The 115343-nt window shown below is 65.8% G+C and carries 88 protein-coding genes, 12 pseudogenes and 1 riboswitch (2 of these 101 running past the window's edge); of the genes and pseudogenes, 52 read left to right on the top strand and 48 right to left on the bottom strand.

Features of this window, described 5'->3' with window-relative positions:
- Together CKW46_RS06235 and CKW46_RS06230 are read left to right on the top strand one after the other, a co-directional pair.
- Positions 1-344, top strand: the 3' portion of a protein-coding gene (locus tag CKW46_RS06235; RefSeq protein ID WP_012392723.1) for a DUF5078 domain-containing protein. The gene continues 106 nt to the left of window position 1, outside the view; 344 of the gene's 450 nt are visible here — the last part of the coding sequence; its start codon lies off the left edge, out of view; the stop codon is at positions 342-344.
- Positions 345-618: 274 nt separating this feature from the next.
- Positions 619-966: a hypothetical protein gene (locus tag CKW46_RS06230; protein ID WP_011739572.1), complete on the top strand. Its 348-nt coding sequence runs from the start codon at positions 619-621 to the stop codon at positions 964-966.
- Positions 967-997: 31 nt separating this feature from the next.
- Here the strand turns inward: CKW46_RS06230 and CKW46_RS06225 are convergent.
- From CKW46_RS06225 to CKW46_RS06205, 5 genes and pseudogenes are all read right to left on the bottom strand, one after another.
- Positions 998-3711 (bottom strand): annotated as a pseudogene (locus CKW46_RS06225) (MMPL/RND family transporter); the annotation flags it as partial.
- Positions 3712-3713: 2 nt separating this feature from the next.
- Positions 3714-4917 (bottom strand): annotated as a pseudogene (locus CKW46_RS06220) (ISAs1-like element IS2404/ISMul1 family transposase).
- A 123-nt stretch (positions 4918-5040) separates the two neighbouring features.
- A complete protein-coding gene (locus tag CKW46_RS06215; RefSeq protein ID WP_252872448.1) occupies positions 5041-5385 on the bottom strand; it encodes a hypothetical protein in 345 nt (114 codons plus the stop codon).
- Positions 5382-5828: an MmpS family transport accessory protein gene (locus tag CKW46_RS06210; protein ID WP_012392720.1), complete on the bottom strand. Its 447-nt coding sequence runs from the start codon at positions 5826-5828 to the stop codon at positions 5382-5384. Before CKW46_RS06210 ends, CKW46_RS06215 begins: the two co-directional genes overlap by 4 nt.
- 258 nt (positions 5829-6086) lie before the next feature.
- On the bottom strand, positions 6087-6758 hold the full coding sequence (locus CKW46_RS06205; RefSeq protein ID WP_036426942.1) for a TetR/AcrR family transcriptional regulator: 672 nt from the start codon (positions 6756-6758) through the stop codon (positions 6087-6089).
- 366 nt (positions 6759-7124) lie between these two features.
- Between CKW46_RS06205 and CKW46_RS06200 the strand changes: the two genes are divergently transcribed.
- The 8 genes and pseudogenes from CKW46_RS06200 (at position 7125) to CKW46_RS06165 (ending at position 15900) form a co-directional block, all read left to right on the top strand.
- Positions 7125-7544: an MmpS family transport accessory protein gene (locus CKW46_RS06200; protein ID WP_015354433.1), complete on the top strand. Its 420-nt coding sequence runs from the start codon at positions 7125-7127 to the stop codon at positions 7542-7544.
- Positions 7541-10437: pseudogene (locus CKW46_RS06195) on the top strand (MMPL/RND family transporter). The gene CKW46_RS06200 and the pseudogene CKW46_RS06195 overlap by 4 nt, the downstream one beginning before the upstream one ends.
- A 58-nt stretch (positions 10438-10495) precedes the next feature.
- Positions 10496-11812, top strand: coding sequence for an NAD(P)/FAD-dependent oxidoreductase (locus tag CKW46_RS06190; protein WP_482052960.1), 1317 nt, complete (start codon positions 10496-10498; stop codon positions 11810-11812).
- Positions 11806-12522 (top strand): DUF1365 domain-containing protein, encoded by a 717-nt coding sequence (locus CKW46_RS06185; RefSeq protein ID WP_020788749.1) that lies wholly within the window; start codon positions 11806-11808, stop codon positions 12520-12522. The genes CKW46_RS06190 and CKW46_RS06185 overlap by 7 nt, the downstream gene beginning before the upstream one ends.
- A complete protein-coding gene (locus CKW46_RS06180) occupies positions 12519-13805 on the top strand; it encodes a class I SAM-dependent methyltransferase (RefSeq protein ID WP_482052959.1) in 1287 nt (428 codons plus the stop codon). The genes CKW46_RS06185 and CKW46_RS06180 overlap by 4 nt, the downstream gene beginning before the upstream one ends.
- A 17-nt stretch (positions 13806-13822) precedes the next feature.
- On the top strand, positions 13823-14596 hold the full coding sequence (locus tag CKW46_RS06175; protein WP_094361513.1) for a DUF1295 domain-containing protein: 774 nt from the start codon (positions 13823-13825) through the stop codon (positions 14594-14596).
- Between the two features lie 45 nt (positions 14597-14641).
- Positions 14642-15205, top strand: a complete 564-nt coding sequence (locus CKW46_RS06170) for a sigma-70 family RNA polymerase sigma factor (protein WP_011739564.1) — start codon at positions 14642-14644, stop codon at positions 15203-15205.
- Positions 15202-15900: an anti-sigma factor gene (locus CKW46_RS06165; protein ID WP_011739563.1), complete on the top strand. Its 699-nt coding sequence runs from the start codon at positions 15202-15204 to the stop codon at positions 15898-15900. The genes CKW46_RS06170 and CKW46_RS06165 overlap by 4 nt, the downstream gene beginning before the upstream one ends.
- Before the next feature lie 31 nt (positions 15901-15931).
- Here the strand turns inward: CKW46_RS06165 and CKW46_RS06160 are convergent, their stop codons facing one another.
- Together CKW46_RS06160 and CKW46_RS06155 are read right to left on the bottom strand one after the other, a co-directional pair.
- A complete protein-coding gene (locus CKW46_RS06160) occupies positions 15932-16759 on the bottom strand; it encodes a hypothetical protein (protein ID WP_015354427.1) in 828 nt (275 codons plus the stop codon).
- A gap of 9 nt (positions 16760-16768) precedes the next feature.
- Positions 16769-17284, bottom strand: coding sequence for a mycothiol transferase (locus CKW46_RS06155; protein WP_012392711.1), 516 nt, complete (start codon positions 17282-17284; stop codon positions 16769-16771).
- A gap of 65 nt (positions 17285-17349) precedes the next feature.
- Between CKW46_RS06155 and CKW46_RS06150 the strand changes: the two genes are divergently transcribed.
- From CKW46_RS06150 to CKW46_RS06140, 3 genes are all read left to right on the top strand, one after another.
- A complete protein-coding gene (locus CKW46_RS06150; protein ID WP_240274307.1) occupies positions 17350-19098 on the top strand; it encodes an N-acyl-D-amino-acid deacylase family protein in 1749 nt (582 codons plus the stop codon).
- Positions 19099-19193: 95 nt separating this feature from the next.
- Positions 19194-20660 (top strand): capsule stability/integrity protein PPE10, encoded by a 1467-nt coding sequence (locus tag CKW46_RS06145; RefSeq protein ID WP_012392709.1) that lies wholly within the window; start codon positions 19194-19196, stop codon positions 20658-20660.
- Positions 20661-20696: 36 nt separating this feature from the next.
- On the top strand, positions 20697-21116 hold the full coding sequence (locus CKW46_RS06140; protein ID WP_015354423.1) for a pyridoxamine 5'-phosphate oxidase family protein: 420 nt from the start codon (positions 20697-20699) through the stop codon (positions 21114-21116).
- An 83-nt stretch (positions 21117-21199) separates the two neighbouring features.
- Here the strand turns inward: CKW46_RS06140 and groL are convergent, their stop codons facing one another.
- Positions 21200-22825 (bottom strand): chaperonin GroEL, encoded by a 1626-nt coding sequence (groL, locus tag CKW46_RS06135; RefSeq protein ID WP_015354422.1) that lies wholly within the window; start codon positions 22823-22825, stop codon positions 21200-21202.
- Positions 22826-23134: 309 nt separating this feature from the next.
- Here groL and CKW46_RS06130 point away from each other — a divergent pair, with 309 nt between their 5' ends.
- The 8 genes from CKW46_RS06130 to CKW46_RS06095 all read left to right on the top strand — a co-directional run bounded on the left by CKW46_RS06130 (position 23135) and on the right by CKW46_RS06095 (position 34336).
- On the top strand, positions 23135-23638 hold the full coding sequence (locus CKW46_RS06130; RefSeq protein WP_117436416.1) for a cupin domain-containing protein: 504 nt from the start codon (positions 23135-23137) through the stop codon (positions 23636-23638).
- 46 nt (positions 23639-23684) lie between these two features.
- On the top strand, positions 23685-24623 hold the full coding sequence (locus CKW46_RS06125) for an SDR family NAD(P)-dependent oxidoreductase (RefSeq protein ID WP_015354420.1): 939 nt from the start codon (positions 23685-23687) through the stop codon (positions 24621-24623).
- Between the two features lie 18 nt (positions 24624-24641).
- Positions 24642-25847, top strand: coding sequence for a molybdopterin molybdotransferase MoeA (gene moeA, locus CKW46_RS06120; protein ID WP_015354419.1), 1206 nt, complete (start codon positions 24642-24644; stop codon positions 25845-25847).
- Between the two features lie 230 nt (positions 25848-26077).
- The gene (locus CKW46_RS06115; protein ID WP_482053374.1) at positions 26078-27280 is read left to right on the top strand and encodes an ISAs1-like element IS2404/ISMul1 family transposase; all 1203 of its coding nucleotides are present in this window, start codon (positions 26078-26080) and stop codon (positions 27278-27280) included.
- 256 nt (positions 27281-27536) lie between these two features.
- Positions 27537-30485 carry a PE family protein gene (locus CKW46_RS06110; RefSeq protein WP_482052958.1) on the top strand — a complete coding sequence of 983 codons (2949 nt, stop codon included), beginning with the start codon at positions 27537-27539 and terminating at the stop codon, positions 30483-30485.
- 85 nt (positions 30486-30570) lie between these two features.
- Positions 30571-31293: a phosphatidylserine decarboxylase gene (locus CKW46_RS06105; RefSeq protein ID WP_117436252.1), complete on the top strand. Its 723-nt coding sequence runs from the start codon at positions 30571-30573 to the stop codon at positions 31291-31293.
- A complete protein-coding gene (pssA, locus tag CKW46_RS06100; protein WP_020728031.1) occupies positions 31290-32165 on the top strand; it encodes a CDP-diacylglycerol--serine O-phosphatidyltransferase in 876 nt (291 codons plus the stop codon). Before CKW46_RS06105 ends, pssA begins: the two co-directional genes overlap by 4 nt.
- Positions 32162-34336: an AAA family ATPase gene (locus tag CKW46_RS06095; protein WP_117436253.1), complete on the top strand. Its 2175-nt coding sequence runs from the start codon at positions 32162-32164 to the stop codon at positions 34334-34336. Before pssA ends, CKW46_RS06095 begins: the two co-directional genes overlap by 4 nt.
- A 6-nt stretch (positions 34337-34342) precedes the next feature.
- On the opposite strand, the gene CKW46_RS06090 is transcribed toward CKW46_RS06095, so the two are convergent.
- Both CKW46_RS06090 and CKW46_RS06085 read right to left on the bottom strand, forming a co-directional pair.
- A complete protein-coding gene (locus CKW46_RS06090) occupies positions 34343-34999 on the bottom strand; it encodes an LON peptidase substrate-binding domain-containing protein (protein ID WP_015354414.1) in 657 nt (218 codons plus the stop codon).
- Positions 35000-35136: 137 nt separating this feature from the next.
- Positions 35137-36444: an MFS transporter gene (locus CKW46_RS06085; RefSeq protein WP_015354413.1), complete on the bottom strand. Its 1308-nt coding sequence runs from the start codon at positions 36442-36444 to the stop codon at positions 35137-35139.
- 84 nt (positions 36445-36528) lie between these two features.
- Between CKW46_RS06085 and CKW46_RS06080 the strand changes: the two genes are divergently transcribed.
- Positions 36529-37200, top strand: coding sequence for a FadR/GntR family transcriptional regulator (locus CKW46_RS06080; RefSeq protein ID WP_174524089.1), 672 nt, complete (start codon positions 36529-36531; stop codon positions 37198-37200).
- A 104-nt stretch (positions 37201-37304) separates the two neighbouring features.
- Here the strand turns inward: CKW46_RS06080 and CKW46_RS06075 are convergent, their stop codons facing one another.
- From CKW46_RS06075 to napA, 4 genes are all read right to left on the bottom strand, one after another.
- Positions 37305-38480, bottom strand: a complete 1176-nt coding sequence (locus tag CKW46_RS06075; protein ID WP_117436254.1) for a glutamate--cysteine ligase — start codon at positions 38478-38480, stop codon at positions 37305-37307.
- Positions 38437-39153 carry a superoxide dismutase[Cu-Zn] gene (gene sodC, locus CKW46_RS06070; RefSeq protein ID WP_012392695.1) on the bottom strand — a complete coding sequence of 239 codons (717 nt, stop codon included), beginning with the start codon at positions 39151-39153 and terminating at the stop codon, positions 38437-38439. The genes CKW46_RS06075 and sodC overlap by 44 nt, the downstream gene beginning before the upstream one ends.
- A 29-nt stretch (positions 39154-39182) precedes the next feature.
- Entirely contained in the window at positions 39183-39707 is a 525-nt protein-coding gene (locus CKW46_RS06065; RefSeq protein WP_499018927.1) for a LytR C-terminal domain-containing protein, read from the bottom strand.
- A 64-nt stretch (positions 39708-39771) separates the two neighbouring features.
- On the bottom strand, positions 39772-40080 hold the full coding sequence (gene napA, locus CKW46_RS06060; protein ID WP_012392693.1) for a nucleoid-associated protein NapA: 309 nt from the start codon (positions 40078-40080) through the stop codon (positions 39772-39774).
- A gap of 249 nt (positions 40081-40329) precedes the next feature.
- Here napA and CKW46_RS06055 point away from each other — a divergent pair, with 249 nt between their 5' ends.
- From CKW46_RS06055 to CKW46_RS06030, 6 genes are all read left to right on the top strand, one after another.
- Complete coding sequence (locus CKW46_RS06055; RefSeq protein ID WP_012392692.1) at positions 40330-40923, top strand: peptide deformylase; 594 nt, start codon at positions 40330-40332, stop codon at positions 40921-40923.
- Positions 40923-41819 (top strand): N-acetylglutamate synthase, CG3035 family, encoded by an 897-nt coding sequence (locus CKW46_RS06050; RefSeq protein ID WP_117436255.1) that lies wholly within the window; start codon positions 40923-40925, stop codon positions 41817-41819. The genes CKW46_RS06055 and CKW46_RS06050 overlap by 1 nt, the downstream gene beginning before the upstream one ends.
- 17 nt (positions 41820-41836) lie before the next feature.
- Entirely contained in the window at positions 41837-42652 is an 816-nt protein-coding gene (locus tag CKW46_RS06045) for an exodeoxyribonuclease III (protein WP_180338787.1), read from the top strand.
- A gap of 143 nt (positions 42653-42795) precedes the next feature.
- Entirely contained in the window at positions 42796-43242 is a 447-nt protein-coding gene (locus tag CKW46_RS06040; RefSeq protein ID WP_117436256.1) for a hypothetical protein, read from the top strand.
- Between the two features lie 49 nt (positions 43243-43291).
- Entirely contained in the window at positions 43292-47875 is a 4584-nt protein-coding gene (locus tag CKW46_RS06035; RefSeq protein ID WP_252872416.1) for a cation-translocating P-type ATPase, read from the top strand.
- Between the two features lie 49 nt (positions 47876-47924).
- On the top strand, positions 47925-48200 hold the full coding sequence (locus tag CKW46_RS06030) for a hypothetical protein (protein ID WP_020731710.1): 276 nt from the start codon (positions 47925-47927) through the stop codon (positions 48198-48200).
- A gap of 29 nt (positions 48201-48229) precedes the next feature.
- Here CKW46_RS06030 and CKW46_RS06025 read toward each other — a convergent pair whose 3' ends face one another.
- The 4 genes from CKW46_RS06025 to CKW46_RS06010 form a co-directional block, all read right to left on the bottom strand.
- The gene (locus tag CKW46_RS06025; RefSeq protein WP_238559512.1) at positions 48230-48667 is read right to left on the bottom strand and encodes an ATP-binding protein; all 438 of its coding nucleotides are present in this window, start codon (positions 48665-48667) and stop codon (positions 48230-48232) included.
- Positions 48610-52098, bottom strand: a complete 3489-nt coding sequence (locus CKW46_RS06020; protein ID WP_252872413.1) for an ATP-binding protein — start codon at positions 52096-52098, stop codon at positions 48610-48612. Before CKW46_RS06020 ends, CKW46_RS06025 begins: the two co-directional genes overlap by 58 nt.
- Positions 52095-52490 carry an STAS domain-containing protein gene (locus CKW46_RS06015; RefSeq protein ID WP_015354407.1) on the bottom strand — a complete coding sequence of 132 codons (396 nt, stop codon included), beginning with the start codon at positions 52488-52490 and terminating at the stop codon, positions 52095-52097. The genes CKW46_RS06020 and CKW46_RS06015 overlap by 4 nt, the downstream gene beginning before the upstream one ends.
- Positions 52491-52620: 130 nt before the next feature.
- Positions 52621-53343: a PAS and ANTAR domain-containing protein gene (locus CKW46_RS06010; RefSeq protein WP_015354406.1), complete on the bottom strand. Its 723-nt coding sequence runs from the start codon at positions 53341-53343 to the stop codon at positions 52621-52623.
- Positions 53344-53428: 85 nt separating this feature from the next.
- A riboswitch (TPP riboswitch) is annotated at positions 53429-53540 on the top strand.
- On the opposite strand from CKW46_RS06010, the gene thiC reads away from it, so the two are divergent.
- The 3 genes from thiC to CKW46_RS05995 are packed head-to-tail and all read left to right on the top strand — an operon-like array spanning position 53541 to position 56637.
- Positions 53541-55181 carry a phosphomethylpyrimidine synthase ThiC gene (thiC, locus tag CKW46_RS06005; RefSeq protein ID WP_117436257.1) on the top strand — a complete coding sequence of 547 codons (1641 nt, stop codon included), beginning with the start codon at positions 53541-53543 and terminating at the stop codon, positions 55179-55181.
- Entirely contained in the window at positions 55178-56005 is an 828-nt protein-coding gene (gene thiD / locus CKW46_RS06000) for a bifunctional hydroxymethylpyrimidine kinase/phosphomethylpyrimidine kinase (RefSeq protein ID WP_012392683.1), read from the top strand. The genes thiC and thiD overlap by 4 nt, the downstream gene beginning before the upstream one ends.
- Positions 56002-56637: an alpha/beta hydrolase family protein gene (locus tag CKW46_RS05995; protein ID WP_012392682.1), complete on the top strand. Its 636-nt coding sequence runs from the start codon at positions 56002-56004 to the stop codon at positions 56635-56637. The genes thiD and CKW46_RS05995 overlap by 4 nt, the downstream gene beginning before the upstream one ends.
- Here CKW46_RS05995 and CKW46_RS05990 read toward each other — a convergent pair.
- Positions 56546-57856 (bottom strand): TetR/AcrR family transcriptional regulator, encoded by a 1311-nt coding sequence (locus CKW46_RS05990; protein WP_117436258.1) that lies wholly within the window; start codon positions 57854-57856, stop codon positions 56546-56548. The genes CKW46_RS05995 and CKW46_RS05990 overlap by 92 nt on opposite strands.
- Before the next feature lie 134 nt (positions 57857-57990).
- On the opposite strand from CKW46_RS05990, the gene CKW46_RS05985 reads away from it, so the two are divergent.
- A complete protein-coding gene (locus CKW46_RS05985) occupies positions 57991-58215 on the top strand; it encodes a hypothetical protein (RefSeq protein WP_117436259.1) in 225 nt (74 codons plus the stop codon).
- A 47-nt stretch (positions 58216-58262) separates the two neighbouring features.
- Positions 58263-58577: a hypothetical protein gene (locus tag CKW46_RS05980; protein ID WP_015354404.1), complete on the top strand. Its 315-nt coding sequence runs from the start codon at positions 58263-58265 to the stop codon at positions 58575-58577.
- Here CKW46_RS05980 and CKW46_RS05975 read toward each other — a convergent pair.
- Positions 58570-60096 carry an adenylate/guanylate cyclase domain-containing response regulator gene (locus CKW46_RS05975; RefSeq protein ID WP_117436260.1) on the bottom strand — a complete coding sequence of 509 codons (1527 nt, stop codon included), beginning with the start codon at positions 60094-60096 and terminating at the stop codon, positions 58570-58572. The two genes, CKW46_RS05980 and CKW46_RS05975, sit on opposite strands and share 8 nt — an antisense overlap.
- A gap of 475 nt (positions 60097-60571) precedes the next feature.
- On the opposite strand from CKW46_RS05975, the gene CKW46_RS05970 reads away from it, so the two are divergent.
- A complete protein-coding gene (locus CKW46_RS05970; RefSeq protein WP_117436261.1) occupies positions 60572-63808 on the top strand; it encodes an MFS transporter in 3237 nt (1078 codons plus the stop codon).
- Positions 63809-63838: 30 nt separating this feature from the next.
- Here the strand turns inward: CKW46_RS05970 and CKW46_RS05965 are convergent, their stop codons facing one another.
- The 5 genes and pseudogenes from CKW46_RS05965 to CKW46_RS05945 all read right to left on the bottom strand — a co-directional run bounded on the left by CKW46_RS05965 (position 63839) and on the right by CKW46_RS05945 (position 69337).
- Positions 63839-65332, bottom strand: coding sequence for a neutral zinc metallopeptidase (locus CKW46_RS05965; RefSeq protein ID WP_252872414.1), 1494 nt, complete (start codon positions 65330-65332; stop codon positions 63839-63841).
- Positions 65333-65444: 112 nt separating this feature from the next.
- Positions 65445-66918, bottom strand: a pseudogene (locus CKW46_RS05960) (M28 family peptidase).
- The gene (locus tag CKW46_RS05955; protein WP_117436263.1) at positions 66915-68432 is read right to left on the bottom strand and encodes a M28 family metallopeptidase; all 1518 of its coding nucleotides are present in this window, start codon (positions 68430-68432) and stop codon (positions 66915-66917) included. Before CKW46_RS05955 ends, CKW46_RS05960 begins: the two are co-directional and overlap by 4 nt.
- 132 nt (positions 68433-68564) lie before the next feature.
- Positions 68565-68990 (bottom strand): DUF2752 domain-containing protein, encoded by a 426-nt coding sequence (locus tag CKW46_RS05950; RefSeq protein ID WP_015354400.1) that lies wholly within the window; start codon positions 68988-68990, stop codon positions 68565-68567.
- Between the two features lie 14 nt (positions 68991-69004).
- Complete coding sequence (locus CKW46_RS05945) at positions 69005-69337, bottom strand: CD225/dispanin family protein (RefSeq protein ID WP_012392672.1); 333 nt, start codon at positions 69335-69337, stop codon at positions 69005-69007.
- A 498-nt stretch (positions 69338-69835) separates the two neighbouring features.
- Here CKW46_RS05945 and CKW46_RS05940 point away from each other — a divergent pair, with 498 nt between their 5' ends.
- Positions 69836-70360, top strand: a complete 525-nt coding sequence (locus tag CKW46_RS05940; protein ID WP_117436269.1) for a serine/threonine protein kinase — start codon at positions 69836-69838, stop codon at positions 70358-70360.
- A gap of 2 nt (positions 70361-70362) precedes the next feature.
- Here the strand turns inward: CKW46_RS05940 and CKW46_RS05935 are convergent.
- The 4 genes and pseudogenes from CKW46_RS05935 to thiO form a co-directional block, all read right to left on the bottom strand.
- Positions 70363-71144, bottom strand: a pseudogene (locus CKW46_RS05935) (SGNH/GDSL hydrolase family protein).
- A gap of 17 nt (positions 71145-71161) precedes the next feature.
- Complete coding sequence (locus CKW46_RS05930) at positions 71162-71956, bottom strand: thiazole synthase (protein ID WP_012392668.1); 795 nt, start codon at positions 71954-71956, stop codon at positions 71162-71164.
- Complete coding sequence (gene thiS / locus CKW46_RS05925) at positions 71949-72146, bottom strand: sulfur carrier protein ThiS (RefSeq protein WP_011740713.1); 198 nt, start codon at positions 72144-72146, stop codon at positions 71949-71951. The genes CKW46_RS05930 and thiS overlap by 8 nt, the downstream gene beginning before the upstream one ends.
- Entirely contained in the window at positions 72143-73162 is a 1020-nt protein-coding gene (gene thiO / locus CKW46_RS05920) for a glycine oxidase ThiO (protein ID WP_015354398.1), read from the bottom strand. The genes thiS and thiO overlap by 4 nt, the downstream gene beginning before the upstream one ends.
- Before the next feature lie 161 nt (positions 73163-73323).
- On the opposite strand from thiO, the gene thiE reads away from it, so the two are divergent.
- Positions 73324-73986: a thiamine phosphate synthase gene (gene thiE / locus CKW46_RS05915; protein ID WP_015354397.1), complete on the top strand. Its 663-nt coding sequence runs from the start codon at positions 73324-73326 to the stop codon at positions 73984-73986.
- Here thiE and CKW46_RS05910 read toward each other — a convergent pair.
- The gene (locus CKW46_RS05910; protein WP_117436264.1) at positions 73958-74581 is read right to left on the bottom strand and encodes an NUDIX hydrolase; all 624 of its coding nucleotides are present in this window, start codon (positions 74579-74581) and stop codon (positions 73958-73960) included. The two genes, thiE and CKW46_RS05910, sit on opposite strands and share 29 nt — an antisense overlap.
- Before the next feature lie 151 nt (positions 74582-74732).
- Here CKW46_RS05910 and glnX point away from each other — a divergent pair, with 151 nt between their 5' ends.
- The 3 genes from glnX to CKW46_RS05895 are packed head-to-tail and all read left to right on the top strand — an operon-like array spanning position 74733 to position 79341.
- Positions 74733-76052 (top strand): protein kinase G-activating protein GlnX, encoded by a 1320-nt coding sequence (glnX, locus tag CKW46_RS05905; protein ID WP_012392664.1) that lies wholly within the window; start codon positions 74733-74735, stop codon positions 76050-76052.
- Positions 76052-77038 carry a glutamate ABC transporter substrate-binding protein gene (locus CKW46_RS05900; RefSeq protein WP_117436265.1) on the top strand — a complete coding sequence of 329 codons (987 nt, stop codon included), beginning with the start codon at positions 76052-76054 and terminating at the stop codon, positions 77036-77038. The genes glnX and CKW46_RS05900 overlap by 1 nt, the downstream gene beginning before the upstream one ends.
- On the top strand, positions 77038-79341 hold the full coding sequence (locus CKW46_RS05895) for a serine/threonine-protein kinase PknG (RefSeq protein ID WP_015354395.1): 2304 nt from the start codon (positions 77038-77040) through the stop codon (positions 79339-79341). Before CKW46_RS05900 ends, CKW46_RS05895 begins: the two co-directional genes overlap by 1 nt.
- Before the next feature lie 124 nt (positions 79342-79465).
- Here the strand turns inward: CKW46_RS05895 and CKW46_RS05890 are convergent, their stop codons facing one another.
- From CKW46_RS05890 to fgd, 4 genes and pseudogenes are all read right to left on the bottom strand, one after another.
- Complete coding sequence (locus CKW46_RS05890; protein WP_015354394.1) at positions 79466-80326, bottom strand: endonuclease domain-containing protein; 861 nt, start codon at positions 80324-80326, stop codon at positions 79466-79468.
- Between the two features lie 178 nt (positions 80327-80504).
- Positions 80505-81671, bottom strand: coding sequence for an acetate kinase (locus tag CKW46_RS05885; RefSeq protein WP_117436266.1), 1167 nt, complete (start codon positions 81669-81671; stop codon positions 80505-80507).
- A pseudogene (gene pta / locus CKW46_RS05880) lies at positions 81661-83746 on the bottom strand (phosphate acetyltransferase). The gene CKW46_RS05885 and the pseudogene pta overlap by 11 nt, the downstream one beginning before the upstream one ends.
- A gap of 7 nt (positions 83747-83753) precedes the next feature.
- The gene (gene fgd, locus CKW46_RS05875; protein ID WP_015354392.1) at positions 83754-84764 is read right to left on the bottom strand and encodes a glucose-6-phosphate dehydrogenase (coenzyme-F420); all 1011 of its coding nucleotides are present in this window, start codon (positions 84762-84764) and stop codon (positions 83754-83756) included.
- Between the two features lie 135 nt (positions 84765-84899).
- Here fgd and CKW46_RS05870 point away from each other — a divergent pair, with 135 nt between their 5' ends.
- Complete coding sequence (locus CKW46_RS05870; protein ID WP_011740723.1) at positions 84900-85652, top strand: MBL fold metallo-hydrolase; 753 nt, start codon at positions 84900-84902, stop codon at positions 85650-85652.
- A 23-nt stretch (positions 85653-85675) separates the two neighbouring features.
- On the opposite strand, the gene CKW46_RS05865 is transcribed toward CKW46_RS05870, so the two are convergent.
- Entirely contained in the window at positions 85676-89452 is a 3777-nt protein-coding gene (locus tag CKW46_RS05865; RefSeq protein WP_252872415.1) for a type I polyketide synthase, read from the bottom strand.
- Between the two features lie 87 nt (positions 89453-89539).
- A complete protein-coding gene (locus CKW46_RS05860; RefSeq protein ID WP_482053373.1) occupies positions 89540-89938 on the bottom strand; it encodes an ISAs1 family transposase in 399 nt (132 codons plus the stop codon).
- On the opposite strand from CKW46_RS05860, the gene CKW46_RS05855 reads away from it, so the two are divergent.
- Entirely contained in the window at positions 89843-90238 is a 396-nt protein-coding gene (locus CKW46_RS05855) for an MmpS family transport accessory protein (RefSeq protein WP_482053372.1), read from the top strand. The genes CKW46_RS05860 and CKW46_RS05855 overlap by 96 nt on opposite strands.
- A gap of 157 nt (positions 90239-90395) precedes the next feature.
- Here the strand turns inward: CKW46_RS05855 and CKW46_RS05850 are convergent.
- Positions 90396-91599: pseudogene (locus CKW46_RS05850) on the bottom strand (ISAs1-like element IS2404/ISMul1 family transposase).
- A gap of 144 nt (positions 91600-91743) precedes the next feature.
- On the opposite strand from CKW46_RS05850, the pseudogene CKW46_RS05845 reads away from it, so the two are divergent.
- Positions 91744-92160, top strand: a pseudogene (locus CKW46_RS05845) (MMPL family transporter); the annotation flags it as partial.
- Between the two features lie 20 nt (positions 92161-92180).
- Here CKW46_RS05845 and CKW46_RS05840 read toward each other — a convergent pair.
- A pseudogene (locus CKW46_RS05840) lies at positions 92181-93384 on the bottom strand (ISAs1-like element IS2404/ISMul1 family transposase).
- A 126-nt stretch (positions 93385-93510) separates the two neighbouring features.
- Between CKW46_RS05840 and CKW46_RS05835 the strand changes: the two are divergent.
- A pseudogene (locus CKW46_RS05835) lies at positions 93511-95865 on the top strand (MMPL/RND family transporter); the annotation flags it as partial.
- Here the strand turns inward: CKW46_RS05835 and CKW46_RS05830 are convergent.
- Genes CKW46_RS05830 through CKW46_RS05805 form a run of 6 tightly spaced genes read right to left on the bottom strand, consistent with a single transcriptional unit; the run spans position 95779 to position 100385 of the window.
- On the bottom strand, positions 95779-97110 hold the full coding sequence (locus tag CKW46_RS05830; protein ID WP_012392654.1) for an NtaA/DmoA family FMN-dependent monooxygenase: 1332 nt from the start codon (positions 97108-97110) through the stop codon (positions 95779-95781). The pseudogene CKW46_RS05835 and the gene CKW46_RS05830 sit on opposite strands and share 87 nt — an antisense overlap.
- Complete coding sequence (locus CKW46_RS05825; RefSeq protein WP_015354390.1) at positions 97107-98225, bottom strand: LLM class flavin-dependent oxidoreductase; 1119 nt, start codon at positions 98223-98225, stop codon at positions 97107-97109. The genes CKW46_RS05830 and CKW46_RS05825 overlap by 4 nt, the downstream gene beginning before the upstream one ends.
- The gene (locus tag CKW46_RS05820; protein WP_117436240.1) at positions 98222-99328 is read right to left on the bottom strand and encodes an LLM class flavin-dependent oxidoreductase; all 1107 of its coding nucleotides are present in this window, start codon (positions 99326-99328) and stop codon (positions 98222-98224) included. The genes CKW46_RS05825 and CKW46_RS05820 overlap by 4 nt, the downstream gene beginning before the upstream one ends.
- A complete protein-coding gene (locus CKW46_RS05815; RefSeq protein WP_482052957.1) occupies positions 99325-99831 on the bottom strand; it encodes a GNAT family N-acetyltransferase in 507 nt (168 codons plus the stop codon). Before CKW46_RS05815 ends, CKW46_RS05820 begins: the two co-directional genes overlap by 4 nt.
- 30 nt (positions 99832-99861) lie before the next feature.
- Positions 99862-99990 (bottom strand): hypothetical protein, encoded by a 129-nt coding sequence (locus CKW46_RS05810; RefSeq protein ID WP_015354388.1) that lies wholly within the window; start codon positions 99988-99990, stop codon positions 99862-99864.
- A 14-nt stretch (positions 99991-100004) separates the two neighbouring features.
- Positions 100005-100385: a DUF3054 domain-containing protein gene (locus CKW46_RS05805; protein WP_011740726.1), complete on the bottom strand. Its 381-nt coding sequence runs from the start codon at positions 100383-100385 to the stop codon at positions 100005-100007.
- 35 nt (positions 100386-100420) lie between these two features.
- On the opposite strand from CKW46_RS05805, the gene CKW46_RS05800 reads away from it, so the two are divergent.
- The 8 genes and pseudogenes from CKW46_RS05800 to CKW46_RS05765 all read left to right on the top strand — a co-directional run bounded on the left by CKW46_RS05800 (position 100421) and on the right by CKW46_RS05765 (position 110179).
- Positions 100421-101608 carry an acyl-CoA dehydrogenase family protein gene (locus tag CKW46_RS05800; RefSeq protein ID WP_011740727.1) on the top strand — a complete coding sequence of 396 codons (1188 nt, stop codon included), beginning with the start codon at positions 100421-100423 and terminating at the stop codon, positions 101606-101608.
- 11 nt (positions 101609-101619) lie between these two features.
- Positions 101620-102766 (top strand): annotated as a pseudogene (locus tag CKW46_RS05795) (acyl-CoA dehydrogenase family protein).
- Between the two features lie 49 nt (positions 102767-102815).
- On the top strand, positions 102816-104057 hold the full coding sequence (locus CKW46_RS05790) for a serine hydrolase domain-containing protein (protein ID WP_482052956.1): 1242 nt from the start codon (positions 102816-102818) through the stop codon (positions 104055-104057).
- A gap of 3 nt (positions 104058-104060) precedes the next feature.
- Entirely contained in the window at positions 104061-104711 is a 651-nt protein-coding gene (locus tag CKW46_RS05785) for a hypothetical protein (protein WP_012392649.1), read from the top strand.
- Between the two features lie 206 nt (positions 104712-104917).
- Positions 104918-106591, top strand: coding sequence for a methyltransferase domain-containing protein (locus tag CKW46_RS05780; RefSeq protein ID WP_499018913.1), 1674 nt, complete (start codon positions 104918-104920; stop codon positions 106589-106591).
- Positions 106588-107076 carry an aspartate 1-decarboxylase gene (locus CKW46_RS05775; RefSeq protein WP_012392647.1) on the top strand — a complete coding sequence of 163 codons (489 nt, stop codon included), beginning with the start codon at positions 106588-106590 and terminating at the stop codon, positions 107074-107076. Before CKW46_RS05780 ends, CKW46_RS05775 begins: the two co-directional genes overlap by 4 nt.
- A complete protein-coding gene (locus CKW46_RS05770; protein WP_012392646.1) occupies positions 107076-108209 on the top strand; it encodes a TauD/TfdA family dioxygenase in 1134 nt (377 codons plus the stop codon). Before CKW46_RS05775 ends, CKW46_RS05770 begins: the two co-directional genes overlap by 1 nt.
- Positions 108206-110179, top strand: a complete 1974-nt coding sequence (locus tag CKW46_RS05765; RefSeq protein WP_482052955.1) for a choline/carnitine O-acyltransferase — start codon at positions 108206-108208, stop codon at positions 110177-110179. Before CKW46_RS05770 ends, CKW46_RS05765 begins: the two co-directional genes overlap by 4 nt.
- A 9-nt stretch (positions 110180-110188) precedes the next feature.
- Here the strand turns inward: CKW46_RS05765 and CKW46_RS05760 are convergent, their stop codons facing one another.
- On the bottom strand, positions 110189-111379 hold the full coding sequence (locus CKW46_RS05760; protein WP_482052954.1) for an MFS transporter: 1191 nt from the start codon (positions 111377-111379) through the stop codon (positions 110189-110191).
- 643 nt (positions 111380-112022) lie between these two features.
- Here CKW46_RS05760 and CKW46_RS05755 point away from each other — a divergent pair.
- Positions 112023-113438 carry an NAD(P)/FAD-dependent oxidoreductase gene (locus CKW46_RS05755; protein WP_020727992.1) on the top strand — a complete coding sequence of 472 codons (1416 nt, stop codon included), beginning with the start codon at positions 112023-112025 and terminating at the stop codon, positions 113436-113438.
- Positions 113439-113492: 54 nt separating this feature from the next.
- Here CKW46_RS05755 and CKW46_RS05750 read toward each other — a convergent pair whose 3' ends face one another.
- From CKW46_RS05750 to purT, 3 genes and pseudogenes are all read right to left on the bottom strand, one after another.
- Entirely contained in the window at positions 113493-114713 is a 1221-nt protein-coding gene (locus tag CKW46_RS05750) for an O-succinylhomoserine sulfhydrylase (RefSeq protein WP_482053371.1), read from the bottom strand.
- Between the two features lie 105 nt (positions 114714-114818).
- Positions 114819-115247, bottom strand: a complete 429-nt coding sequence (locus CKW46_RS05745; protein ID WP_482052953.1) for a rhodanese-like domain-containing protein — start codon at positions 115245-115247, stop codon at positions 114819-114821.
- A pseudogene (gene purT, locus CKW46_RS05740) lies at positions 115244-115343 on the bottom strand (formate-dependent phosphoribosylglycinamide formyltransferase) (it continues 1237 nt past the right edge of the window). The gene CKW46_RS05745 and the pseudogene purT overlap by 4 nt, the downstream one beginning before the upstream one ends.

The raw sequence follows: 115343 nt of genomic DNA, 5'->3' as shown, positions 1-115343 counted from the left end.
TCCCGATACCTCGCCGGATAATCGCGACCAGCTGCGACGCCGAGCAGGTGCTCGCGGCCACCAGGGACACCAGCCCGGTGTACTACCAGCGGTACATGATCGACTACAACAACCACCCGGAGTTTCAGCAGGCAACCCAAGACAAGGCCCACTGGTTCTTCTCGCTGAGCCCCGCGGATCGCCGGGACTATTCCGAGCACTTCTATGACTCCATCGATCCGCTGTGGTGGGGCTGGCGCAACCACATGAAGATCTTCTTCAACAACAAGGGCGTTGTCGCCAAGTCGACCGAGGTCTGCAACCAATACCCCGCGGGCGACATGTCCGTGTGGAACTGGGCATAACCAACACCCTCCCGGCCGGGTCGGTTCACCGGGGTTCTCGTCCGCTGTTTGGGGGATGGGTGATTCAGCCTTGCATTGGCCGTTCGGCGGACAGCTAGTGCGCTCACGCGGTGGCCATACTGGCATCCGTAGTCAAATTCGGACGGTATCTCTACCGAGCCGAGCCCCCGGGATGCAGATCATTGCCGACATGGCCGCGCGGTACTCCGGCCAGCCGATTGTTCCCTGACCTTATCAAGTAGCGAATGCAGTCCGGAAAGTCGGAGGTATTCGCATGAGTCAGGCAACCGGCAATGAGGTCCCCGGCGTTCTGGTCGCGCTCGACTGGCAGACGCTGACCTGCCAGTCCGACGCGGGTTGCACAAATCGCGCGACGCATGTCGTCCACACCCACGCATTGGACCACTGCAACCGGCCCAATCTTGATCCGTTCGGGAACGTCATAGACATCCTGTGCGGCGACTGCCTCGGGCGCGCCCGGGCCGCAGCGCTGGTGCGAGTGAACCGTCTGGGCCGCTCGTCGGGCGCATACTGTCTGACCTGCGGGGCCCCGCTGTCCGACCCCGGCGACATCATCCGCGACGTGCGCCGGTGCGGGTTCAACGACCAGCCCGGGGTCTAGCCCGGGCCGACGGCGGCTGTCACCGACCGCGTCAGTAGTGCGGCGAACTCACCGCCAACCGCTCGGTATTGGTGTCTTCAGGTCCGTCGGCGGAATCACCGTTGCGGGGAAGCAGCAACGCCCGCACCAACGGGCGCGGTCCGTACGGACGGAGCAACTGACTGGCGGGTCGAGTGCGGACTTGTTGCGGCCACCAGAACCAGCGGCCCATCAGCGCCGCGATGGATGGGGTCATGAACGAACGCACAATCAGCGTGTCGAACAACAGCCCCAGCCCGATGGTGGTGACCACCTGCCCGATTACCCGCAAATCGCTGAAAATGAACGAAGCCATGGTGGCGGCAAACACCAGACCGGCAGTGGTCACCACCCCACCGGTGCCGGCCATCGCGCGGATGATGCCGGTCTTCAATCCGGCACCGATTTCCTCCTTCAAGCGCGAAACCAGCAACAAGTTGTAGTCCGAACCCACCGCCAACAGCAGAATCACCGACATCGCCAACACCATCCAGTGCAGTTCAACGCCGAAGATGTCCTGCCATACCAGGACGGAAAGCCCGAACGAGGCACCCAGCGACAGCAATACGGTGCCCACAATGACCACCGCAGCGACCAGGCTTCGGGTAATGATCAGCATGATGATCAGGATCAGACGACCGCAGCAACTCCCGCGATCAGCAGGTCCCACCGCGACCCGTCCCGCATGTCCTTGTAGACCGAGGCGGTACCCGCCAGATAGATCTTGGCGCCATCGAGTGGGGTGCCCTTGATGGCCTGTTTGGCCTCGTCCATGATCGGCTTGACGTGCGAGATGCCCTCGGTACTGGCGGGGTCACCTTCGTGCGAGATGATGAAGCGGACCGCGTGCCCGTCGGGTGACAGGAACATTTTCAGACCACGCTTGAAATCGGCATTGTCGAACACCTCCGGCGGAATGTAGAACGAATCGTCATTCCTGGCGGCGTCGAAAGCCTTCCCCATCGCGGTGGAATTCTTGGACATCTCGTCCATCTGGTCATACAACGAGGACATCGAGCTGTGCATGGTCAGCATCATCGTCTTCATGGTTTTCATCGACGCGATCTGGAAGGGGATCTGAGCTCGCATCTGCGGCATCAAGATATCGAGCCGATCCATGTCACGGGAGAGCGCGGCCAGTTTCTCGGTGATCTTGTCAACGCCGTCAAGGGCATCGAATATGGACCGCAGCGACCAGCAGATGGGAACGTCGTAGCAGTGCTTCTCCCAGTAGAAGTAGCTGCGAATGGGACGCCAAAAAAAGTCATCGAAATCGGCGATGTGGTCCCGCAACTCGTCGGTGATCTCGACCATGTCATGGGTCAGACCATCCATATCGTGGGTGGTTTCGACCATCTTGCCCATGATGTCGTACATGCGGTCCAGGGTGTCGATGGAATCCTGCATGGCGGCGGCCTGGATCAGCATGTCTGCCATCCGCTGTTTCATGTACTGCATGTTTTCCACCTGGACGGTGTTTTGCATGCTGATCTGAAACGGAATCGACGAATGCTCGATGGGCTTCCCGAGGGGCCTGGTTACCGCCTGCACCCGGGCGACTCCGGGTAGATGGAACACCCCTTTGGCAATGCGGTCGATTACCAGCATGTCGGCCGGATTCCGCATGTCATGGTCGGTCTCGACCATCAACAATTCGGGGTTCATTCTGGCCTGCGAGAAATGTCGGTCGGCTGCCGTATAGCCGACGTTCGTCGGGGTCGAGGCCGGTAGATACTTCTTGCTGTCGTAGTTGGTCCGGTATCCGGGCAGGGCCAGCAACCCGATCAGGGCGATCGCGATGGAAACCGCCAGAATCGGCCCGGGCCAGCGGACGATTGCCGTTCCCACCCGCCGCCATCCCCGGGTTCGCATCTTGCGTTTCGGGTCGAAGAGTTTGAAGAAACTCCCGACTACCAAGACCGCTGGCCCCAGGGTGAGCGCGGCCAGCACCGCAACCAACATTCCGACCGCACAAGGAGCGCCCAGCGTCTGGAAGTAGGGAAGGCGGGTGAAGCTCAGGCAATACATTGCGCCCGCGATGGTGAGGCCCGAGCCCAGGACAGCGTGCGCCGTCCCGTGAAACATCGTGTAGAAAGCCTTCTCTCGACTCTCCCCCTCGCCGCGCGCCTCTTGATATCGGCCCAGGACGAAGATCGTGTAGTCGGTTCCGGCGGCGATGGCCATCAGCACCAGGAGATTGACCGCGAAGGTCGACAGACCGATGACGTTGTTATCCGCTAGGAAGGCGACCACTCCGCGTGCCGCCATCAGCTCGATCCCGACCATCACGAGAACCGAGATCACGGTGATCAATGATCGGTAGACAGAAAGCAGCATCACAAAGATCACCCCAATGGTGATGAAGGTGACCCGCTGGATACTCGCATCGCCCGCCGTGGATTGATCGGCGATGAGCGCGGCCGGGCCGGTGACATACGCCTTGACCCCCGGCGGGGCCGGGGTGTCGTTGACCAGCTCGCGTACCGCGTCGACGGACTCATTGGCCTTGGCTTCCCCTTGATTGCCAACGAGGTATGCCTGGACGTAAGCCGCCTTGCCGTCCGGGCTCTGTGATCCCGCCGCCGTCAGCGGGTCACCCCAGAAGTCCTGGACGTGCTGCACATGGTCTTTGTCCGCCTTGAGTTTGCGGACCAGCTCGTCGTAGTAATGGTGTGCCTCATCACCCAGTGGGTGATCGCCCTCCAGCACCAGGGCTCCGGCGTTGTTGATTAGCAGGCTTGTGAGCTGGGGAATTGTGGATTGAGGAGGTCTAGGCGGCGGTTGGCGGTCAAAGCGGTGATCCGGCAGGCTTCGGTGATGTTGTCGGCGCCGTTGAGGCGGTGCAGATTGATCGTGGTGTTGCGTAGCGTTGCTAGGACCTGTGCGCCGTTTCCGGTATGTGCCCTTTGATGGTCTTCGTCGAAGGTGACGTCGCGTATCCAGTGCAGGCTGTTCTCGATTCCCCAGTGTTGACGCATCCAGGTCATGATCGCGGTAGGGCGGGCGTGCTCGAACGGCAGGCTGTAGATGGCATAGACCACCTCCACGCTGCGCTGGTCGGTGGCGGTGATCAAGCGTTCACGAGTGATCCGGATGATTTGTTTTGCGTAGGGGAAGCCGATTCCTCGTGCAGCGGTGATGATTTGCAGGGTGCGGGTCTCGACACGGCCGTGGCCGCGGGAGTCGTCGGTAGCGGCTGCGGGCACCTCGGCCCAGGGCAGCGCGGTGATACGCGCAAGTATTTTGGCTTGGTTGGACTTGACGATCATCAGGTAGTGCGACTTCAAGGTGGCGCAGATCAACTTCGCGGTGACGACCTGGGTATGCATCGCATCCACGGTGACCAGCCACCGCAAGCTACCCGGCAGCAGCGTGAGCAGGGCACGTACGCAGGGAATTTCATTGCTTTTCTCGGCGACAGCGAGTTGACCGAGCACCAATCGGGCACGGTGGGCGAACACCGACACGAGATGCGTGGCTGTCGCTTTGGCGCGTAAAGGCACCACGCAGCATCTTGCCGTCCAACGCGATCGGCACCAATCCACTGGGGTCGCTGCTGGCCACGTGTGCAGTGAAGTAACTGCCCATCCTGGCGTTGAGGTCGGCGGGGTCTAGCCGAGACAAAACAGCGCGGAAGGTCTTCTCACTGGGCCGCCGGAACCGGACCCCTAATTAGGCCAACACATCATCGGGAGCGGTGGCCGCCCATGTGGCAAAACCAGCATAGCCGCGCATCCCCGCGGCAGTGGCCAGAACCGCGATCGCCAACAAAGCCATCAGCGAATACCTCCGACCGCGTGGGTCCCTCGGGTCTGGCACCGAGGCCAACACATCGAGAAACTCCGATCCGATGAGCTCGCTGCGCTCACCAGGACTCCAGCGGTCGAACACCTCTGGAACCGACGACACAGGCAATACTGAAACGGTAGGCACGGGCAACTCCAGACCAACGACGAACAGTAACCAACTCGATCGTTCTCCAGATAGCCCGTGCCTACACTCCGGCCCCAATAGCGCGGCACCAAAGATCATCAACCCAGCTCACAAGCCTGCTAATCAACAACGCCGGAGCCCTGCCTCCAGCACAATCATGACCGCGCTGTCGGTGTCGAATTCGTTGAACACCTTTCCGACACGCTTCATCGCGATCATCGACTCTGCGTCACTTGGGCTCAGCGAAACTGTGTCTTGCTTGCCGACTTCCTCGAGCGATGGAACGAACATCACGAGGACGGCGACCAGTCCCACCCAGAACACAACGATGGGCACCGCCATCCGGTGGATCAGCCGGGCCATCGAGGGGCGGCTCCCGTTCCCGTTCCCGTTCCCGTTCTCGGCTCCGGCCCCGTTCGAGGCCCCGTTCGAGGCCGCACGTTCGCTTACCGCCTGATCGTCGCTCATGCCGATTTCACCAGGCAGAAGGTCTGGGCGTTCACTTCGTTCTCGGACCTTTCGTCCTTGACTTCGCCGTTCACGATGATCCGGCACCCGATCTGGTCGGTGTCACCCTGAGCGACGACATTGACGCTGACCGACGGGAGCGTGGTCGTCACCGCCAGCGTCCAGGGCAACGTCACGCCGCTGACCCGCTGAGGCTGGGCTTCAATGTCCAGATAGTTGATGTTGGCGACGGTCCCCGGCGGACCAAAGACTTCATAGACCACGTGCTTGGGGTTGAACGGCTTGATGTCATCGGAGACGCCGCTGGTGAGGGGACGGTCGTCATGGACACCGAAGTAGCTGCGAAGCCGATTGACGCTGAACGCCGCGATCACGACTACGGCCAGGATGACCAGCGCGATCCACGTTCGCTTCAGCGCGTTGAGAACCGAGATATTGGGCACCCAATCACCTTCCGCTAGCAGGGGGCAGGTCCGTTCCAATCAAGTACTGCAGCCGTGGCGCGCAGGCGTCAGGTTGGACAACGGTGTCCACGCCGCGACTCCAACGGTGTTGGAACAAAAGCTGACTTACTTAGCCATCCCATCCATTTGTTTGTTGCGCTAAGCATCTTAAACACACCATGGGGTAGGCCGCAGAATTTCCGCTCCACGGATGGCGCCGGAACCGACGCCCGCTCAAATGGCCCATTCGCCGGTGACTTACGACGATTTGGCGGTCAAGCCGCAACAGGTGGCGGTCAGCAAACGAGTGAGAGCGGCCGCGAAGTCAAGATTCCACTCCGGCGGAAGCACGTCGGGCTCCTCGGCGTAGACGTCGGTGAGCCGCTGCGGCGGATTCGCGATCTGCCAAAGCGTGGCCCCCAGCGAGTAGGCCGCCAGCAGAACGTCGAACGCCCCCGGCAGTGCGTTCTCGATCGCATCAGCAAGCGCAATCACGGCGGCGGTGCTGGTGCGCTTGACCTCCACAACCCTGTCCACCTCCACTTCGTGTTCGAGGTGCAGGTGAAGGTTGGCCAGCAGGTCACAGAACAACGGGTCCGCGGCCAGGCCGTCAGCCAACGCCGCGGCCACCCGCGATTCGGTCATGGGACCGGGCTGGCTCAGCTCCCCACAGACCGTGTTCGACCACCGCTGCCACCCCTCGGCAGCAAGGTGCAGCAATACCTCTTTATGCGAAGTGAAATAGCGACGCACCGCCGAGTAGTGGATTCCGGCGCGGCTGGCAACCGCAGTCAGCGTGACCGACGCAACACCGGTCTCGGATGCCATCGAGCGCGCGGCCTCCACCAAAGCGGCCGCACGCTGGCGTTTGTTCTCCTCGGTGCGCGCGCGCCGGAAGGTTAGTTGCGCCACCGCCAGAGGATAACGCACACTGCGTGATTTGCGAGGGTAATGCCGACCGGGTACCCTACCTTTACGCACGTGATATGCGTTACATCCCCAAGATGATGGAAGGGGTCGACAATTCCGCCCATCGCCATGGTTTACCTAGGCTAGGCTTGGTTGCGCGTCTCAGCGCGATGCAGCCAGCCCGAGGTGAGACGGGGTGACAACCCGTAAATCGGCCGATAGATCCGCCGAGGTTGCGACAGCCACTAGATCTATTGGATCTACCTGCGGGCACTCCCACCCCTCACCGCGATCCAAAGATTGAACATGGTCGAACGGCGTTGAACATACGGGTATCGTGCGCCCCGTAGCTTCGCCAACCGGTAAAGGGGACTTGAGATTTTCAGGGTGCTGTCGCGAACGTGGATCGTGCTGGTGATCGTGGCGGTGATCATCGTCGGGGGATTCTCCGTGCACCGAATCCGCGGCTTCTTTGCCTCGGAAAAACGCGAATCGTATTCCGACAGCAATCTCGACAACAAGCCTTTCAACCCCAAAGAGATCACCTACGAAGTCTTTGGCCCTCCGGGCACGGTCGCCGATATCAGCTATTTTGATGTCAATTCCGATCCGCAGCAGGTAGAGGGTGCGGTGTTGCCCTGGACGTTGCATTTCACCACGAATTTGGCGGCCGTGATGGGTAACCTTGTCGCACAAGGAAATACCAACAGCATTGGCTGCCGAATCACGGCAGACGGCAAGGTCAAGGCCGAGCGGGTGTCCAACGAGGTCAATGCTTACACCTATTGCCTGGTGAAATCAGCGTGACCGTCAAATACGCGAACGACCCGGACACCCGCGCTCACACCGAAAAGCCGTTTCTGGCGCGAATGATTCACGCGTTCGCGGTGCCCATCATTCTCGCCTGGGTCGCGGTTTGCGTTGCGCTCAGCGTATTCATCCCATCGCTGGAAGTGGTCGGCCAAGAGCGTTCGGTGTCACTGGGCCCAAAAGACGCGCCCTCCTACGAAGCGATGAAGCGCATCGGCGCCGCCTTCAACGAAGGCAACTCCGACAGTCAGGCGATGATCGTCCTGGAGGGCAAGGACGCTCTCGGTGATGACGCGCACAAGTACTACGACGTTCTGATCCGCAAACTGAGGGCCGATCCCCGACACGTGCAGAGCGTCCAGGACTTCTGGGGCGATCCCCTCACGGCGGCCGGAGCGCAGAGTAACGACGGCAAGGCCGCCTACGTACAGCTCAATCTCGCCGGCAATCAGGGCGAGCCGCTGGCCAATGAGTCCGTCGAAGCGGTGCGCAAGATCGTCAAGGAAACCCCCGCACCCCCGGGGTCACGACTTATGTCACCGGTGCGGCAGCGCTGGTTTCGGACATGCACAGCAGCGGCGACAAGTCCATGATCAAGATCACCGTGACGACGGTGGCGGTGATCTTCATTATGTTGCTGCTGGTCTACCGATCGGTGATCACCGTTGTCGTGCTGCTGCTCACGGTGGGAGTCGAACTAACCGCCGCGCGTGGGGTGGTCGCGCTGCTCGGGCACAGCGGGGCCATCGGGCTGTCCACCTTCGCGGTAAGCCTGCTCACCTCGCTGGCGATTGCGGCCGGCACGGACTACGGGATCTTCATCTTCGGGCGTTACCAGGAAGCGCGTCAGGCCGGTGAGGACAAAGAGACGGCCTTCTACACGATGTATCGAGGCACCGCCCACGTCATTCTGGGTTCTGGACTGACGATCGCCGGCGCGACCTTCTGCCTCAAATTCGCCCGGATGCCCTACTTCGAAACCTTGGGCATCCCCTGCGCGGTGGGGATGCTCGTCGCGGTGATGGTGGCGTTGACCCTGGGTCCGGCCGTGCTGACCGTGGGCAGCCGCTTCGGACTGTTCGACCCCAAGCGCCTGATCAAGGTTCGGGGCTGGCGACGCGTCGGCACCGTGGTGGTGCGCTGGCCGCTGCCGGTTCTCGCCGCAACGCTGGCCGTCGCCCTGGTGGGTCTGCTCGCGTTGCCCGGCTACCGCACCAACTACAACGACCGTGACTATCTGCCCAACTTCATCCCGGCCAATCAAGGGTTCACGGCCGCGGAACGGCATTTCTCCCAGGCCCGGATGAAGCCCGACATCCTCATGATCCAGTCAGATCATGACATGCGGAATCCCGCGGACTTTCTCGTCCTCGACAGACTCGCCAAGGGAATTTTCCACGTCCCAGGAATATCCCGGGTGCAAGCGATAACCCGGCCCGACGGAACGGCGATGGACCACACGTCGATACCGTTTCAGATCAGCATGCAAAATGCCGGGCAGATCCAGACGCTGAAGTACCAGCGCGACCGCATGAACGACATGCTCACGCAGGCCGAGGAAATGGCCAAGACCATCGCGTTGATGCGACGCATGTACGGCCTCATGACCCAGCTGGCCAACAACACCCACAAGATGGTCGGCGACACGATCGAGATGCAGCAGATAACCAAAGAACTGCGCGACCATATCGCTAATTTCGATGACTTTTTCCGTCCGATCCGCAGCTACTTCTACTGGGAAAAGCACTGCTACGACATTCCCATCTGTTCGTCGTTCCGGTCGATATTCGACGCGCTCGACGGAATCGATCAGATCGACGAAAAGCTGGACAACCTGGTCGTCGACATCAAAGAGCTCGATCGGCTGATGCCCCAGATGATCGAGACGTTCCCGCCGATGATCGAAACCATGGAGAGCATGCGCCTGATGATGCTCACCATGCACAGCACCATGTCTGGTCTCTATGACCAGATGAGCGAGATGAGCGAAAACGCCAACGCCATGGGCAAGGCTTTCGACGCCGCCAAGAACGACGATTCGTTCTACCTTCCGCCCGAGGTCTTCAAGAACGAAGACTTCAAGCGCGCGATGAAATCGTTCCTGTCCCCCGACGGGCATGCCGCCCGCTTCATCATCTTGCACCGCGGAGATCCCCAATCAGCCCAGGGAATCGCGAGCATCGACCAAATTCGAACCGCGGCCGAGGAATCACTCAAGGGGACCCCCTTGGAGGACGCCAAGATCTATGTGGCCGGCACGGCATCGGTCTTCAAGGACATCTCCGAAGGCGCCGACTGGGACCTGTTGATCGCGGGGATATCGTCGCTGTGCCTGATCTTCATCATCATGTTGATCCTCACCCGTGCCTTCGTCGCGGCCGCGGTCATCGTCGGTACCGTGGCGCTTTCGCTGGGCGCCTCATTCGGCATGTCGGTGCTGTTGTGGCAGCACATCCTCAACATCGATTTGCATTACATGGTGCTCGCGATGTCGGTCATCGTGTTGTTGGCGGTGGGGTCCGACTACAACCTGCTGCTGGTGTCCCGGTTCAAAGAGGAGATACCGGCCGGGTTGAAGACCGGCATCATTCGCGCGATGGGCGGTACCGGCAAGGTCGTGACGAACGCAGGCCTGGTGTTTGCGTTCACCATGGCGTCCATGGCCGTCAGCGATCTGCGGGTGATCGGCCAGGTCGGCACCACCATCGGCCTGGGCCTGCTGTTCGACACCTTGATCGTTCGGGCCTTCATGACCCCGTCCATCGCGGCATTGCTGGGCCGCTGGTTCTGGTGGCCGATGAGGGTGCGCACTCGGCCCGCTCGAACCCCGTCGTCGCCGACGGCAGACCCCGAGCCCGACCGGGCCTTGGCCATGAGCGGCGAACGCTAACGATGTTGCGCATTTCCGGAGCGGCCAACCAAGCGGCCGGCGGCTCCGAATACCTCATGTGCAGCAGAAAACTCTCACCCAGCGTTCGATAGCCGTCATCGGCAGCGGCGTCGCCGGACTGACCGCCGCCTACCTGCTGTCCGGACGTGACCGGGTCACCCTCTACGAGGCGGACACCCGACTCGGCGGACACGCCCATACCCACTGTCTGGACGCCGGCGACGGCACGTTCGTGGGCGTCGATTCGGCGTTTCTGGTCCATAGCGACCGGACCTACCCGACGCTGTGCCGATTGTTCGCCGAGCTCGGCGTGGCCACCCAAGAGTCAGAGATGTCGATGTCGGTGCGCGCCGACGACATCGGGCTCGAATATGCCGGAGCGCTGGGACCGCGCGGCCTGTTTGCCTGCTCGGCGGCATTGCGGCCGCGCTACCTGATGATGCTGGCCGAGATCCTGCGCTTCCACCGGGCCGCCTCCAGATTGCTGCGCGAGGACACCGCCGGCAGCGCTGGGGACGATCTGGAGACGCTGGAGGCGTTTCTCAAGCGGCACCGCTTCTCGTCGTTCTTCGTCGACTACTTCATCACGCCGTTGGTGGCCGCCGTGTGGTCGTGTGCCGCTGGCGATGCGTTGCGCTACCCGGCCCGGTATCTGTTCGTCTTTCTCGAGCATCACGGCATGTTGTCGGTGTTCGGGTCACCGACGTGGCGCACTGTCACCGGCGGCAGCGTCAACTATGTGCGTGCCATCGCCTCGAGTCTGGACGAGGTTCGCACCGGCGCCGCGGTGCATTCGCTGCGCCGGACGGCCGACGGGGTCGTGATACGGGCCGGTGGCGACGCGCCCCGCTGTTTCGATGCCGCTGTCGTCGCCGTGCACCCCAATCAAGCCCTGCTGTTGCTCGATGATCCGACGACCGGGGAGCGCAACGTCTTGGGGGCAATCCCCTACTCGACCAATCGCGCCCTGCTGCACACCGACGAATCGGTGCTGCCACGGCACCACCGGGCCCGGGCATCGTGGAACTACCTGGTGGCCCCCGGACAGGACCATGTGGTGGTCAGCTACGACGTCAGCAGGTTGATGCGCATTGGCGGCAACCGCCGTTTCGTGGTCACCCTCGGTGGCCACGACCGGGTGGATACCCGATCGGTGATCGCCGAGATGACCTATAGCCATCCCCTCTACACGCCGGAATCGGTTGCCGCCCAGCGTGTTTTGCCGACGCTCGACGACGATCGGGTGGTGTTCGCCGGGGCCTACCACGGCTGGGGATTCCACGAGGACGGCGCCGCATCGGGACTACGCGCGGCGCGGCGGCTCGGAGCCGACTGGCCGGCCCGAACCCGACCGGAGGCGATGTTGTCATGCTGACTCAAACCCGGGTAATGGCACCGGCGATCTACCGCACCACCATCACCCATGCGCGGCGGGTCCCGGTGCACCACTCGTTCGGATACCGCAGCTACAGCTGGTATGTCGACGTTGACGACTTACCCCGGCTGCCGTGGTGGCTACGGCCGATGGCCCGGTTCCACGCCGATGACCACTTCATCTCCCCGCCGCAGGGATCCCTTCGGGACCGCCTGGAGGCTTTCTTCGCCGAACAGGGCGCCGAAATCCCTGACGGCCGCGTGACCGCGCTGTTGCAGGCGCGCGTATTCGGCTACGTCTTCAATCCGTTGAGCGTCTTTTGGTGCCACGACCGCGACGGCAGGCTGCGCCACGTGGTGGCAGAGGTGCACAACACCTACGGGGGACGCCATGCCTACCTGCTACCGCCGGCCGAGCTGCCGGTGGCCGCCGTCAAGAATTTCTACGTCTCACCGTTCAACCAGGTCGACGGGTACTACCTGATACAAGCGCCACGGCCCGAAGCCGAGGTGGACGTCACGGTTTCGCTGCACCGCGAGAACCGGCAGAGCTTCACCGCCAACCTGCACGGGAAACGACTACCAGCGACAACCAAGCAAGTCGCGATCATGCAAATCATTGCGCCGTTGGCCCCGTTGGTGGTGGCCGCCCGCATCCGGATACAGGGGATCAAATTGTGGTTGCGTCGAGTTCCGGTGGTACCGCGATGAGTGTCGACACCGTCCGCGAGCCCCTCCAAGAACGCTCCGAAGTCATCGATTCGCGGCGCTGGCCGGCGGTGGCAAAGCCGCCGTCGGGCCCGCTTTCCGCGGTGGCTGCCGCAATCGCGCACCGGCTGCTGCGCCGCGCGGTTGCCCGCCTGCCACTACGACTGGTCTACCCGGACGGCACCTCGATCGGTGCCGCCGATGGGCCCACCATCGTGGTGCACCAGCCGGCCGCGCTGGCCCGGCGGATCGGGCGAAACGGCCTGATCGGCTTCGGCGAAGCCTACATGGCCGCGGAGTGGTCATCAAACGATCTCGCCGCGGCGCTGACGGTGTTCGCCGAGTCGGTGGCCGAGCTGATACCACCCTCCCTCCAGTGGCTGCGACCCATTGCACCGGCTTTTCGGCCGCGCTGGCGAGACCCCAGCCGCGATGAGGCCCGGCGCAACATCGCCGAACACTACGACCTGTCGAATGAGCTGTTCGCGCAGTTCCTCGACGACACCATGACGTATTCGTCGGCGCTCTTCGACCAGCTACCCGCCGCCTGGCCGGATCTGGCTGCGGCCCAACGGCGCAAGATCGATCGGTTACTCGATATGGCCGAGGTTCGCGACGGTAGCCGGGTGCTCGAGATCGGCACCGGCTGGGGCGAGCTGTGCATCCGGGCGGCGTCGCGGGGCGCGCAGGTCCGATCGATAACCCTCTCGGTCGAACAGCAGCGGCTGGCGCGCAGGCGGGTCGCCGAGGCGGGCCTATCCCATCTGGTCCAGATCGACCTGTGCGACTACCGCGATGTCGGCAGCGAGGGCGCAGCCTATGACAGCGTGCTCTCCGTCGAGATGATCGAGGCGATCGGATACCACTCGTGGACAAAGTATTTCGCCGCGCTGCAGCGGCTGGTACGGCCGGGCGGGAAGGTGGCGATCCAGGCGATCACCATGCCCCATGACCGGATGCTGGCCAGCCGCAATACCTTGACCTGGGTGCAGAAGTACATCTTTCCGGGCGGACTGCTGCCGTCCACCCAGGCGATCGCAGACATCACCGAGCGCCACACCGCCTTGCGCCCCATCGACACGGCCTCACTGCGACCGCACTACGCGCAGACCTTGCGGCTGTGGCGGGAACGGTTTCTGCAGCGCCAGGGTGAGCTGGCACAGTTGGGCTTCGACGACGTGTTCAAACGGATGTGGGAGCTGTACTTGGCCTACTCGGAGGCCGGATTCCGGTCGGGTTACCTCGACGTCTACCAGTGGACGTTCGAACGTGAGGATGGCCGGTGATCGGAGACGGAATTCTGCTGATCTCCGGCGCATCGGCCGCCGCGCTGATCGTCGTGCATTCGGTGACATTTGCGATCGGCCACCGCATCGGCCGCTACAACGTCGTCGACGTGGCCTGGGGTCTGGGGTTCGTCGCCGTTGCCGCCGTTTCGGCGGTACTGGGCAGCGGCGACCCGACCCGCCGGTGGCTACTGCTGGCGCTGGTGGCTATCTGGGGTTTGCGGCTGAGCTGGCACATCCACCGCAAGACGGTCGGCAAGGGAGAAGATCCGCGCTACACGGATCTGCTCCGCGGCGCCACGCTGGGGCAGGTGGTGCGCAAAGTGTTCGTGCTGCAAGCATTCTTGACGCTGTTCATCTCCTTCCCGTTGCAGCTGTCTGCCGTCACCGGGCCGACGCCGAAGCCGCTGCTGGCCGTCGGGGCGCTGGGCGTAGCGGTGTGGCTGCTCGGCGTCGTCTTCGAGGCCCTGGGCGACCACCAGTTGCGGGCGTTCAAGGCCGACCCCGCCAACCGGGGCGCCATCATGGATCGCGGCCTGTGGGCCTGGACGCGCCACCCCAACTACTTCGGCGACGCCTGCGTCTGGTGGGGATTGTGGCTGGTCACCATCACCGGCTGGGTCCCGCTGATCACCGTGGGCTCACCGCTGCTGATGACGTACTTCCTGGTCGACGTCAGCGGCGCGCGACTGACCGAGAAGTACATGAAGGATCGTCCCGGATTCGGCGAATATCAACGGCGGACGGCGTATTTCGTGCCCCGGCCGCCTCGATCGGCGCGTCATCAATGACCGGCCCGGCGATCTTGGCGCCAACTGGCGATAGGCTACCGATCGATGACCGGACCGCCGGGGCGCAGCGACGACCTCAACGCCCTATTGCGCCAGATCGCACGGGGCGAGCGCGACGCGTTCGCCATGTTCTACGACCACACCTGTACGCGGGTGTATGGACTGGTGGCACGGGTGTTGCGTGATGCCGGCTACAGCGAGGAAACCACCCAGGAGATCTATCTCGAGGTGTGGCGGACGGCATCGGATTACGACGCCACCAAGGGCTCTCCCCTGGCCTGGTTGCTGACCATGGCGCATCGGCGCGCGGTGGACCGGGTGCGCGCCGAGCAGGCCGGCAGCCAGCGGGAGTCGCGCTATGGCGCGGCCAATGTCGATCTGGCCAGTGACGTGGTCGCCGATTCGGCGATCGCCGGTGATGAACGTCGCCGGGTGGTGGAGTGCCTGGATGGGCTGACCGATACCCAGCGGCAGTGCATCGAGCTGGCCTACTACGGCGGGCTGACCTATGCCGAAGTGTCGCAGCGGTTGGCCACCAATCTTTCGACGATCAAATCACGCATGCGCGACGCGCTGCGCGGTCTGCGCAACTGCCTGGATGCGTCATGACCGAGCCGACCGACTTCCAACTGCTCGAGCTGGCGACACCGTATGCCCTGCATGCGGTCTCCGACGAGGAGAGACTCGACATCGAACGCCGGCTTAGCGCAGCACCGGCGCCGGTGGCCGCCGCATTCGACGAAGAAGTTCGGTCGGTGCGCGAAACGATGTCGGTGGTATCGGCCGCCACGGCCGCGCAGCCACCAGCAGAGCTGCGCCAGGCGCTGCTCGCAGCCGCGGAGCCCGCTCAGAGCCGCCGTCAACCACGTTGGCGCACTGCAGTTTTCGCTTCCGCCGCGGCGATCGCGGTGGGGCTGGGCGCGTTCGGCCTGGGCGTCCTGACCCGACCGTCGGCATCGCCGACGGTCGCCGAGCAGGTGCTGGCCGCGCCGGATGTGCAGACGGTCTCCGGCCGGCTCGGCGGCGGAACGGCCACCGTGATGTTCTCCCGCGATCGCAACGCGGGTGTGTTGGTGATGAACAATGTGCCGCCGCCGTCTCCGGGCACCGTCTATCAGATGTGGCTGGTCGACGCCAAGGGGCCGACATCGGCGGGAACCATGGGCCCCACGGCGGTCACGCCGTCGACAAAAGCGACGCTGACCGATCTCGGCGACTCGACGACGCTGGCGTTCACCGTCGAGCCCGGCACGGGTTCGACCAAGCCGACCGGCACGGTGCTGGCCGAGCTGCCGCTACGCTGACCCGTCCGGCGCTAGTTCCACAGGCTCTTGATCATCGCGGCCACGGCACCACCACCACCAGCGCGACGCCGGCAAGCAGCGTCAAATTCAGCCATAGATGCAGGCTGCCCTCCGCGGTATTGACCATGACATCGGCGATGCGGCGGATGTCACCCGTGGTGCGGTTGAGCGCTTCGTTGACGTATCGGCCGCCGACTTCGATGCCCGCCCAGCCGGCAGCGCCGACCATTAGCGCCGAGACACCCAGACTGCTCAGCGCCTTGCCGCGGCGGCGGGCGGTGATCAGCGTCAGCAGCCCGCAGACCACCGCGAGGGCCGCCGCCCCGATGCTGACCCAGGGACCCCAGACCGCGACTCGGCGCAATTGGCCTTGATGCAGGGGCTGGGGAGTCGACACCGTCAACGGAACTCGCAAGGTGTCGGGCACCGTCACGTGATAGCTGCTCAAGACCTGCTGGATGGAACTGTCGTTGAGCATCGGCGCCAGGTCGACCACCCAGCGCTCGCCGTCGGCCGCGGACTGCGCTTCGCTGAACAGCCAGTCGTGTGCCACCCGATTCGCCTGAGCGAACAACGGCGGAAATGCTGCGCTGGTGGTAAACGACATGGCCGCCTCCTGCACCGCCGACCCGTCGATCGCGTCGTGCTGGCCGCCGCGCTTGGCGATGAGCGCCATGGCACGGGTGCTGAGTTCAGCGGCCATCGCCGACTGCAGCACCGGATCATCGGCGGCCCGGCCGGCCAGCGCGGTGTAGCCGTCACGATCGATGATGTGTGTCTGCGCCCACGCGGCCGGGACCGCCACCGCCAGCGCGACCGTGGTGGCCAGCCATAAGACCACCGTCGCAAGCAATCGCACGCCTAGAACCTACTGGGCGATCCCGCGCAGGTAGGCAGCCTGTCCCAGGTGTTGGGCGCAGTCGTCGACCACGCTGATCAATCGGACGCTCGCGGTGACCGGCGGATCCCAATGGGTGTCCACCACGCGGGACAGTTCCTCGGCGGTCACACCCGCGACGTACTGCAGCGTCAGGGCGTGCACCGCGTGGTAGTAGCCGGCCAGCAGCTCGGCCGGCGCACGCACTTTAGCCACATCCTGCGCGCCGTGCCCGTAGCCGGTGTCGCCGCGGGGCAGGTCCAGCCCGAACCGGTCCACCCAGCCATCACGAGTCCACGCCTGTTCGACCCCGGCGATGTCGGCCACCTGGACGTCCTGGACCCGCGCACTGTGCCAGATCAGCCAGGCGATGCTGTTGGCGGCCGGTGTTGGCCGGTAGTTGGCCACTTGCTCGGTCAGACCGTCGGTGAGTTCATCGACGTGTTCGATCACTCGGGTGAACGCGTCGCGCAGCAGCTCGCGGGCCGCGGCATCGGAGGTAGCCATACGGCCGACTCTACGAGCGCCATCGGACCTGGCACCACCGACCGCCGCGGTCGTAAATTGATTAGATGAGCTACGACCTCCTCATCCGTAACGGAACCATCGTTGACGGGCTGGGGGGTGAGCCGTACGTCGGCGACGTCGCGGTACGCGACGGCATCATCGTGGCCGTCGGGCCACCCGACGACTCGGTCAACGGCGACGCCGCCGGGCGGGTGATCGACGCCAGCGGCCTGCTGGTCACCCCGGGGTTCGTCGACCTGCACACCCACTACGACGGTCAGTCAATCTGGTCAGACCGACTGACACCATCATCGGCGCACGGCGTGACGACCGTGCTGATGGGCAATTGCGGGGTGGGTTTTGCGCCGTGCCGCCAGCAGGACCACGACGTGCTCGTCGACGTGATGGCCGGTGTCGAGGACATCCCCGGCGTTGTCATGACCGATGGCCTGCCCTGGACCTGGGAGACGTTCCCCGAATTCATGGACGCGTTGGAGGCGGGAGCACGCGACATCGATGTGGCCGCCTTTCTGCCGCACTCCCCGCTGCGGGTCTATGTCATGGGTCAGCGCGGCGCCGACCGCGAGCCGGCCACCCCCGAAGACCTGGCCACCATGCGGGCACTGGCCAAACAGGCCATCGAGATCGGTGCGCTGGGGTTCGCGTCGTCGCGGCTGACCATCCACAAAACCGAGAGCGGATCGCCGATTCCGAGCTACGACGCCGCCCGTGCGGAGATCGAAGAGATCGCCAAGGGCGTCGTCGACGGCGGCGGTGGCCTGTTGCAGTTTGTGCCCGACATCCCAGCCGGCGGCTACCAGCCGGTGTTGCAGACCGTGTTCGATGTCGCCGAGGAGGTCGGGCTGCCAGTCACGTTCTCGTTGGTGGTCGGCAACGTCGGCGAACCCAGCTGGCCCGATGCCATCACAATGGTCGAGAACGCGAACAAGAACGCGGGCGAGGGAACCCGCTTCACCGCGCAGCTACTGCCCCGTCCGATCGGGCTGATCATCGGACTGCAGCTGTCGGCAAACCCATTTGTGCTCTATCCCAGCTACCGCGAGATCGCACATCTGCCGTTGGCCGAGCGTGTCGCCGAAATGCGCAAACCCGACGTCCGGGCCCGCATCCTGGCCGATAAGCCCGGCGTCGGGCATCCGATTCTGTATGTGGCGCAGGCCTGGGACTGGATCTTTCCGCTGACTGAGGACCCCAACTACGAGCCGGCGGCGGCCGACAGCATCGGGGCTCGGGCTCGCGCCCGCGGCGTCAGCCCGATGGAGGAGGCCTACGACCGGCTGCTCGACGACGACGGGCACGCCATGTTGCTGGTCGCGACCAGCAACATGGAGAACAACTCGCTGGACACTGTCGGCAAACTATTGCATCGCGAAGACGTGGTGCTCGGTCTCGGCGACGGGGGCGCCCACTACGGGATGATCTGCGACGCCAGCTACTCGACCTACTTTCTGACGCACTGGGCTCGCGATCGGGCATCCGGGCGATTCAGCGTGGCCGAAGCCGTCCGCGAACTCACATCCGTGCCGGCCCGGGTGGCCGGCCTGGGCGACCGCGGACGCATCGCGGTCGGCTACAAGGCCGACCTCAACGTCATCGACCACGCCGCACTCCGACTGCACAAGCCGGTCATCAGGTACGACCTGCCCGCGGGCGGGCGGCGCTTGGATCAGACCGCCGAGGGCTATGTTGCAACCGTGGTATCGGGTCAGGTGATCGCCGAGAACGGGGTGCCGACCGCTGCCCGGCCCGGCAAGCTGGTCCGCGGACGGCAGCCAGCCCCGGTCCCGGCGTGAGGGAACTTGGGGGTTCCTGTAAACCCCCTATGGATCGACATTTTTCCGATGCCGATACGGCCACGGTAGCGGCCGTCGCCAGGTAGTTTGGGCTGGTGACAAACCCGCATTTTGCGTGGTTGCCGCCAGAGATTAATTCGGCACTAATGTTCGCCGGTCCCGGAGCGGGGCCGCTTCTTGCCGCTGCCGCGGCTTGGGGCGGTTTGGCCGAGGAATTGGCGTCAGCGGTGTCGTCATTCAGCTCGGTCACCTCCGAGTTGACCAGTGGCTCATGGCTGGGCCCCTCGGCGGCAGCCATGATGGCTGTCGCCACCCAATACATGGCGTGGCTCGGTGCGGCTGCGGCACAGGCGGAGCAGGCGGCCGCACAGGCCGCTGTCACGGCAGGCGCGTTCGAATCGGCTCTGGCGGCGACGGTGCAGCCCGCGGTGGTCACGGCCAACCGCGGGCTGATGCAGGTGCTGGCGGCCACGAACTGGCTGGGTTTCAACACCCCCGCGATCATGGACATCGAGGCCGCCTACGAGCAGATGTGGGCGCTCGACGTGGCGGCCATGGCCGCCTACCACGCCGAAGCGTCGGCGGCCGCTTCGGCGCTGGCGCCCTGGAAGCAGGTGCTGCGCAACCTCGGTATCGACATCGGCAAGAACGGCCAGATCAACCTGGGCTTCGGCAACAGCGGCACCGGCAATGTCGGCAACAACAACGTCGGCAACAACAACTGGGGCAGCGGCAACACCGGAAGCAGCAACGTCGGCACCGGTAACACCGGAAGCAGCAACATCGGTAGCGGCAACACCGGTAACAGCAACGTCGGGTTGGGCAACCTGGGCAGCGGGAACGTCGGCTTCGGCAACACCGGCAACGGCGACTTCGGGTTCGGCCTGACCGGCGATCATCAGTTCGGCTTCGGCGGCTTCAACTCGGGTAGCGGCAACGTCGGAATCGGAAACTCGGGCACCGGCAACGTCGGCTTCTTCAATTCCGGCAACGGAAACATGGGTATCGGCAACTCAGGCTCCCTCAATTCGGGCCTGGGCAACTCCGGGAGCATGAGCACCGGTTTCGGCACCGCCAGCATGAGCAGCGGCATGTGGCAATCGATGCACGGCAGCGACATGGCAAGCTCTACCAGCTTGGCCAGCTCGGCCACCTACGCAACGGGCGGCACGGCCACCTTGAGCTCGGGGATCCTGAGTTCGGCGCTGGCACACACCGGCGGCCTGAATCCGGCGCTGGCCGGCGGATTGACCCCCACCGCAGCCACCCCGGCTGCCGCCGCTCCCGCGGCCGCGGCGCCGGTAGCGGCGGCGGCTGCCGACGCCGGCCCCGTCTCTGCGGGTGCAAACAGTGGCTCCACCGCGGGCGCGGGCCTACGCAGCCCGGCTGCCGGATACTCCGGCCTGTACAACTCGGCTAACAGCGATGCGGGTGCGCGAAGCGTCGCCACCCGTGAAGCGCCGGCAAACGCCGGTGCGGGCATCCCCAGGTCCAGCTTCTATCCGAACCGCGAGACGGCTGACAGCGAAGCCGACATCCAGCTGCCGCTGCGCACGGAGTAGTCACACCCCATCCGGCCGGCATCTATCCTCGATTGCATGGCTGCCAAGAAGGTGGACCTCAAGCGGTTGGCCGACGCCTTGACCGACTACCCGTTCGCCTACCTGATCACCGTTGACGACGACCACCACGTGCACACGGTGACCGTGGAACCGGTGCTGCGTGGCCTGCCCGACGGACCGGACGGACCGCGCGCGGTCATCGAGGTCGGGCTGATCGGCGGCCGCACCCGCGCCAACCTGACCAGCCATGGTGATGCCACGCTCCTGTGGCCGCCACCCGAGCCCGGCGGCTATTCGCTGATCGTTGATGGGCGCGCCGAGGTATCCGACGCCGGCACCGAAACGGCCCAGTGCGCTGTGCTGCCCACCAAGGCGTTGCTGCACCGCAACGCCGACTCTGCCGCCACAGCCAGCGGCTGCCTGCATGACTGCGTCGTGTTCTCCGAGCCTTCCTAGCGCGCCCGTACACACACGAAAAAGCCCGGCCCCCGAAGGGAACCGGGCTTTTTCGTGCTTGCGAACTTGCGCGCCTTGCGGACTTAGAAGTCCATGCCGCCCATGCCGCCGGTCGGGTCGCCCGCGGGAGCGGCCGCCTTCTCCGGCTTGTCGGCGACAACGGCCTCGGTCGTCAGGAACAGACCCGCGATGGACGCCGCGTTCTGCAGCGCCGAACGGGTCACCTTGACCGGGTCGGCAACGCCGGCCTTGAGCAGGTCCTCGTACACACCGGTGGCGGCGTTCAAGCCGGTACCGGCGGGCGAGTTACGGACCTTCTCGGCCACCACACCGGGCTCCAAGCCACCGTTGAAAGCGATCTGCTTCAGCGGAGCCTCGAGAGCCACCCGGACGATGTTGGCGCCGGTGGCCTCGTCACCGGACAGCTTCAGCTCGTCCAGCGACGGGACCGCGTGCAGCAGGGCGACGCCACCACCGGCGACGATGCCCTCCTCAACGGCAGCCTTGGCGTTACGGACCGCGTCCTCGATGCGGTGCTTGCGCTCCTTGAGCTCCACCTCGGTGGCAGCCCCGGCCTTGATCACCGCAACACCGCCGGCCAGCTTGGCCAGGCGCTCCTGCAGCTTCTCACGGTCGTAGTCGGAGTCGCTGTTCTCGATCTCGGCGCGGATCTGGGCCACCCGTCCAGCGATGGCGTCGGAGTCACCGGCGCCCTCGACGAGGGTGGTCTCGTCCTTGGTGATGACGACCTTGCGGGCCTTACCCAGCAGCGAGATGTCGGCGGTCTCGAGGGAGAGGCCAACCTCTTCGCTGATGACCTGACCACCGGTGAGGATGGCCATGTCCTGCAGCATCGCCTTGCGGCGGTCACCGAAGCCGGGGGCCTTGACCGCCACCGACTTGAAGGTGCCACGGATCTTGTTGACGACCAGGGTGGACAGCGCCTCGCCCTCGACGTCCTCAGCGATGATCAGCAGCGGCTTGCCGCCCTGAATGACCTTCTCCAGCAGCGGCAGCAGGTCCTTGACGGTGGACACCTTGGAGCTGACCAGCAGGATGTAGGGGTCCTCCAGGACCGCTTCCTGACGCTCGGCGTCGGTGACGAAGTAGCCCGAGATGTAGCCCTTGTCGAACCGCATCCCCTCGGTGAGCTCGAGCTGCAGGCCGAAGGTGTTGGACTCCTCGACGGTGATGACGCCCTCGTTGCCCACCTTGTCCATCGCCTCGGCGATCAGGTCGCCGATCGACTGGTCGCCGGCGGAGATGGCTGCGGTCGCCGCGATCTGCTCCTTGGTCTCGACCTCTTTGGCCGACTTGAGCAGGATCTCGGTGACCTTCTCGACTGCCTTCTCGATGCCGCGCTTCAGACCGAGCGGGTTGGCACCGGCCGCAACGTTGCGCAGGCCTTCCTTGACCAGCGCCTGGGCCAGCACGGTGGCCGTCGTCGTGCCGTCACCGGCCACGTCGTCGGTCTTCTTGGCAACTTCCTTGACCAGCTCAGCGCCGATCTTCTCGTACGGGTCCTCCAGCTCGATCTCCTTGGCGATGGACACACCATCGTTGGTGATCGTGGGGGCACCCCACTTCTTCTCCAGGACGACGTTGCGACCCTTGGGGCCCAACGTCACCTTTACCGCGTCGGCGAGGGCGTTCAGGCCCCGCTCGAGGCCGCGACGGGCCTCTTCGTCGTACGCAATTGTCTTGGCCATTGCGAAGTGATTCCTCCGGATTGGGAATGAAACGGGGGTCACCGGGTAATGGCAACCCCGTTACTTACGCTGGCCGGGCGCAGTGCCCGCGACGGACGACCGAAGCCAGGTCGCAGATCACGACCAGGCCCGTTCTCACCGTCCCGACCTAGCACTCGCGGGTCGCGAGTGCCAACGTCATTTTTAGCACTCGCCTATGTCGAGTGCAAGGACGCCCCCACCCGCCGACGATACGGCGCGCGCCGCGGCGGGCGGGCGCTCGGCCCGAACAACAGCCTGTCGCGTGAAGCGTTGGGCCACACTGGGGTGATGTCGCTCGTCATGCCTGCCTACCCGCCCTATCCGCCAGCGCGCTACACCGGCGAGAAGGGAGAGGTCAGTGCTCGGCTGAAACGTCGGGACGAACCTCCCAACCTGGAGTTGGGCGGCACCAAGTACCACTACCTGGCCACCCAGAAAACCACTGACGGCGATTTTGGGCTCTACCGCGTCGATATCGCACCGGCCGGAGGTGGGCCGGGTCCGCATTTCCACAAGACGATGTCGGAGTCCTTCTTCGTCCTGTCCGGGTCGATGCGCATGCACGACGGGCGAGACTGGGTCGACGCATCCGCCGGCGATTACCTCTATGTACCGCCCGGCGGAGTGCACGGCTTCCGCAACGAGTCCGACCAGCCGGCATCGATCCTGATCCTGTTCGCCCCCGGCGCCCCGCGCGAGGACTACTTCGAGGGGTTCCCGGGCCTGGCCGACATGACCGACGACCAACGCCGGGAGTTCTTCGTCGCGCACGACAACTTCTGGATCCAATAGTTCTGGCGGCCGGGCCGCCCGGGCCGGAAGTGAGTATGTTCTGGCCATGAGCGCTAAGGGGAAAGCCAAGAGTCATTGGTCGGCCTCCGACATCCCGGATCAAAGCGGCCGGGTGGTGGTGGTCACCGGCGCCAATACCGGGCTCGGCTACCACACCGCCGAGGCGCTGGCCGGCCGCGGCGCCCACGTCGTGCTGGCGGTACGCAACCCCGAGAAGGGCAACGCCGCCGTGGCACAGATCGTTGCGGCCAAGCCCCAGGCCGACGTCACGTTGCAGGCCCTGGACCTGAGCTCACTGGACTCGGTGCGCAGCGCCGCCGATGCACTGCGTTCGGCCTACCCACGCATCGACCTGCTGATCAACAACGCCGGCGTGATGTGGACACCGAAGCAGGTGACCAAGGACGGCTTCGAGATGCAGTTCGGCACCAACCACCTGGGCCACTTTGCGCTGACCGGGTTGTTGCTCGATCACCTGCTGCCGGTACCCGGCTCGCGGGTGATCACGGTCAGCAGCCTGGGCCACCGCATTCGGGCCGCGATCCACTTCGACGATCTGCAGTGGGAACGCAGCTACAACCGAGTCGCGGCATATGGACAGTCCAAGCTGGCCAACCTGCTGTTCACCTACGAGCTGCAGCGCAGGCTCGCGGCGGACTCCCAGGCCGCGACGATCGCCGTCGCGGCCCACCCCGGCGGCTCCAATACCGAACTGGCCCGAAACCTGCCACGGATGTTGGTTCCGCTAGCCAACATTCTCGGCCCGGCGCTGTTCCAGAGCGCGCAGATGGGTGCTCTGCCGACGCTGCGCGCCGCCACCGATCCCTCGGCGGCCGGCGGCCAGTACTACGGTCCGGACGGTTTCGCCGAGCAGCGCGGCCACCCGAAAATCGTCCAGTCCAGCGCTCAATCTCACGACGAGGACCTGCAACGTCGGCTTTGGACGGTCTCCGAGGAGCTCACCGGGGTCAGCTTCCCCGTCTAGCGGGCCGATAATGGCCGCATGCGGTCGGTCGAGGAGCATCAGCGGGTCGTCACCAACATGGTCCGGGCCCGTCCCGTCGCCAAGGTCCCATTGCAGCAAGCGCAGGGCCTGGTGCTCGCCGACGACGTGGTCGCCCCACTGCCGCTACCGGTGTTCGACAACTCCGCGATGGACGGCTACGCGGTGCGGGCCGAGGACACCGTGGGCGCGAGTGCGCAGCACCCGGTGGTGTTGCCAGTGGCCGAGGACATTCCGGCGGGGCGCGTCGACCAACTGAGGCTGCACCCGGGGACGGCGCACCGGATCATGACCGGGGCGCCGGTACCCGCCGGCGCGACGGCGATCGTGCCGGTGGAAGCCACCGACGGGGGCCTCGAGACGGTACAGATCGGCCAGCCCGCTGTCGCGGGCAAGCACATCCGGCGCGCGGGTGAAGATGTCGCCGCCGGTACCACCGTCCTGCAAGCCGGCCAGCTGGTGACACCGGCAGCGCTGGGCTTGGCCGCCGCGCTGGGGCTGGCCGAGCTCAGCGTGATCCCCCGCCAGCGCGTGCTGGTGGTCTCCACCGGCACGGAGCTGGTACCGCCGGGCACGCCACTGCAACCCGGACAGATCTACGAGTCCAACGCGGTCATGCTGACTGCCGCGGCCCGCGACGCCGGTGCGGTCGTGGTAGCCACCGACACCGCTGGGGACGACGTCGCGCAGTTCGTCGCGATTCTCGACCGACACGCGGGTGCCGCGGACCTGATCATCACCAGCGGGGGCGTCAGTGCCGGAGCCTATGAGGTTGTCAAAGACGCCTTCGGCCGCGAAGGCGATCAGGGCGTCGAGTTCGTCAAGGTGGCGATGCAACCGGGAATGCCCCAGGGCGTCGGCCTGGTGGCCGGCACGCCGATCGTGACCCTGCCCGGCAACCCGGTCAGCGCGCTGGTGTCCTTTGAGGTGTTCATCCGTCCCGCGCTGCGCCTGGCCATGGGTCTGCCGGATCCGCGGCGACCACAGCGGACCGCGGTGATGACCGAGACGGTCACCTCACCGCGCGGCAAGCGGCAGTTCCGGCGCGCGATCCTCGACATAGGCACCGGACAGGTCACCAGCTACGGGCCGCCGGCCTCGCACCACTTGCGCTGGCTGGCCTCGGCCAACGCCTTGCTGGAGATTCCGGAGGATGATGTGGAGGTGTCCGCCGGAACCCAGGTACAAGTCTGGGATTTGACCTAAACCGCGGCGACCGAGCCCGATATCGGTCCAACGCCCGACTGATCGCGCCCCGGATCCAGGCCGGGAGCCCGCGGATCGACTATCCCCCAGGGCTCCGGCGTTGTTGATTAGCAGGCTTGTGAGCTGGGTTGATGATCTTTGGTGCCGCGCTATTGGGGCCGGAGTGTAGGCACGGGCTATCTGGAGAACGATCGAGTTGGTTACTGTTCGTCGTTGGTCTGGAGTTGCCCGTGCCTACCGTTTCAGTATTGCCTGTGTCGTCGGTTCCAGAGGTGTTCGACCGCTGGAGTCCTGGTGAGCGCAGCGAGCTCATCGGATCGGAGTTTCTCGATGTGTTGGCCTCGGTGCCAGACCCGAGGGACCCACGCGGTCGGAGGTATTCGCTGATGGCTTTGTTGGCGATCGCGGTTCTGGCCACTGCCGCGGGGATGCGCGGCTATGCTGGTTTTGCCACATGGGCGGCCACCGCTCCCGATGATGTGTTGGCCCAATTAGGGGTCCGGTTCCGGCGGCCCAGTGAGAAGACCTTCCGCGCTGTTTTGTCTCGGCTAGACCCCGCCGACCTCAACGCCAGGATGGGCAGTTACTTCACTGCACACGTGGCCAGCAGCGACCCCAGTGGATTGGTGCCGATCGCGTTGGACGGCAAGATGCTGCGTGGTGCTTTACGCGCCAAAGCGACAGCCACGCATCTCGTGTCGGTGTTCGCCCACCGTGCCCGATTGGTGCTCGGTCAACTCGCTGTCGCCGAGAAAAGCAATGAAATTCCCTGCGTACGTGCCCTGCTCACGCTGCTGCCGGGTAGCTTGCGGTGGCTGGTCACCGTGGATGCGATGCATACCCAGGTCGTCACCGCGAAGTTGATCTGCGCCACCTTGAAGTTGCACTACCTGATGATCGTCAAGTCCAACCAAGCCAAAATACTTGCGCGTATCACCGCGCTGCCCTGGGCCGAGGTGCCCGCAGCCGCTACCGATGACTCCCGCGGCCACGGCCGTGTCGAGACCCGCACCTTGCAAATCATCACCGCTGTACGAGGAATCGGCTTCTCCTACGCAAAACAAATCATCCGGATCACTCGTGAACGCTTGATCACCGCCACCGACCAGCGCAGCGTGGAGGTGGTCTATGCCATCTGCAGCCTGCCGTTCGAGCACGCCCGCCCTACCGCGATCATGACCTGGATGCGTCAACACTGGGGAATCGAGAACAGCCTGCACTGGATACGCGACGTCACCTTCGACGAAGACCGTCAAAGGGCACATACCGGAAACGGCGCACAGGTCCTAGCAACGCTACGCAACACCGCGATCAATCTGCACCGCCTCAACGGCGCCGACAACATCGCCGAAGCCTGCCGGATCACCGCTTTGACCGCCAACCGCCGCCTAGACCTCCTCAATCCACAATTCCCCAGCTCACAAGCCTGCTAATCAACAACGCCGGAGCCCTGGACTATCCCCAGAAAATGAGATACCGAACGCAAAAATGAGACGATATTGTCTCGACAATTACATTTATGGATCTGGCATAAACCCGCCTCTGTAAAAAGGCTTTACGTTTAGCCTACTAAATATAACGTTTTGATAACTCTTGACAGATCTCCAGAGTGATCAAGAATGCGAAACAAATACGATCCGTTCGACTGCTGCTTAATCGCCAAAAGCCAGGGAAACGGACGGGATACGCATGTCTTATCTGATAGCGACACCAGATTTATTGAGCGCGGCGGCAACGGATTTGGCCGGCATTGACAACACCATCGGCCAGGCCAGCTATGCGGCGGCCGCCCCGACGACCGCGGTGATATCCGCCGCCGCCGATAAGATATCAATGCAGATCGCGGCGCTTTTCGGCGCGCACGGCCAATCTTTCCAGGCAGTCAGCTCCCAAGCGGCACTATTTCATGATCAATTCGTGCAGGCCTTGACCACCGGCGCGAGCTCATACGCGAGCGCCGAGGCGGCGTCGCAAAATCTGCTCAACTTGGTGAACGCCCCCACCCAGGCGCTGCTGAATCGCCCGTTGATCGGCAACGGAGCCAACGGGGCCGCGGGAACCGGCGCGAGCGGTGGCGACGGCGGAATACTGATCGGCAATGGCGGGGCCGGCGGATCGGGCGCGACCGGCCTCACCGGCGGGGCCGGCGGCAACGGCGGCGCCGCCGGGCTGCTGGCCGGCACGGCCGGCGCGGGAGGCTCGGGTGGCCTCGGAGCGGCCGGCGCCGGCGGAGCCGGCGGCCAAGGCGGAACCGGTGGGCTATTCAGCGCGGGCGGGGCCGGCGGCACCGGTGGGGTGGGCGCCAGCGGTGGCACCGGCGGTGCGGGCGGCCTCGGGCTGTTCGGCGCCGGCGGGGCCGGCGGGGCCGGCGGAATGGCCAACGCCACGGTCGGCGGGACCGGCGGGGCCGGCGGGGCCAGCCTGCTGTTCGGCAACGGTGGCGCGGGCGGGCTCGGCGGCGGCGGAGCGACTGCCGGGGGCGCGGGCGGGCAGGGCGGCGACGCCGGCACCTTCTACGGCGACGGCGGCGTCGGCGGGGCCGGCGGGGCCGGCGGCAACATCCCCGGCAGCAGCGGCGGGGCCGGTGGGGCCGGCGGCAACGCCGGCCTGTTCCACGGCGACGGCGGGGCCGGCGGCACCGGCGGAGTCGCGACCAGCGCCGGCGGTGCAGGTGGGGCCGGCGGCAACGCCGCCGACCTGGTCGGCACCGGCGGGGTCGGTGGGGCCGGCGGAACCAGCTTCGATGCCGGTGGAGCCGGCGGCATCGGCGGCAGCGCCGGCGCCCTGTTCGGCGCCGGTGGAGCCGGCGGGGCGGGCGGCTTCGGCCAAGTCAGCGGCGGCGCCGGCGGGGCCGGCGGGAACAGCGGCATGGTCTACGGCGACGGCGGGGCCGGCGGCATCGGCGGCGCTGCTGCCGGCGGCAAGGGCGGCGACGGCGGGGATGCCGCAACGCTCTTCGGCTCCGGCGGGACCGGCGGCAACGGCGCCGTGGGCACCGTCAGCGGTGTCGGCGGCGACGGCGGCAACGCCGCCGGCCTGTTCGGCGACGGCGGGACCGGCGGCAACGGCGGCCTGGCCACCGCGGGTGGGGCCGGCGGCGACGGTGGGGCCGGCGGCAAGGCAGCACTGATCGGCAGCGGCGGCAACGGCGGCGCGGGCGGATCCGGCACCGTGGACCCCGGCGGTAACGGGGGCCGAGGCGGTGACGCCCAGCTATTCGGAACCGGCGGCAACGGCGGCAATCCCGGCCTGGGCGTCCCAGCTGGGACAGCGGGCGAAGCCGGCGCTCCCGGGCTGGCCACGTCAAACCAGGCTCTTCTCGACTTAATCAACGCGCCCACCCAGGCGCTGCTGGATCGCCCGCTGATCGGCAACGGCGCCAACGGCGCCGCGGGAACCGGGGCCAACGGCGGCGACGGTGGGATCTTGTTCGGCAACGGTGGCGCCGGTGGTTCCGGCGCGGTCAACGGCCTGGGAACCGGCCAGGCCGGCGGCAACGGCGGGGCCGCGGGGCTGCTGTCGGGCGGCGCAGGGGTCGGTGGCACCGGCGGAATCGGGGCCGTTCTCGGTGGGGCCGGTGGCACGGGCGGCATGGCAGGTCTATTCGGCGCCGGCGGTGCCGGCGGTGAGGGCGGAGGCGGCCAGAGCGGCGGGGCCGGCGGCGCTGGAGGCGTTGGACTGTTCGGGGCCGGCGGCAATGGCGGCACCGGCGGGTTCAGCCTGGTGACTGGCGGGGCCGGCGGAGCCGGCGGCGACGGCGGTGCCGCCGGGGCGTTCTCCGGCAACGGCGGGGCCGGTGGCATCGCTCCCGCAGGCACCGAAGGCGGGGCCGGCGGAGCCGGCGGCAACGCCGGCGTGTTCTCCGGCACCGGTGGCGCCGGCGGGGCCGGCGGAGCCCGCCAGACTGTCGGTGGCGCCGGCGGCACCGGGGGCGGCGCCGCCACTCTCTTCGGTGCCGGCGGTGCCGGCGGAGCCGGCGCGATCGGCCTCGACACCGGCGGGGCCGGCGGAGCCGGCGGCTCGGCTGGCGCCCTCTCCGGTACCGGCGGGGCCGGCGGGGCCGGCGGCGGCGGAGGCGGCGGTGGTGTCGGCGGGGCCGGCGGCAACGCCGGCGTGGTCTATGGCGACGGCGGAGCCGGCGGCGCCGGAGGCGGCGGCACGGTCGCTGCCGGTACGGCCGGCGGATCCGGCGGCAACGCCGCCATGCTCTTCGGCAACGGCGGGTCCGGCGGGGCAGGCGGAAACGGCGCAGGTGGCGGCACCGGCGGGACCGGCGGCGACGGCGGCAGGGCTCGCGGGCTCCTTGGCGACGGCGGGACCGGCGGCGACGGCGGCAGGGCTCGCGGGCTCCTTGGCGACGGCGGGACCGGCGGCGACGGCGGCTTTGGCGGTATCACTTCCGGGGACGGCGGCAACGGCGGCACCGGCGCCCTGATCGGAGACGGCGGCAACGGCGGCGCGGGCGGGATCGGCCTCGGGGCTGCGCCGGGTGGTGACGGCGGCAAGGGCGGCGACGCCCAGTTGGTCGGCACGGGCGGCAATGGAGGCATTCTCGGTCTTGGTTTGCCACCGGGCACCGCCGGAACGGGAGGCACTGGCGGCACACTGATAGGCGAGAACGGGCACGACGGCGCATGACCTTGTTGACGGCGCCCCGGTGTGCTCAGGCACATCGGGGCGCCGTCCGTACACTGACCGCCACGGCGCTCCGTAAGATGGCCGCGTGGCACGACGTCCCCGCCGTTCCGACTCATCCTCCGCGGAACCGACTCTGAGCCCGCAGCATCTGCTGGCGTTGGTGCGATCCACCATCCCGCCGATACACCCGGCCGGGCGCCCCTTCATCGCTGCGGGCCTAGCCGTGGCCGGTGTCGGATACCGGCACCGCTGGGCGCGCCGGACGGGGCTGCTGGCCGCCGGCGCCTGCGCCGGCTTCTTCCGTCACCCGCCCCGGGTACCACCGAGCCGGGCCGGCGCCATCGTGGCACCCGCCGACGGCGTGATCTGCGTGATCGACACCGCGGCACCACCGGCCGAACTCATTATGGGCGACGCGCCGCTCCCCAGGGTCAGCATCTTCTTGTCGGTATTCGACGCCCACGTGCAGCGGGCCCCGGTCAGCGGCGAGGTCGTCGCCGTCCAGCACCGGCCCGGCCGCTTCGGGTCGGCCGACCTGCCCGCGGCGAGCGACGACAACGAACGCAACAGCGTGCGCATCCGCACCGCCAACGGTGCTGAAGTGGTCGCGGTACAGGTTGCCGGGCTGGTAGCGCGCCGCATCGTGTGCGACGCACACGTCGGAGACAAATTGGCGATCGGCGACACTTACGGTCTGATCCGTTTCGGCTCTCGCCTGGATACCTACCTGCCACCGGGCACCGAGCCGGTGGTCATAGTTGGCCAGCGCACGATTGCCGGCGAGACCATATTGGCTGACCTGCCATGACGACCAAGCCTCGGAGCAGGCGCGCGGTAAACCTGCAGATCTTGCCCAGCGCAATGACGGTGCTGTCCATCTGCGCCGGGCTGACCTCGATCAAATTCGCCCTCGAACACCAGCCGGTGCCCGCGATGGCGCTGATCGCGGCGGCGGCCATTCTGGACGGACTCGACGGCCGGGTGGCCCGCATTCTGGACGCCCAGTCGCGCATGGGCGCAGAAATCGACTCCCTGGCCGATGCGGTGAATTTCGGCGTGACGCCCGCGCTGGTGCTCTATGTCACGATGCTGTCGAAGTGGCAGGTCGGTTGGGTTGTGGTGCTGCTCTACGCGGTGTGCGTCGTGCTTCGGCTGGCGCGCTTCAACGCGCTGCTGGATGACGGCACCCAGCCCGCGTACGCACACGAATTCTTCGTCGGAATGCCCGCACCGGCGGGCGCGGTTTCCATGATCGGCCTGCTGGCCTTGAAGATGCAGTTCGGTGAGGGCTGGTGGACCTCGGTGTGGTTCCTGGCTTTCTGGATCACTGGCACATCGATGCTGATGGTCAGCGGGATCCCCATGAAGAAGATGCATGCCGTGGCGGTGCCGCCCAATCTGGCCGCGGTGCTGCTGGCGGTGCTGGCCATCATGGCGGCCGCCGCGGTGCTGGCTCCCTACATCTTGATCTGGGTGATCATCATCGCCTACGTGTGTCACATTCCGTTCGCGGTGCGCAGCAAGCGCTGGCTGGCCGAGCATCCCGAGGTGTGGGGCGACAAACCCAAGCAACGACGCGCCGCGCGGCGCGCGATTCGCAGAGCGCAGCCGCATCGCCGGTCGGTGGCGCGCCGTTCGGTGGCGCGGCTGGGGCTGCGCAAGCCGGGCGGGCGGTTGTGACCAGCCCCTATGGGGCTCCACAGCTGACGCTGACCGCCCGGCTGAACACGTCGGCGGTGGACTCACGTCGCGGCGTGGTGCGGTTGCACCCGAGCGCCATTGCCGCCCTCGGGATCCGGGAGTGGGATGCGGTTTCGTTGACCGGGTCCCGAACGACCGCGGCGGTGGCCGGCATGGCTGATGACCAGGTCCCGGTCGGCACCATATTGCTGGACGACGTGACCCTGTCCAACGCCGGACTACGCGAAGGCACTGCGGTGCTGGTCAACTCGGTCACCGTCTACGGTGCACGGACCGTGACGCTGAGCGGCTCGTCGCTGGCCACCCAATCGCTTTCGCCGATCACCTTGCGCCAGGCGCTGCTGGGCAAGGTGATGACCGTCGGCGACGCGGTGTCGCTGTTGCCCCGCGACCTGGGCCCGGGCACCTCGACTTCGGCCGCCAGCCAGGCCTTGGCGTCGGCGGTCGGCATCAGCTGGACATCGGAGCTGTTGACCGTCACCGGCGTCGATCCCGATGCGCCGGTCAGTGTGCAGCCGAACACGTTGGTCACCTGGGGCACCGGGGTGCCCCACACCGCGCAGTCATCCCAGGCCGAGCGGGTCAGCGTGGCGACCCCGGAGATCCAGGTCGAGGAGCTCAAGGGTGCCCAGCCGCAGGCGGCCAAGCTCACCGAATGGCTCAAGCTCGCCCTCGATGAACCTCATCTACTGCAGTCTTTGGGTGCGGGCACCAATCTGGGCGTGCTGGTGTCCGGTCCGGCTGGCGTCGGCAAGGTGACGCTGGTGCGCGCGGTGTGTGCCGGACGCCGGCTGGTCGAACTCGACGGTCCCGAGGTTGGTGCGCTGGCCCCGGAGAATCGGCTCAAGGCCGTGGCCGCCGCCGTCGCGACGGTTCGCGACGGCGGCGGGGTGCTGTTGATCACCGACGTGGAGGCGCTGCTGCCGGCCACCGCGGAACCGGTTGCCGCGCTGATCCTCGGCGAGCTGCGCACCGCGGTCGCCACCGATGGCGTGGTGCTGATCGCCACTACCGCCGCGCCCGACCAGCTCGACGCCCGGTTACGCGCGCCCGACCTGTGCGACCGGGAATTGGGGTTGCCGCTGCCCGACGCGGCCACCCGCAAGGCCCTGCTGGAAGCCCTGCTGCGGCACGTACCTACCGGCGACTTGGATATTGACGAAATAGCCAGCCGCACGCCGGGGTTCGTAGTTGCCGACCTGGCCGCGCTGCTGCGCGAGGCGGCGCTGCGGGCCGCTTCGCGAGCTAGTACCGATGGTCAGCCACCAGAGCTCAACCAGGAAGACCTGCTTGGCGCGCTGACCGTCATCCGCCCCCTGTCGCGCTCGGCGAGCTCGGAGGTCGCGGTGGGAAGCATCACCCTCGACGATGTCGGGGACATGGCCCAGGCCAAGCAGGCCCTGACCGAGGCGGTGCTGTGGCCCTTGCAGCATCCGGACACGTTCGCCCGGTTAGGGGTGGAGCCCCCGCGGGGGGTACTGCTCTACGGCCCTCCCGGGTGCGGCAAGACCTTCGTGGTCCGGGCATTGGCCAGCACCGGGCAGTTGAGCGTGCACGCGGTCAAGGGCTCCGAGCTGATGGACAAATGGGTTGGCTCCTCGGAGAAAGCCGTCCGTGAGCTTTTTCGTCGGGCCCGCGATTCGGCGCCGTCGTTGGTGTTTCTCGACGAGGTGGATGCCCTGGCGCCCCGACGCGGGCAAAGCTTCGATTCGGGTGTTGGGGATCGGGTGGTCGCCGCCCTGCTGACCGAGCTCGACGGCATCGAGCCGCTGCGTGACGTGGTGGTGCTGGGGGCGACCAACCGCCCCGATCTGATCGATCCGGCGCTGCTGCGCCCGGGCCGGCTGGAACGTCTGGTGTTCGTCGAGCCGCCCGATGCTGAGGCGCGCCTCGAGATCCTGCGCACCGCAGGCAAGTCCATCCCGCTCAGCGCCGACGTCGACCTGGATGAGGTGGCCGCGGGGCTCGACGGCTACAGCGCCGCCGACTGCGTGGCATTGCTGCGCGAGGCGGCGCTGACCGCGATGCGCCGTTCCATCGACGCGGCCGACGTCACCGCCGCGGACCTCGCCGCCGCGCGCCAGGCCGTCCGCCCGTCATTGGATCCGCTGCAGGTGGATGCGTTGCGCGCGTTCGGCGAAGAGCTCTGAGCCGGACTAGTCGGACAGCTGGAAATCGACCATCGCCTCGACCGAGTCCACCGCCTCGGCAAGTGCGGCCAGCCGATCAGCGGCCGACCGCGCCGACAACACCGCGTAGCCGTCGGCCGGGCCCATCGGAACCCGAGACGCCAACTCGTACAACAACGTTCCCGCGTCAGCGGCGATGTCGTCGGACTGGTAGTCGAACACCACATCGCGACCCGGCAACTCGATGCCACGGGCGGTGGCGATCCGTTCGAACAACGCCATCACCCGGTCTTCGGTGTCGCGAAACTGGGCCGCACTCACCGCTGCGCCCGGCTCATCTGGCCAGATCTGTACCGTCGCGCGCGGATAGGGGTCGTCCGGGAGCCAGTCACATACCCGAATCCGTTCCCCAGTGCGGCACAACAACTGATAACGACCCGCGCCCTCGTCGACGTATTCGGTGATCCTGGCCAGCGTCCCGACGTCGTATCGTGACTCACCGCCACCCACCTCGCGCCCACCGGCGATCAGGACCACACCGAACGGATCACCAGTATCGAGGCAGTGTCGCACCAGCGCGCTGTAGCGAGGCTCAAAGATGCGCAATGGCAGATCCTGGCCGGGCAGCATCGCCGCCTCCAGCGGAAACATCGGTGCTTCGAAGGGCTTCGGAACGGCCACCATGCCCCCTCAATCCGGGTCTGCCACACCTGCCAGACAACAGTCGCGGCCACGCCACGATCGCAGGGTTGTGCAGAAAGGCAGCGTATCGCGCAAGGCGGGGTGATCACCAAGCCCCGGCTCACCGGCCGGTCGCGAGGTCAAGCGCAGCTCGTCGAACACTCCTGCAGACGTTCTCCCTCGACAACGTCCTCGACAGCGTCCGATCCCGACTTCCGGGAAGGGGTCAACGTGTCTTCCAGATAGCGGGGCTTGCAGGCGTGATACCCACCGGCCAGCAGTGCAATCAGCGGGACCAGGAGAAATCCGAACGACAGTTCCCACCGTCCGGTGGCGTTGTAGAGGATTCCGAAGATCAGTGGTCCTGGGCTGGCCAACAGATAGCCCATGCCCTGGGTGAAACCGGACAGCGCCGCGGAGCCGCTTTCGGTGCGCGACCGCAGATTGATGAGGGTGATCGCGGCCGGGAAGGTGCTTGGGCCGAGTCCGAGAAATATCGCCCAGACGATGGGCGCGGTCAGCGGAGCCCACAGCAATCCCGCGAAACCGACGAGAAAGCACAACGCAGAAGCGGCGACAATGGGGAACGGGTTGGCAGCCCTAGCGCACAGCCTGGGCGTGACCAGCGTTGCAAGGAACCCGACGCCGGAGAAGGTCGCAACCATGGCGCCTCCGAGCGCTTCGCTGCCTCCGGCAGATGTCACGATCACGGGAAGCCAGGCAAACATCGCATAGGTGATCAGCGACGTCATGCTGAACATGAAGGTCAGGCCCCAGGAGATCGGCGAGCGCCAGATCGGCCCGATCTTTTTTCCCGTCCGGGCAGCGTGATCGGTGCCATTGGTGCGGCGGCGGACGAGGACGAGTATCCACGGTAGAACTGCGACCGCGGGAATGAGCGCCCAGATTGCGAGCGAGGCCCGCCATCCATAGGACTCGGCCAGTGGCACCGCGGCCACGGCCGGCATGATGGTGCCCAGCTGTAGGCAGGCGAGGTAGATCGCGCTCATCAAGGCGACGCGATCGTTGAAGTACTTCTTGACCAGCGGCGGGACCACAATGTTTGCGATGCCCATGCCGACGAGGGCAAGCGTGGTGAACGCCATCAGCTCGGACGTGTCGGACGCCATCGAGCGGCCGGCAGTCCCCGCCGCTGTGGCCAAGACACTGAGCAGCGCCAGACGTTCCGGGCCGAACCGGCGGCTCAGGGGCGCGGCGAACCCGGCCAAGGCGAACATGGCGGTGGGGAGCATCCCGAAGACGCCGATGACGGTACCGCCGAAGCCCATCGTGTCTGCGACCCTCGCCAGCAGGGGCGCCATCGAGGTGACGGCGGACCGTATGGTGAAGGCGGACAGTGCGATCGCCAGCAAGACCGTCACCCTGCTGGCAAACAACGACCGGCTGGCGGTTGGGTCGTGGATCACCGGTGCCGCCACAGCAGTCATCGGAATTCCCCCAATCCAGTGTTGGACAACGGTAGGAATCATAGGATGAATGGATGTATTGGGCAAACTGCCTATGCTGGTGGCATGCAGACAGTGCGCCGCCGGACACTCATCGCCCAGGTAAGCGATCAGCTGCGCGATGAGATCACGTCAGGGCGCTGGAAAGTCGGTGATCGCATTCCCACCGAACCCGAACTCTGCGAGATGACCGGAACCGCCCGCAACACGGTGCGCGAAGCCGTGCAGGCCCTGGTGCACGTGGGAATACTCGAGCGACGACAAGGGTCGGGCACCTACGTCATTGCCGACGTAGAACAAGGCAGCGCCCTCGCCGAATATTTCGCGGCCGCCCGCGAACGTGATCTCTGGGAACTGCGCGAGGCGGTAGAGGTCACCGCCGCCGTCCTGTCCGCGCGCCGGCGTGATGCCGCCGACATCGAGGACCTTCGGGCCCTGCTCGCCCGGCGCAACGAACTGTGGAGCCGAGAGCCGGCAAACGACAAAGAACGCACCGAGATGACTTCGGCCGACACGGCGTTGCACCGCGCCATCGTCGCGGCCAGCCACAACGAGATATATCTACAGTTCTATGACCTGCTGTTGCCAACCATCCATCGGGCGGTGGAAGCGGGCCCGGTGGGGACATGCACCTCATACGAGCGCGAACACACCGAGCTGGTCGAGGCCATCATCGCCGGTGACCCACAGCGCGCAGAGGCGGCGGCACAGGTGTTCATCGCGCGACTGCGCGCCTAAATCCGGCGGCAGCCCGGATCCGGTCGTGTGCGCCCACCGCATCGCGGGGGCGAGCGTGGCGGTCGAACTAGCGCGCGAATCCATCCGACGGCGTGTCCGGCAGGTCAGATATCCAGCTCGGCGATCAGTGCGTCTACCACCGCCCGCAAGTCTCCGTCGTGTTCCTCGGCCAACCGCCGCTGGCGCTGGTAAGAGGCGCCGACTCGCGGGATCTCTGCGACCGCGGCCAGCTCGTCCGCGCAACTCAACGACCGCGCAACCGGTTCCAACCGCGTCAGCACATCGTCGAGGTCGTCGGTAACCAGCCGTTCGTTGCTTTCGGCGTCCAAGATGATCACCGCGTCCAGGCCGTAGCGCGCGGCGCGCCACTTGTTCTCCTGGACGTGCCAGGGCGGCATCGTCGGCAGCGTCTCACCGGCATCAAGCCGGCGATCCAGGTCCACCACGAGACAATGCATCAAGGCCACCAGTGCACCGAGCTCGCGCAGATTGGAAACACCGTCACAGATCCGCAGCTCGATGGTGCCCAGGTGCGGCGAAGGCCTTATATCCCAACGTATTTCGTTGATGTGATCGATGATGCCGGTTTTCTTCTGGTCATACACGAAGCCTTCGAACTCCGACCAGGTCTGGAACTGGAACGGCAGCCCGGCGGTAGGCAACTGCTGAAACATCATCGCCCGGTTGCTGGCGTAACCGGTGTCTTCGCCACCCCACCAGGGCGAGGAGGCGGACAGCGCCAACAGGTGGGGGTAGTAGTTGAGCAGCGCAGAGATGATCGGCATCACCTTGTTCGCCGAGGAGACGCCGACGTGGACATGGACGCCCCAGATCAGCATCTGGCGGCCCCACCACTGGGTGCGCTTGATCAGCTCGGCGTAACGCGGTGCGTCGGTGAGCTTCTGGGTGGACCATTGCGCGAACGGATGGGTGCCCGCACAGAACAGCTCCATGCCACGGGCATGCACGATCCGGCGGGCCGGGCCCAGGGTGGTGCGCAGATCCTCGATCGCCTCGCCGGCAGAGCCGCACACACCGCTGACCACCTCGACGGTGTTGCGCAGCAGCTCCTTGTGCACCCGGGGGTTTTCACCGATCTCGGCGATGACCGCCGTGGCTTCATTGCTCAGATCCCGGGTCTCGGCGTCGACCAGGGCGAACTCCCACTCCACTCCTACGGTCGGCCGCGGCGAACGCGCGAAATCTATCCGGTTTGCGGTCCGACCCGCCGACGAGCTAGCCGGAGCCGATGACACCGCACGCCACCCGCTTACCGGCATCACCGGTGGCGAGCGTGGTCTGATCGGGACCCGCGGTCCCGTTCGTCTGGTTATAGCGATCCGCCGGAATGTTCGCGAAGTTGTCGGCGCCGGCGTGAATGATGATCGCGGTTTTCTGCCCGCTCGTCAGGTCATCCATGGTGAATGCATCGGTCGTGGTCACCAGCGTCCCGCTGCCGTCACTACGCACCTGCAGCGACGTCAGGTCACCACTGGACTGCCCGGGCACGGGGCGCCCGGACACCTGCAAGTGTCCTCCCGCAGACAGAAAGTCACCCACCGGGCCGCCGGTCGGACCGGCCGAATTGGCCTCGCACTTGCCCACCTTGTGGATGTGCACTCCATGAAAGCCAGGGGCCAGGTAGCCGGTGCCGGTAGTCACGATGGTGACGGTGGCGAATCCGTCCGCGAAATCGAACTTGGCCGTAGCAACCTCGGTGCCATCCGGTGCCCGCAGCTGAGTCGCCAGACCCTCCGATTCGGACGCCCCCTCGCGGTGCTCGTTGGTGCCGGCCGGCGCGGGTGAACCGGTCCACACCGAGGGTGTGGTGCCCGGAACCGTCGACGCATGTTGAGGCGACGAACACCCGCTCAACAACGCGACACAAGCGGTCGCGGACAGAGCGGACATGGTGACAGCTGCGACATTGCGATGACCGGCTGGCTTAGGCATAGCGAGAGCCTAACCTGGCGACCCTCGAGTCATCGAGCGGGCCGAAACGACCCGGGCTGGTGTCGCGCCGGCTCACTCCGTGACCAGGACAATGACGCCGGGGGCTGGTCGGAAATTTCGGCTATCCGCCGTTCGACGGGCACGCCCAGCTTCTCACCCACCGCTTCGGCGGTGGTCTGTTCGCCTTCGGCATCGCCGAAATAGACGGTGGTGACCGGCACGTCCGATACCGAAAGATTGGTGACCTCAGTCACATTGAAGCCGGCCTCTTTGAGTTGGTCGGCGGTGCGCCCAGCGACACCCTCGAGACCAGAGATGTTGTAGACCCGCACCTCCGCCTGGGGGGCAGCGGGTTTGGCACTCGTCGAGGTCGGCGACTTCGTGGCGCTGGACGACGTCGGCATCGTGGTTAGCGACGATGAGTCATCCACCGCCTTCCCGGACGAGTCCAGGGCCTGCCAACCCAGCAGCAAGAAGATGACGCCCAGGAACAGCAGCACCATCACCATGGCCCGCAGAGGAAGCCCCGAAGAGTCGGGTACGCGCTCGTTCATCGAGCCCACTGTAGCCAGGAGAGGCCCAGAACTTGAAAAAGCACGGACAAAACCGGGACCAGTGTCAGGTCACCTCGAAGCCGAGCCGCCGGGCGGCCCGCGCCTTCTGACGGCTGGCCCGCAGCCGGCGCAACCGCTTCACCAGCATCGGATCCGCCGCCAGCGCCTCCGGCCGATCAACCAGCGCATTGAGCACCTGGTAGTAGCGCGTCGCCGACATCGAGAACAACTCCTTGATGGCGTCTTCCTTGACACCCGCGAACTTCCACCACTGGCGTTCGAACGCCAGGATGTCATGTTCCCGACGGGTCAAACCGTCGGCAATTTCAGAGTCGTCCCCCGCTCGATTTGCCCGCGCCATAGCGCCGTCCATATCGCTTCCCCTGGACCCTTCCGGCGAATGCTTATTTGCTTTATTTGCTCGAATGACTTGACCTACAAAGGGGCATGTTCCGACGTATTCAACCACGCCGGGAACTGTTGCCCCGTAACCGCGACCCGCGAGTCGGCAGATTGGGCGGATTGCCTCCGACCCGGCGTCGCGCCCAACCACCCGACTCCTCCGCCGCCGAGCGGCGGGCGTCGTCACCGGGCCCAGTCGCCCCGCATAAGCTAGCCGACCATGGCAGTGGTTCCTATTCGGATCGTGGGCGATCCAGTCCTGCACACTCCGACTTCTCCCGTCCCGGTCGGAGCCGACGGTTCGCTACCTGCCGATCTGCCCGAGTTGATCGCCACCATGTACGAGACCATGGATGCCGCGCACGGCGTCGGCTTGGCCGCCAACCAGATCGGATACGGCCTGCGGTTGTTTGTCTATGACTGTGCCGACGATCGCGGAAAGGCCGCGCACCGCCGGGGCGTGGTCATCAACCCGGTGCTCGAGACGTCCGAGATCCCCGAGAACATGCCCGACCCGGACAACGACGACGAAGGGTGCCTGTCGGTTCCCGGCGAGTCGTTTCCTACCGGCCGCGCCACCTGGGCCCGCGTTACCGGGCTCGATGCCGAGGGGAACCCCGTCGAGCTCGAAGGCTCCGGCCTGTTCGCGCGCATGCTGCAGCACGAAACCGGGCACCTCGACGGCTATCTATACCTGGACTGCCTCATCGGCCGGCATGCCCGCAGCGCAAAGCGTGCGGTCAAGTCACACGGCTGGGGGGTTCCCGGCCTGTCGTGGTTGCCGGGCGAGGGGCCCGATCCGTTCGGTCACTGATGACGGCGCCGTGGCCGGACCTCGGAACGCGAGTCACGATTCGCTACCGCCGACCGGCCGGGTCCGTCCCGCCCCTGACCGATGCGGTGGGACATCTGCTCGCGATTGCCCCGACGGTGCGCGTGCAAACGAAGACCGGAGCGATCGCCGAGTTCGCGCCGGCCGACGTGGTGGCACTGCGGGTGCTCACCGATGCGCCCATCCGCACCGCCGAGATCAGGGCCCTCGAACATGCGGCGGCCGCGGCGTGGCCCGGCACCGACCGGAGCTGGCTGGACGGCTGGCTGCTACGCGCCTGCCACGGAGCCCCGCTATACGCTAATTCGGCGGTCCCGCTGGACATTTCGGCCCGCCCCGACTCGATACCCGCGATCCTCGACTGGTACACGCAGCGCGGCCGCACGCCGCGGCTGGCCATTCCCGACCGGCTCATGCCGGATCCGGCCGGCCTGACCGGTGAGCACACCGAACGTGTCCTGGTCGGCGAGGTCGCGACCCGCCAAGCCGACCCGTCGATCACGGTGTCGCCCCGGCCCGACGATGTGTGGCGAGGCCACTGCGACCGCGAGATCGCCGAGCATGCCCTCACCGCGGTCATCGACGGCGAGCTTGCATTCGGTTCCGGCCCGCAAGCGGTGGTCGCACGCGCGGCGGTAACCGACGCACCGGACGGCACCCGCTGGGTTGGGGTGTCGGCCGCCTGCACCATCGATGACCAGTCCCCGACCGGTCCGGCCGCCCTGCTCTACACGGCATTGCTGGCCTGGGGCGCCGGCCGAGGTGCGACCCGTGGCTACACCTGCGTGCCCGGCACCGCCACGCCCGGCTGGGCCGAGTCGCTGGGGTTGCGGCCGCACCATCGTCGTCGCTATCTGCGGACACCCGCTAGCCTCTAGCCATGCCCGATGGCACCCTGCGGCTTGCCACCTGGAACGTGAACTCCATTCGCACCCGCCTACCCCGCGTCCTGGACTGGCTGGAGCGCGCCGACGTCGATGTCCTGGCCATTCAAGAGACCAAGTGTTCGGACACCCAGTTTCCGGCGCTGCCGCTGTTCGAACTCGGCTACGAGGTCGCCCACGTTGGTTTCAATCAATGGAACGGCGTGGCCATCGCTTCGCGCGTCGGCATCGACGACGTCCAGATCGGCTTCGATGGCCAGCCCGCCTGGAGCGGCAAGCCAGAGGTCGCCGCGGCCGCCGAAGCTCGCGCGGTGGGCGCAACCTGTGGCGGCGTTCGGGTGTGGAGCCTGTACGTGCCGAACGGCCGCGCGCTGGAGGATCCGCACTACACATACAAGTTGGATTGGCTTGCTGCGCTGCGGGATACGGCCCAATGTTGGCTGAAAAACGATCCCGGCGCGCCGATAGCGCTGGCCGGCGACTTCAACATCGCCCCCACCGATGAGGACGTCTGGAGCACCGAGTTCTTCACCGGGGCCACCCACGTCTCCGAGCCAGAACGCAAGGCGTTCAACGCCATTGTCGATGCACAGTTCACCGATCTGGTACGGCCTTTCACCCCGGGGCCGGGTGTCTACACCTACTGGGACTACACGCAGCTGCGGTTCCCCAAAAAGCAGGGAATGCGCATCGATTTCATCCTGGGCTCGCCGGCATTGGCCGGCCGCGTGGTCGACGCGCAGATCGTTCGGGACGAGCGCAAAGGCAAAGCCCCCAGCGACCACGCACCGGTTTTCGTCGACCTGCGCCCCGGCCCAGCCGCCTAGCCACTGGACACTCCCTAACAATGTTCGTTGTCTGCGCGTTTGTAACGTGGCAGGCTTCTAATAGATGCATGCTGAAGACAGCGCTGTCGATGTTGTGCAGCATGGGACGCAGCGATAGATCGGTGAGAAGTCAGGGAGCAATTATGGGAGTCGTCGGCGGAGCAGTCCGCAACGTTGGTCAAACGGTGAATCGGGCCGCGACGGCGACCACGGCGGCCGCGGGTGCGGTGGGCGGCGCGGCGGTCAACGGCGTCGTCGGTGGCGTCAAGGGAGCCGTCGAAGGCATCCAGCGCGGGCTCAGCACCGGCAGCAAGTCGACACCGGCCGCCGCCTTGGCCATGGGCGCGCTGGGAGTCGCGGGCATCGTGGAATGGCCGATCCTGCTCGCCGTCGGCGGCAGCGCGCTGCTGTTGCGCCGGATGAGTCAGCGGCCCGAGGCCTCCGCACCAGCGGCAAAGGCGAAACTCGCGCCGGTACCCGACCAGGAGGAGCCGGCCAAGGCCGCCCCGCAAAAGGCGCCGGCCAAGACCGCGGCCAAGAAGTCAACCGGCCGTCGAGCGGGCGCCGCCGAACTGCGCAGCACCAATTGATGGCGGCGCTGAGCACCCATTGAGCATTGCTACATCCATAAAAGGGGCTCTGCCGCTGCGCGCGCTCGCCACGGGCATCCAGGCAACCAGCGCGATGGCCACCGCGTCGGTGATGACCACCGCAGCCGTCGCCGCAACCCTGGGCAGGACGACCGGTTCGGTAACCAAGGCGTGTTTGGAGTTCGGTGCCGCGCCGCTACGCGAGGGCGCCAAGGCGCTCTCCGGTGAGCTGTCCCCCGAGACACTCACCCGGCACTGCTGGCGCGGTGCGGGCCGCGCCTGGATCGAGGTTCGCGGCCTCAATGACACACCCGACGGTGAACTCGCACGCATGGTGCGCGAGGCCATGCGCACCCACCCGGGCATCGCGTCGGTTCGGATCAACTACCCGCTGTCGCGGGTTGTCGTGGACATCGATGCGGCTACCTCGTTGCCGCAGCTGTGCCGCCTAGTCGAAGACACCGAAAAGCGTTATCGCGCAACGCAAGACACTTACCGGCCAACGCCCGCTATCAGCCTGCCGGGCGACAGCGTGGTACTGGTGAACCGGGCCGTGACCGTCGCCACCAACGCCGCCGGGCTCGGGCTGGCACTCACCGGCCGGGCGCTGCGCTGGCCGCGGGTGCCGATCACCTTGCTGGCCGGCGTGGTGGCGGTCGACTACCAGCCCCGGCTGCGCAGCCTGCTCGAGGACCGCATCGGCGGGCCGGCGACGGACACGGTCATGACATTGGCCGTAGCCGCGGCAGAAACGCTCACCCAGGCACCGGCATCGTTGTCGGTGGGGCTGGCGATGCAAACCCTCAAAACCGCCGAAGCCCGGGCGGGGGCACTGGCCTGGCAGCACCACGAACCGGAGTTGGCCCAGTACGCGGAGCAACCGGCGACCAGCGCGCCCTACACCGCGCCCCGGCCGGCACCGGCGCGTGCCGCCGAACGAAATGCCGATCGCTTTGCGCACATTCAGACGATCAGCGCGGCGCTGGTCGGGCTGGCCACCCGCAACATGGACATGGCGGCGACCGCCGCGCTGGTGGCGACCCCGAAGGCCAGCCGAACCACCCCGGAGGCGTTTGCCGCTGCGCTTGGTCAGGGTCTGGCACAGCGGCACGGGGTCTTGCCCATGCGGCCGGATTGCCTGCGCCGCCTCGACGAGGTCGACGCGGTCGTCATCGACCCGCGAGTGCTGTGCACCAACAAGCTACGGGTCGCCCGGATTCGCGGCGCGGATGAGGACCAACTGTCGGCGGCGTGGAACCGGGCCCAGTTGCTGCTGGAGCGCGACGATCTGAGCCCGGGGTGGCATGCGGTCCCGGAAAATCCGGATAGCACCGGGGTTTTCGAAGCCGAAGCACTCTTTTTGCCCGCGCATGATCCGCTCGCCTCGGCCGTGGTCGCCGAGGCGCATCGCACCGGAGCGGATCTGGTGTCGGTCGATGACGACTCGCTGGGCGAGCTGCGGCCGGCATTCGACGACATCCGGCCGCTGCGACACGGATCCATCGATGACGCCCTGACCGACGCGGTGGTCGCACTCAGGCAGGCGGGGCGCACCGTTGCGCTGTTGTCGTCGCAGAGCCGCGCCATTTCGTTGGCCGACGTGGCACTTGGTGTACTGCCGCGGACCGCCGACGCCGTCCCACCCTGGTACGCCGATGTGCTGCTGCCCGATCTTGGTGCCGCATGGCGGATCATGCATGCGATTCCTGCCGCCAAGGCGGCACGCCGGCGGGGTATCGAAATATCCGGTGGCGCATCGGCTTTGGGTGCCCTACTGATGGTGCCGGGCGTTCGCGGACTCGGCCCGGGACCGGTGACCACCGGCGCGGGCGCCGGACTGCTGTCGGGGTATCTGCTGGCGCGAAAGGTTGTCGGCGCGCGCCCGCCTCGACCCGCCGCGTTCCACGAATGGCATGCCATGTCCGTTGAGCAGGTCCAGAAACTGTTGCCGCCAACCGACACCTCGCCTCAACCGGGCGCACCCCATTCGACGTTGGCGACCCGCGCCCTCAGCAGCGGCGCGCACGCGGCAAAGCGTGGCGCACAACTCGGCGCCGAGCCCATGCAGGCGATCGGACAGTTCCTCGGCGCGGTCCGCGCAGAACTTTCCGACCCACTGACACCGATGCTGGCTCTGGGCGCAACGGCGAGCGCGGTATTGGGCTCACCCGTTGACGCGGTGATGGTCGGGTCGGTGCTGACCGGTAACTCGATACTGGCCGCAACGCAGCGACTCCGCGCCGAGAGCCGGCTCAACCGCCTACTGGCGCTGCAAATTCCGCCCGCGCGAAAGGTGGTCACCGGCCAGGACGGACAGCCTGGCTACGTCGACGTCGTCGCCGAACAACTGCGGCCCGGCGACGTTATCGAGGTCCGGACCCACGAGGTGGTTCCCGCCGACGCCCGGGTGATCGACGAGACCGATGTCGAAGTCGACGAGTCCGCGCTCACCGGCGAATCGCTGTCGGTGACCAAACAGGTCGAGCCCACACCCGGAGCCGATCTGGCGGACCGTAGCTGCATGCTCTATGCCGGCACCACCGTGGTAGCCGGGACCGCAGTTGCGGTGGTGACCGCGGTCGGGGCGGACACCCAGGAGCGGCGGGCCGCCGACCTGGTGTCCGGCGACCTGTCCAACGTCGGTCTGCAACACCAGCTCAGCCAGCTCACCAACCGGGCCTGGCCGGTCAGCATGACCGGCGGCGCCGTGGTCACCGGACTCGGTCTGCTGCGTCGCCAAGGCCTGCGCCAAGCGGTGGCCAGCGGCATTGCCGTCACCGTGGCCGCGGTGCCCGAAGGCATGCCGCTGGTGGCGACTTTGGCGCAACAAGCCTCGGCGCGCCGGCTCACCCACTTCGGCGCCCTGGTCCGCATCCCGCGATCGGTGGAGGCCCTCGGTCGCGTCGACATGGTTTGCTTCGACAAGACCGGAACGCTCAGCGAGAACCGGCTGCGCGTGGCGCAAGTACATCCCGGCCCCGGCTTTTCGGATCACGATGTACTGCGCTGCGCGGTCCATGCCGCGCCGGCCACCAACGGTGGACCGCAGGTACACGCCACCGATGTCGCGATCGTGGCAGCGGCGCCACCGGAATTGGCCGCCGAACTCGACCGGTCCGACGCTCACCTGCCATTCCGCTCCGGCAGGTCGTTTTCCGCCTCGGTGTCAGACACCGAACTGAGCATCAAAGGCGCCCCGGAGGTGGTGTTGGCCGCCTGCGGAGCCAACGGCCCGAGCATTGACCGCCAGGTCGCTGAACTGGCCGCCGACGGGCTGCGGGTGATCGCGGTGGCGCGGCGCGAGCTGAGCCCACAGCAGGCCCGGACCGTTGTCGACGACCCGGACGCCATCGCTGACTTCTGCCACGACGGCTTGGCCCTGGTGGGCTTTCTAGGGCTGTCCGACACGCCGCGCCCCACGGCAGCGGGTCTGCTCGCCGAGTTGAGCGGACACGGGCTGGACGTGCGGCTGATCACCGGTGATCACCCCATCACCGCCGCGGCCATCGCCGAAGAGCTGGGCCTGCGGGTGAGCGCCAAACAGATCATCAGCGGCGCGCAGTGGGATGCCCTGTCGCGCAAGGACCAGGAGCGTGCGGTCGCCGAGCGCGTGATCTTTGCCCGGATGACACCCGAGAACAAGGTGCAGATCGTGCAGACGCTAGAGCGTGTCGGGCGGGTCTGCGCGATGGTCGGCGACGGCTCCAACGACGCCGCCGCGATCAGGGCGGCCACCGTGGGCATCGGTGTCGTCGCGCATGGCAGTGACCCCGCCAGCGTGGCCGCCGACACGGTGTTGCTCGACGGTCGCATCGAATCACTGCTCCCGTCGATCCTGGAAGGGCGTGAACTGTGGCAGCGGGTGCAGGCGGCCGTTTCAGTGTTGTTGGGCGGCAACGCCGGTGAAGTGGCATTCGCCATCATCGGCAGCGCCATCACGGGAACCTCGCCGTTGAACACCCGGCAACTGCTGCTGGTGAACATGCTCACCGATGCGCTACCCGCCGCGGCGCTGGCGGTCAGCAAGCCGCGCGGCCAGACCGACCCCAACGCGCGCGGACCGGATCAGCAGGCGCTGTGGCGAGCGGTCGGCGTTCGCGGCACCACCACCGCTGCGGCGGCCACCGCCGCCTGGATGGTGGCCGGGGTGACCGGATTGCCGCGTCGGGCATCCACGGTGGGATTGGTCGCCCTGGTGAGCGCGCAGCTGGGCCAAACCCTGCTGGACTCACACGACTGGCTGGTGGTCCTCACCGCGCTGGGCTCACTGGCCGCGATGGGTACCCTGATCAGTATTCCTATCGTCAGCCAACTGCTCGGTTGTACCCCGCTCGACCTGGTCGGGTGGGCGCAGGCCCTGGGAGCCGCCGCTGCTGCGACCGCCGCGATGGCCGTTGTGGACCGTGTTCTGGATGGTCGTGCTCAGCAGCCGGATCCTCCAGCCCCTCCTGCACCCAACACGAGCACGTCACCGACACCCGAACCCGCGACGGCTCCCGCTGGACGATCTCCACGAGCCCGACGCGCCACAACAGCGCATAAATCTCCCGCAACGGCACAGTCAGCACCGCAGCAAACGACGAAACTAGCGGATCGGCCAGGGCGTCGGTCCTCGACATACTTCAGACGGTGACCGCACGACCCTGCTCGGCGGCAAACCCTTCGTTACTGGAAGGCAAATGATGGTGGAAAAGCAGGCGCGCAGAGCGGTTTCACAGCGCGATGCGGTGAAGAAAATCAGGGAAGGCGAGACTTTCGTGGTGAATCTGCCATTCGTCGGCCAGGTTGAGGTCCCCCGGCCTGAGCAGCTGGCCTACTACGGCGGTCTGGCCGCACTGGCCGCACTCGAACTCATCGAATGGCCGGTAGCGGTGGTCATCGCCGCCGGTCACGTCATGGCGAGCAATCACCACAACCGGCTCCTCGAGGAGCTCGGCGAGGCGATGGAGGAGGCCTAGCTAGTTCACGGCCAGAGTTCACGGCCAGTTCACGGCCAGTCCACGGTGGCGGCGTCGAACTGCAACACGACTCGTGTGCCCTGCGGGGTACGGACGGTTTCGACCTGGTTCGCGAGCCCGCTCATCAGCGTGAGACCGCGCCCGCGCCGCTGGCTGCGCAGGCTGGCCGACGAGTCTCCGGTCCACCGGCCCTGGTCACTGACGGTGACCGCAATCGCATCCTGATCCAGGAATGCCTCGACGGACACCGTCTTGCCGGCGTCACAGCCGCTGCCGTGCTCGATCGCATTGGTGACCGCCTCGCCCGTCGCGAGCAGGATGGCACCCTTGCGCACGGGTTCGACCCCGATCGCGGTCAGCCACTGCGCCATCCGCCGGCGCGCCACCGGGATCTCGGCCGGGACGGCGGTCAACACGGTGGCGAAGCTGCGCGGACCGGCATGGCTGGGACGCAGCGCCAGCACCACGACATCATCGCGGTAGCCCTCGGCCGGGCACATCCGGTGCAGGAGTTCGGCGCACACCGCCGCCACCGGCATGGCGGAGCAGTCCGCCGCCGCATCCGCCAGCCGGGCAAAGCCGTCGTCGAGAGTCTCCCCGCCCGCTCCATCAACCCGTCGGTATAGAAGATGATCAAACTTCCCGCGGGCAGGTCCGCACGCGCGGTGACGTCGGTCGAGTCGGTCCCACGGGTGGCCACCGGCGGACGCCGTCCCGACTTGAGGAAGACCGGGCTGGCATTCGGGGAGACCACCAACGGATACGGATGTCCCGCGCAGATGTAGCTCATGGCGCCGGCACCCGCCGGTGTGGTGTCGATCAGGGCGTAGGCGACCGTGGCGCAGCTGGCGCCGGGAACGGTTGCCGCATATTTGTCCAGCGCTCCCAGAACATCGGCGGGTTCGGCGGTGTTCAGCGCGGAGGCGGCCACGGCGGCACGAAGTCTGCTCATCACGATCGCCGCGGCCAGGCCGTGACCGACGACGTCACCAACGGATATCGCGATCCTGCCCGGATGCGCCAGCGGCGTCACCGAATACCAGTCACCACCCACGCGCATCGCTTCGCCGGCCGGTTGGTACACCGCCGATACCACCGCGCTGGTCGATCCCCGGTCCAGGTCCAGGAGATGCTCCTGGAAGTCGACGGCAATGCGATGTTCGCGGGTCATGACGCGCACCCGATCCAGTGCGATCTGGGTAATCTCGGCGGTCCGGGTGAACATCTCGAGTTCGGACGCGTCGAATTGTCGCGGAGTGGGCCACAGCAGGGTCAGCACCCCGATGACACGTCCGTCGGCGTTGCGCAGCGGTTGGGCGACACAGGCCCGAACAATTTCGGCGGTGTCCTGCACCGCGTGCTGATAGCGCGGGGGCAGGTCCAGCGTGTCGGTGATCAGCATCGGCTCGCCGCGGTGAATGACGTCGGTTCCCACCAGCGGGCTGTCCAGCCTGGCCACGTGGTAGCGATCGCGCAATTCCGCGGGGATTGCGCCGGCATACTCGAACCGGACATAGTCCCCGTCGACAACTCCGATTGCCGCCGCGGCCGCGTCACCCGACGCCAGGCGGTAGTGCAGGACGGCCGCGAGGATTCCGGCCACCGAGTCGGTGGCCTGTAGGGCGGCGTCGAGCTGCATGAGCCTGACGGCGAGTCCCTGACGGGTGCGCTCGCGGGCAACGGCGGCCAGCCGCGAGGTCACCCGCTCCACCAGCTCCTGGGAACGGAAGGGCTTCAACAGATAATCGTCGGCGCCACCGGCGAAGCCATCGCTGACGGCCTCCGCTCCGGCCCTGGCCGACAGCATCAGGACTGGCGTGGCCGCCAGCACCGGATCCGCGCGGATGGCGGCGATGAACTCGAAACCGTCCAGACCGGGCATCATCACATCGGTCACCACCAGGTCGGGGTGCAGGCTGCGGGTTGCGTTGAGCGCGGACTCACCATCGGCGACCAGAACGGTCTCCCAATGCGGCGATAGCACTCGATGCAGATGGGCCCGCATGTCCGCGTTGTCGTCGGCGATCAGCACCAGCTGGCGGGGCTGTTCCGGTGCCGCCTGTACCTGCGCGGGCGATGAGACCAACCACTGGCTGGCCTCCTCCACGTACGGGTTGGTCTCATCAAGCAAGGCGGCCGGCGACTGGTCGGCGGCCGCACCGGTCGGCGACCTCGGCAGCCGGATGGTGACCGCGGTGCCGCGCCCCGGTTCGCTGTCGATGTGCACGGTTCCGCGTTGCAGCTCAACCAGACCGCGTACCAGGGACAGCCCGATCCCGCTGCCCTCGGCACTGCGGTCGCCGGCATTCTCGGCGCGATAGAACCGCTCGAACAGACGCTGCAGGTCGGCTGGCGCAATCCCGGTTCCGTTGTCGCGCACCACGAGTCGGCAGTGCGCGGCCTCGCTGCGCACCTCGACGGCGATCGATCCTTTCATTGTGTATTTGACCGCGTTGGACAGCAGATTGAGCACGATGGTTTCCCACATGCCCGGATCGACATCGGCCAGCGCTGGCGCGCAGTCGAGTGCAAGGTCGAGCCCGGCGCGGGCGCAGAGTTCGGTGAACGACGACGCGATATGCGACGTCAGCGTGCCCACGTCGGTGCACACCAGCCGCGCGGTTGCGCGACCGGCTTCGATCCGCGAGAACGCCAGCAGCGAGTCGACCATCCGTTGCAAACGCCGCGCATTGCGTCGTGCGGTATCGAGCCGATCGGCCAAGACGGTGTCGCCGCCGGCGTCGGCGAGCGCATCCTCGACCGTACCGAGCAACAGGGTTAGCGGAGTGCGGAACTCGTGGCTGACGTTGGTCAAAAACGCGGTCTTGGCGCGATCGAGCTCCGCTAGCGCATCGGCTCGCTGCCGTTGCCGTTCGTAGGAGACCACCGATGCCAGCGCCGCCGACAGCTGATCGAAGAGCAGCTGGCAGAAGCCCCGATACAGCGCATCCAATGGGCGCCGCGGGCTGATGCCGATCACCACCGCCCCGGGGGTCGAGCCCTCACTCAACGGCAACACCAGCGCCTGGGTCGGGCAGTCGTCGGTGAAAACCTCGCAGATGCCGGGAATCACCCGGGCAAGCTCACCGACCACATGCGCCGACTCCCGTGACCGCGAAGCCATGTCCCAGTCCGTCAGCTCGGCCAGCAGCTGGGGCAAGACGGGCAACACCGACGGTGTGGCTCCCCGCAGCGTGATCCGATGCTGGCCGGCGCCGGCATCGGCACCGTCGGCGGCCACATACACCGCGATGAACGGAAGGTCCGCGGGCTGCGCGGCACACGCGGTGACGGCCGCACCGATCGCGTCGTCGATGGTGTGGGTCTCCAGCACGGCCGACGCCACCGCATTGAGCAGATGCAGACGCCGATCGCTCAACACCCGTTGCGTCGTTTCGATGACCGCGCAGAAGATGGCCGGGACGGCCCCGCCACTGATGATCGGGCTGTAGGTGAAGGTGAAGTAGCGCTCTTGCGGAACGCCTGCCGTCATCAACAGCAGCATCAGATCGGTCGACCAGGTGGCCTTGCCGGTCGCAACGACGCCGGCGAGCATCGGCCCGATCGCCGTCCAAATCTCGGGCCACACCGCCTTCCCGGCACTGCCCAGCGCCGCCGGGTGCTTGTCGCCCAAGATCTGGGCATAGGCGTCGTTGTACATCAGGAACAGGTCGGTCGGGCTCAGCCACAACACGATGGGAAACCGCGAAGTCAGGGTCATCGCCACCGCCGCACGCACTTCGGGTGCCCAGTCCCCGGGCGGGCCCAACCGATGGTGTGCCCAGTCGAACTCGGCGAAGCGGCGCCCCATCTCGCCGCCCAGCGCGATCGCGGCCTGCAGGTCCTCGGGCAACGGTTGCCTATTGGGCGTCCCCGGGGCCGCAGCGTTGGCGCTCATCGTGGCCGCTCGACATCCTCGAGATCGTGCTCACCGGGTTTGCCGGGCCGCAATGCCCCGGCCAGCGTCGGGTAAATCTCGAAGATGCGATCCAGCTCGGTAACTTGGATCGGCGCAAGCACCTGCCCGTGGTCGGCCACCAGCCGCACCGATGTGCCCGCCGCCATCCCCTGTTCATGACACTCCAGCACCGCGTTCAATCCCGCGCTACCGAAGAAGGTCACCGGCTGCAGATCGATGACGACCAGGCGCGCAGGGTGGGTCGCCGCCAATTGCATGGCAGCCGCCAGATGGACGACGAGCTGCTCGACGGTGCTCGAATCGACATCACCCTTGGCCCGCACCACGACGGTGTCCTGGCGAACCTCATGCTCGACCGCCAGCAGGTCCATGGCCTTCACCGCCCGCGAATGTGTCAAACGTTAGGCGGCTGAGACAGGGAGCCCGATCCACCGTCTGCACCGTCCAGGATTAGCTAGAGCCTAACCCGATCCCCACCGCGCGGTCTGCAACCCGCGACGATCAGCTCGCGGACTCGGCGGGAATACGCTCGTGCACCGTTAAGAGCAAGTGGTCGAACTGGCTTTGCACCAACGCCGACACCGGCGGCAAGGACGCGACTTCGGCGACCACTTGTTTGGCCAGCGCACGAAGCTTGGTGTTTGTCTCCTGCGACCGCCACTGCAGCACCCGGAAGGCCTGCTCGGCGCTGACCCGGTAGACGGCCATCAGCACACCTTTGGCTTGCTCGATCGCGGCGCGGTTCTCGAACAGGTCGGGCAGCGCCTCGTCAAGCACCTCCTGACGCGTTTCGTCGAAGGTGTTGGTGAGGTCGATGTAATAGCCGGATGTTCCCTGGACCACGCCGGATTCGTTCACCATGCGGTCAGCCACCACGATTGCGTCGTGCACCACGCCCGCCGTGTCGACAAAGCGATGGCGACTGGAAAACGACTCCCCCGACCGCAACGCATAGTCCAGCAAGTCCTGGACGTGGGCACGATCGTCGGGATGCTTATGCGACAACAACAGTTTCGTCGTCGGCACCACGGCGCCGGGCTCATATCCGTGCATCCTGGCCACCTCGTCGGACCACTCCCAGCGCTGGCCGATGAACCAGAAACGGAAACTGCCGATGCTCAGATGGTTATCGACCGCCCCCGATATCGGGGTGGCAAACGAGGGCGTACCGCGGTCAGGGCGTTCCTCGCCGGTGTGGGCGGTCTGCTGCACGTCTGAAATCATCGCACCCGACCCGCCTGGCAGCCACCACGATCCAAGACGCACCTGCACACCGGTGCCGCACTGCGCTAGCGTGGAGGCCGACCCAATTAACGCACGCGGGAGCGCACACCAACTGCGCTGAGAGGACGGCTGGAGGCCGTCGACCGTAGGAACCTGACCGGATAATGCCGGCGTAGGGAGATGACAGGGAGATGACAATGACCGTTACTGTTGAGCCGTCCATCACGACTGGCCCCATCGCGGGCAGCAGCAAGGCCTATCGCGAGGTGGCCGGCCCCGACGGGGTTACGCTGCGCGTCCCGTTGCGGCGGGTACACCTGTCCACCGGCGCCGACTTCGACTTGTACGACACCTCCGGGCCGTACACGGACCCGAATGCCGTGATCGACCTTGCCGTCGGCCTGCCGGCCCGGCCGGGGCTGGTCCGCGACCGTGGCACCCAGTTGCAGCGCGCCCGCGCCGGCGAAATCACCGCCGAGATGGCCTTCATCGCCGCCCGTGAGGGCATGTCCGCCGAGCTGGTGCGCGACGAGGTGGCCCTCGGCCGTGCGGTGATCCCGGCCAACCACAACCACCCCGAGAGTGAGCCGATGGTGATCGGCAAGGCCTTCGCGGTGAAGGTCAACGCGAACATCGGCAACTCCGCGGTGACGTCCTCGATCGCCGAGGAGGTCGACAAGATGGTGTGGGCCACCCGCTGGGGGGCCGACACCATCATGGACCTGTCCACCGGCAAGAACATTCACGAGACGCGGGAATGGATCCTGCGCAACTCGCCGGTGCCGGTTGGCACGGTGCCCATCTATCAGGCGCTGGAGAAGGTCAAGGGCGACCCGACCGAGTTGACCTGGGAGCTCTACCGCGACACCGTGATCGAGCAGTGCGAGCAGGGTGTGGACTACATGACCGTGCACGCCGGGGTGCTGCTGCGCTACGTGCCGCTGACCGCCAAGCGGGTCACCGGAATTGTTTCGCGCGGCGGGTCGATCATGGCGGCGTGGTGCCTGGCGCACCACCGGGAATCGTTCCTGTACAACAACTTCGAGGAACTCTGCGACATTCTCGCGCGCTACGACGTGACCTTCTCGCTTGGTGACGGGCTGCGGCCGGGCTCCATCGCCGACGCCAACGACGCCGCGCAGTTCGCCGAGTTGCGCACCCTGGGCGAGCTGACCAAGATCGCCAAAGCCCATGGGGTGCAGGTGATGATCGAGGGCCCCGGGCACGTTCCGATGCACAAGATCGTCGAGAACGTGCGGCTGGAAGAAGAGCTGTGCGAGGAGGCTCCCTTCTATACGCTGGGCCCGCTGGCCACCGATATCGCCCCGGCATACGACCACATCACGTCGGCGATCGGCGCAGCGATCATCGCGCAGGCCGGCACCGCGATGCTCTGCTACGTCACTCCCAAGGAACACCTCGGACTGCCCGACCGCAAAGACGTCAAGGACGGGGTCATCGCCTACAAGATCGCCGCGCACGCCGGCGACCTGGCCAAGGGCCACCCGCATGCGCAGGAGCGCGACAACGCCTTGTCACAGGCGCGTTTCGAGTTCCGGTGGAACGATCAGTTCGCGCTGTCGCTGGATCCCGACACGGCGCGCGAGTACCACGACGAGACACTGCCGGCCGAGCCCGCTAAGACCGCCCACTTCTGCTCGATGTGCGGGCCGAAGTTCTGCTCCATGCGCATCACCCAGGATGTCCGCGACTACGCGGCCAAGCACGGGCTGGACAGTGAGGAAGCCATTGAGGCGGCCCTGGAAGCGGGGATGGCGGAGAAGTCAGCCGAGTTCGCCGACCACGGCAACCGGGTGTACCTGCCGATCACCCAGTGAGTTGGTTGCCGTTGGCGCCGCCCGGGGCGACGCCGTTGCGTGCGCTGACCATCGCCGGCTCTGATTCCGGTGGCGGTGCCGGCATCCAGGCCGACATGCGGACCATGGCACTGCTGGGCGTCCACGCCTGCGTTGCGGTGACCGCGGTGACCGTGCAGAACACGCTGGGCGTCAAAGGTTTTCACGAAACACCCGAGGACGTGGTGGCCGGCCAGATCACCGCGGTGGTCGAGGATATCGGCATCCAGGCAGCCAAGACGGGGATGCTGGCCTCGCCCCGCATCATCGATGCGGTCGCGGCCACCTGGCGTCAGCTCGAAGTGGCGGTTCCGCTCGTCGTGGACCCGGTCTGCGCATCCATGCACGGCGACGCGCTGTTGGCCGCGTCCGGGCTGGAATCGCTTCGGGAACAACTGTTTCCGCTGGCCACCTTGGTGACACCGAACCTCGATGAGGTGCGCCTGCTGGTCGGCATCGACGTGATCGACACCCAGTCGCAGCACGCGGCCGCGCGGGCCTTGCACGGGCTGGGCCCGCGGTGGGTACTGGTCAAGGGCGGACACCTGCGATCCTCGACGCGCAGTTGCGACCTACTCTATGACGGCACCGACTTCTTCGAGTTCGACGCGCCGCGAGTGGCCACCGGCAACGACCACGGCGGTGGCGACACCCTGGCGGCCGCGACCGCGTGCGCACTGGCACACGGGTTCACCGTGCCCGACGCGGTCAGCTTTGCAAAAAAGTGGGTGACCGAGTGCATTCGCGCCGCCTATCCGCTGGGCCGCGGCCATGGCCCGGTCTCACCCCTGTTCAGGCTGTCATGAACCTCGATCAGATCGCCGGTATCGCACACGAACCCGTGACCGGCCCCGGCCAGCCACCAAACGGCATAGTCATACTCACCCACGGCGCCGGAGGAAACCGGGATTCACTACTGCTGCAACAGGTTTGCGATGCATGGGCACAACGCGGCTGGCTTGCGGTCAGATACAACCTGCCCTACCGGCGCCGGCGCCCCAAGGGGCCGCCATCGGGGTCAGCGGCCACCGACCGGGCCGGCATCGTCGAAGCGATCGAGTTGTGCCGCGGCCTGGCCGAGGGCCCGTTGATCGCCGGCGGGCACTCCTATGGCGGTCGGCAGACATCCATGGTGGTGGCCGCCGCACAGGCCCCGGTGGATGTGCTGACGCTGTTCTCCTACCCCGTCCATCCGCCCGGCAAGCCGGAGCGGGCCCGCACCGAACACCTGCCGGACATCACCGTGCCCACCGTCTTCACCCACGGCACGTCGGATCCGTTCGGCACGCCCGCCGAGGTCCGCGCCGCCGCGGCGCTGATCGCCGCACCTACCGAGGTCGTCGAGATCACCGGCGCGCGACATGACCTGGGTTCGAAGACCCTCGACGTCGCCGGCCTGGCGGTGGCGGCGGCGCTGCGTCTGCTTGGGCCGGCGTAGGGCCAAACAAGGTGAGCTCCATCAGCTCCCGCACACATGCTTGCACGTAGGCGGACTGTCCCGCCGAGTCTTGCGGGTCAACCATCCGGCCCAAGTCGACCACCAACGCCATGGCGGCATGCACCAGGAAGCGCGCCCGCGTCGCCGACAGCGACGGGCGCACCGAAGTCAGCAGCCGCACCCACGAATCGATGGTCGACAGCTGAATATTGTGCAGCAGCATCTGGTCGGCAGGTGTCAGGTTGGCCCGCTCGGTGTAGTAGACGGCCGCCAGTTCCGGGTTGGCGAACGACGTCGCCACATAGGCGTCGATCAGCAGCGTCAAAGCCTGGCGCGGTTCGGTGAGCGCGCCCACGATCGGCGAGAGCTGGACGGACACCCGATCGGCCGCCCGGCGCAGTCCGGTCGCCAAGATCTCGCACTTTCCGGAGAAATACCGATAGATCCCCGACACCGGCACCCCCGCCGCCGACGCGATCTGCGCCATGCTGGTCTGGGCGTAGCCACGGTCTTTGAACAAGACCATCGAGGCGTGCAGCAACGTTTCATAGACGCTGGCATCCTCGGCGAAGATCCGCCAACTGGCTTTGCGCACCGCGACGTCTCCTGGCTCCGGAAGCTCGGCGCAGACAATCGCCGACGCCGCCTCGCCCAGCAATGCCCGGATCTCGTCGGCCGCCAGCCGCGCCGGATGATAGACAATGCTGCCGATCACGCTCAGCACGCCCGCCGACAGCATCCACCGCTGGGCGGGCCGCAATGACGGACGAATCACCGTGAGCGGCTTTTGGATTCTGCGGTTGACCACCTTGAGCACATCGGCCACCGCGGCCTGATCCTCGGCCCGCAGATACCGGGACTGCCAGCGGTACAAGCCTCCGGACAGGCGGTTGTCCAGCGTCACCTCGATCAGCGACGCGATCAACCGGTCCAGCAGCTGCGCCGGATCGTCGGAGTCATCCAGTTGCGTGCAGTCGACCAGTTGTTGACTCAGCGCCAGCACGGCACCGCGGAACAGCTCGTACTTGCCGGCGTAGTGCCGGTACAGCGCCGGCGCCGAGACGCCGACCTTGGCCGCGATGGTCTCCATGCTCACCGCGTGATAGCCCTGCGCGCTGAACGACTCAGCTGCCGCACGGGCGATCTGCGCCTTGCGGTCCTTGGGCCGCCGGCGAATACCGTCTGCGGCCGCGCCGGGCGAGACGCTGGCAGCGGACATTACCTCACCATAACCCGAATCCGTCCCGGCCAAACCCTCCAACGACCTATCGCGGTTGCAGAATCTCCATTAACATAAATCCCCACCGGGGGGCCGCAGGCGGTTTCCCGGACCTATCGCCGGAGGGACCAAGCGTGTTGGAGAACGTACGCCGAGTGCTGGCCTACCAGCTCTCCATCGGCCAACTTCTCGGCATTGCACTGGCCTTCGGCACGCCATATCTGCTGGTGGGTGTCATATGGTCAACGACACACGCTGAGCATTTACACCAGATGCACGGAATGGATCTGGTGGTGTCGTTCTTGGAGTCGATCGTGTCGTGGCCGGTTCTGCTGTTCTCGAATGTGTGCATGACATGACCCCAACGGCAGGATCAGGCATTCACATAGAGAGCCGTGGAGAAGCTGTGACTCATCGCCAGTTGTACCTGGGAATCGCCGGCGTTGTAGTGGGGATCATCGGTCTGTTCGCGCTATGGCTGCCGGTCTATCTCGATCACTACGACCTGTATGGCATGAAGGTCAGCTGCGGCCGGGGCTTCACCTCAGACCTCACCCAGGCGACCCAAGGTGGCGGTGGCCCCCTGGTGGATCAGTGCGACAGTGCGTTGTTGTTCCGCCGTGCCTGGGCGATTCCGGCCGTTGCCATTGGATGGCTGCTGGTCACGGCGTTCCTGGTGAGCTGGGTGCACCACGGTCAGCGCGAAGAACAGCTCAGCTGAGCGAGTTGGCGGTGCTGGGGGCTGCCAGCGCCCGGCGGACATCGTCGGAGACCGACGTGAACACCGCCATCAGTTCGCAAATCCCGCCATCGACGCCGCAGTCGACGACCTTGGCGAATACCTGCGCGCCGGCCACATCGAGCACCAGGTCGCAAAACGGCGCGACCTGCAGGCCGGTGCGCACCCGAACCGCGCCGTCGCCGCTGCCGACCACTTCCGCCGGATGCGCGGCGCCGATGATCTTGTTCTCGATGACCGCGATGCCGATCGGCTTGGGCACCACAAGCGGAATTACCTTCCGGTCGATGCTGGGAAGCCGAAGGTTGTACCTGCCCGCCAGCCCGGTGATGTCGTGCACGGTGATGGGTTCGGTGAGCCCCTTGACCCGCACTTGAGTTGAGCCCGAAGTGTCTGCGATCGCGCAGATCTCGTGATAGGTCGACTCGGAAACCAGCACCTGCCCGCCGACGGTATTCGACTCGATCCGGGCCACCAGATTGACGTTCTTGCCGATCGCCGTGTACTTCTGCCGGCGCGGTGAGCCAATGGTGCCGACCACGGCCTCGCCGGTGTGAACACCGATCCCGATCCCCAGCTCGGGAAGCCCTTGTTCGCGGTGGCTGACGTTGAGCTCGCCCATCGCCAGCTGTAGCTCCAGAGCGGCCGCTACCGCATGCTCCGCCGCTTCGCCGTCCATGTTGGGCACACCGAAGAAGACGAGCAGACCATCGCCGAGGATTTCGTTGATCGTCCCGTTCCAGCGGATGACGACATCGGTCGCGCGTTCCAGGTATGCGTTGAGCACCTGCAGCGCTCGTTCGGGCGAGAGTATCTCCGACAGTCGGGTGAAACCTCGGATGTCGGCCATCAGCATCGTCAACGTGCGCCGTTCGCTGTTCTGGTGTCCTTCCGGGCACGCCAACAGGTGCGTCTTCACCTCCTCGCTCACATAGCGGCCGAAGATGTTTTCCACCCGGCGATTTTGGTCGGCGAGTTCCAGGGCGCGCTGGCGTGCCGCTTCACCGGCCTGCAGTTCCCGCACAATCGTGACCGCCTTGGAGATCGTGACCCGCAGATCTTCCAGATCCAGCGGTGTCAGCTGAAAGTCGAAGGCGCCGCGCATCATTGCCGCTCGGATGTTTGCCAGGTCATGGCAGGCGGTGAGCACGATCGTCTTCAGCGGGCGCCCGAGTTTGGCGACTTCCGTCAGCAGGTCGAGTCCGTTCATCTGCGGCATGTTGAGATTGGTGACCAGGACCTCGATGTCTGGGCTGTCCCCGACCATCTTGAGCGCCTGAACCGGGTCGTTGGAGAAGCTCAAGTCATATTCGTCGCAGCGCAGCTCAGTGCGAAAGCGGGCCCCGAACAGCGTCTCCACACCGTCGGCATCATCGACCACGAGAAGTCGCACCGGCGGCTGGGGACCCGGTATCGCGGATCGCTCGTCCAGGGGCGCACAGCAGATCAGCGATGCGGCCACCTGCTGCGCCGCGAGGCCTCCAAAACCGTTCACGTGCATCACACGCCCCCTACGGCGACTGGGTTCTCCGCGTGGTCGCAGCAACCCTGATTTGGTTGTTGCGCAGAATACGTTCAACCTAGCCCAAATTCCACTCGAAATATTGCTTTTTTATTCCCAGTACGATGAATTCTAATTCCAGTTACGGTGAATTACTACCTGGCCGAAACGCGGCGCATACGCACTGTTCACCGGCCGATCTGGGCGTCGGAAATTCACCAGAAAAAGAATTATGAAAATGATTTAAAGGGGTTTACTTGCGCGCTGTTAATCGTAGACTACCGGCCACCCAGTCCGATTCACGATAGACACGAGGTGAATGGAGACAATGGTGAATTTGTTTAGCTTAGGCACCGATCTCGCAGCGTCAAAAAGAGAAGTAAAAATGGCAACTACACCAACATCAATGACCATCAAGACCGCAGATAGGGTGACGCCCCGTCACCGCACGAGCGCGGGCGGAACACCGGCGCGAGTGCACCTTTCGGCACCGGCGGAACGCAGCGCGCTCACCAGCCGCCGCCAACCTTCGGCCACCGCCGTGCTGCTGGTGGCATCGTTCGGGGCATTCCTGGCGTTTCTCGACTCCACCATCGTCAACATCGCCTTCCCCGACATCCAGAGATCGTTCCCGTCCTACGACATCAGCAGCCTGTCCTGGATCCTCAACGGCTACAACATCGTCTTCGGGGCCTTCCTGGTCGCGTCGGGTCGGCTGGCCGATGTGCTGGGCCGCAAACGAATGTTCGTGTTCGGAGTGGTGCTCTTCACGATCGCATCCGGGCTGTGCGCCGTCGCCGGTGACGTCGAACAGTTGGTGGGCTTCCGGGTGCTGCAGGGCATCGGCGCGGCGGTGCTGGTACCGGCCTCGCTGGCCCTGGTCGTCGAGGGATTCGATGCCTCGCACCGTGCGCATGCGGTTGGGCTGTGGGGAGCGGCGGCGGCCGTCGCATCCGGCTTGGGCCCGCCGGTCGGCGGGATGCTGGTCGAGGCATCCAGCTGGCGATTGGTGTTTCTGGTCAACATTCCGCTCGGCATCGTCGCGGTGTTGGTGGCCGGTCGTGTGCTCACCGAAAGTCGCGCGTCGGGACGACGGCGAGTACCCGACTTGCGGGGTGCGATGCTGCTCGGTGTCGCCCTGGGCCTGATGACCCTCGGATTGGTCAAGGGCCCCGAGTGGGGCTGGATCAGCACCGCAACCATCGGGTCGTTTGTGGCCAGCTCCGTCGCCCTGGTCGCATTCGTCGCGAGTTCGCGGTCTCATCCCACACCGCTGATCGACCCGGCATTCCTACGAGTCCGCTCGTTTGTGGCAGGCAACCTACTGACCCTGGTCGCGGCGGCCGGCTTCTACTGCTACGTCCTGACCCACGTGCTCTACCTCACCTATGTATGGCACTACTCGCTGCTCAAGGCGGGTTTCGCGATCGCACCGGCGGCGCTGATCGCCGCGGTGGTCGCGGCCGTGCTGGGGCGCATCGCCGACCAGCGCGGCCACCGGCTGGTCGTCATGGCCGGCGCGATCATCTGGGCCGGCAGCCTGGTGTGGTACCTGCAACGGGTCGGGACCGAACCCAATTTTCTGCGGGAATGGCTGCCGGGCCAGCTGTTGCAGGGGATCGGAGTCGGCGCGACCCTGCCGGTGCTGGGCAGTGCCGCGTTGGCAGGTCTGACCAAGGGAGGCAGCTACGCCACGGCGTCGGCTGTGGTCAGCACCACCCGCCAGCTGGGTGCCGTGATAGGCGTGGCGCTGCTGGTCATCCTGATCGGCAAACCGGCTCCTGGCACCGGCGTCGACGCGCTGCGACACGGTTGGGTGCTGGCGGCGGTGTGCTTCGCCGCGGTGGCGGTCTTGGCCGGTTTTCTGGGCCGCACCCAACAGGGCGCCGACGTCGCCGGTGCGCCCGAGTCCGGCGTCGCCCGTGCGCCGGCCCGGCCGCAGCCGGTTACCCCACGGCCCGCCGCCGCGCCAGCGCGGCTGCCTCAGACCACGGCCGACGGCGACCTCCTCAGGCAATTGCCGCTATTTGCCGGACTGCCCGCGGCCACCATGGCCGAACTCAGGCACCACACCGATGAGATTGAGCTGCAAGCGGGTTCGTACCTGTTTCACGAGGCCGACCCGTCCGATGCTCTTTACGTGGTGCGCAGTGGCCGCCTGCGGGTGGTGCAGCGCGACTTGGTGCTTCGCGAACTGGGCCGTGGCGAAGTCGTCGGCGAACTCGGGCTGCTCATCGATGCGCCGCGCTCGGCGTCGGTTCAGGCGATGCGTGACTCCGTGCTGATACGGCTGAGCAAGGCGCAGTTCAATCGGATTGCCGACCGGGGCGTATTGGCGGCACTGGTCGGCACGCTGGCCACTCGGCTGCACACCGCACCACCACCCACCGTTGGCCGCCCGGCGTCGCCGGAAGCGGTCATCGCGGTAATCGGTCTCGGCGCCGCGGTGCCGGTACGACCCGTGGCCCTGGCGCTGCTCAATGCGCTCTCAGCGCGGGTCACCGCGGTCGATCCCGGTCGGGTCGACCGCGCCGGCCTGGAGCGCGCGGAAGCCTCCGCGGACAAGGTGGTGCTGCATGCCAGTGCCAATGACAGCGGCTGGCGCGACTTCTGCTTGCGCGCAGCGGATCGAATCGTGCTGGTGTCGGAGGGGCCGGCGCCGCGGGACACGCAGCTGCCCGCGCGTGCCGTGGGCGCCGACCTGGTTTTGATCGGTGCCCCCGCCAGCCAGGAGGATCGCAGCCGATGGGAAGAGCTGATCTCACCGCGCTCGGCCCATTCGGTCAGCTACCGCAGCCTCAAGGACGACGTGCGCCCGCTCGCCGCACGCATCACCGGCGGCTCGATCGGACTGGTGCTCGGCGGCGGCGGCGCGCGGGCCTTCACCCACCTAGGTGTTCTCGACGAACTGGAGGCCGCCGGAATCGTCGTCGACCGCTTCGCCGGCACCAGCATGGGGGCGGTGATCGCCGCGCTGGCCGCCAGTGGCCTCGACGCGGCCGGAGTGGACGCGCACGTATTCGAATACCTGGTGCGGCACAACCCACTCGGCGACTACACGCTGCCGAGCAAGGGGTTGGTTCGTGGCCGGCGCACGATGGCCCTGCTGCGCGAAGCCTATTCGGGACGGATGGTCGAGGAGCTGCCCAAGGAGTTCCGTTGCGTCAGTGTCGATTTGCTCGCCCGGCAGGCCGTCGTGCACCGGCGTGGGCCGGTCGCCGAGGTGGTCGGGTGTTCCCTGCGGGTGCCGGGACTCTACCCACCCCAGATCTACAACGGCCAGTTACACGTGGACGGCGGAGTGCTCAACAACCTGCCGGTCACGGCGCTCACCCGCGCCGAAGGCCCGATGATCGCGGTGAGCGTGGGGTTTGGCGGAAACCCGTCCGGTGGCCAGCCCCGACGCAGCGGCCCGATACAGGTGCCCGGCATTGGCGACACCCTGATGCGCACGATGATGATGGGCAGCCGCACGGTGGCCGACGCCGCACAAGCGGAGGCTCTGGTCGTCATCCGGCCGGACACCCGTGCGGTTGGACTGCTGGAATTCCACCAGATCGACGCCGCCCGCGAGGCCGGGCGCGCCGCGGCCCGTGCGGCACTGCCACAGATCATTCCGTTGCTGCGATCGGGGCCGGCCGGTCAGACCACCGGCCGCGCCATTGACCGCAGCGCCCGCGCGCTCCGCACCGATGCGCGGCGGCCGGCCTGATGTCGTCCCCGTTGATCGCGCGCCGAAGCGTTATCCCGGATACCGGGAGTAGCACGCCTCCATGTCGCCACTGACTCCGGCACGGAACGCGGCGATCCGGGTGAACCCGGCCGGCACGCTGATTCCGTCGGCATCACTGGCGACCATGCGGTTGGTAAGCAGCCCTGAAACCGCTTCGTCGAGGTCCCCGGCGGTGAGGACGAGTTGCTGCCCGGACGGCAACTCGATGGGCTCGGCCATCTCGCGGTGCACGACTCCGGTCAGGCACGCGGTCCGCAGCGCAGTCCACGGGCTCTGCATCGGCAGATCACGTTGATGCTGCACTGACAGCGCGTATCGCGACATCACGATGGACAGTGCGGTGTCGTCGCCTTGCGGCAGGCTGTGCTGTTTGGAGTCGGCGACCTTGCCGATCGCGGCCAGGGCGGGCAGGTCGACCGTAATGGTGTTGGTAGCCGGGCAATAGGACGCCGGTGGGCTGGGTTTCGCGTCCGGACAACCGGCCTGCTGATAGGACAACGTCGGCGGATCCGTCGGCGAGAAGATCTTGCCCAGCAGCTCCATCAGCGTGGTCAAGGTGTCCTGATTGATCGGTACCTCACCGGTCTCCGGGTTCCCGCTGCTGTCCACCCGCAAGCCGGTCGGCAGATCTCCGCGGCGTCGCACGATCTCCGACTCGTTGATCGCCGCACAGGCGGGGGTGCCGCTGAGAAAGCCCATCTGAAACGCGCTGACCCGGTCCAGCGCCGACCCATGCTCGTCGTCGTTTTGCTCATCGGTATCCATCACCGGGTCCCGCGTCGTGATGATCCCGGCGAGCACGTGGTCAAGCCCGTCCGCGGTGCTCAACCGGAACCGGGGCGACTTACCTTCGGCCACCCAGTACAGATAGACGCCCGCGAAGCAGTCCGCCTGCTGCTCACGGACGATGGTGGGGTCGCGCCTGGTGACCAGCTTGGCCATCACCTGCAGGGCATGCCCAAACTCATGCGCCAGCACGCCAGTCACCGAGATCTCACCGAAATACTCCTGCGCCACCGGCATGAAGACGCCGCGGTCCCAGGCGATCATGTTGCAGCGGGAGGTGAAGAAGGCGTTGACCAGCTCGTAGGTGTCGTTGTGGCAGACAATCGGGCTGTTGGGGTCGTTGGAGTCGTAGGACACCAGTTTGCTGACCGGCCTGAACGTGCCCTGCAGGGGCTCGTAGTTGGCTTTCCAGTAGTCCTGGATGTCGTTGACCGACAGTAGCGAGAGCTTGTCGATCGGGCCGTTGTTGGTATTGATCACCGTGCCGGTAGGCGGGGGTCCATCCGGCCGAGGGCCGCTAGGCCCGTTGGTCGCGGGTAGACCCCCGACCCGGAACGGATCGTTGAGGATCGACAGCGCACATCCGTCGACGATCGTGGTACAGCCAGCCACCACCAACAGTGCTGTCAGGAAGGCCGTGGCCGCCCACAGCGAGGCGATCAGCCCGCTGTGGCGCGACCGACGCACACCAAGCCATTTCCGCCCGCGATTATCCATTCGACCAACCCCGTCCCACACTGGTCTGCACGGCAGCAACAAAGGAAATTATCCTAGTTCGGTTGCCCTGCGGTTACCGTCGGAATGCGCCGACGAGCGATGTCGGCCATCATCACGACACTCGCGCGCGGTGGCGCTTGTCGTGCGGGGTGACGCCGTTGACACCCCTGATGGACTCCGCATACGCCCCCACCGCGAACGCCACTCCCGAGCCCATGACCTCCAATGCCTGTCTGTTGATGTTGTCGATGGTGTCGCCGACGCTCAGATACTCGGGATCGAACGCGACACCTGCCTGTCCACCCCAAAGCCTGGCCTGCACAGTAGTTTTCGTCTGCGAGGCGCCGGTGGTCATGCCCCCGATCGGCACCCCCGCCACCAGAAACGGGTGGTAGTCGGACCTGATACTCAGCGGCATGTCCGCTGGGCGCTTTCCCGCCAGGTTCAAATACCCGGCCAACGTCCGCTCAATGGCCGCTGAGCCTTCCGGCACATCTGCCGATCTCACGCCGGTCCCGGGCAGACCGGACTGATCACCGTCATCGGTGAAATAGCCGGCGTTGGGGGATCCAAGCATGTCGAAGTTCAAATACAACGCGATGCTGTTGAGCTGTTCGCTATCCATTCCGAAGACGTAGTCCATGGCGCCATTGATCCCGTCCCCCCCAGAAAGCGAACCGCACCGCATTGGTCACCGGCGGCAGCGGACCCAACTGCAACGCCGTTTCCAGCACAGCGGCCACCCCGGAACCCGCGGAGTTGATCCCCGGACTTCCCGGCGGGCTGTCCAGGCGCGCGCCGACCATGACCACCTCATCCGGCGTGCCGGTTTTGGTTTGTGCCAGCACATTCCGGGACTTGATCTGGATGTTCTCGGTATCGAGCACCAGCCGGATCGGCGCGTTGGTGCGGGCCAGGGCGGCGGCGCCGCTGGCGCCGACCACCGCGACCGGCACCTTGAATTGGTTGTAGTAACCGGGACCGAACAGGTTGGCCGAGCTTCCCCGATCCGGTGCCGCACTGATCACGATCAGCCCGGCAGCGCCCTTGGCCACCGCACTGTTGTGCTTATCGACCACCGAACACCCCGTATCGTCGACCACGGCGATCGCGTTGTCGAGCAGCGCTGGCGGGTAGTCGGCCACGGCGCAACCGTCTGACCGGCTGGGCCGGACCGGCGGTCCGGCCAGCCCGCCCGGTGGCGTCTGGACCAGCAGCGAGGCCTGGTCCACCGAATAGCTGCGGCCGGCGACCGTCAGTGTCGGTTTCCCCTCCGACACGGTGTACAACCGTTGGAATTCCGGGGTGGTTACCTCAAATCCTTTGGCCTTTAACGCTTTCACCACGTAGTCGAGGCTTGCGTCGTAACCCGGTGTCCCCGTTGCCCGATTTCCGCCGTTTGAGTCGGCGACTGTCTGCAGCGCCCGCAGATGCGCAAACATGCCGTCGCCGGTGACCTTTGCCGCCAGGTCACGACTGAGGTCCGGCGCCGCGGTCGGGGGTAGTGATTTAGGCGCCGCGCATCCCGCCAACGCACAAGCCAGTACCAGTGTCGCGCCGAAACGCTGCACCGTTGCCCGGATCATGGTTTGGCGAGCACGTGGCGGGTACGGTCCCCGATGACTGGAACGCCGTTTCGGCCGGTCAGGTCTTGCGCGTACAAACCCACGGCGTAGGCCACGCCGCCTCCCTGGATGCCCAGCGACGTGCGGTCGATGTGGTCGATGGTGTCGGATTTCTGGTGATAGTTGGGATCGAAGGGCTCATCGGCGGTGCCGCCCCACAGCTTTGCCTGTTCCTCGGTCATTTTGACCTCAGCACCGGAAAACAGGCCGCCCGACGGGATCCCCGCCAAGGTGAATCCGTCGTAGTCGGAACGACCGTCAAACGAGGTGTCCTGCGCGATCTTGCCGGACAACCTGAGATAGGAGACCAGAGTGCGCTCGATTCCCGCCGAACCTTCGGGCACCACCGGCTGGCCGCGCTCATCCAGCGGTAGCGACTGATCACCGTCATAGGTGAAATATCCGGGATTGGGCGAGGCCAGCATGTCGAAGTTCAGATACAGCGCAATGTTCTTGACCTCATCGAGGTCCAGGGACTGGACGTAGTTGCGCGATCCAATCAGGCCCAGCTCCTCGGCGCCCCAGAACGCAACGCGAACAGCGTTGTGCACGTGTGGCGAATTACCCAGCTGTACCGCGGTTTCCAATACCGCAGCCACGCCCGAACCGTTGTCGTTGATGCCTGGCCCCTGCGGCACGCTGTCCAGATGCGCACCCGCCATCACGACATCGCTGGTAGACCCCGTCTTGGTCTGAGCAATGACGTTGCGGGCCTTGAAGCTCTGACTGCTCGCCGTGAGCTTGATCGTCGCGGGCCCGGACTTGCCGCGCAGCTGCAGCCCCACCGACTTGGTGACACTCACTACCGGGATCTTGACGTCGGTGTTCACCCCCAAGGTGCCGCCCATCATCTGCTCGTCGACATTGTCGGCGATGATCAGTGCAACGGCGCCGCGCTGCGCGGCGGCGTCTTCTTTCTGAGCGAACTGACACTCGCCGCGGTCCACCAGTACCACCGCGCCTTTGACCGGCAGGTTGTCGTAGTCGGAGGGAGTGCAACCCGGGCTGTCATCCGACGGCGCGAGCAGCAACGGCCCGGTTACCCCGTCCGGCGGGGTGCCGAGACTGTACTCCAGCGCGTGCGCCTCCGCGGTCATCCCGCCGACGTCCACCGATCCCTTTTCGGAATGGAACACCCGGGCCGAAAACTCGGGCGTCTGCACGTCAAAACCACTGTTGCGCAGGATGTTGACCACATAGTCGACACTGGCCTCATAGCCAGGCGTGCCCACCGCCCGCGTGCCGTTGTTCGCGTCGGCGATCTCCTGCAACTTGGCCAGGTGCCCCATCATGGCCTCGGTGGTCACCCGATTGCGTAACGCCTCGGCGAACTCGGCTGCGGCGGGGTTGCTGATAGCAGGCTGCGGTTGTGTCTGCGTCTGCGTCTGCGTCGACCAGCGAACGCAACCCACCACAAGGAAAGCAACAACAGCCACGGCAACCATCGCCGGCATGGTCCGTGATTTTTTCACCATCGCGCCCAGATTAGACCGCATCGGATGCGCTTCGCCGCTTGGCCGGCCGCCGGACCGGGGCGTGAACCCTTCCCTATTGCGAAAGCCGCACCCGCACAAGCGGATACGGCTTTCGTGGCGTACCAAATCAAATCAGACGAACAGCGCGTTGAACGGCGCAACCGGTATGTTGCGCACCACGAACCAGACCAGCACCAGCGACAACGTCACTGGTGCTGCCCAGCGACTGCGTTGCCAACCGCCTATTCGCCGGCCAACCAAACGACCGTACGTCCAAACCAGGTAGGCCCACACCAAGAGCGCTGTGGCCGCCAGACCAAGCGCGTTGAATCTGGCTGCGGCCAACAGATCGCCGTGCATCAGACTGTACAGCATTCTCAGGCTGCCGCAGCCCGGGCAGTCAATTCCCAGTAGTGCCTTGGTGGGACACACCGGTAGTGGGCCGTGCGGAGTGGTTGGATCCCCCACCCAGATGGCGGCGCACACCAATGTCGTGGACGCCGCCACCAACAGCGGCGCGCCCAGACTCAGCCGGACCGCCCCTTGGTGGGGCACCATGAACTCAACCCTGCTTAGAACATCCCCGCCGCGAGCATCGCAGCGTTCGACGTCCCCGCGTTCAGCGCGCCCACGGCCATCAGGATGCCGTAGATGACGAACACGATGATCCCGGCGATCGCCGACCACATGGTGAACTTCTTGGCAGAGTCAGCAGCCGCTTGGGCCTCCGCGTAACGCCCTTGCGCCCACAAGCCACTCACCTGCGTGGACTTGACGATCGCAACGATCCCGAGGGGAAGACAGCAGAACAACGTCACCAGAATGGACCAGACCAAATAGTTGTCGGGTTGCTGCCCGGCAGGCGGCTGCTGCGGCGGGTATCCGGGCGGTGGTGGCTGTGTCATGGATTCTCCAGATCAAGAGAAGTTAGCTGACGTAAAGCGGTGCTTACCATACCGGAGTGACCGTCTCGATGGCAGCAACTACGAGCAAATTGTGCGGCCACGCATCTGCGGTCCAAGCACCCATGCACTCGTCGAAATTTTCGGCCCCGCTTGGCCGCCGCGCCGGAGCCTGAACCAGGCCCGTTCGGCCGAGCCTCGACGCCGGTTTCGCCGCCCCGGAGTATCCACTAAATAGACTGCTCCCCTTGTTATTTCAGCGAGACATCAGCTCGCGCCGGGGCTCGCCTGGAGGTACCTCGAAACAGTCGCGAATACGAGCGCGTGCACCGCGTATCACTATCGATTCCAAGACAGACAATTGCTATCGGAACATGTTGCATGGTCACATCGTCATGCCGCCAATTGCCGGAAAGGGTCTGTTTTCCCATGTGCAACACAAATAAACTCCTGGGTGCCAGCGTGAATCCGCCTCGCCCCGACGACCCGAAGGAGTCATGGATGACTCACCTCACCACCGTGCTGCGCGCCGCCACGGCTGCCGCACTGATGGGAAGCTTCGCCTACCTAGGTATTGGCATCGGTACCGCAAGCGCAGAACCCGACAACGGCAACCCGGCCGATGTGGACACGCTTGCCGAGTCATTGTCGAAGGGCTACGACCTCACCAATTGCGCCCCCCAACCCATCAACCCAGGCGAGCTGGCCGAACTCGTGTGCGACCAGAGCGCCGACTCCGCCGGACCCGCTGAGGCCAGGTACATCCTGTTTGCCAACACCGACGCCATGAACGGCAAGTTCAAAGCGGGTCTCAACGACGAGACACTGACCTCCTGTGGGGAGAGCCAGTCACCCACCACCTGGCACCAGGGCACCTCCGGGACAGCTGGACAGGTGGCCTGCGACACCCACGACGGTGCGGCCGAGATCATCTGGACCACCGATGCCAAAAACGTTCTCAGCGACATACGTGGCGCCAATACCGACGTGCCCTCGCTCTACCGGTGGTGGCAGAACAACGGCTGACCTCACCGCCCCCACTGCGCTGTGATCGCCCGCGCCACCGCGTGCATCCCGGCCTCGTTAGGGTGAAGTGGCGCAGGCCGGCCCGGCAGCGGGACAACGTATCTCGCGAGTCTCCCGGTTTTTTCCGCCCAGGGTTGCACCGACCACGCGTGATGGTCGCGGCTGGCCGCCGCGGCACGCACGATCTCGCAACCCGTCTCGACGGCGGCCTCGGCGGTGAGTCGCTCCAGCGTTTCGGCGACATGGCGACCAAGCGCCGCGTCGGCCTCGGACAACGGCGGGGCGCCAACTCCCGCCGGCGGCAACAACGTCAGATAGTCGACAAACAGAACCCGGGCACTTGGAGATCGCTTCCGTATCGAACGGCCAACCTCACACAGTGAATCGAATACCGTTGCCAGGGCACGATCCCGGGCGTCACGGTCAAGCAGATCTGCTACCCAGCCGCGAAGCATCGGTAGTCGCCGCGCGAAGTTGGGCAGCGAGGCGACTATCAGCAACGGGATGTAGCCGACGTCATTGCCCCCGATGGTGACTGTTACCAGGGCTTCCGATCCGTCCAATGCGCAGATCTGGGGCGGCGCCCCCGCTGGTTGTCGGTCAGCACGGCAGCGGTGGTCGCACCCGAGTAGGTGACGTCGACCAGATCCAGATTCAGTCGTTCGGCCACCAGGTGCGGGTAGTTGCGTGCCGATCGCCCCGATCCCCGAGGCGCGCCCGGTGCGCGCGGGGAGATGCCTGGACCTGCCGCCATCGAACTACCGAGGGCGACATAACGTTTCATCGCCGTGGGGATGGAACTCAATTGCCCGACTCCGCACCGGGTGACTGCGTCGTCACCAGGGTGGGGCTCGACGCCTGGGCCCAGAAGCGCTTCGGTATCCGGCCGGCACGACGCGCCAGGTAGCCGGCGGTGACGGCGGCCGACATCGCCGCGGCCATCGCCGCCGGGTCCGCCGCCCGCGTCACCGCGGTGGCCAACAGCACGGCGTCACAACCCAATTCCATCGCCAGCGCCGCATCACTGGCGGTGCCGATACCCGCATCCAGAACCACGGGAACACCCGCGCTGGCAACGATCATCTCGATGTTGTGCGGGTTGGTGATCCCCAGGCCGGTCCCGATCGGCGATCCCAGCGGCATCACTGCCGCGCAACCGGTGTCTTCCAGGCGACGGGCCAGCACCGGGTCGTCATTGGTGTAGGGCAGCACGACGAAGCCGTCGTCGACCAACTGTTCTGCCGCTCTGACCAATTCAATCGCATCGGGCAACAAGGTGCGTTCGTCGGCGATCACCTCGAGCTTTACCCAATTGGTGGCGAGCGCCTCGCGAGCCAATTGCGCGGTCAGCACCGCCTCGGCCGCGCTGCGGCACCCGGCGGTGTTGGGTAACGGCGTGATCCCGAGCCGGTTGAGCAGGTCGAGCAGTCCGGTGCCGCCCTCGGCGTCAACCCGGCGGATCGCGACGGTGGTGAGTTCGGTACCCGAAGCCACCAGCGCCTCCTGCAGCACCGCCAGATTGCTCGCTCCCCCGGTGCCCATGATGAGCCGCGAAGCAAAGCTGCGGTCGGCGATCGTCAGCTTGGACTCAACCACCTTGCACCGCCGTTACCACCTCGAGTCGATCACCTTCGGAAAGCTCTGTCGCCCAGTCAGATCGTGGCAGCACCGCCAAGTCCAATGCCACCGCGATGCCCCGATCGGGGAAACCCAACGACTGCAACAACGCGGCCACGGTGGTCTGCTCCTCGACCTCGACACGGCGCTCGTTGACAACGACGATCATGAGTGCGCTCCGATCGGAACAAGCTCGGACACGATCTGCTCGGCGGTCCACGGTGCCAACAGGAATCCCGATCGGCCTAGACCCGCGGCCACCAGCGTGCGTGCGTCCAGGCGGCCCACGATGGGCAGGTTGTCCGGTGTCATCGGACGCAATCCGGCTGTGCACTCAGCCAACTCGTACTCGCCGAGGGCCGGCATTACCGCACAAGCATCCTCGAGCAGGTCACGCACGCCCGACACCACCGGGGCCAAGTCACGTCCGTGCTCATACTGGGTCGCCCCCACCACCACCCCATCCGCGCGCGGCACCAAATACACCTGGCGCCCGTGTACGCGGGCGCGTACCACCCGCTGCAGCAAAGGCATACAACCCTTTCTCCAACGCAACCGCAGCACCTCACCCTTCACCGGACGAACCGGCAGGCCCGGCCACAAGGCGGGAGCGTCGATGCCATTGGCAATCACCACCGCGTCACCGGTGGCATCGGACAAATCGGCGACCGGCCCCGCCCAGGTGACGCCACGTCGCTCACAGTCGACGGCCAGTGCGTCCAGCATGGCGCGATTATCCACCGCCAGCTCGGTGGTGGCACGGAAGCCGTGCCGGATGCCCTGGGCCAGCAGAGGTTCGACATCGCGGGCGGCCGATTCCCAACTCACCGGGTGCCCCTGCTCGGACAACCAATCCGCGACGGTGCGCAGGTCAGCGACGTCGGCTCGGTCCACCGCCACCACCAGCGATTCCCGCGCGGTAACCACCTGCGGTGGCAGCCCGTCCAGAAAGCCGCTCTCGTGCCACAGCCGCAGCGACTCCAGCCCGAGCCGCAGCAACCGTTCTTCACCGGGCCAACCCTCGCTGTGCGGGGCAAGCATTCCACCGGCTGCCCAGGAGGCGCCCGGTTCGGCACGGCGATGTACCCGCACGGCCCATCCGGCCTGTGCTGCCCGCCGTGCCACCGACAGGCCAATAACGCCGCCACCAATGACAGCCAGCGACCCCATGGATGGGGATGACATCTACTGCTCCCTTCGCCGGCATGACCCGGATCAGGTGTGACGGTCAGGACAGGCCCGGTTGTACACCGGCTGTGCCCACTCTCAGCCCCGCTGGTTACCCGGGACTCCCGTGTTCTTCAGGGTTGCGCTCCGGTTCTAAGCTAGCGCGCTAACGTCTCGGTATGCACTCCCGACTGGCTACCGCAAGGCTTTATCTGTGCACCGATGCCCGCCGTGAGCGCGGTGACCTGGCTGATTTCGCTGACGCCGCCCTGGCCGGCGGTGTCGACATCATCCAGCTGCGCGACAAAGGTTCGGCCGGTGAACAGCGGTTTGGCCCCTTCGAAGCGCGTGACGAGCTCGCCGCCTGCGAGATCCTGGCCGACGCGGCCGCTCGACACGCAGCCATGTTCGCGGTCAACGACCGCGCCGATATCGCCCGCGCGGCGCGCGCCGACGTGCTTCACCTCGGTCAGCGTGACCTTCCGGTCGACGTGGCACGCGCAATCACCGGACCGGCCACGCTGATCGGCCAATCCACTCATGACCGCGACCAGGTTTCCGCGGCCGCGATCGGGGCGGTCGACTATTTCTGCGTCGGGCCCTGCTGGCCCACCCCGACCAAGCCGGGCCGCACGGCGCCGGGCCTGGACTTGGTCCGTTTCGCCGCCGACGTCGCCGGCGCCAAACCGTGGTTTGCCATCGGCGGCATCGACGGGGTGCGCCTGCCCGAGGTTCTCGCCGCCGGTGCCCGACGGATCGTGGTGGTGCGGGCGATTACCGCGGCCGACGACCCGCGGGAGGCCGCGGCAAAGCTCAAGTCAGAGCTTCTAGCAGCGATATGACCCGCGGACTCAGCTGCGAGGGCACCTGATCGGCGTCCCCGGGCATGCACCAGACGAACACGCCCGGCTCAACCTCCACAGTGCGCGGCAGGAGTTCACGACGTTGATCGCACCGCTCCAGCGGCACGGTCACCGGGGCGCAGCGCAGCCCCTGCCAACTGGCGGCAAATCCGGGATGCAACGGAAAGTCCACCACTTCGGCCTCGGCAACCCAGCGCAGCTCCGCGCTCTCCCGATCGGGGACCGCGTGCAGCAACTCCCGGGTGTCGGCGATCACCGTCGTGTAGGTCCATGCGGTGCCGCTGGGCCTGGCCGTCACCGTCACCGCCCGCACGGTCAGCCGCTCGGCCGGCAGTCGTGCCTCTTCGTGGGCTTCGCGCAGCGCCGTCTGTTCCGGAGTCTCGTGGCTGTCGCGGGCGCCCCCCGGCAAGCCCCAGGTGCCGCCTTGATGGCTCCAGAACGCTCGATGCTGCAACAACACGGCTGCGGTGCCGTCGGGTCGCGGCGCTCGAAGCAGCAGCCCGGCCGAGCCAAATCGGCCCCAGTAGTGCACACCGCTCTCGGAGATGACCCAACCGTCGCCGTCGCCCCGCACGGATCAAGGATAGGCAGGCGGAGGTTCAACGAAGTTCCGGGGAATTTGGGGGCCAAATTTGGTCCGTCGCCACCGGCATCTGTCGGAACATTCTCTTAGAATCCGCTTATACGGTTTCCTGACACGGCCGAAAGACGAGGTCCAAGCAGACGTGACGGTTGAGTTGGCGCACCCGTCGACCGAACCGCTGGGATCGCGGTCACCGGCCGAGCCGGCCCATCCCCGCTGGTGGTTCGTCTCGACGACGCCCGGGCGCATTCTGACGATTGGCATCGTGTTGGCGGCGCTTGGCGTTGCCAGCGCGTTTGCCACCTCGACGACCATCAACCACCGCCAGCAGGTGCTGACCACGGTGCTCGACCACACCGAGCCGCTCTCGTTCGCGGCCGGACGGCTCTACACCACGCTGTCGGTGGCTGACGCCGCGGCGGCCACCGCATTCATCGCACAGGCCGAACCCCGCGCCGTCCGGCTCCGCTACGAACAGGCCATCACCGACGCGTCGGTGGCGGTGACCCGCGCGTCCAGCGGCCTCACCGATGAATCGCTGGTGCAGCTGCTGGGCCGAATCAACGCCGAGTTGTCCGTCTATACCGGACTCGTCGAGATCGCGCGCACCAACAACCGAGCGGGTAACCCGGTCGGGTCCTCGTATCTGTCCGAAGCATCGGGACTGATGCAGTCGACGATCCTGCCCGACGCGCAACAGCTCTACGAGGCGACATCGACGCGAGTGGACAGCGAGACCACCGCGTCCACCCAGATCCCGGCTCCGGTGATCCTCGTCGTTGCCACCACGGTGGCGTTCGGCGCATTCGCGCACCGCTGGCTGGCCCGCCGGACCAGGCGACGAATCAACCCCGGCCTTGTGGTCGGAGCGCTCGGTATTCTCGTCATGGTGGTGTGGGTAGGAACTGCGCTGACACTCTCAACGGCCGCGAGCCGTATCGCTAAAGACACCGCGGCCGAGTCCCTCAAGACGGTCACCAACTTGGCCATCACCGCCCAGCAGGCACGAGCCGATGAAACGCTGTCGCTGATCCGGCGCGGTGATCAAGAGGTCCGCAAGCAATCCTTCTACCAGCGCATCGAGGACATGCATCGCCAGCTCGACGAGTACATGGCCCGCCCCGATGCGGTCGACAAGCCCGACTTACAGGGCGCCGAACAGCTGTTGGTGCGCTGGCAACAGGCCAACGACCGGATCAACTCCTACATCTCGGTCGGCAACTATCGTGCCGCTACCCAGGTGGCACTGGGCGAGAGTGAGGACGATTCCACCCCGGCTTTCGACAAGCTCGACGAAGCGCTGACCAGGGCCATGGATCAAAGCCGCAATCACCTGCGTACCGACGTCCGCAACGCGCGCCGAGGATTGGCCGGCGCCCAAATGGGTGGTGTCGTGCTGAGCTTGAGCGCCGCGATCGCGGTGGCCCTCGGTCTGTGGCCCAGGCTGAAAGAATATCGCTGATGAGGCGCCTGCCCGGACTCCGGAGGGCGGCATCTGCGCTCGCAGTGCTCGCCCTGGTCATCACGCTGGACGGGTGTGGTCACTCCGAGCCGCTGAAAGTCGAGTCGACGCCCACCCTGCCGCTGCCCACCCCGGTCGGCATGGAAGTCATGCCGCCGGAGCCTCCGCTTCCAGCGGACAGCTCCAGCCAGGACTGCGATCCCACCGCCAGCCTGCGCCCCTTTCCCACCAAAGCCGAGGCCGACGCCGCGGTGGCCGACATCCGCGCGCGGGGACGGCTGATCGTCGGACTCGACATCGGCAGCAACCTGTTCAGTTTCCGCGACCCGATCACCGGCGAGATCACCGGCTTCGACGTCGACATCGCCAGCGAAGTGGCACGCGACATCTTCGGCGGCCCCACCCATGTCGAGTACCGGATCTTGTCGGCGGCCGAACGCATCACCGCGCTGCAGAGCTCCCAGGTCGACGTGGTGGTCAAGACCATGACGATCACTTGCGAGCGGCGCAAGCTGGTGAACTTTTCCACCGTCTACCTCGACGCCAACCAGCGGATTCTGACCTCACGCGACTCGCCGATTTTCAAGGTGTCCGACCTGTCCAGCAAGCGAGTCTGCGTGGCCCGCGGCACCACGTCGTTGCGCCGCATCCGCGAGATCGCACCGCCGCCGGTCATCGTGTCGGTGGTGAACTGGGCTGACTGCCTGGTGGCACTGCAGCAACGCGAGATCGACGCCGTCAGTACCGATGACACGATCCTGGCCGGGCTGGTGGAAGAGGACCCCTACCTGCATATCGTCGGGCCAAACATGGCCAATCAGCCCTACGGCATCGGGATCAATCTGGACAACACCGGACTCGTCCGATTCGTCAATGGCACGCTCGAACGCATCCGCAATGACGGGACCTGGAACACACTCTACCGCAAATGGTTGTCGGTGCTCGGGCCGGCGCCCGCACCGCCCCGGCCTAGGTACGTGGACTGATGGCCGAGGCGGTCAAGAAGGGCCTGCAAGACACGTCGGGAACCGAGAATCCGCGGCCCGCCGAAGACGAACAGGAAGCGGGCCCCGGAACGCAGCCGGCCGACGTGCAGACCGGCGCGGCCGCCTGGAGCCGGCCGATCGGCACCCAGGCACTGTTCCGGCCGAATTTCGACGATGACGACGAAGACGACATCACGCTGGGCACCCTCGATATGCAGCCGCAGGGACCGCTGGCGGCCGCGACGCGAGCGCGGCTACCGGTCCGACGACTCGGCGGCGGCCTCGTCGAGATCCCGAGGGTGCCCGATACCGATCCGCTCAAAGCGCTGATGACCGATCCGGTAGTCCCGGAAGCCAAGCGGTTCTGCTGGAACTGCGGGCGGCCGGTCGGCCGCAGCGACTCGGAGACCAAGGGGGCATCGGAAGGCTGGTGCCCGTATTGCGGCAGCCCGTATTCCTTCTTGCCCCAGCTCAGCCCCGGTGACACCATTGCCGGCCAGTACGAGGTCAAGGGCTGCATCGCGCACGGCGGAATGGGCTGGATATACCTGGCCCTGGACCGCAACGTCAACGACCGGCCAGTCGTGCTCAAAGGCCTGGTGCATTCGGGCGATGCCGAGGCCCAGGCCATCGCAATGGCGGAGCGACAGTTCCTCGCCGAGGTGGTCCACCCGTCGATCGTGCAGATCTTCAACTTCGTCGAGCACACCGACAAGCACGGGGATCCGGTCGGCTACATCGTCATGGAGTACGTCGGCGGGCGGTCGCTCAAACGGCGCAAGGGCGAGAAGCTTCCGGTCTCCGAGGCGATCGCCTATCTCCTGGAAATCCTTCCGGCATTGGCCTACCTGCATGCTCTCGGCCTGGTCTACAACGACTTGAAGCCGGAGAACATCATGCTCACCGAAGAGCAGCTCAAGCTCATCGACCTGGGTGCGGTGTCGCGGATCAACTCCTTCGGTTACCTCTATGGCACTCCCGGCTTCCAGGCGCCCGAGATCGTGCGGACCGGCCCCACCGTGGCCACCGACATCTACACGGTGGGGCGCACGCTGGCCGCGCTCACCTTGAACCTGCCTACCCGCAATGGCCGCTACCTCGATGGATTGCCCGACGACGATCCGGTGCTGGCCAGCTACGACTCGTTCGGCCGCCTGCTGCGCCGCGCCATCGACCCGGACCCACGGCGGCGGTTCGCCAGCGCCGAGGAGATGTCCGGGCAGCTGATGGGTGTCTTGCGCGAGGTGGTTGCCCAAGACACCGGGGTCCCCCGCCCCGGCCTGTCGACAGTGTTCAGCCCCAGCCGCTCGACGTTTGGGGTTGACCTGCTGGTCGCGCACACTGACGTATATCAGGACGGTCAGGTGCATTCGGAGAAGCTGACCGCCAAGGAGATCGTGACGGCACTGCAGGTACCGCTGGTCGATCGGACCGACGTCGCGGCCTCCGTCCTGCAGGCGACGGTGCTCTCCCAGCCCGTCCAGACCCTGGACTCACTGCGCGCCGCCCGACACGGCGCGCTGGACTCCGACGGCACCGACCTCTCCGAATCGGTGGAACTGCCGCTGATGGAGGTTCGTGCCCTGCTGGATCTCGGCGACGTCGCCAAGGCCACCCGCAAACTCGACGACCTGTCCGAGCGGGTGGGCTGGCGCTGGCGGCTGGTCTGGTACCGGGCCGTCTCCGAGTTACTCACTGGCGCCTATGACGCCGCGATCAAACACTTCACCGAAGTTCTGGACACCTTCCCGGGTGAACTTGCGCCCAAACTGGCGCTGGCCGCGACCGCCGAACTGGCCGGATACACCGACGGGACCAACTTCTACCAGACCGTGTGGAGCACCAACGACGGCGTCATCTCGGCGGCATTCGGACTGGCCAGAACCCTTTCCGCGCAAGGCGAACGCGCCGGTGCGGTACGCACCCTCGATGAAGTCCCACCTAGCTCGAGGCATTTCACCACGGCGCGGTTGACCAGTGCGGTGACCCTGCTCTCGGGACGGTCGCACGGCGAGATCACCGAAGAACAGATCCGCGACGCCGCACGCAGAGTCGAGGCACTGCCACCTACCGAACCGCGTGTGCTGCAGATCCGCGCCCTGGTACTGGGCGGCGCGATGGACTGGTTGCAGGACAACGAGGCCAGCACCAACCACATCCTTGGCTTTCCCTTCACCGATCACGGGCTCCGGCTGGGCGTGGAGGCCTCGCTGCGCAGCCTGGCCCGCGTCGCCCCCACCCAGCGGCACCGCTACACCCTGGTCGACATGGCCAACAAGGTGCGGCCCACCAGCACGTTCTAGGGTGCGCTCACGCTCTTTACATCGGGTGTGTGTCGGTGGACTCGGGTGTGCGATCCGGGCGTAAAAATCCGGGAACCATATCCCTGCCGGCACCTTCGAAGCCGCACACGCGCAGTCAAACTCGCTACGGCACGGCCGATCTGCGCTCAGCCAGGGCAGCGGTCACCCGGCGCAGGATATCGACGCGGCGGTCCTCGGCCACCACCCGTATGACGATCCACCCCATCCGCTCGAGCATTTCACCGCGCCGAATGTCTTTGACGTACTGCTGGCGGTCGCTGCGATGGTGATCGCCGTCGTATTCGACGGCCACCATGTACCGCTCCCACCCCATGTCGAGATACGCGACGGGCATACCGTTGACGCCCAGCACGGGCAGCTGGGTCTGAGGCCGAGGGAGTCCGGCGTCGATCAGGAACAGCCTCAGATAGCTCTCTCGCGGCGACTGTGCTCCCGGGTCGACCAATTCCAGCGCGGTCTCCAGTTGCCGCAATCCACGAGTTCCGCGGTGGTTTCTGGCGACCTGCAGCACATCGGCCACCGTGAACCCGGTTGCGCGCGCCAGCGCGTCCAGCCGTACCACCGCCGAACGCATGGCTCCACGGCGGCCGATGTCGAAAGCGGTGCGCTCGGCCGTGGTGACCGAGTACCCGCCCAGGAACTGAGTTTCGCCATCGATCAGCACGTCGCGGCGGGTCAGCACGCCACGAGGTGGGCGGGAGCGAGCACAGATCAGCTCAACCGGGACGTCCTCGGGAATCCACTTCGCGCCGTGCAAGGCCGCTGCCGCCGCACCGCCGACCGTCGCCGAACCGCGCGACCACAGCCAGGCGGCGGCAATCCTGCTCTGCAGGCACGGGTGCACCCCGGCGGACAGATAGACGTTCGGCAGGACCGGCCGGTACCGGGTCCGCAATTGATGGCGCGTAACCGCTCCACACGCCAGTGCCTTACTACCGATAAACGGAGCTCTCAAATCACACATGACGCGAAGACTCGCACGCCAACCGCGTTCGGCGTCTTCGTCTTTGCACAGGTTCGGCATCGAGTGTGCGCTGTAGGCTTCGGGCGTGCGCCGACGGCACCGCGGCTGGGCAGATTCCGCCCGACAGGCACGCTCAAAGCCCTGGACGCACGCTCACAGTTCTCCCGCGCTCGGCTTCCTATACGGCGACCAACACCGAGCAGCAATGCCGGGCAATAGCCAGTTCTTCGTTGGTCGGTATCACCAAAACGGTGACCGGCGAGTCGTCGGCGGAGATCCGGCGCGCGCCACCGGACGGGCAGGCGTTACGCCCCTCATCCAGGCTGATCCCCAGTTCGGCCATCCCGGCCAGGGCGTCTCGGCGCACCGCCGCGTCGTGCTCGCCGATCCCGGCGGTAAAGCTCACCACGTCGGTGTGGCCCAGCACCGCCAGGTAAGCGCCAACGTACTTGCGTAGCCGGTGAATGAACACGTCGTAAGCCAATTCAGCCGCCGGGTCGCCGTCGTCGATCATTGCCCTCAGCCGGCGAAAGTCCCGCTCGCCTGCCAACCCCAACATCCCGGACCGGTGGTTGAGCATTGATTCGATCTCATCAACACCCAAATTTGCGGTGCGCCAAAGGTATCCAATAACCCCGGGGTCCAAGTCACCACTGCGGGTGCCCATCACCAAACCCTCCAGCGGCGTCAGACCCATCGACGTCTCCACCGGCCGTCCTCCCGCAACCGCTGAAGCCGACGCGCCGTTACCCAGATGCAGCACAATCTGATTCAGATCACCAATAGGCTTGCCCAGGAATTCCGCGGCCTGTTGGCTGACGTACTCATGGGATGTCCCGTAAAAGCCATAGCGGCGAATTTTCCAGACGTCCGCCAACTCGCGATCGATGGCGTAGGTGGCCGCCGCGGGCGGGAGCTGGTGAAAGAAGGCGGTGTCGAAGACCGCGATGTGCGGTACGTCGGACAGCAACGCACGCGCCACCCTGATGCACAACACCGCGGGCGGATTGTGCAGCGGGGCCAGCGGCGATAGCTCATCGAGCTTGCCGATCACCGCATCGTTGAGCAACGTCGGTTCGTAAAAGTCCTTGCCGCCGTGCACTACCCGATGCCCCACCGCGACCAGGCCGCAGGACTGAAGGTCGATGTCGTCTTCGGCCAAGATCTCGAACACTCGGCGCAGGGCCGCGTCGTGGTCGGGCACCGATGACGATTCTTCGCCGATGCGCTCGATGTTTCCGGTCGCCCGTGACATACCTGAATCGGGTTCGACGAGCTGAAACTTCAGGGATGAGGATCCAGAGTTGAGGACCGGCACAACACGATTCGGACGGCTAGCGCTCATGAACACCCTGAGCTTGAATTGCGGTGATAGCGACGGTGTTGACAATGTCCTCCACCAGAGCACCCCGGGACAAGTCGTTGACCGGCTTGCGCAGGCCCTGCAGTACCGGGCCGATCGCCACCGCACCGGCGCTGCGCTGCACCGCCTTATAGGTGTTGTTGCCGGTGTTGAGATCCGGGAAGATCAGCACCGTCGCCCGGCCGGCAACCGCAGAATCGCGCATTTTGGTAGCCGCGACCGACAGGTCCACCGCGGCGCCGTACTGGATGGGGCCTTCCACCATTAGCTGCGGATCCCTTTCGCGCACTAGTTCGGTTGCCGCTCTTACCTTGTCGACGTCCGCCCCGGATCCCGATGCGCCGGTGGAGTAGGAGAGCATGGCCACTCGCGGCTCGACGCCGAACTGCGCGGCGGTGCGCGCCGAACAGACAGCGATATCGGCCAGCTCCTCGACGGTCGGGTTCGGGATGATCGCGCAGTCACCGTAGGCCAGCACCCGATCGGGCAGGCACATCAAGAAGATGCTGGAGACGGTGGACACGCCCGGAACGGTTCTGATGATCTGCAGCGCGGGGCGAACCGTGTGGGCCGTGGTATGTGCGGCGCCGGAAACCATGCCGTCGGCCATGCCGTTGTATACCAGCATGGTACCGAAATAGGTTGCGTCGTTCATGATCTCGCGGGTCTGCTCGTGGGTGATCCCCTTGGCCTTACGCAGCTGCGCATACTGATCGGCGAACTCGTTGCACAAGCTACTGGTACGCGGGTCGATCACCGTGGCGCTATCCAGCGCTGACACCGAGTTCAGCCGCACGCAAACGGATTTCGGCCTCGTCACCGAGAATGGTCAAATCGGCAACGTTGCGCTGCAATAGCCGCCCAGCGGATTTGAGAATCCGGTCGTCTTCACCTTCGGGCAAGACGATGCGCTGGCGATCCGAACGCGCCTGCTGCTGCACGCGGTACATGAACATCTGCGGTGTGGTGACCGTCGGGATCGGGATCGCAAGCTTCGCCAACAGATCCTCGATGTCAACGTAGCGGTCCATCAATCCCAGAGCGGTGTCGATCTTGCGCTGCGACGTCGCCTTGACCCGGCCGCGAGCCGTCGCGGCAGCGCTGGCGGTGTCAAAGGTGCCCAGATCGGTTCCGATGATGGGCAGTCGCAGCCGCAGCCCGGCAACCAGCGAGGCGATCGACGGGTGCAACTCGAACCCGCCATTGAGGACGATGCAGGAAAGCGATGGAAAGCCCTCGGCCGCATGGGCACTGGCCACGGCGAGCACCACATCGGAGCGGTCACCGGGAGTTATCACGGCCATGCCGTCACGCAGCCGCTCCAGCACATGATCGGCGGTCATCCCGGCGACCAGCAGGCTGGTGACCTCCCGGCCCCACAGCGAGGCATCGCCACTGATCGGTGTTCCGTTGACGGACTTCTCCAACTCGGACACCGTCGGCGCGGACAACAACTGTTCTTCGGGCAGCACATAGCTGGGCGGGGCGAAGGCCCGCAACGCATCACCGACGGCCGCCAACTGCGCGGACTCACATCGGTTGGCCACCACGGCCGCGGTGTGGGCGTGCTGTGCGGCCAGCTCGGCCAGGCACACCGCGACGACTCCGGAGACCTGATCCGCGTCACGGCCTTTTGCGCTCACGGCCAGCAGCACCGGGGCTCCGAGGTTGACCGCGATGCGCGCGTTGACCGACAGCTCGGTGGGCGTAGTGACGTCGGTGTAGTCGCTGCCGACGATCACCACCGCGTCGCACGCATCGGCCATCGCGTGGTAGGCGGCGACGATGTCCGCTATCGCGGCTTCGAGGTCGTCGTGCAGCTGTTGGTAGGTGACGCCGACGCATTGCTCGTAGGACAGTCCGGCAGTGGTCTGCTCCAGCAGCAATTCGAGAATGTAGTCACGCCGCTCGCCGCGGCGGGTGATCGGCCGGAACACACCGACCTTGGCCACGGTGGCGGCCAATCTGTGCAGGATACCCAGGGCAATGGTTGACTTGCCGTTCTCCGGTTCCGGGGCGGCGATGTATATGCCGGTGGCGCCCGAGCCGGTCGACACCTGTTGGTCAGCCAAGTCGCCGCAATCTGGGGGCCAGGTCCTTTTCGAACAGTTCCAGGAACCGGAGCTGGTCGTGGCCGGGCGCGTGCAACACCAGATGGTTCAGACCCCAGGCCACGTACTGGCCGACCTTCTCGACGGCTTCGTCGGGGTCCGAGGCCACGATCCAGCGCTTGGCAATCTGCTCGATGGGCAGTGCTTCGGCGGCCGCCTCCATCTCGATCGGGTCCCCGATGCTGCGCTTCTGCTCGGCGCTCAGCGACAGCGGCGCCCAGAACCGAGTGTTGTTCAAGGCCAGTTCAGGATCAGGGTCGTAGGAGATCTTGATTTCGATCATCTTGTCGATGTCGTCGATATTGCGGTTGTTGATCGCGGCGCCTTCGCGGACCGCTGGCATCAGCTTCTCGCTGTAGAGGTCCTCGCCCTTGCCGGAGGTGCAGATAAAACCGTCGCCGGCACGGCCCGCATACTTGGCCACCGCCGGACCGCCCGCGGCGATGTAGACCGGCACTCCCCCTTCCGGCACGTCGTAGATCGAAGCCCCTCGGAGCCGATAGTACTCGCCGTCGAAGTCGACGCGGTCGCCGCGCCACAGTTCGCGCATCAATCGCACCGATTCGCGTAGCCGGGCGAATCGCTCCTTGAATTCGGGCCAGACGCCCTGGTAGCCGGTGGCAACCTCGTTCAGCGCCTCACCGGTACCAACGCCGAGGAAGATCCGGTTCGGGTAGAGACAGCCCATGGTGGCAAACGCCTGGGCGATGACGGCGGGGTTGTAGCGGAAGGTGGGGGTCAGCACCGAGGTCCCCAACTGCATCCGTTTGGTCCGCTCGCCCACCGCGGTCATCCAGGCCAGCGAGAACGGGGCGTGCCCACCTTCGTGACGCCACGGCTGAAAGTGGTCGCTGACGGTGGCGCTGTCCATGCCGTGCGCTTCGGCGGCCACGGCAAGCTCGACGAGCTCACGCGGCGCAAATTGTTCGGCCGATGCCTTGTATCCGAGTTTCAGTTCAGCCACTAGTTCTTTCTACTCCTAGGCCCTCGGGCTGGGAGTAGGACCTCGGTCGCGACCCGCCGCGCCCGGCTCCGCCGCGCTCGCGATCGCTCCACGCCCTCGGTCGCGACCCGCCGCGCCCGTCCTACACTCGCGGGCATGCCCCACCAGCGCACGGAGCTCGTCCAGGTCACCGACAAGGTCCATCTCGCCCAAGGACCCGCGGTCAACTGGGTGCTGGTCACCGACGAGACCGGTGTCATGCTGATCGATGCCGGCTATCCCGGCGACCGCAACAACGTGCTGACGTCGCTGCGCACGCTGGGCTACGGCCCCGGCGACGTACGCGCGATCCTGCTGACTCACGCCCACATCGATCACCTGGGCACCGCGATCTGGTTCGCCGCCCAGCACGGCACCCCGGTGTACTGCGATGCCAACGAAGTCGGGCACGCCAAGCGCGAGTACCACGAGAGCGCCTCGCCGCTCGACGTCGTGTTGCGCAGTTGGCGCCCACGCACCGCGTTGTGGGGCATTCATCTGGTGTTTAGGGGCGGCCTACGGCGCGCCGGCGTTCCGAGCACGCAGGCCCTGAGCGCCGAAGTGGCTGCGGCCCTGCCAGGTCACCCGATACCCATTCCCACGCCGGGTCACACCAGCGGACATTGCTCATATCTGGTCGACGGCGTACTAGCCAGCGGCGACGCACTGATCACCGGTCATCCCATGCTGCGCCATCGGGGGCCCCAACTGCTACCGGCGGTGTTCAGCAAGGTCCAGGAAAGGTGCATCCGCAGCCTGTCCACGCTGGCACAGGTGGAAGCAGACACCTTGGCGCCCGGCCATGGGAGCCTCTGGCGCGGGCCAATTCGGTTGGCCACAGAGGAGGCCCGGGCTCGCGCCCAACGCTGAGCCGGCGTCTGGGATCGCGCCCTTTACCCGGCGCGGATCAATCCAGAAATCCACCCGTGAAGCGCCGTCGTTGTCGCATCACTGGATGTGGTGATCATGTCGAAATGATCACCGGGGACTTCAACCACAGAGTAGGAAGCCTCTGCGGTGGCGACTCGCCAGCGATTGATCCGTTCTGCGCGCACCCGCTCGCAGGCAGCTGTTTCGTCCATCGCGATCATGTTGAGCAGCGGAACAGCCGACACGACGGGTTCCCAGGTACCAAAGAGCGCGGCGTAGCTTGCGGCAGCGGTCAACCGGGTCGCATTCAGTTGATCCAGCTCGCGGGCCATGCTGGTCACTCGCCGGGAAAAGAGGGCTCCCGTTTCGTTGACGCCGACCTGATCGGGGTTGTCGGCGTTCACGATCTGGCTCGGCAGATAGGTGTCGATGAGGGCGACTCCGAGCGGTGTCGGTTGGTGTCGCTCGGCCAGATAGGAGCCGAGGGCATGGGCCAACACCCCACCCGAGGAATAGCCGGCCAGCACCAAATGCGGATGGTCGCCCACGGCATGAAGGATTGCCTGGGCGGCGCCTTCGAGAACCACCTCTCGGTCTTGGGGCAACGCGTCGTCGGGATCGAAACCAGGTAGCGAAAGAGCGTGGACTGAATGGCGGCCCGCCATCGCACGCGCAACATCGAGATACGCATGCGGACTGGACAGGACTGTCAAGGTGGGCAGGCACACCACGGCCACATCCGATCCGCCGCCCGCTAGTAGAACGACCTCTTTCCACTCCCGCTTGGGGACCGGCGTGGTCATCCGCTCGCGGCCGTTGGCCGCCAGCGCGACGATCTGCCAGCCGTCATCATCCCGACCCGCGTCGCACGTTTGAAGAAACAGGTCGGTGAGCGCATCGACTCGATCGAGTTCTGGCGTTGCACCGGTGGGGTTTTGGTGGTGTAGGTGCGATAGCAGGTGATCGGCTAGTTGGGTTGGGGTGGGGTAGTCGAAAGCGGTGGTGGCTGAAAGTGTTACCCCGGTCAGGGTCTTGAGCCGGTTACGTAACTCGACCGCGCTCAGCGAGGTGAGCCCGGCGTCGCTAAACGCCTGCCCGGCATCGAGCTGGGCTGCCCCGTCACGACCCAACACCGCCGCGGTGTGTTCACACACCATCGCCAGCACCGCCGCCTGCTGCTCGGCATCGGACAAACCCTGCAACCGGGCGGCAAACCCCTGGCCCACCGCCGCGCCAGCAGCCTCGTGGGCGCCCGGACCGGCCTCATCGGCGAGCACCTGCCCAACACAAACCTGCTGCCCCACCCCGAACCGATCGGCCAGCCAAAACCGTTCATGGGCAAAGGCATAGGTCGGCAACCCCACCCGCTGCCCACCACACCCGGCCAACACCGAAGCCCAATCCACACCCGCACCCCGGACAAACGCCTGCGCCACCGCGCCCACCACAGCGAAAGGCTCGGGCCGATCCTTACGCAACGTCGGCACCGCCACCACCGACACCTGCGCCAACGACTCCTCGATCAACGACGTCAAACCACCGGCCGGCCCCACCTCAACAAACCGGGTAGCCCCCACCGAATGCGCGAAACACACACTGTCGGCAAAACGCACCGCCTCCCGAATGTGGCGCACCCAATAATCAGCCGACCCGTAATCCTCAGCCACCAACTGACCGGTCACATTCGAGATCACCGGAATAGCCGGCCGCCCCGCATACACCTCATCAGCCACCGCCCGGAACTGCTCGAGCATCGGCTCCATCAACACCGAATGAAAAGCATGCGACACCGCAAGCCGACGCACCCGCCGCCCCTGAGCCGCCAACCGATCCACGACCACACTGACCGCCTCCCGGGCACCGGAAAGCACCACCGACCCCGGACCATTGACCGCGGCCACACTGACCTGCTCACCCAGCAACGGCCGCAGCTCCTGCTCACCAGCCTGCACCGCATACATCACCCCACCACCGGGCAACGCCTGCATCAACCGCCCCCGCATCACCACCAACAACGCCGCATCCGCTAAATCCAGCACCCCACTGACATGAGCAGCACTCAACTCCCCCACCGAATGGCCCATCACCAAACCCGGCCGCATCCCCCACGATTCCAACAACCGATACAGCGCCACCTCCACGGCAAACAACGCCGGCTGCGCAAACTCGGTGGTGTTCAACAGCTCCGCGTCAGCACCCCACACCACCTCACGCAACGGACGAGCCAAATGCCGATCCAACTCAGCAACCACCGCATCAAAAGCCGCAGCGAAAACCGGATACCCCGCACACAACTCCCGACCCATACCCAGCCACTGCGCACCCTGACCGGGAAACACGAAAACCGTCTTGCCCCCAGGCATCGCCACACCACTAGCCACCCCAACACCCGGACGGCCCTCAACCACCTCAGCCAACCCCGCCAACAACTCATCACGGCCCGCACCGACCACCACCGCCCGATGCTCAAACAACGACCGCGTCGTCACCAACGAATACCCAACATCCCCCGCATCAAGCTCCCGACCAGCCCGCACAAACTCCAACAACCGCCCCGCCTGAGCACCCACCCCCGCCGCCGTCCGCGCCGACACCACCCACGCCAACACACCCGGACCCACCTCAACAACCCGCTCAACAACCCGCTCAACAGCCTGCTCAACAATCACATGCGCATTCGTGCCACCAAAACCGAATGAGGACACCCCAGCCCGCCGCGGCCGCCCCACCACCGCCGGCCACTCCTGAAACTCTTCGACGACCGCAAGTCCCAATTCTGCGAACGGAATATTGGGGTTCGGAACCTCAAACGCGCCGCTGGGCAACAACTGTCCGCGCTGCAGCATCAAGACGGTCTTTATCAGGCCGGCGATTCCGGCTGCGCCTTCCAGATGCCCGATATTGGGCTTGATGCTGCCAATCATCAGGGGCTTGGCCGCCTGTCGCCCGCGGCCAAAGACTTGGCCTAGCGCGTGCGCCTCGATCCTGTCGCCCACCGATGTTCCGGTGCCGTGGGCTTCGACATAGTCGATTTCCGCGGGATCGATGTCGGCACACTTGCAGGCGCTATCAAGAACAGAAATCTGCGCTCTGGGATTGGGGGCCATGATCCCGTTGGACCGGCCATCCTGATTGACTGCCGAACCGGTCAGGACCGCCAGCACGGTTCGCCCGGCACGTCGCGCATCACTGAGACGTTCCAGGACGACAACGCCACACCCCTCACCGCGCACCATTCCGTCGGCTCGCGCGTCGAAAGCGCGGCAGGATCCGGTGGGCGACACCACGCCGGCTTCTTGAAATCCGCGCCATACTTCCGGCGAGATAAGAACGTTTGTTCCCGCCACGACGGCCAGGTCGCATTCCCCCGAAGCCAGGCTCTTGCGGGCCAGGTGTGCGGCGACCAGCGACGATGAGCAAGCCGTGTCGATAACGAGGGACGGCCCGTTCACGTCCAGGAAGTACGAAAGCCTGTTGGCGATGATGCTTGACGATCCACCCGTGTTGTCCCAAATGGTGGGCTTTCGCCCGCCGGGGAACAAGAGCCGCACATAGTCGGTCGACGAGACCCCGACAAATACCCCGGTGTCAGAAAGCTTCAATGTCTTGGGAAGAATCCCCGCGTGCTCCAGCGCGGCCCATGACGTCTCCAGCAGCAAGCGCTGCTGCGGATCCATCAGCGCGGCTTCATCCGGCGGAATGTCAAAGAACTTGTTGTCGAATCCTTCGACGTCTTCCAAGAAACAGCCATAGATCGTCTCTTGTTCGTCGCCGAGCCAGTCCGCCGCTGCCGCACCCAACCTGCGAGCCGGATATTCGGTGATTGCCGATTTCTTCTCGGCGAGAAAGTCCCATAGCGGCCCTACTCAGGGCTCCGGCGTTGTTGATTAGCAGGCTTGTGAGCTGGGGAATTGTGGATTGAGGAGGTCTAGGCGGCGGTTGGCGGTCAAAGCGGTGATCCGGCAGGCTTCGGCGATGTTGTCGGCGCCGTTGAGGCGGTGCAGATTGATCACGGTGTTGCGTAGCGTTGCTAGGACCTGTGCGCCGTTTCCGGTATGTGCCCTTTGACGGTCTTCGTCGAAGGTGACGTCGCGTATCCAGTGCAGGCTGTTCTCGATTCCCCAGTGTTGACGCATCCAGGTCATGATCGCGGTAGGGCGGGCGTGCTCGAACGGCAGGCTGCAGATGGCATAGACCACCTCCACGCTGCGCTGGTCGGTGTGCCCGGCCGATTCCGAGGCGAGCCGAATGCTCCATGTAGTCGCACAACGACGGCGGCGAGCAATGCCGATTCGATTGTTGCATTTAATCCGAAACGCGTCCTGTACGAAGTCACCGGCCCGCCAGGATCGTTGGCCACCATCAACTACCTGGACGCCGAGGCCCAACCACACGAAGTCACCAATACGGCGATACCGTGGTCGCTTACCGTCGTGACCACACTTTCAGCCGTCATCGCAAATGTGGTGGCGCGAAGCGACAGTACATCTTTGGGTTGTCGCATCACCGTCAATGGCGTGGTCCGCGCCGAACGGGAAGTCGAGTCATATAACGCTCATACAAGCTTCCTGGTGAAATCGGCATGAGTTCCTTGAATTCAACCGGGTACGTACTTGGCGCCGCCCGGTGGGTGCGGAGATTGTCGCTGCCGATCGTCTTGTTCTGGGTGGGGCTAGCCGTCCTCGTGAATGTCATCGCACCGCAACTGCAAGCGGTCGTCAAGCAGGGCTCCGGCGTTGTTGATTAGCAGGCTTGTGAGCTGGGGAATTGTGGATTGAGGAGGTCTAGGCGGCGGTTGGCGGTCAAAGCGGTGATCCGGCAGGCTTCGGCGATGTTGTCGGCGCCGTTGAGGCGGTGCAGATTGATCGCGGTGTTGCGTAGCGTTGCTAGGACCTGTGCGCCGTTTCCGGTATGTGCCCTTTGACGGTCTTCGTCGAAGGTGACGTCGCGTATCCAGTGCAGGCTGTTCTCGATTCCCCAGTGTTGACGCATCCAGGTCATGATCGCGGTAGGGCGGGCGTGCTCGAACGGCAGGCTGCAGATGGCATAGACCACCTCCACGCTGCGCTGGTCGGTGGCGGTGATCAAACGTTCACGAGTGATCCGGATGATTTGTTTTGCGTAGGGGAAGCCGATTCCTCGTGCAGCGGTGATGATTTGCAGGGTGCGGGTCTCGACACGGCCGTGGCCGCGGGAGTCGTCGGTAGCGGCTGCGGGCACCTCGGCCCAGGGCAGCGCGGTGATACGCGCAAGTATTTTGGCTTGGTTGGACTTGACGATCATCAGGTAGTGCGACTTCAAGGTGGCGCAGATCAACTTCGCGGTGACGACCTGGGTATGCATCGCATCCACGGTGACCAGCCACCGCAAGCTACCCGGCAGCAGCGTGAGCAGGGCACGTACGCAGGGAATTTCATTGCTTTTCTCGGCGACAGCGAGTTGACCGAGCACCAATCGGGCACGGTGGGCGAACACCGACACGAGATGCGTGGCTGTCGCTTTGGCGCGTAAAGGCACCACGCAGCATCTTGCCGTCCAACGCGATCGGCACCAATCCACTGGGGTCGCTGCTGGCCACGTGTGCAGTGAAGTAACTGCCCATCCTGGCGTTGAGGTCGGCGGGGTCTAGCCGAGACAAAACAGCGCGGAAGGTCTTCTCACTGGGCCGCCGGAACCGGACCCCTAATTAGGCCAACACATCATCGGGAGCGGTGGCCGCCCATGTGGCAAAACCAGCATAGCCGCGCATCCCCGCGGCAGTGGCCAGAACCGCGATCGCCAACAAAGCCATCAGCGAATACCTCCGACCGCGTGGGTCCCTCGGGTCTGGCACCGAGGCCAACACATCGAGAAACTCCGATCCGATGAGCTCGCTGCGCTCACCAGGACTCCAGCGGTCGAACACCTCTGGAACCGACGACACAGGCAATACTGAAACGGTAGGCACGGGCAACTCCAGACCAACGACGAACAGTAACCAACTCGATCGTTCTCCAGATAGCCCGTGCCTACACTCCGGCCCCAATAGCGCGGCACCAAAGATCATCAACCCAGCTCACAAGCCTGCTAATCAACAACGCCGGAGCCCTGGGTCGTCAAGGCGCGTTCGGTGGCGCTGGGGCCACACGACGCTCCGTCGCTACTCGCAATGAAGCGCATCGGCAAGAACTTTCAGCAATTCGAGTCCGACACCATAGCGATGGTGGTGTTGGAAGGGCAGCACGAATTGGGCGAGGACGCGCACCGCTACTACGACAGGCTCGTAGGCAAGCTGGCGCAAGACAAGATTCATGTCGAACATATCGATAACTTCTGGGGCGATACGCTCACCGCGGCCAGCTCGCAGAGCGCCGACGGCAAAGCCGCCTACGTCCAGCTTTATCTCGCCGGGGATCAGGGCGGCTCGCAAGCCAACGAGTCGGTCACCGCTGTGCAACGCATCATCGGCGACATGCCGCCGCCGCCCGGTATCAAGGCATATCTAACCGGCCCGGGCCCGCTAGGCGCCCAGGGCTCCGGCGTTGTTGATTAGCAGGCTTGTGAGCTGGGGAATTGTGGATTGAGGAGGTCTAGGCGGCGGTTGGCGGTCAAAGCGGTGATCCGGCAGGCTTCGGCGATGTTGTCGGCGCCGTTGAGGCGGTGCAGATTGATCGCGGTGTTGCGTAGCGTTGCTAGGACCTGTGCGCCGTTTCCGGTATGTGCCCTTTGACGGTCTTCGTCGAAGGTGACGTCGCGTATCCAGTGCAGGCTGTTCTCGATTCCCCAGTGTTGACGCATCCAGGTCATGATCGCGGTAGGGCGGGCGTGCTCGAACGGCAGGCTGCAGATGGCATAGACCACCTCCACGCTGCGCTGGTCGGTGGCGGTGATCAAGCGTTCACGAGTGATCCGGATGATTTGTTTTGCGTAGGGGAAGCCGATTCCTCGTGCAGCGGTGATGATTTGCAGGGTGCGGGTCTCGACACGGCCGTGGCCGCGGGAGTCATCGGTAGCGGCTGCGGGCACCTCGGCCCAGGGCAGCGCGGTGATACGCGCAAGTATTTTGGCTTGGTTGGACTTGACGATCATCAGGTAGTGCGACTTCAAGGTGGCGCAGATCAACTTCGCGGTGACGACCTGGGTATGCATCGCATCCACGGTGACCAGCCACCGCAAGCTACCCGGCAGCAGCGTGAGCAGGGCACGTACGCAGGGAATTTCATTGCTTTTCTCGGCGACAGCGAGTTGACCGAGCACCAATCGGGCACGGTGGGCGAACACCGACACGAGATGCGTGGCTGTCGCTTTGGCGCGTAAAGGCACCACGCAGCATCTTGCCGTCCAACGCGATCGGCACCAATCCACTGGGGTCGCTGCTGGCCACGTGTGCAGTGAAGTAACTGCCCATCCTGGCGTTGAGGTCGGCGGGGTCTAGCCGAGACAAAACAGCGCGGAAGGTCTTCTCACTGGGCCGCCGGAACCGGACCCCTAATTAGGCCAACACATCATCGGGAGCGGTGGCCGCCCATGTAGCAAAACCAGCATAGCCGCGCATCCCCGCGGCAGTGGCCAGAACCGCGATCGCCAACAAAGCCATCAGCGAATACCTCCGACCGCGTGGGTCCCTCGGGTCCGGCACCGAGGCCAACACACCGAGAAACTCCGATCCGATGAGCTCGCTGCGCTCACCAGGACTCCAGCGGTCGAACACCTCTGGAACCGACGACACAGGCAATACTGAAACGGTAGGCACGGGCAACTCCAGACCAACGACGAACAGTAACCAACTCGATCGTTCTCCAGATAGCCCGTGCCTACACTCCGGCCCCAATAGCGCGGCACCAAAGATCATCAACCCAGCTCACAAGCCTGCTAATCAACAACGCCGGAGCCCTGGCTAGGCGCCGATCGCGTCATCTACGGCGACCGAAGCCTGCAAGTGATTACCGGTATCAGCATCGCGGTGATCGCACTGATGTTGGCAATTACCTACCGCTCACTTTGGACGGTTCTTTTCACGCTACTGACGGTCGGGATTGAACTCATCACGGTCCGTGGCGTCATCGCGGTGCTTGCCACCAACGGACTGATGGACCTGTCGACGTTTACCGTCAATGTCCTGGTGGCACTGGCGATAGCCGCATCAACGGACTACATCATCTTTCTGGTCGGCCGCTACCAGGAGGCGGTAGCTGCTGGCCAGGACCGAGAACTGTCCTACTACACCATGTTTCGCGGCACTGGTCACGTAGTCCTGGCCTCGGGCCTGACCGTCGCCGGCGCGATGTACTGCCTGAGTTTCACCCGGCTTCCCTACTTTCAAACCCTCGCGCTGCCGTGCTCGATAGGTCTGTTCGTGGTAGTCCTGGCTTCGCTGACCTTCGCGCCCGCCGTGATCGTGCTCACCAGCCGCTTCGGTGCGTTCGACCCCAAGCGCGCGACCACCACCCGCCGCTGGCGACGCATCGGCACCATCGTGGTCCGCTGGCCCGGCCCGGTGCTGGTGGCCACCCTGCTGATATCGCTGATCGGGTTGCTCGCCTTGCCCAAGTACGAGACCAATTACGACGAGCGCCATTACATCCCCGCCGAGGCACCCTCCAACATCGGCTACCGAGCGTCAGACCGGCATTTTCCACCAGCCCGCATGGAGCCAGAGCTTCTGATGGTCGAGGCAGACCACGACCTGCGCAACCCCACAGACATGCTGATCCTGGACAGAATCGCCAGAGGCATCTTCCACACCCCCGGCATCGCCCGAGTACAGGGCATCACCAGGCCGTTGGGTTCCCCCATCGAGCACAGTTCGATCCCGTTCCAGCTCAACATGCAAAGCGCGGTGACACTCGAGAACCTCAGCGACCTCAAAGAACGCGTCACCGATCTGTCCACGCTGACCGATCAGATTCAACGCATGATCGACATCACCCAGCGTCAGGATTACCTAACCCGACAGCTCACCGAGGCAAACCACGACGTCACCGCTCATACCAGGCGGATGGAGCAGAACACCAACGAGTTCCGCGACCAGCTCGCGGACTTCGACGACACGTGGCGGCCGATTCGAAACTATCTGCACTGGGAACGCCATTGCTTCGATATCCCGATCTGCGCGTCGCTGCGGTCCCTGTTCGACGCCATCGACGGTGTCGACAAGCTCAGCGAGGACGTCGGCGGTATGGCTCGTGCCACGGATCGAATCGACATGATCCAGCCACAGCTGTTCGCGCAACTACCCCAGTTGATCGCCACGATGCAGACCGTCAAGACGCTTGCCCAAACCCTGGCCAGCACCTTCTCGGCACTGGTCACTCAAATGGAGGACATGACCCGCAACTCGACCCAGATGGGCCAGGCACTGGACGGGTCAAAAAACGACGACTCCTTCTACCTGCCACCAGAAGCCTTCCAGAACCCAGACTTTCAGCGCGGACTGACGCTGTTCCTGTCCCCCGACGGCGCCTCGGCCAGATTCGTCATCACCCACATGGGTGATCCCGCCACCGCCGAAGGCATCTCACATATCGACAAGATCATGCTGGCCGCCGACGAGGCCGTGAAGGGAACACCGCTGCAGGCGGCTCACATCTACCTGGCCGGCACCGCGGCCACATTCAAGGACATCCACGAGGGCACCACGTATGACCTGATGATCGTGGTCGTTGCCGCGCTCTGCCTGATCTTCATCATCATGCTGGGCATCACCCGAAGCCCGGTCGCCTCCGCGGTCATCGTCGGCACAGTCGCCCTGTCGCTGGGCTCAGCGTTCGGGCTGTCCGTGCTCATCTGGCAACACATCCTGCATATGCCCTTGCACTGGCTCGTGCTACCGATGGCAATCATCGTCATGCTGGCCGTCGGTTCGGATTACAACCTGCTGTTGGTCGCCCGGTTTCGGGAGGAAATCGGTGCCGGCCTCAAAACCGGCATGATTCGATCGATGGCCAGCACCGGGCGCGTCGTCACCACCGCCGGCCTGGTCTTCGCTTTCACCATGGGCTCGATGCTGTTCAGCGATCTACGCGTGGTGGGCCAGATCGGAACCACGATCATGATCGGGCTGCTGTTCGACACCCTCGTCGTGCGGTCGTTCATGATGCCCGCCGTCGCAACGCTATTGGGCCGCTGGTTCTGGTGGCCACGCCCACTAGCTGGGCAAACCTGCAAGCCCCAGATGGTCTCGCAGCGTCTGACCGGTGTAGGCAGTGCGAAAGGCGCCGCGCTCCTGCAGTAGCGGCACCACCCGGTCGACGAATTCATCCAGACCGTGCGGTGTCAGATGTGGCACCAGGATGAACCCGTCACAGGCATCGGCCTGAACGTAGCGGTCGATCTCGTCGGCGATGTGCGAGGGGGTACCGACGAACTGCTGACGGCTGGTCACCGCGATGACCAGCTCACGGATCGAGAGGTTCTCGGCCTGGGAGCGCTCGCGGTACCGGCGGGCGACGGCGACCGGATCGGCATGGCGGACCCGCCCCTGACTGATGGCGGCATCGGCGATCGGGTCGATGTCGGGTAGTGGACCGTCCGGATCGTAATCGGAGAGATCACGACCCCATACCTGCTCGAGCATCGCGATCGCGGTCGCGCCACTGACCTGCTGGTAACTGATCTGGCGGGCCTTTTCCCCCGCCTGGTCCGGGGTATCGCCGATGACAAAGGTTGCCGCCGGAAAAACCTTGAGCTGGTCGGGATCTCGCCCGTAGGACCGCGCCCGCCCTTTGACGTCGGCGTAGTAGCGTTGGCCGTCCCGCAATGACGAGTGCAGGGTGAACATGGCATCGGCATGCCTGGCGCCGAAAGCACGCCCCTGCTCGGAATCGCCGGCTTGCAACAACACCGGGTGCCCCTGCGGTCCCGCCGGCAAGGTGGCGAATCCACGCACCTCGAACTGCGGGCCCGAGTGTTCAACGCTGCGTATCCGCTCCGGATCAACGTAGTCGCCGTTCTCGATGTCGGCCAGCACCGCGCCGGGCGCCCAGCTGTCCCAGAACTTTCGGGCTACGGTCAAGAACTCCTCGGCCCGCTGGTAGCGGTCAGCATGATCGAGATAGCCGCCGCGCCGGAAGTTAGCCCCGGTGAATGCGTCCGACGAGGTGACGATGTTCCAGCCGGCGCGCCCCTCGGACAAGTGGTCCAGCGTCGCGAATTGCCTCGCCACTTCGAATGGTTCGTTGAAGGTGGTGTTGATCGTACCGGTCAGACCGATACGATCGGTGACCCCCGCCAGAGCCGCCAGCAAGGTAAAAGTATCGGGGCGTCCCACCACATCCAGGTCGTGGATTCGGCCACGGTGCTCACGCAGCCGCAGGCCCTCGGCCAAAAAGAAGAAGTCGAACAACCCGCGTTCGGCGGTACGGGCAAGGTGCACAAACGATTCGAACTCGATCTGACTGCCCGCGCCGGGATCGGCCCACACGGTGGTGTTATTGACGCCCGGGAAGTGGGCGGCCAGGTGAACCGGTTTGCGGATCATGACCACAGCCCCCAACGCCGTGCAATCAGCTCATGGGAACGAAGGCGGTCTTGGTGCCCGTGCGTTACCGAGGTCACGACGAGTTCGTCCGCGCCGGCGACCCGCTGTAAGGCCAGCATCCGCTCGGCAACCTCGTCCGGGTTACCGACGAATTGCGTCGCCAGTCGATCCGACACCACCGCAAGCTGGTCATCGGTCAGCGCGGCGCAATCGTCGGGATCCGGGTAGGGGGCTGCGCCGCCACCAGCCCGAATCGAATACACCCAGTGGCCGTAGCTGGATGCCAACCGCCGCGCGGTCGCGGAGTCTTGGGCAACGACGATGTCGGCCGACACGACGACGTATGGGCGCTGCAGCGCCGCCGACGGAACAAACGCATCGCGATAGGTCTCGATGGCTTCCAGCGCGGTGGCCGGGGTGAGGTGATAGCTGGCCACGAAGGGCAGCCCCAGCGCGCCGGCGACCTGGGCGCTTCGCCCCTTGCTGCTGCCGAAGATCCACGGAGTAAGTGCCGCATTCTCACCCGGCACCGCATGTACGTCAAAACCCTCCGCCCGGTAGGTGCCGGCCAGCAGCGCGAGGATGTCGCCGACCTGCTCGGCGAAGTCGGGCGCGACGGCCTCGGGTTGCTGCAGGATCGCCATGGTGGCTTGGACCCGGCCGCCCGATAGCAACGTGCGCAGGTCGAACGGCGGCGGGATCACCACGCCATCGCTTTCCCGCCACTCCGGAGCAGGTTGTGGGGCACGGGATTTGGCTGGGTCCCTCGGCTTCACGCCGCGTCGCTGCGCCGATCGGCCAACGCCCAGGTCGATCCGTCCGGGATGGAAAGCATCAAGCATGCCGAAGCTCTCGACAACCGCGGCCCCAGTGGTATGGCTGAGTTGAACGGCCGCCGATCCCACCCGGATTCGATTGGTGGCCGCGGCGATTTGTCCGATCAGTACGGCCGGTGACGCACTGGCGACAGCCACAAAGTGGTGCTCGGCGACCCAAAAGCGGCGATAGCCCCACCGCTCGGCGTGCTGGGCCAGCTCGATGGTGTTGCGCAGCGCGGTCGCGGCGGTGCTGCCGGCGCTGATCGGTGACAGATCCAGGATGGACAGCGGGATCATAGGCTCACCGCCGCATAGCGGTTGGGCGCCGGGGGCAGGCCGAGTCGCTCCCGCAGTGTTTCGCCGTCCCGATAGCCGGTGCGGAAGCACCCGGCGCGCTGCAACAGCGGCACCACTTCATCGACAATGCCGGCCAGGTCGGTGGCGTTGACGGCGGGCCGCAATCGGGCTCCGTCGATGCCGAGGCGTTGCCAATCCAGCAGCATCTCGACCAACTCGGTGGGGCTGCCCGCCCAGACCAGCGCATCAGATCTGAAGTCGGCGCCATCATGCAACGAAACCACCACGTCAGCAAACACTTTCAGCGTCGCACGGGTTGCCCGCACTTCGCCGAGGATGCTGCGCAGCGAGTCTTCGTCGGTGGGCGTGATGAACACGACGTCGGCGCTGGCCGCGGCAAATTCGTAGATGGGCCCCGCGTGCGCCAGGGCAGCCACCACCGGCTGGCCTTGCGGTGGGCGCGGGGTTATCGAGGGGCCCTTGACCGAGAAGTATGTTCCGACGAAGTCGATGTAGTGCACCTTGTCCCGGTCGATGTATCGGCCGGTGGTCACATCGCGGATGACCGCGTCATCCTCCCAGCTGTCCCAGAGCTTGCGCACCACTTCGACAAAGTCGCGGGCCTCGCCGAAGGCCTCGGCGGATGACTCGCCGCGGCGCACAGTACGACGGCCGAACAGGGCCGCTTCGTGCGTCGTTGCGCTGACCCGAGCCTGCCAGCCCGCCCGGCCGTGCGAGACATAGTCCAGAGTGGCAATGGCTTTGGAGATATGGAAGGGCTCGGTATGGGTTACCGTGGCCACCGGAATCAGCCCGATGTGCCGCGTCAGCGGGGCAATGCGGGCGGCCACCAGCACCGCGTCGGCGCGTCCCGCCAGCCGCTTGGGGTCGATCCGCTCGCGGCGGCCTGGCTGCGGCATCAAGGTGTCGTCGATGGTGAGGAAGTCGAGCAGCCCGCGTTCGGCTGTGATCGCCAGATCGGCCCAGTAGTCACCGCTAAGCACCGACCGGGTCTGTGCGTCGGCGGCCAACGTCGTTTGCCATGCCTGCGGGTGCCACCCGTACCCGTCCAGCGCCACGCCCAGATGCAGTGGGCGCGTCATGGCAGCGCCTTGCCGAACGCGATGGGCAGAACCGGGCCCTCCGAAGGCTGCGGTGCAGGCAGCCGGGTGTATCCGCAAGCCCGGTACAGCTCTTCGACCTCCGGCTGACGATTGCCGGTCACCAGATAGACCTTCCGATAGCCGCGAGCGGCGATCTCGCCCTCCAACCTGGCCAGCAGTGCTCGAGCGTGTCCGCGGCGGCGATGTTCGCGGTGCGTCCAGATGCGCTTGAGTTCGGCCGTGTCAGGGTCATGTCGGCAAAATGCTCCGCCGGTGACCGGGCGCCCATCCCGCAGCCCGATCAGCATGCCGCCATCGGGCGGGGCGAACTCGAGCGCCGCGCCGTCCTGCAGCCAGGCCAGCACCGCGGGCTGCTCGACACCGTATCGCTGCGCGTATTCGGCGGCCAGTTCCGTCAGCAACGGCTGAGCCAGCGGATCCCCCAGGGCCACCGGGACAAATCGCAGCTCGACGGCTCCGGTTGGCTGGGTGGCTTCGGGCATCGGTTATCGCTCCAACGCTTTCACTCGCCGCTAGACCAGTAGCCGAGTGCGGGTGGCGACCAGGTCCATGGGTGGGCGCACCGCCCTGGCGGTAGCGCCGAAGATCGCGGTGATCTCGGCACCGGTGGCCGTACCCCGCTCCTCGCCCGTCCGAACCATCAGGCTCGGCTTCGTCAGGCGTCCGGGCGGTGTCGCAGCCTGAGCCCGACGACCGCCCGCCAGCCGAGCAACAGCACCGCGGTGACCGACGATGCCACTATGACGAAGCTGGTAGCCACACCCGCCGAACTGGCCTTGCGCAACACCATCCCGACGGTGACGGTGGATACCCACACGATCACTCCGGTTGGAGCCACGCTGGTAGGTCGGCGCCAGCCGCGCGCCACCAGCCAACCCAGGATGGTCCCGGTGAGAAACGGCCAAGCCGTGCTGGCAACGCCTCCGATGGTGACGCCTTCGGCATGACTGCGGCGACCGACGGCACAAAAAACCAGTACCCCGACGATGTCGGCGGCCAGCCAACCCAGCCAGGAGAGCCCGCGGCGTGGTTGCATGCAGCGAGACTACCGGGCCCAGGTAGGATTGAGTAATGAGCACCGAGACACCGCCCACCTTCGACCCGCACGACCCGCTCGGACTGGATGCTTCGCTATCCGACGACGAGATCGCGGTCCGCGACACCGTAAGAAAGTTCTGCGCCGAGCACATCACTGCCCATGTCGCCGAATGGTTCGAGAACGGGGACTTGCCCGCCGCGCGCGACCTGGCCAAGCAGCTAGGCGGACTGGGCCTGCTCGGAATGCATTTGCAGGGCTACGGCTGCGGCGGCGCGTCGGCCGTCCACTACGGCTTGGCGTGCCTGGAATTGGAAGCCGCCGATTCCGGGATCCGGTCGCTGGTTTCGGTGCAGGGATCGCTGGCAATGTTCGCGATCGCACACTTCGGCTCCGAGGAGCACAAGCAGCGGTGGTTGCCGCCCATGGCCGCCGGTGAGCTGATCGGCTGCTTCGGCCTGACCGAACCCGACGTCGGTTCCGACCCGGCCGCGATGAAAACCCGGGCGCGCCGCGATGGTTCGGATTGGGTGCTCAACGGCCGCAAGATGTGGATCACCAACGGCTCGATCGCCGACGTGGCGATCGTGTGGGCCGCCACCGAGGAGGGAATCCGCGGCTTCGTCGTGCCCACCGAAACGGCCGGCTTCGCCGCCAACACCATCCACCACAAACTGTCCCTGCGGGCATCGATCACCAGCGAGTTGGTCCTCGACGATGTGCGGTTGCCGGCCGAGGCGATGTTGCCCGGCGCGACCGGCGTCAGGGGACCGTTGACCTGCTTGTCGGAGGCTCGCTACGGAATCGTCTGGGGAGCGATGGGCGCGGCGCGTTCGGCCTGGCAATGCGCGTTGGACTACGCCAAAGAACGCACCCAATTCGGCCGTCCCATCGCCGGGTTTCAATTGACCCAGGCCAAGCTGGTCGACATGGCGGTCGAACTGCACAAGGGACAGCTCCTAGCGCTACAGCTCGGCCGCCTCAAAGACAGTGTCGGCCTGCGGCCCGAGCAGGTCAGCTTCGGCAAGCTCAACAACACCCGGGAGGCGATCAAGATCTGCCGGACCGCCCGAACCATACTGGGCGGCAACGGAATTTCGCTCGAATACCCGGTAATTCGGCACATGGTCAACCTGGAATCGGTATTGACCTACGAGGGCACACCCGAGATGCATCAGCTGGTGCTAGGGCAGGCTTTCACCGGTCTGGCCGCCTTCCGCTGAGCCGGTCCGCGATGACCTCCCGGCCCGAGTACACACCCGAGCATCACCAGTTCCGGCAATTGGTCCGCGATTTCGTCCACCGCATCGTCGTCCCGGCCCACGAACCCGGGGAACGCCGGGGGCAGTGGGATCGGGCACTGTTCACCGAAGCCGCAAGGCTGGGGCTGCTGGGATTCTCGGTTGCGGAACGGTTCGGCGGACCGGGAGTGAACGACTTCCGCTACAACGCGATCGTCATCGACGAACTGCAGCGAGCCGGCGCCGCATCCGAAGCCATCGCCTTCACCCTGCAAAACGATGTCGTGCTGCCCTATCTCACCGACCTGACCACACTCGAACAGCAACAACGCTGGCTACCCGGCGTGGTGACCGGTGACACCGTGCTCGGCATCGCGATGACCGAACCCGGCGCCGGCAGCGACCTGGCCGGCATCCACACGACAGCGGTACGAGACGGTTCGCACTACGTTGTCAACGGCGCCAAGACATTCATCTCCAACGGTCAAAGCGGCGACCTGTTCGTCATCGCGGTGCGCACCTCACCGGAACGCCACCAGGGGCTCTCGCTGCTGGTGGTGGACGCAACCACACCGGGCTTTCACCGCGGCCGCAGTCTGGAGAAGATCGGCCTGCACGCCCAGGACACCAGCGAACTCAGTTTCACCGATATGCGGGTTCCCGTGGAGAACCTGTTGCAGAACGAGGGCATGGGGTTCTACCAGCTCATACGACCTGCCGCAGGAGCGACTGGCCTTGGCAGTTGGCGCGGTCGCCGCCGCCGAAGGCATCTTGGCCGAGACTCTGGACTACGTGCGGCAGCGCAAAGCCTTCGGTTCGCCGATCGCCAGCTTTCAGCACAGCCAGTTCCTGCTGGCCGAACTAGCCACTGAGATCGACATCGCCCGAACCTATCTCGATGACTGCCTGGCCCAACACCTCGCCGGCGAGCTGACCGCCGCCCGCGCGGCACGGCTGAAATGGTGGACCACCGAACTTCAGGTGCGTACCGCAGACCGCTGCCTACAACTGCATGGCGGCTACGACTATATGCGGGAATACCGGGTGTCGCAAGCATTTGTCGATGCCCGCATCCAGACCATCTACGGCGGCACCAACGAAATCATGAAGACCATCATCGCCAAGGACTTGGGTATCTGAATTACCCCGAAATCGGTGCGGTCGGGTGGGTTGCGGTAGAACAAAGCACATGCCAATTCTGCGGCGAGTTGCTGGTGTGGTGTTCGGCGTCTGTCTATTGGCAGGGTGCGCAGCGCTGCACCCACCGCAACAATCCTCCGCACCGACCGGACCGGACGGCAAGGGCACCAAGGCAGATGCGGTGATGAAGGTCGTCCGCGACTTCATGGGGCCAGCTCACCTGCGGTCGGTGATCGTTCGAGTCAGCGTGGATGGCAAGGAGATCGTCACCGAGGCCGTGGGCGATTCGATGACCGGTGTACCGGCCAGCACCGACATGCACTTCCGCAATGGCGCGGTCGCCATTTCCTACGTGGCGACGCTGTTGCTCAAGCTGGTCGACGAACACAAACTGAGCCTCGACGACAAATTGTCGAAGTGGTTGCCCGATTTTCCGCACGCCGACCGGGTCACTTTGGGCCAACTCGCCCAGATGACGTCGGGGTATCCGGACTACGTCCTGGGTAACGATGAATTCGGCGACGCGCTTTATGCCGACCCGTTCCGGCAGTGGACGCCTCAGGAGCTCCTTGCACAGATATCCTCTCGGCCATTGCTCTACGAACCCGGCACGAACTGGAATTATGCGCACACCAACTACGTGCTGTTGGGGCTGGCGCTGGAGAAGGCCACCGGCCAAGACATGGCGACGCTGCTGAAACAGAAGGTGCTTGCGCCACTGGGGCTGACTGCCACCGCCAACTCCGAAACACCCAGCATCCCCGACCCGGCCCTGCACGCGTTCAGCGCGGAGCGTCGCGCGTTCTTGAAAATCTCGGCGGATACCCCGTTTTCCGAGGAGTCGACGTTCTGGAATCCGTCCTGGACCATCACTCACGGAGCCATCCAAACCACCACTATCTACGACATGGAGGCCACGGCGGTAGGCATCGGATCAGGCAAGCTGCTCTCGGCGGACTCCTACCAGAAGATGGTGTCCACTGCGCTGCGTGGCAAGACCCGCGCCCAGCCCGACTGCCCCACCTGTTTCGAGCAAAGCGAGGGTTACACCTACGGCCTGGGGATCGTCATCTCCGGCCACTGGTTGCTGCAGAACCCCTTGTTCTCCGGGTACGCGGCCACCGAGGCGTACCTGCCATCGCAACGAGTCGCGATCGCGGTCGCCCTCACCTACACCCCCGAGGCCTTCGACGACGAATGCAACTACCCCAACCAAGCGGATATCTTGTTTCGCAAGATCGCCGCGGCACTAGTCCCCGATGACGCCCCACCGATGCCGCCAGGGAGATAGCCAATGAAAGTTGTCGCACCTCGGATCAGATGCATTGCCACCGTCGCCACCTGCGTCCTGTCGCTAGCCACGTTGGCGGTGCCGGCCACAGCGGCGGCCGATCCGACCGTGACGCTGCCGCCGATGACTTCAACCGGCAGCGGACCGATCATCGGCGGCGGCAGTACATCGCTTGGGCAGCTCATCTCGCAGCAACTGATCAGCTTCGACAAACCTGACATCCAGGAGGTCGACGGCTCCGATGCCGCGCAATTCGTTGCGGCCGCGGCCGGGGTGGACGACCGTGAACTTGCCTCCGTTTTCCTGCTGCTGCAACGGGCGTTGGGATGCCAGCCGGACCCAGCAGGATCTGGTACCGGATTCGGGGCCCGCGCCTACCGTCGCAGCGACGGGCAGTGGGGTGGAGCGATGCTGGTCATCGCCAAGAGCACCGTCACCGACGTCGACGCCCTCAAGGCCTGCATCAAGTCCGGTTGGCGCCGGGCCACCGCGGGCGGACCGGATTCGATGTGCAACAGCGGTTGGACCTATCCCCCCTTCACCGGCCGCCGCGGCGGCGAAGGCTACTTCGTCTTGTTGGCCGGAACGGCCTCGGACTTCTGCAGCGTGCCCAACGCCAAATACCGAACGACGGCCAGCTCCTGGCCGATGTGACGCCGAACTGAGGGGATCGGCCACCGCCGGGCGGTCCGGTACCCCATACCCGTACTAGGAATTTGCGGCTACGACGCCCGCCCGCCACACTCATCGCGGCAGGTGGGCCCGAGGGCACACCCTCAGACCGGCGCTCGACAACCGGTGCCGAGGCCAGGAGAACCTGCCCGCACGATTCTTGAGACATTCGGCTATAAAAATTGACATTGTCGTATCAAATTAGACATTCTCGTTTCGAGATTTTCGATATGACTTCAATGTCAAATCATTTGACTAATAGTATGAATTCCCTATTCGTGATGTCAGCGAAACCATTCATTGAAATACTGCTGCCCAAGTCAGCGAAACACGGAGGGCACTGTCAAATGTTGAATGCATTATCGCCAGACGCGCAACAGGAATCGGGTGCCGCCTGCGCCATCCCCTCCAGCGGCGGAGCCCAACCCCAGTCCAGCACGGAGTCGGGCGGGCCCGCGAGTCACGACTACACCGACGCCATGACCCGTGACTTCTACGACCACGAGGACTCGACCTACCGCGGATTCTGGGATCCAGACGGCAGCCTGCATTGGGGTGTCTTCGAGGACGACGACACCGGGTTCATCGCCGGCTGCCAGCACTGGAACGAACAGATGCTGCGCGCCGCGCGCATCGGGCCGCAGTCGCGAGTGCTCGACCTTGGCTGCGGCAATGGGACCGTCTCCGCATGGCTGGCACGACAAACGGGTGCACAGGTCACGGGAATCGACCTGAGCGCCGTGCGGATCGCCAACGCGCAACGGCTGGCGGCGGACAATCCGCAGTTGCAGCTCGAATTCATGGCCAGCTCGGCGTCGGCGCTGCCATTCGCCGACGGCACGTTCACCCACGTCTTCAGCCAGGCCGTCCTCTACCACGTGCACGACCGCGAGCGAGCGCTTGCCGAGGTGGCGCGGGTACTGCAACCCCAGGGCCTGTTCGTGTTCGACGATCTGGTGACACCGCAGCGCCCGGTGAGCGCGCTCGCCCGCGAGGTGGTCTACGACCGGCTGCTATTCGAGCCAACGTTCTCGGCCGACGACTACCGCAAGGCCCTGGCCCGGCACGGCTTCGTCGTCTACGAGACCCGCGACCTGAGCCCACACCTGGCGCAAAGCTACAAACTGCTGGCGGATCTGGCCGAGCCATCGTGTCCACGGCTGGCCACGGCCTACCGACAGATCCCGGAAGTCATCCAGGACGCGGAGGTCGGCTGGAGCTTCTTCCTCGGCAAGAAAGTCGTCGACCGGCTGGAGTGGATCTACAACAGCGATCCTGACCTCAGCCTCGAACAGAAATATGACGCCTGGGCCGAAAGCTACGACTCCGACCTGCGCGATAACTATCAGGAGAATCCCCGTCGGGCGGCGGCGTTGTTGGCGGCGCACCTGCCCGAGCGCAGCGGACCCGTGCTCGATGCGGGTGCGGGCACCGGGTTGGTGGGCGAGGAACTGCACAAGCTCGGCTATGACAACCTGACCGCGCTGGATCGCTCACTCGGCATGCTTTCCCACGCGCGTGCCAAGAATGTCTACCGCGACGTGGTTCACGGCGCGCTGGGAGCAGCGCCGACCCTGTTTCCGGATCAACGTTTCGCGGCGATCGTCGCCGTTGGCGTCTTCACGTTCGCCCACGCCGGGCCGGAGGACCTCGCGGCGCTGGACCGGGTCCTCGAGCCCGGCGGCTGGCTGGTCATCGCGGTGCGCGCCGACTACCTCGATCAACATCGCACGCTAGAACAAACGCTCGCCAAACTCGGCTACCGGATCGAGGCACGCGACGAATACGAGATCTTTGACGCCGAGCCAATGGTCGCGCTCGGCTGCCGCAAGCCCATCAACGACGACGGCGCATCGCGATGAGCCGGATCAGACTGTTGCGCGCCAAGCTCCATCAGGTGCGGGTGACGCACCGCGAACGCGACTACGTCGGCAGTATCGCCGTCGACGTCGACCTGATGGAACAAGTCGGGATGCTGCCGTTGGAGGAAGTCGAAGTCGTCAACCTCGAAAACGGCAATCGGTGGTCGACCTACCTCATCCCGGCCGACCGTGGATCTTCGCGGATCTGCCCGAACGGGGGCGGGGCGCTGCTGTGCGAGCCGGGCGACCGGTTGATCATCTTCAGCTACGCAACCGTGCGCAGCGGCGCGCTGCGTCGCCGCCCGCACGTGGCTCGGGTATTGCTCAGCGACGCCGATAACCGCGTCGAGAGCTTGTTCGAACAAGTCCTCGAGCAGGACGACGACCGTCTTCGATACAGCGTGCGCGGCTGTTATGGGGACATCCCGGCCCAGCCCGATCTGCTACTGCGCGCCGAAACACAGCTGCTCGACGGGCCGCACTGATGCACAGCGACGTGGTCCTCGAGGTCTCCCCGCTCGGATCGGTTCGCTTGGACTTCGATGGGCGATCAACCGAACTGAGCCCGTGGTGGCTGCGAAGCCAATGCCCCTGCCGGAATTGCCGAACCGAAAGCGGACAGCGCACCACGGCAGCGACGGCGCAGGACACCCGGCTGGCCGAGCTGCGGCGTGGTCGAGGCCGCGTAGTCGAGGTCCTGTTCCGGGACGGACACCGCAGCACTTTTGCCGAAGAGGAGCTCATACGGTACGCGAACTGGCGCGAGCAACCACTGCCGTTCGGATTCGCCAGCAGATCCGCGCTTGGGCTCGAGCGGCGGCGCTGGGAACCCGACCCCGATGCGGCCACGATCGGTGACTGGCTCGGCGCCCTGGCGGACAACCGGGTGCTGGTGCTCGAGGGAGCCCCTACCCGGGTCGGAGTGGTAGGCCCGACGGCGGCCCAGATCGCGCCCGTCATGCCGACCATCTATGGCGACACCTGGCTGGTGCGGGTCGAAGACAGGCCGGTCAACATCGCCTATACCGCTTGCGCGCTGCCATTTCACCAAGACTTGTGCGCCTACGAGACGCCCCCCGGCCTGCAGCTGCTGCACTGCATCGCGTTCGACGCCGCGGTAACCGGCGGGCAGACGTGGTTCTGCGACGGACTGGCCGCCGCCGAGCGGGTGCGGGCCCAAGCACCCGACGACTTCGAGACGCTGTGTCAGGTATGGGCGACGTTTGCGACGGTGAATCGCCAACAGCACATGGTGGTCCGAAAGCCCCACCTGGTGGTCGACGATCGCGCCAATCTGGTCGGCATCAACTGGGCGCCCCCGTTCGAGGGGGCGTTCGCCGGCGACCCGGCCGACGAGGAGCGCTACCGCCGCGCCTACCAGACCTTCACCAGCGCCGTCGAGGACGGACCACGGCTGGCTCTGCGGCTGCAGCCGGGCGAGATCGTGGTGTTCCAGAACCGTCGCACGCTGCACGCACGCCAGGCATACACCCAGCCGACCGCATCGGCCCGACGCGTGCTGGAGGGCTGCTACCTGTCGGCGGACGACGTCGCAAACCGATCTCGGCTGCTGGCGCGGACCCGTCCGGCACCGGTGGGGACGGGGCCGACGACATGACCTACCTGGGTCTACGCATGGAACTACTGCGTCGGCTGCTCACCTGGCAGGGCTGGATGGACGCTCCGTCATCGCGGCGCACCAAGGCATGGGGGGCGGCGGTGCGCGCCCTGAGTCCGAACCAAACCGGGCCAGGCGCACTCGACCGGTTCGAGCAGGTACTTCCGCGGCTGCCACTTCCGTCGATCGAGGAGACGCTGCAGACGTTCATCGCCTCGGTGGACCCACTGCTGGACGCCACCGGACGGGCCGAAGTGCGCACCGCCGCGGACCAATTTCGCGGCAGTGACACCGCCGCATACCTGCAGGACCGCCTCGAGACACGGCGAGCCCGGCACGAAAACTGGCTGGCGGAGTACTGGGAACACTACGCCTACCTCATCGACCGCCGCTCGCTGCTCTACAGCACCGGCTACACGGTCGACTCCCCGACGATGGCTCGCCTCGGCGTCTCCCAGCTGCAGCAGGCCGCCATGACAACGGTGGCCTTGCTCGACATTCGCCGCCGCCTCGCTGCGGGGCAGGTCGCGCCCCAGCGAATTCAGGGCGTGGTGCCGCTGTGCATGAAACAGCTCCGCAACTGCTATTCGACCGTTCGACTGCCCGGCATCGACGTCGACACCATCGAGCGCTTCGACGACCAACGCGCCATCGTGGTGCTGGTCAACGGACACTTCTTCGAGGTCGAGGTGATCTTTGACGAGGGCCGACGCGACATCTCCTACCCGCAGCTGTTGGCGGCCCTAGAAGAAATCCAGCAAGTGGCCACCGCGCTGCCGCCCGGTCCACCGATTCCCGCTCTGACTCTGGAACAACGCGATGTCTGGTCCCGGGTGCGGGCGGGGCTGATCCGGGACGGCGGGGTCAACGCCGACAGTCTCGACCGCATCGAGCGGGCTCTGCTGGTCGTCATCCTCGATGACGCCGAGCCCGAGGGGCTGACCGAGCTGGGGCGCACGTCGCTGTGCGGTACCGGCGCCAACCGCTGGCTGGACAAGTCGATGAACCTTGTTGTGTTCGCCAATGGGCGAACCGGCGGCATCATGGAGCACAGCAGAGGCGACGGCGAAGCGATGATGCTGCTGTGGGAGGAACGGCTGCTCTACGAGCGCCGCTTTGCCTCCGCGTTCGACCAGAAGCCGACGCCACCGCCATCGCCCCCGCGCCGCCTGGTGTTCGAGGTGACCCCCACCCTGGACCGGGCCATCAGCGCTGCCGTCGCCAATGCCCGCACCCTGATCGACGACGTCGACGTCTACGCCGATGACCTCGGCGCCGCCGGGGCCGCGGCAATCAAGGCGGCGCGCTGCTCCCCCGATGCCTTCATACAGCTGGCGCTGCAGCTCGCTTATGGCCGCCTGCATCCCGACCGGGGACCGTGCCTTACCTATGAGACGGCCACCACGCGGCTGTTCGCGGCGGGACGAACGGAATGCTTGCGCTCGGCAACCGCCCAAAGTCGGGCCTTCGTGCTGGCGATGATGGACCCCACCTGCACCAGGGCCCGCCGCGCCCGCCTGCTCCGGGCCGCCGCCAGCGCCCACCGCGCCAATCGGTTGCGGGCGATGCGTGGACGAGGCTGCGATCGCCACCTCCTCGGACTTTTCATCGAAGCACTGCGCGAGGGCAAGGACGTTGCGCTGTTCGGCACGGACGCGTGGAGCCTGCCGTTCGAGCTCGCGACGTCACAATCACCCGTGCGCCAGACGGCCGCCTGGCGCCCGGAGAGCTCCTCGCGCGGGGTCGGGTTCCTGCCCATAACGCAAACGGGCTACGGCGTCTCATACGCCTTTGTCGGCGACGACGACGTGTACCTGTTCGTGAGTGCGTCCAACGGCTGCGACCAGACTTCCGCTCAGCGGTTCTGCGACGCCGTCGGGGCAGCCATGCGTGACATGCTGCGCGTTTTGAGCGGCCACGCCGAGCTGGCGACCACCCCGGCGCCCGCACCGGAATTACAGCTGCAGTGACCGACGCCCTCAGGCATCGCTGACCGCTCGCCGGACCACTGCGGCGTGGACGAGTGCCGCCAGCACACCGCAGGTCAACGTCACAACGGCGATCAGCATCGCGGCATCTTGAAATGAGCGAAGGTCGGCCATCCAGCCGGCAAGCGGGCCACCTGCCACCGTGCCGGCACTGAAGGCGAGGTTGTAGGCGGCCGCGGCCGTCCCGGGCCGCTGGGCTCCCCCCGCCGACTCCATGGCATCGGCAAGGGCGGGCATGATCGTCGCGATCATCGCCCCGAGGCCGGCCCCCAGCAAGACCAACGCGGCCGCTTGGGTGCCCACCGCCGACGGCACGCCCATGACGGCCAAGGCGATACCGAGGGTGACCCAGCCCGCCGCCAGGACCGGCGCCCGGCGCCCAGCGTCTGATAGTCGGCCGGCGTACTGCGAGGTGACGATGAAGGCCACCGTGGTCAGCGCGAACAGCAACCCAACGGTTACCCCCGAGGCGTCGAAGCGGGCGACCAGGTCGATCGGCAGTGTTGCCTCGACGGCGCCCAGCGCGAGCCCCACCGCCAGGCCCGCCACCAGCCACGGGACCGCCAGGCCCGGAAACGCCCGCTCACCGGACCACATGCCCGGCCCCGACGCCTGGCCGCCCGCCGCCTGCGGTAGCGACGCGGCGAGGGCGGCCACCGCCAGCGCGGACAACCCGGCCGCGCCTAGAAAGGGCGCGTGGGGTCCGCTGGCCTCATAAGCCAGGCCGCCCAACGCGGGTCCGAGAAGCGCGCCCAGCGCGGTACCGATGCTCGCCAGCCCCACCGCGCGACCGCGCTGCTCACGCGGGAATATCTCGACCAGGGTCGCGTAGCCCGCCACCCAGGTTGCCGCCGCCGCACCACCCTGCAGTACGCGGCAGGTCACGAGTCCGACGGGGCTGCTGGCGTAACCGAACGCGAGCGTCGCCAGCATCAGGATGATGGCCCCGGACAGGAACACCGACCTGCTTCCGCGACGATCGATCAGCCATCCGGCCACGGGGGTCAGGACGAAATACGCCAACCCGTAGCACGCGAAGACCACACCCACACCCAAGAACTCGAGCCCGGCGGGTTTGGCCAACCTCGGCAGTACCGGCACGACGATGCCGTACACCAGCATGTCGATGAAGAACGTGAAGCCGACGGCGGCTAGGACCACCCGCCGCGAGGAGTCGGTCATCGTCGCGGTGACCGGCTCTATCCGCCCGATCGGGTGGCACCACCCGGAACTTCGCGACTGCCGCCCCCGGCCTTCCGGCCCGGAAAGTGTCGGGCACCCGACCCGTGGTCGAGGCGAAGCCGCTCTCGAGCCGACCCGCTCGCTGTAGCGGTGACGCTTCTTTGATAACCGAGCAAGAAGCGTCACCACCATAAGAGAATATTGTCGTGGAACGTCGGCATGGAAGTGGGGTTATCACCGAAAAGGATGCCCGAATGATGGGGCAACGACCCGATCCGGAAATCCATTTCGTAAGCACTCCGTAAATTGCGTGTGACGCCATACCGCCGTCAGCCCAAATATCGGCACCACTCACCGGCCGGCAGCCGTCCGAGCATCTCCCCGAGCATCGATGAGCTGTCCTGGCCAGCAAGCCGCCGCAGCTTATTGGATAGTCCCAGCTCGGTGGGGCGATGCCGGATTCCGGACATACCGCATACCCGTATGTCTGTGCGGCCAAAGGTCTCGGGAAGGCACGGGCGCGACTATCGCGCCCAGCATCGGCGGACGCCGCGGCCAAACGATCGACGTGGCCACGGCGGAGTCGTACGGTGTACATGCGCCGCAGTGATCACCACGGCTGACGGAGAACTGAAGGAGGACCATGACGCCCCCATCCAGCGAATCCTCGGCCGCAGGCAGGCGCCATCACGTCGTCATCATCGGAAGCGGATTCGGCGGACTGAGCGCGGCCAGAGCGCTCAAGCGGGCCGACGTCGACATCACCCTCATCTCGAAGACGACCACTCATCTGTTCCAGCCGCTGCTGTATCAAGTGGCCACCGGGATCTTGTCCGAAGGTGACATCGCCCCGACCACGCGGCTGATCCTGCGCAGGCAAAAAAACGTGCGGGTCTTGCTGGGTGAGGTCATAGGCATCGACCTGAACGCGCAGACGGTCACCTCGAAGTTGATGGACATGACGACCGTGTCGCCCTATGACAGCCTCATCGTGGCGGCCGGCGCGCAGCAGTCCTACTTCGGCAATGACGATTTCGCCATCTTCGCCCCCGGCATGAAAACCATCGATGACGCGCTGGAGCTGCGCGGCCGCATCCTCGGCGCGTTCGAAGCCGCCGAAGTCGCCACCGATCACGACGAGCGCGAGCGGCGCCTGACCTTCGTCGTGGTCGGGGCCGGGCCCACCGGTGTCGAACTCGCCGGAGAGATCGTGCAACTCGCCGAGCGCACCCTGGCCGGGGCATTTCGGACCATTACCCCCAGCGAATGCCGGGTCATCCTGCTGGATGCCGCGCCAGCGGTGTTGCCGCCCATGGGCCCGAAGTTGGGCCTTAAGGCGCAGAAAAAGCTGGAAAAGATGGACGTCGAAATTCAGCTCAACGCGATGGTGACCGCCGTCGACTACAAAGGCATCACCGTCAAGGACAAGGACGGAACCGAGCGCCGCATCGACTGTGCGTGCAAGGTGTGGGCGGCGGGGGTGCAGGCCAGTCCGCTGGGCAAGATGATCGCCGAGCAGTCCGATGGAACCGAGACGGACCGCGCCGGACGCGTGATCGTGGAACCCGACCTCACCGTCAAGGGGCACCCGCACGTCTTCGTGATCGGCGACTTGATGTCGGTACCCGGCGTACCCGGGATGGCCCAGGGCGCGATCCAGGGAGCGCACTACGCCACCAAGACCATCAAGCAAGCGGTGAAAGGTCACGACGACCCGGCCAACCGCAAGCCATTCCAGTATTTCAACAAGGGCAGCATGGCACTTATCTCCCACTACAGTGCCGTCGCCAAAGTCGGCAAGGTGGAGTTCGCCGGCTTCATCGCCTGGCTGGCATGGCTGTTCCTGCATCTGCTGTACCTGGTGGGCCACCGCAATCGCGTCGCCGCCGCGTTCTCTTGGGGGCTAGCCTTTTTGGGCCGCACTCGCGGTCAGATGGCGATCACCAGCCAGATGGTCTACGCCAGATTGGCGATGCGCTATCTTCAGGCGCGGGCCGAAGAAGACGCGCTGTCGGCGGCCGAACACGCCGAACAGGCCGAGCAACGGGCGACCGGTTGATGCGGCGAAATTCGCCCTAGCACAACGGCTTTAGCGGATGCATCCGCGTTGCCGCTAGCCGAGTGCCTGATCAATATCGGCGATCAGATCCTCGGCGCCCTCCAGCCCGACCGAAATGCGCACCACTGCGTCACCGAGCCCGATCGCGGCGCGACCCTCCGGGCCCATCGCCCGGTGCGTCGTGGTTGCCGGGTGGGTGATCAACGATTTGGTGTCGCCGAGGTTATTGGAGATGTCAATCAATCTCAGCTTGTCGAGCACTTCGAAAGCGCGCCGCTTGGCCGCACTTTCCGGGGCGTCGAGTGCAAACGTCACCACGGTTCCGCCGCCAGACATCTGACGCTTGGCCAGGTCATACTGCGGATGTGAGGGCAGATACGGATAACGCACCCATCGCACCGCGGGGTGGCCCTGCAGAAACTCGGCGATGCGCAGCGCCGAGGAATTACTATGCTGAACCCGAATCGCAAGCTTCTCAAGACCTTTGAGTAGAGTCCAGGCGTTGAAAGCGCTGAGCGCCGGACCGGTGTGGCGCATCAGCTTCTGCACCGGCCCATCGATGTAGTCCTGGTCGCCAAGAATGGCACCGCCCAGCACCCTGCCCTGACCGTCGATGTGCTTGGTACCCGAGTACACCACCACATCGACCCCGAGCGGAATTCCCTGCTGCAGCAGCGGAGTAGCAAAAACGTTGTTCAGCACAACTTTTGCGCCCGCGGCATGCGCCAGCTCGGTCACCGCGGCGATGTCGACCAGCGATTGCATCGGGTTGGACGGCGTTTCGAAGAACACCGCCTCGGTGGGCACCGATAGCGCTTGCTCCCACTGCTCGAGGTCGTCACCGTCAACGAACACCGTTTCCACGCCCCAGCGCGGCAGGATCTCGTTGCACACCACAAAGCACGACCCGAACAGACTGCGAGACGCCACCAGCCGGTCGCCCGCACCCAGCAGCGCACCCAGAGCGGTGAATACCGCTGCCATACCGCTGGCCGTGGCGAACACGGCCGGAGCTGCTTCGATCAGCCGAAGGCGTTCTTCGAACATGGCCACGGTCGGATTGCCGTAGCGCGAGTACAAAAAGTGGTCGAGTTCGCCGGCGAACGACTGCTCGGCCATCGCGGCCGACTCGTATACGTAGCCCGAGGTCAGATACAGCGTTTCGGCGGTCTCGTCGAATCCAGACCGCAACATGCCCCCGCGCACGCCGATGGTGGCCTGGCTGACGCCATCGGGCAACTTCCGGGGATTCTTGGGCCGCTCGGCCTCTGGCACCGACCGATCGTCGGTCACGGGCGCAGTCCTGCGACACAAGCCGTCGTCGGCATCGCCAGCACCGGCAGCGCCTCCACGTACTTGTCGATCCAGGTCATCGCGGCTTCATCCCTGCCGCCAGGGCAAGCCGACCGCCCGCCAGCCCACCACACCTCGATGCCCCTGGGCGTCCAGGTGTCCTTCGAACCCGTCCAGCACGTTGTAGGCCGGCGTGATCCCCGCCGCGGTCGCGGCTTCTGCGGCGCAGATCGAGCGGGCGCCGGAGCGACACAGGAAAACGACGGGCCGCTCCCCCTCCGCGGTGGAACCCGCTGGCGCGACGGCATCCTGCAGTTCGGTGAGGAAGTCCGCGTTGGGCCTACCGTCGAGAGTGCTCCATTGGATGTAGATCGCGTCCCGGCCAAGGCTCGACAGGTCCGGTACGCCGACGAAATGCCACTCGGCGGTGGTGCGCACGTCGACCAGCACCGCCGCAGCGTTGTCGCGCAGCATCGTCCAGGCCTCGAGCGGCGTGATATCTCCCGCGTAACTCACCCGCGTGAGTCTCGCACATTCAGCCGGTCCACGACCTCGCGGGCGCAATCGCGAGCGACAGCGACATCGGGTGCGGTGGCCAGTGCCACGCCGAGG

It is taken from the genome of Mycobacterium liflandii (assembly GCF_022354805.1).
In the GTDB taxonomy this organism is placed as follows: domain Bacteria; phylum Actinomycetota; class Actinomycetes; order Mycobacteriales; family Mycobacteriaceae; genus Mycobacterium; species Mycobacterium marinum.
This window is presented reverse-complemented; position numbering and strand designations above follow the sequence as displayed.

What these genes read in the sequence shown, in the direction of transcription:
- sodC (WP_012392695.1), bottom strand. Translation starts at nt 39,153, where the DNA reads ATGCCTAAGCCAGCCGGTCATCGCAATGTCGCAGCTGTCACCATGTCC.
- CKW46_RS06010 (WP_015354406.1), bottom strand. Translation starts at nt 53,343, where the DNA reads ATGATTTCAGACGTGCAGCAGACCGCCCACACCGGCGAGGAACGCCCT.
- CKW46_RS05805 (WP_011740726.1), bottom strand. Translation starts at nt 100,385, where the DNA reads ATGCAACCACGCCGCGGGCTCTCCTGGCTGGGTTGGCTGGCCGCCGAC.
- CKW46_RS05830 (WP_012392654.1), bottom strand. Translation starts at nt 97,110, where the DNA reads ATGATCCGCAAACCGGTTCACCTGGCCGCCCACTTCCCGGGCGTCAAT.
- CKW46_RS05770 (WP_012392646.1), top strand. Translation starts at nt 107,076, where the DNA reads ATGCACAGCGACGTGGTCCTCGAGGTCTCCCCGCTCGGATCGGTTCGC.
- CKW46_RS06015 (WP_015354407.1), bottom strand. Translation starts at nt 52,490, where the DNA reads ATGGACCTGCTGGCGGTCGAGCATGAGGTTCGCCAGGACACCGTCGTG.
- CKW46_RS06030 (WP_020731710.1), top strand. Translation starts at nt 47,925, where the DNA reads ATGGTGGAAAAGCAGGCGCGCAGAGCGGTTTCACAGCGCGATGCGGTG.
- CKW46_RS06165 (WP_011739563.1), top strand. Translation starts at nt 15,202, where the DNA reads ATGACCGAGCCGACCGACTTCCAACTGCTCGAGCTGGCGACACCGTAT.
- CKW46_RS06050 (WP_117436255.1), top strand. Translation starts at nt 40,923, where the DNA reads ATGACGGCGCCGTGGCCGGACCTCGGAACGCGAGTCACGATTCGCTAC.
- CKW46_RS05995 (WP_012392682.1), top strand. Translation starts at nt 56,002, where the DNA reads ATGAACCTCGATCAGATCGCCGGTATCGCACACGAACCCGTGACCGGC.
- CKW46_RS05940 (WP_117436269.1), top strand. Translation starts at nt 69,836, where the DNA reads ATGACTCACCTCACCACCGTGCTGCGCGCCGCCACGGCTGCCGCACTG.
- CKW46_RS06065 (WP_499018927.1), bottom strand. Translation starts at nt 39,707, where the DNA reads ATGAACGAGCGCGTACCCGACTCTTCGGGGCTTCCTCTGCGGGCCATG.
- CKW46_RS06020 (WP_252872413.1), bottom strand. Translation starts at nt 52,098, where the DNA reads ATGAGCGCCAACGCTGCGGCCCCGGGGACGCCCAATAGGCAACCGTTG.
- thiE (WP_015354397.1), top strand. Translation starts at nt 73,324, where the DNA reads ATGCACTCCCGACTGGCTACCGCAAGGCTTTATCTGTGCACCGATGCC.
- CKW46_RS05870 (WP_011740723.1), top strand. Translation starts at nt 84,900, where the DNA reads ATGCCCCACCAGCGCACGGAGCTCGTCCAGGTCACCGACAAGGTCCAT.
- CKW46_RS05800 (WP_011740727.1), top strand. Translation starts at nt 100,421, where the DNA reads ATGAGCACCGAGACACCGCCCACCTTCGACCCGCACGACCCGCTCGGA.
- CKW46_RS05755 (WP_020727992.1), top strand. Translation starts at nt 112,023, where the DNA reads ATGACGCCCCCATCCAGCGAATCCTCGGCCGCAGGCAGGCGCCATCAC.
- CKW46_RS05955 (WP_117436263.1), bottom strand. Translation starts at nt 68,432, where the DNA reads ATGGTGAAAAAATCACGGACCATGCCGGCGATGGTTGCCGTGGCTGTT.
- CKW46_RS05895 (WP_015354395.1), top strand. Translation starts at nt 77,038, where the DNA reads ATGGCCGAGGCGGTCAAGAAGGGCCTGCAAGACACGTCGGGAACCGAG.
- CKW46_RS05825 (WP_015354390.1), bottom strand. Translation starts at nt 98,225, where the DNA reads ATGATCCCGCTGTCCATCCTGGATCTGTCACCGATCAGCGCCGGCAGC.
- CKW46_RS05990 (WP_117436258.1), bottom strand. Translation starts at nt 57,856, where the DNA reads ATGTCCGCTGCCAGCGTCTCGCCCGGCGCGGCCGCAGACGGTATTCGC.
- groL (WP_015354422.1), bottom strand. Translation starts at nt 22,825, where the DNA reads ATGGCCAAGACAATTGCGTACGACGAAGAGGCCCGTCGCGGCCTCGAG.
- CKW46_RS06155 (WP_012392711.1), bottom strand. Translation starts at nt 17,284, where the DNA reads ATGGCTACCTCCGATGCCGCGGCCCGCGAGCTGCTGCGCGACGCGTTC.
- CKW46_RS06150 (WP_240274307.1), top strand. Translation starts at nt 17,350, where the DNA reads ATGAGCTACGACCTCCTCATCCGTAACGGAACCATCGTTGACGGGCTG.
- CKW46_RS05975 (WP_117436260.1), bottom strand. Translation starts at nt 60,096, where the DNA reads ATGCACGTGAACGGTTTTGGAGGCCTCGCGGCGCAGCAGGTGGCCGCA.
- CKW46_RS05765 (WP_482052955.1), top strand. Translation starts at nt 108,206, where the DNA reads ATGACCTACCTGGGTCTACGCATGGAACTACTGCGTCGGCTGCTCACC.
- CKW46_RS05820 (WP_117436240.1), bottom strand. Translation starts at nt 99,328, where the DNA reads ATGACGCGCCCACTGCATCTGGGCGTGGCGCTGGACGGGTACGGGTGG.
- CKW46_RS06075 (WP_117436254.1), bottom strand. Translation starts at nt 38,480, where the DNA reads ATGCCGGTAAGCGGGTGGCGTGCGGTGTCATCGGCTCCGGCTAGCTCG.
- CKW46_RS05885 (WP_117436266.1), bottom strand. Translation starts at nt 81,671, where the DNA reads ATGAGCGCTAGCCGTCCGAATCGTGTTGTGCCGGTCCTCAACTCTGGA.
- CKW46_RS06180 (WP_482052959.1), top strand. Translation starts at nt 12,519, where the DNA reads ATGAGTGTCGACACCGTCCGCGAGCCCCTCCAAGAACGCTCCGAAGTC.
- CKW46_RS05775 (WP_012392647.1), top strand. Translation starts at nt 106,588, where the DNA reads ATGAGCCGGATCAGACTGTTGCGCGCCAAGCTCCATCAGGTGCGGGTG.
- CKW46_RS05890 (WP_015354394.1), bottom strand. Translation starts at nt 80,326, where the DNA reads ATGTGTGATTTGAGAGCTCCGTTTATCGGTAGTAAGGCACTGGCGTGT.
- CKW46_RS05790 (WP_482052956.1), top strand. Translation starts at nt 102,816, where the DNA reads ATGCCAATTCTGCGGCGAGTTGCTGGTGTGGTGTTCGGCGTCTGTCTA.
- CKW46_RS06185 (WP_020788749.1), top strand. Translation starts at nt 11,806, where the DNA reads ATGCTGACTCAAACCCGGGTAATGGCACCGGCGATCTACCGCACCACC.
- CKW46_RS06110 (WP_482052958.1), top strand. Translation starts at nt 27,537, where the DNA reads ATGTCTTATCTGATAGCGACACCAGATTTATTGAGCGCGGCGGCAACG.
- CKW46_RS06040 (WP_117436256.1), top strand. Translation starts at nt 42,796, where the DNA reads ATGGGAGTCGTCGGCGGAGCAGTCCGCAACGTTGGTCAAACGGTGAAT.
- CKW46_RS05760 (WP_482052954.1), bottom strand. Translation starts at nt 111,379, where the DNA reads ATGACCGACTCCTCGCGGCGGGTGGTCCTAGCCGCCGTCGGCTTCACG.
- CKW46_RS06230 (WP_011739572.1), top strand. Translation starts at nt 619, where the DNA reads ATGAGTCAGGCAACCGGCAATGAGGTCCCCGGCGTTCTGGTCGCGCTC.
- CKW46_RS06140 (WP_015354423.1), top strand. Translation starts at nt 20,697, where the DNA reads ATGGCTGCCAAGAAGGTGGACCTCAAGCGGTTGGCCGACGCCTTGACC.
- CKW46_RS05950 (WP_015354400.1), bottom strand. Translation starts at nt 68,990, where the DNA reads ATGGTGCCCCACCAAGGGGCGGTCCGGCTGAGTCTGGGCGCGCCGCTG.
- CKW46_RS06170 (WP_011739564.1), top strand. Translation starts at nt 14,642, where the DNA reads ATGACCGGACCGCCGGGGCGCAGCGACGACCTCAACGCCCTATTGCGC.
- thiO (WP_015354398.1), bottom strand. Translation starts at nt 73,162, where the DNA reads ATGTCATCCCCATCCATGGGGTCGCTGGCTGTCATTGGTGGCGGCGTT.
- thiS (WP_011740713.1), bottom strand. Translation starts at nt 72,146, where the DNA reads ATGATCGTCGTTGTCAACGAGCGCCGTGTCGAGGTCGAGGAGCAGACC.
- CKW46_RS06215 (WP_252872448.1), bottom strand. Translation starts at nt 5,385, where the DNA reads ATGAGCGACGATCAGGCGGTAAGCGAACGTGCGGCCTCGAACGGGGCC.
- CKW46_RS06080 (WP_174524089.1), top strand. Translation starts at nt 36,529, where the DNA reads ATGCAGACAGTGCGCCGCCGGACACTCATCGCCCAGGTAAGCGATCAG.
- CKW46_RS05810 (WP_015354388.1), bottom strand. Translation starts at nt 99,990, where the DNA reads ATGGTTCGGACGGGCGAGGAGCGGGGTACGGCCACCGGTGCCGAGATC.
- CKW46_RS06055 (WP_012392692.1), top strand. Translation starts at nt 40,330, where the DNA reads ATGGCAGTGGTTCCTATTCGGATCGTGGGCGATCCAGTCCTGCACACT.
- moeA (WP_015354419.1), top strand. Translation starts at nt 24,642, where the DNA reads ATGCGGTCGGTCGAGGAGCATCAGCGGGTCGTCACCAACATGGTCCGG.
- CKW46_RS06090 (WP_015354414.1), bottom strand. Translation starts at nt 34,999, where the DNA reads ATGGTGGCCGTTCCGAAGCCCTTCGAAGCACCGATGTTTCCGCTGGAG.
- CKW46_RS06130 (WP_117436416.1), top strand. Translation starts at nt 23,135, where the DNA reads ATGTCGCTCGTCATGCCTGCCTACCCGCCCTATCCGCCAGCGCGCTAC.
- thiC (WP_117436257.1), top strand. Translation starts at nt 53,541, where the DNA reads ATGACCGTTACTGTTGAGCCGTCCATCACGACTGGCCCCATCGCGGGC.
- CKW46_RS05965 (WP_252872414.1), bottom strand. Translation starts at nt 65,332, where the DNA reads ATGGATAATCGCGGGCGGAAATGGCTTGGTGTGCGTCGGTCGCGCCAC.
- CKW46_RS05945 (WP_012392672.1), bottom strand. Translation starts at nt 69,337, where the DNA reads ATGACACAGCCACCACCGCCCGGATACCCGCCGCAGCAGCCGCCTGCC.
- CKW46_RS05785 (WP_012392649.1), top strand. Translation starts at nt 104,061, where the DNA reads ATGAAAGTTGTCGCACCTCGGATCAGATGCATTGCCACCGTCGCCACC.
- CKW46_RS05815 (WP_482052957.1), bottom strand. Translation starts at nt 99,831, where the DNA reads ATGCCCGAAGCCACCCAGCCAACCGGAGCCGTCGAGCTGCGATTTGTC.
- CKW46_RS05900 (WP_117436265.1), top strand. Translation starts at nt 76,052, where the DNA reads ATGAGGCGCCTGCCCGGACTCCGGAGGGCGGCATCTGCGCTCGCAGTG.
- CKW46_RS06085 (WP_015354413.1), bottom strand. Translation starts at nt 36,444, where the DNA reads ATGACTGCTGTGGCGGCACCGGTGATCCACGACCCAACCGCCAGCCGG.
- CKW46_RS06125 (WP_015354420.1), top strand. Translation starts at nt 23,685, where the DNA reads ATGAGCGCTAAGGGGAAAGCCAAGAGTCATTGGTCGGCCTCCGACATC.
- napA (WP_012392693.1), bottom strand. Translation starts at nt 40,080, where the DNA reads ATGGACGGCGCTATGGCGCGGGCAAATCGAGCGGGGGACGACTCTGAA.
- pssA (WP_020728031.1), top strand. Translation starts at nt 31,290, where the DNA reads ATGACGACCAAGCCTCGGAGCAGGCGCGCGGTAAACCTGCAGATCTTG.